This window comes from Paenibacillus polysaccharolyticus (assembly GCF_023714295.1).
Lineage (GTDB): Bacteria > Bacillota > Bacilli > Paenibacillales > Paenibacillaceae > Paenibacillus > Paenibacillus polysaccharolyticus_A.
On sequence record NZ_JAMAUN010000004.1, the window covers coordinates 1 to 115,343 of the forward strand.

Annotated in this window: 100 protein-coding genes and 1 tRNA gene (1 of these 101 running past the window's edge); 21 read left to right on the forward strand and 80 right to left on the reverse strand. The window is 45.1% G+C overall.

All coding sequences use genetic code 11. The features are described from left to right. From M3629_RS12655 to M3629_RS12700, 10 genes are all read right to left on the reverse strand, one after another. Positions 1-4,450 (reverse strand): OmpL47-type beta-barrel domain-containing protein (locus tag M3629_RS12655; protein ID WP_435368216.1); only part of this gene is annotated, 4,450 nt, incomplete at its 3' end. 24 nt (positions 4,451-4,474) lie between these two features. Beyond that, on the reverse strand, positions 4,475-5,305 hold the full coding sequence (locus M3629_RS12660) for an imm11 family protein (protein ID WP_251506644.1): 831 nt from the start codon (positions 5,303-5,305) through the stop codon (positions 4,475-4,477). A gap of 16 nt (positions 5,306-5,321) precedes the next feature. Next, positions 5,322-10,742 (reverse strand): S8 family serine peptidase, encoded by a 5,421-nt coding sequence (locus M3629_RS12665; RefSeq protein WP_251506680.1) that lies wholly within the window; start codon positions 10,740-10,742, stop codon positions 5,322-5,324. A gap of 179 nt (positions 10,743-10,921) precedes the next feature. After that, positions 10,922-12,232 (reverse strand): L-lactate MFS transporter, encoded by a 1,311-nt coding sequence (locus M3629_RS12670; RefSeq protein WP_435368217.1) that lies wholly within the window; start codon positions 12,230-12,232, stop codon positions 10,922-10,924. Positions 12,233-12,385: 153 nt separating this feature from the next. Further along, complete coding sequence (locus tag M3629_RS12675; RefSeq protein ID WP_251507428.1) at positions 12,386-13,297, reverse strand: LytR/AlgR family response regulator transcription factor; 912 nt, start codon at positions 13,295-13,297, stop codon at positions 12,386-12,388. Between the two features lie 58 nt (positions 13,298-13,355). Then, positions 13,356-15,008 carry a LytS/YhcK type 5TM receptor domain-containing protein gene (locus tag M3629_RS12680; protein WP_435368225.1) on the reverse strand — a complete coding sequence of 551 codons (1,653 nt, stop codon included), beginning with the start codon at positions 15,006-15,008 and terminating at the stop codon, positions 13,356-13,358. Positions 15,009-15,225: 217 nt separating this feature from the next. After that, positions 15,226-16,821, reverse strand: coding sequence for a sugar hydrolase (locus tag M3629_RS12685; RefSeq protein ID WP_251506684.1), 1,596 nt, complete (start codon positions 16,819-16,821; stop codon positions 15,226-15,228). Between the two features lie 15 nt (positions 16,822-16,836). Beyond that, on the reverse strand, positions 16,837-17,673 hold the full coding sequence (locus tag M3629_RS12690; RefSeq protein ID WP_251506689.1) for a carbohydrate ABC transporter permease: 837 nt from the start codon (positions 17,671-17,673) through the stop codon (positions 16,837-16,839). Continuing rightward, on the reverse strand, positions 17,670-18,548 hold the full coding sequence (locus tag M3629_RS12695; RefSeq protein ID WP_251506693.1) for a carbohydrate ABC transporter permease: 879 nt from the start codon (positions 18,546-18,548) through the stop codon (positions 17,670-17,672). Before M3629_RS12695 ends, M3629_RS12690 begins: the two co-directional genes overlap by 4 nt. 121 nt (positions 18,549-18,669) lie before the next feature. Then, the gene (locus tag M3629_RS12700; RefSeq protein WP_251506696.1) at positions 18,670-19,989 is read right to left on the reverse strand and encodes an ABC transporter substrate-binding protein; all 1,320 of its coding nucleotides are present in this window, start codon (positions 19,987-19,989) and stop codon (positions 18,670-18,672) included. A 129-nt stretch (positions 19,990-20,118) separates the two neighbouring features. On the opposite strand from M3629_RS12700, the gene M3629_RS12705 reads away from it, so the two are divergent. Together M3629_RS12705 and M3629_RS12710 are read left to right on the forward strand one after the other, a co-directional pair. After that, on the forward strand, positions 20,119-21,915 hold the full coding sequence (locus M3629_RS12705) for a sensor histidine kinase (protein WP_251506701.1): 1,797 nt from the start codon (positions 20,119-20,121) through the stop codon (positions 21,913-21,915). Between the two features lie 17 nt (positions 21,916-21,932). Next, positions 21,933-23,519, forward strand: a complete 1,587-nt coding sequence (locus tag M3629_RS12710; protein ID WP_251506705.1) for a response regulator transcription factor — start codon at positions 21,933-21,935, stop codon at positions 23,517-23,519. 421 nt (positions 23,520-23,940) lie between these two features. On the opposite strand, the gene M3629_RS12715 is transcribed toward M3629_RS12710, so the two are convergent. The 5 genes from M3629_RS12715 to M3629_RS12735 all read right to left on the reverse strand — a co-directional run bounded on the left by M3629_RS12715 (position 23,941) and on the right by M3629_RS12735 (position 29,340). Then, positions 23,941-24,228, reverse strand: coding sequence for a stage VI sporulation protein F (locus tag M3629_RS12715; protein ID WP_145331903.1), 288 nt, complete (start codon positions 24,226-24,228; stop codon positions 23,941-23,943). Positions 24,229-24,334: 106 nt separating this feature from the next. Continuing rightward, on the reverse strand, positions 24,335-26,380 hold the full coding sequence (gene recG, locus M3629_RS12720; protein ID WP_251506709.1) for an ATP-dependent DNA helicase RecG: 2,046 nt from the start codon (positions 26,378-26,380) through the stop codon (positions 24,335-24,337). A 10-nt stretch (positions 26,381-26,390) separates the two neighbouring features. Continuing rightward, positions 26,391-27,254: a DegV family protein gene (locus M3629_RS12725; protein ID WP_251506713.1), complete on the reverse strand. Its 864-nt coding sequence runs from the start codon at positions 27,252-27,254 to the stop codon at positions 26,391-26,393. A gap of 101 nt (positions 27,255-27,355) precedes the next feature. After that, a complete protein-coding gene (locus tag M3629_RS12730; RefSeq protein WP_251506717.1) occupies positions 27,356-29,161 on the reverse strand; it encodes a DAK2 domain-containing protein in 1,806 nt (601 codons plus the stop codon). Continuing rightward, complete coding sequence (locus tag M3629_RS12735; RefSeq protein WP_251506722.1) at positions 29,158-29,340, reverse strand: hypothetical protein; 183 nt, start codon at positions 29,338-29,340, stop codon at positions 29,158-29,160. Before M3629_RS12735 ends, M3629_RS12730 begins: the two co-directional genes overlap by 4 nt. A 457-nt stretch (positions 29,341-29,797) precedes the next feature. Between M3629_RS12735 and rpmB the strand changes: the two genes are divergently transcribed. Continuing rightward, positions 29,798-29,986, forward strand: a complete 189-nt coding sequence (gene rpmB / locus M3629_RS12740) for a 50S ribosomal protein L28 (protein ID WP_024631107.1) — start codon at positions 29,798-29,800, stop codon at positions 29,984-29,986. Positions 29,987-30,180: 194 nt separating this feature from the next. Here the strand turns inward: rpmB and spoVM are convergent, their stop codons facing one another. From spoVM to M3629_RS12835, 19 genes are all read right to left on the reverse strand, one after another. Further along, on the reverse strand, positions 30,181-30,261 hold the full coding sequence (gene spoVM, locus M3629_RS12745; RefSeq protein WP_019424875.1) for a stage V sporulation protein SpoVM: 81 nt from the start codon (positions 30,259-30,261) through the stop codon (positions 30,181-30,183). A gap of 165 nt (positions 30,262-30,426) precedes the next feature. Next, on the reverse strand, positions 30,427-30,678 hold the full coding sequence (locus tag M3629_RS12750) for a hypothetical protein (protein ID WP_090923633.1): 252 nt from the start codon (positions 30,676-30,678) through the stop codon (positions 30,427-30,429). A gap of 3 nt (positions 30,679-30,681) precedes the next feature. After that, on the reverse strand, positions 30,682-31,341 hold the full coding sequence (rpe, locus tag M3629_RS12755; protein ID WP_251506726.1) for a ribulose-phosphate 3-epimerase: 660 nt from the start codon (positions 31,339-31,341) through the stop codon (positions 30,682-30,684). Position 31,342: 1 nt separating this feature from the next. Further along, entirely contained in the window at positions 31,343-32,260 is a 918-nt protein-coding gene (gene rsgA, locus M3629_RS12760; RefSeq protein WP_251506732.1) for a ribosome small subunit-dependent GTPase A, read from the reverse strand. Between the two features lie 60 nt (positions 32,261-32,320). Further along, positions 32,321-34,531 carry a Stk1 family PASTA domain-containing Ser/Thr kinase gene (gene pknB / locus M3629_RS12765; RefSeq protein WP_251506736.1) on the reverse strand — a complete coding sequence of 737 codons (2,211 nt, stop codon included), beginning with the start codon at positions 34,529-34,531 and terminating at the stop codon, positions 32,321-32,323. Further along, positions 34,528-35,304, reverse strand: coding sequence for a Stp1/IreP family PP2C-type Ser/Thr phosphatase (locus tag M3629_RS12770; RefSeq protein ID WP_251506739.1), 777 nt, complete (start codon positions 35,302-35,304; stop codon positions 34,528-34,530). Before M3629_RS12770 ends, pknB begins: the two co-directional genes overlap by 4 nt. A 7-nt stretch (positions 35,305-35,311) precedes the next feature. Continuing rightward, complete coding sequence (gene rlmN, locus M3629_RS12775) at positions 35,312-36,352, reverse strand: 23S rRNA (adenine(2503)-C(2))-methyltransferase RlmN (protein WP_251506742.1); 1,041 nt, start codon at positions 36,350-36,352, stop codon at positions 35,312-35,314. Between the two features lie 270 nt (positions 36,353-36,622). Beyond that, positions 36,623-38,167 (reverse strand): 16S rRNA (cytosine(967)-C(5))-methyltransferase RsmB, encoded by a 1,545-nt coding sequence (rsmB, locus tag M3629_RS12780; RefSeq protein ID WP_251506743.1) that lies wholly within the window; start codon positions 38,165-38,167, stop codon positions 36,623-36,625. Beyond that, entirely contained in the window at positions 38,164-39,123 is a 960-nt protein-coding gene (fmt, locus tag M3629_RS12785) for a methionyl-tRNA formyltransferase (RefSeq protein ID WP_251506746.1), read from the reverse strand. The genes rsmB and fmt overlap by 4 nt, the downstream gene beginning before the upstream one ends. A 12-nt stretch (positions 39,124-39,135) precedes the next feature. Beyond that, entirely contained in the window at positions 39,136-39,624 is a 489-nt protein-coding gene (gene def, locus M3629_RS12790) for a peptide deformylase (protein ID WP_251506749.1), read from the reverse strand. Between the two features lie 128 nt (positions 39,625-39,752). Next, positions 39,753-42,302 carry a primosomal protein N' gene (gene priA / locus M3629_RS12795; protein ID WP_251506752.1) on the reverse strand — a complete coding sequence of 850 codons (2,550 nt, stop codon included), beginning with the start codon at positions 42,300-42,302 and terminating at the stop codon, positions 39,753-39,755. 3 nt (positions 42,303-42,305) lie between these two features. Further along, positions 42,306-43,619 carry a bifunctional phosphopantothenoylcysteine decarboxylase/phosphopantothenate--cysteine ligase CoaBC gene (gene coaBC, locus M3629_RS12800; RefSeq protein WP_251506755.1) on the reverse strand — a complete coding sequence of 438 codons (1,314 nt, stop codon included), beginning with the start codon at positions 43,617-43,619 and terminating at the stop codon, positions 42,306-42,308. Between the two features lie 228 nt (positions 43,620-43,847). Continuing rightward, a complete protein-coding gene (rpoZ, locus tag M3629_RS12805; RefSeq protein WP_145331918.1) occupies positions 43,848-44,060 on the reverse strand; it encodes a DNA-directed RNA polymerase subunit omega in 213 nt (70 codons plus the stop codon). Positions 44,061-44,223: 163 nt separating this feature from the next. Then, the gene (gene gmk / locus M3629_RS12810; protein ID WP_251506758.1) at positions 44,224-44,796 is read right to left on the reverse strand and encodes a guanylate kinase; all 573 of its coding nucleotides are present in this window, start codon (positions 44,794-44,796) and stop codon (positions 44,224-44,226) included. Positions 44,797-44,809: 13 nt separating this feature from the next. Beyond that, positions 44,810-45,070 (reverse strand): extracellular matrix/biofilm regulator RemA, encoded by a 261-nt coding sequence (remA, locus tag M3629_RS12815; protein ID WP_006209218.1) that lies wholly within the window; start codon positions 45,068-45,070, stop codon positions 44,810-44,812. Positions 45,071-45,121: 51 nt separating this feature from the next. Then, complete coding sequence (locus M3629_RS12820; protein ID WP_251506764.1) at positions 45,122-46,021, reverse strand: YicC/YloC family endoribonuclease; 900 nt, start codon at positions 46,019-46,021, stop codon at positions 45,122-45,124. Between the two features lie 19 nt (positions 46,022-46,040). Further along, positions 46,041-47,930, reverse strand: a complete 1,890-nt coding sequence (locus tag M3629_RS12825; protein WP_251506767.1) for a bifunctional homocysteine S-methyltransferase/methylenetetrahydrofolate reductase — start codon at positions 47,928-47,930, stop codon at positions 46,041-46,043. Between the two features lie 236 nt (positions 47,931-48,166). Beyond that, positions 48,167-49,000 (reverse strand): diaminopimelate epimerase, encoded by an 834-nt coding sequence (dapF, locus tag M3629_RS12830; protein WP_251506770.1) that lies wholly within the window; start codon positions 48,998-49,000, stop codon positions 48,167-48,169. A gap of 176 nt (positions 49,001-49,176) precedes the next feature. Further along, a complete protein-coding gene (locus tag M3629_RS12835; RefSeq protein ID WP_251506773.1) occupies positions 49,177-52,035 on the reverse strand; it encodes a calcium-translocating P-type ATPase, SERCA-type in 2,859 nt (952 codons plus the stop codon). Between the two features lie 354 nt (positions 52,036-52,389). On the opposite strand from M3629_RS12835, the gene M3629_RS12840 reads away from it, so the two are divergent. The 3 genes from M3629_RS12840 to M3629_RS28660 all read left to right on the forward strand — a co-directional run bounded on the left by M3629_RS12840 (position 52,390) and on the right by M3629_RS28660 (position 54,857). Further along, a complete protein-coding gene (locus M3629_RS12840) occupies positions 52,390-54,195 on the forward strand; it encodes an Rqc2 family fibronectin-binding protein (protein ID WP_251506776.1) in 1,806 nt (601 codons plus the stop codon). A 212-nt stretch (positions 54,196-54,407) separates the two neighbouring features. Then, entirely contained in the window at positions 54,408-54,590 is a 183-nt protein-coding gene (locus M3629_RS28655; RefSeq protein WP_353056745.1) for a hypothetical protein, read from the forward strand. Next, entirely contained in the window at positions 54,591-54,857 is a 267-nt protein-coding gene (locus M3629_RS28660) for a GNAT family N-acetyltransferase (RefSeq protein ID WP_353056746.1), read from the forward strand. Between the two features lie 16 nt (positions 54,858-54,873). Here M3629_RS28660 and M3629_RS12850 read toward each other — a convergent pair whose 3' ends face one another. From M3629_RS12850 to M3629_RS12885, 8 genes are all read right to left on the reverse strand, one after another. Beyond that, positions 54,874-55,737 (reverse strand): PHP domain-containing protein, encoded by an 864-nt coding sequence (locus M3629_RS12850; protein ID WP_251506779.1) that lies wholly within the window; start codon positions 55,735-55,737, stop codon positions 54,874-54,876. A 42-nt stretch (positions 55,738-55,779) separates the two neighbouring features. After that, positions 55,780-56,691 carry a selenium metabolism-associated LysR family transcriptional regulator gene (locus M3629_RS12855; protein ID WP_251506783.1) on the reverse strand — a complete coding sequence of 304 codons (912 nt, stop codon included), beginning with the start codon at positions 56,689-56,691 and terminating at the stop codon, positions 55,780-55,782. Positions 56,692-56,845: 154 nt separating this feature from the next. Beyond that, entirely contained in the window at positions 56,846-57,283 is a 438-nt protein-coding gene (locus tag M3629_RS12860; RefSeq protein WP_090923653.1) for a hypothetical protein, read from the reverse strand. A gap of 162 nt (positions 57,284-57,445) precedes the next feature. Next, positions 57,446-57,709 (reverse strand): YlbG family protein, encoded by a 264-nt coding sequence (locus M3629_RS12865; RefSeq protein ID WP_123062834.1) that lies wholly within the window; start codon positions 57,707-57,709, stop codon positions 57,446-57,448. Positions 57,710-57,801: 92 nt separating this feature from the next. Next, positions 57,802-58,239 (reverse strand): YlbF family regulator, encoded by a 438-nt coding sequence (locus tag M3629_RS12870; protein WP_251506786.1) that lies wholly within the window; start codon positions 58,237-58,239, stop codon positions 57,802-57,804. A gap of 96 nt (positions 58,240-58,335) precedes the next feature. Beyond that, positions 58,336-60,114, reverse strand: coding sequence for a hypothetical protein (locus tag M3629_RS12875; RefSeq protein WP_251506788.1), 1,779 nt, complete (start codon positions 60,112-60,114; stop codon positions 58,336-58,338). A gap of 28 nt (positions 60,115-60,142) precedes the next feature. Then, entirely contained in the window at positions 60,143-61,870 is a 1,728-nt protein-coding gene (locus M3629_RS12880) for a DNA repair helicase XPB (RefSeq protein ID WP_435368218.1), read from the reverse strand. Positions 61,871-62,017: 147 nt separating this feature from the next. Beyond that, positions 62,018-63,184 carry a M20 metallopeptidase family protein gene (locus M3629_RS12885; protein WP_251506790.1) on the reverse strand — a complete coding sequence of 389 codons (1,167 nt, stop codon included), beginning with the start codon at positions 63,182-63,184 and terminating at the stop codon, positions 62,018-62,020. A gap of 210 nt (positions 63,185-63,394) precedes the next feature. On the opposite strand from M3629_RS12885, the gene M3629_RS12890 reads away from it, so the two are divergent. Together M3629_RS12890 and ftsW are read left to right on the forward strand one after the other, a co-directional pair. Next, a complete protein-coding gene (locus tag M3629_RS12890; RefSeq protein ID WP_090923657.1) occupies positions 63,395-63,742 on the forward strand; it encodes a YugN family protein in 348 nt (115 codons plus the stop codon). 12 nt (positions 63,743-63,754) lie between these two features. Next, positions 63,755-65,035: a putative lipid II flippase FtsW gene (gene ftsW, locus M3629_RS12895; protein WP_251506792.1), complete on the forward strand. Its 1,281-nt coding sequence runs from the start codon at positions 63,755-63,757 to the stop codon at positions 65,033-65,035. Between the two features lie 121 nt (positions 65,036-65,156). Here ftsW and M3629_RS12900 read toward each other — a convergent pair whose 3' ends face one another. Then, positions 65,157-65,519, reverse strand: a complete 363-nt coding sequence (locus M3629_RS12900; RefSeq protein WP_090923659.1) for an Asp23/Gls24 family envelope stress response protein — start codon at positions 65,517-65,519, stop codon at positions 65,157-65,159. Positions 65,520-65,702: 183 nt separating this feature from the next. Between M3629_RS12900 and cax the strand changes: the two genes are divergently transcribed. Then, positions 65,703-66,773 carry a calcium/proton exchanger gene (gene cax / locus M3629_RS12905; RefSeq protein WP_090923660.1) on the forward strand — a complete coding sequence of 357 codons (1,071 nt, stop codon included), beginning with the start codon at positions 65,703-65,705 and terminating at the stop codon, positions 66,771-66,773. 177 nt (positions 66,774-66,950) lie between these two features. Here the strand turns inward: cax and M3629_RS12910 are convergent, their stop codons facing one another. From M3629_RS12910 to M3629_RS12930, 5 genes are all read right to left on the reverse strand, one after another. After that, positions 66,951-67,244 (reverse strand): YlaN family protein, encoded by a 294-nt coding sequence (locus tag M3629_RS12910; protein ID WP_111271074.1) that lies wholly within the window; start codon positions 67,242-67,244, stop codon positions 66,951-66,953. A 222-nt stretch (positions 67,245-67,466) separates the two neighbouring features. Next, on the reverse strand, positions 67,467-67,712 hold the full coding sequence (locus M3629_RS12915) for an HPr family phosphocarrier protein (protein WP_090923662.1): 246 nt from the start codon (positions 67,710-67,712) through the stop codon (positions 67,467-67,469). Positions 67,713-67,808: 96 nt separating this feature from the next. Further along, the gene (locus M3629_RS12920) at positions 67,809-68,924 is read right to left on the reverse strand and encodes an aminopeptidase (RefSeq protein WP_251506794.1); all 1,116 of its coding nucleotides are present in this window, start codon (positions 68,922-68,924) and stop codon (positions 67,809-67,811) included. A gap of 109 nt (positions 68,925-69,033) precedes the next feature. Next, a complete protein-coding gene (locus M3629_RS12925) occupies positions 69,034-69,891 on the reverse strand; it encodes a hypothetical protein (protein WP_251506797.1) in 858 nt (285 codons plus the stop codon). 161 nt (positions 69,892-70,052) lie between these two features. After that, positions 70,053-72,044: a sensor domain-containing diguanylate cyclase gene (locus M3629_RS12930; RefSeq protein WP_251506799.1), complete on the reverse strand. Its 1,992-nt coding sequence runs from the start codon at positions 72,042-72,044 to the stop codon at positions 70,053-70,055. Positions 72,045-72,507: 463 nt separating this feature from the next. Between M3629_RS12930 and rpsD the strand changes: the two genes are divergently transcribed. From rpsD to M3629_RS12945, 3 genes are all read left to right on the forward strand, one after another. Continuing rightward, positions 72,508-73,107: a 30S ribosomal protein S4 gene (rpsD, locus tag M3629_RS12935; protein ID WP_251506801.1), complete on the forward strand. Its 600-nt coding sequence runs from the start codon at positions 72,508-72,510 to the stop codon at positions 73,105-73,107. A 199-nt stretch (positions 73,108-73,306) separates the two neighbouring features. Continuing rightward, positions 73,307-75,412 carry a methyl-accepting chemotaxis protein gene (locus M3629_RS12940; RefSeq protein ID WP_251506803.1) on the forward strand — a complete coding sequence of 702 codons (2,106 nt, stop codon included), beginning with the start codon at positions 73,307-73,309 and terminating at the stop codon, positions 75,410-75,412. Between the two features lie 244 nt (positions 75,413-75,656). Then, positions 75,657-78,761, forward strand: a complete 3,105-nt coding sequence (locus M3629_RS12945) for a transglycosylase domain-containing protein (protein WP_251506805.1) — start codon at positions 75,657-75,659, stop codon at positions 78,759-78,761. A 140-nt stretch (positions 78,762-78,901) separates the two neighbouring features. Here the strand turns inward: M3629_RS12945 and acsA are convergent, their stop codons facing one another. After that, on the reverse strand, positions 78,902-80,626 hold the full coding sequence (gene acsA, locus M3629_RS12950) for an acetate--CoA ligase (protein ID WP_251506807.1): 1,725 nt from the start codon (positions 80,624-80,626) through the stop codon (positions 78,902-78,904). A 267-nt stretch (positions 80,627-80,893) separates the two neighbouring features. Between acsA and M3629_RS12955 the strand changes: the two genes are divergently transcribed. Continuing rightward, positions 80,894-81,526: a GNAT family N-acetyltransferase gene (locus M3629_RS12955; RefSeq protein WP_251506809.1), complete on the forward strand. Its 633-nt coding sequence runs from the start codon at positions 80,894-80,896 to the stop codon at positions 81,524-81,526. Between the two features lie 157 nt (positions 81,527-81,683). Here the strand turns inward: M3629_RS12955 and M3629_RS12960 are convergent, their stop codons facing one another. The 4 genes from M3629_RS12960 to M3629_RS12975 form a co-directional block, all read right to left on the reverse strand. Beyond that, complete coding sequence (locus M3629_RS12960) at positions 81,684-82,379, reverse strand: 5'-methylthioadenosine/adenosylhomocysteine nucleosidase (RefSeq protein WP_251506811.1); 696 nt, start codon at positions 82,377-82,379, stop codon at positions 81,684-81,686. Positions 82,380-82,535: 156 nt separating this feature from the next. Then, positions 82,536-83,543 carry a catabolite control protein A gene (ccpA, locus tag M3629_RS12965; RefSeq protein ID WP_090923671.1) on the reverse strand — a complete coding sequence of 336 codons (1,008 nt, stop codon included), beginning with the start codon at positions 83,541-83,543 and terminating at the stop codon, positions 82,536-82,538. 92 nt (positions 83,544-83,635) lie between these two features. Next, positions 83,636-83,983 carry a bacillithiol system redox-active protein YtxJ gene (gene ytxJ, locus M3629_RS12970; RefSeq protein ID WP_251506812.1) on the reverse strand — a complete coding sequence of 116 codons (348 nt, stop codon included), beginning with the start codon at positions 83,981-83,983 and terminating at the stop codon, positions 83,636-83,638. Positions 83,984-84,105: 122 nt separating this feature from the next. Then, on the reverse strand, positions 84,106-84,519 hold the full coding sequence (locus tag M3629_RS12975; RefSeq protein WP_154957727.1) for a hypothetical protein: 414 nt from the start codon (positions 84,517-84,519) through the stop codon (positions 84,106-84,108). A 293-nt stretch (positions 84,520-84,812) separates the two neighbouring features. Between M3629_RS12975 and M3629_RS12980 the strand changes: the two genes are divergently transcribed. Next, positions 84,813-85,346: a type 1 glutamine amidotransferase domain-containing protein gene (locus M3629_RS12980; RefSeq protein ID WP_251506814.1), complete on the forward strand. Its 534-nt coding sequence runs from the start codon at positions 84,813-84,815 to the stop codon at positions 85,344-85,346. 145 nt (positions 85,347-85,491) lie between these two features. On the opposite strand, the gene ptsP is transcribed toward M3629_RS12980, so the two are convergent. The 4 genes from ptsP to aroA form a co-directional block, all read right to left on the reverse strand. Beyond that, positions 85,492-87,252, reverse strand: coding sequence for a phosphoenolpyruvate--protein phosphotransferase (gene ptsP / locus M3629_RS12985; protein WP_090923675.1), 1,761 nt, complete (start codon positions 87,250-87,252; stop codon positions 85,492-85,494). Next, positions 87,249-89,129 (reverse strand): glucose PTS transporter subunit IIA, encoded by a 1,881-nt coding sequence (locus M3629_RS12990; protein ID WP_090923676.1) that lies wholly within the window; start codon positions 89,127-89,129, stop codon positions 87,249-87,251. Before M3629_RS12990 ends, ptsP begins: the two co-directional genes overlap by 4 nt. Before the next feature lie 174 nt (positions 89,130-89,303). Then, positions 89,304-89,738, reverse strand: a complete 435-nt coding sequence (locus M3629_RS12995) for a CoA-binding protein (RefSeq protein ID WP_090923677.1) — start codon at positions 89,736-89,738, stop codon at positions 89,304-89,306. 36 nt (positions 89,739-89,774) lie between these two features. Next, the gene (gene aroA, locus M3629_RS13000; RefSeq protein ID WP_251506816.1) at positions 89,775-91,070 is read right to left on the reverse strand and encodes a 3-phosphoshikimate 1-carboxyvinyltransferase; all 1,296 of its coding nucleotides are present in this window, start codon (positions 91,068-91,070) and stop codon (positions 89,775-89,777) included. A 143-nt stretch (positions 91,071-91,213) separates the two neighbouring features. On the opposite strand from aroA, the gene M3629_RS13005 reads away from it, so the two are divergent. After that, a complete protein-coding gene (locus tag M3629_RS13005) occupies positions 91,214-91,519 on the forward strand; it encodes a rhodanese-like domain-containing protein (protein ID WP_090923679.1) in 306 nt (101 codons plus the stop codon). 141 nt (positions 91,520-91,660) lie between these two features. On the opposite strand, the gene M3629_RS13010 is transcribed toward M3629_RS13005, so the two are convergent. Further along, on the reverse strand, positions 91,661-92,170 hold the full coding sequence (locus M3629_RS13010) for a shikimate kinase (RefSeq protein ID WP_251506818.1): 510 nt from the start codon (positions 92,168-92,170) through the stop codon (positions 91,661-91,663). Between the two features lie 282 nt (positions 92,171-92,452). Then, positions 92,453-93,862, reverse strand: coding sequence for an NADP-dependent phosphogluconate dehydrogenase (gene gndA / locus M3629_RS13015; protein ID WP_251506820.1), 1,410 nt, complete (start codon positions 93,860-93,862; stop codon positions 92,453-92,455). 211 nt (positions 93,863-94,073) lie between these two features. Here gndA and M3629_RS13020 point away from each other — a divergent pair, with 211 nt between their 5' ends. After that, positions 94,074-94,679, forward strand: a complete 606-nt coding sequence (locus M3629_RS13020) for a suppressor of fused domain protein (protein ID WP_251506824.1) — start codon at positions 94,074-94,076, stop codon at positions 94,677-94,679. A 140-nt stretch (positions 94,680-94,819) separates the two neighbouring features. Here M3629_RS13020 and M3629_RS13025 read toward each other — a convergent pair whose 3' ends face one another. Then, positions 94,820-95,419, reverse strand: a complete 600-nt coding sequence (locus tag M3629_RS13025) for a hypothetical protein (protein ID WP_154957732.1) — start codon at positions 95,417-95,419, stop codon at positions 94,820-94,822. 421 nt (positions 95,420-95,840) lie between these two features. After that, complete coding sequence (locus tag M3629_RS13030) at positions 95,841-97,142, reverse strand: MFS transporter (protein WP_251506827.1); 1,302 nt, start codon at positions 97,140-97,142, stop codon at positions 95,841-95,843. Between the two features lie 177 nt (positions 97,143-97,319). Between M3629_RS13030 and M3629_RS13035 the strand changes: the two genes are divergently transcribed. Further along, complete coding sequence (locus M3629_RS13035; protein WP_251507434.1) at positions 97,320-98,795, forward strand: aminotransferase class I/II-fold pyridoxal phosphate-dependent enzyme; 1,476 nt, start codon at positions 97,320-97,322, stop codon at positions 98,793-98,795. A 216-nt stretch (positions 98,796-99,011) separates the two neighbouring features. Here the strand turns inward: M3629_RS13035 and M3629_RS13040 are convergent, their stop codons facing one another. From M3629_RS13040 to M3629_RS13080, 8 genes are all read right to left on the reverse strand, one after another. Then, complete coding sequence (locus M3629_RS13040) at positions 99,012-99,329, reverse strand: DUF1292 domain-containing protein (protein ID WP_090923684.1); 318 nt, start codon at positions 99,327-99,329, stop codon at positions 99,012-99,014. Positions 99,330-99,427: 98 nt separating this feature from the next. Then, a complete protein-coding gene (locus tag M3629_RS13045) occupies positions 99,428-99,982 on the reverse strand; it encodes a copper amine oxidase N-terminal domain-containing protein (RefSeq protein ID WP_251506829.1) in 555 nt (184 codons plus the stop codon). A 477-nt stretch (positions 99,983-100,459) separates the two neighbouring features. Then, complete coding sequence (locus tag M3629_RS13055; RefSeq protein ID WP_251506833.1) at positions 100,460-100,648, reverse strand: hypothetical protein; 189 nt, start codon at positions 100,646-100,648, stop codon at positions 100,460-100,462. A 264-nt stretch (positions 100,649-100,912) separates the two neighbouring features. Further along, the gene (locus M3629_RS13060) at positions 100,913-101,332 is read right to left on the reverse strand and encodes an organic hydroperoxide resistance protein (RefSeq protein ID WP_090923686.1); all 420 of its coding nucleotides are present in this window, start codon (positions 101,330-101,332) and stop codon (positions 100,913-100,915) included. Positions 101,333-101,567: 235 nt separating this feature from the next. Further along, a complete protein-coding gene (locus tag M3629_RS13065; RefSeq protein ID WP_251506836.1) occupies positions 101,568-103,292 on the reverse strand; it encodes a CotH kinase family protein in 1,725 nt (574 codons plus the stop codon). A gap of 157 nt (positions 103,293-103,449) precedes the next feature. Next, positions 103,450-105,549 (reverse strand): M1 family metallopeptidase, encoded by a 2,100-nt coding sequence (locus M3629_RS13070; RefSeq protein ID WP_251506848.1) that lies wholly within the window; start codon positions 105,547-105,549, stop codon positions 103,450-103,452. A gap of 294 nt (positions 105,550-105,843) precedes the next feature. Next, positions 105,844-107,469, reverse strand: coding sequence for a recombinase family protein (locus M3629_RS13075; protein ID WP_251506862.1), 1,626 nt, complete (start codon positions 107,467-107,469; stop codon positions 105,844-105,846). Positions 107,470-107,722: 253 nt separating this feature from the next. Then, positions 107,723-107,794, reverse strand: a tRNA-Val gene (locus tag M3629_RS13080). A gap of 196 nt (positions 107,795-107,990) precedes the next feature. Here M3629_RS13080 and M3629_RS13085 point away from each other — a divergent pair. From M3629_RS13085 to M3629_RS13095, 3 genes are all read left to right on the forward strand, one after another. Further along, positions 107,991-108,272, forward strand: a complete 282-nt coding sequence (locus M3629_RS13085) for a hypothetical protein (protein ID WP_251506864.1) — start codon at positions 107,991-107,993, stop codon at positions 108,270-108,272. 271 nt (positions 108,273-108,543) lie between these two features. After that, positions 108,544-108,987, forward strand: a complete 444-nt coding sequence (locus M3629_RS13090) for a GNAT family N-acetyltransferase (protein WP_251506866.1) — start codon at positions 108,544-108,546, stop codon at positions 108,985-108,987. Positions 108,988-109,135: 148 nt separating this feature from the next. Next, positions 109,136-109,372: a DUF3892 domain-containing protein gene (locus M3629_RS13095; RefSeq protein ID WP_090923789.1), complete on the forward strand. Its 237-nt coding sequence runs from the start codon at positions 109,136-109,138 to the stop codon at positions 109,370-109,372. 104 nt (positions 109,373-109,476) lie between these two features. Here M3629_RS13095 and M3629_RS13100 read toward each other — a convergent pair whose 3' ends face one another. The 4 genes from M3629_RS13100 to M3629_RS13115 all read right to left on the reverse strand — a co-directional run bounded on the left by M3629_RS13100 (position 109,477) and on the right by M3629_RS13115 (position 110,881). Continuing rightward, entirely contained in the window at positions 109,477-109,758 is a 282-nt protein-coding gene (locus M3629_RS13100; RefSeq protein WP_251506867.1) for a hypothetical protein, read from the reverse strand. Further along, positions 109,742-109,969 (reverse strand): hypothetical protein, encoded by a 228-nt coding sequence (locus M3629_RS13105; RefSeq protein WP_090923691.1) that lies wholly within the window; start codon positions 109,967-109,969, stop codon positions 109,742-109,744. The genes M3629_RS13100 and M3629_RS13105 overlap by 17 nt, the downstream gene beginning before the upstream one ends. Positions 109,970-110,179: 210 nt before the next feature. Continuing rightward, a complete protein-coding gene (locus M3629_RS13110) occupies positions 110,180-110,509 on the reverse strand; it encodes a DUF3889 domain-containing protein (protein ID WP_251506870.1) in 330 nt (109 codons plus the stop codon). 57 nt (positions 110,510-110,566) lie between these two features. Further along, positions 110,567-110,881 (reverse strand): hypothetical protein, encoded by a 315-nt coding sequence (locus tag M3629_RS13115; RefSeq protein WP_251506873.1) that lies wholly within the window; start codon positions 110,879-110,881, stop codon positions 110,567-110,569. 288 nt (positions 110,882-111,169) lie between these two features. On the opposite strand from M3629_RS13115, the gene M3629_RS13120 reads away from it, so the two are divergent. Beyond that, positions 111,170-112,072, forward strand: a complete 903-nt coding sequence (locus M3629_RS13120) for a manganese catalase family protein (RefSeq protein WP_251506875.1) — start codon at positions 111,170-111,172, stop codon at positions 112,070-112,072. Positions 112,073-112,232: 160 nt separating this feature from the next. Here M3629_RS13120 and M3629_RS13125 read toward each other — a convergent pair whose 3' ends face one another. From M3629_RS13125 to M3629_RS13155, 7 genes are all read right to left on the reverse strand, one after another. Continuing rightward, positions 112,233-112,616 carry a DUF5071 domain-containing protein gene (locus M3629_RS13125; RefSeq protein ID WP_251506897.1) on the reverse strand — a complete coding sequence of 128 codons (384 nt, stop codon included), beginning with the start codon at positions 112,614-112,616 and terminating at the stop codon, positions 112,233-112,235. A gap of 3 nt (positions 112,617-112,619) precedes the next feature. Continuing rightward, entirely contained in the window at positions 112,620-112,739 is a 120-nt protein-coding gene (locus tag M3629_RS13130) for an Imm53 family immunity protein (RefSeq protein WP_251506941.1), read from the reverse strand. A 12-nt stretch (positions 112,740-112,751) separates the two neighbouring features. Further along, a complete protein-coding gene (locus tag M3629_RS13135) occupies positions 112,752-113,213 on the reverse strand; it encodes a hypothetical protein (protein ID WP_251506944.1) in 462 nt (153 codons plus the stop codon). 73 nt (positions 113,214-113,286) lie between these two features. Then, a complete protein-coding gene (locus M3629_RS13140) occupies positions 113,287-114,045 on the reverse strand; it encodes a barstar family protein (protein WP_251506948.1) in 759 nt (252 codons plus the stop codon). 119 nt (positions 114,046-114,164) lie between these two features. After that, complete coding sequence (locus M3629_RS13145) at positions 114,165-114,608, reverse strand: hypothetical protein (protein ID WP_251506952.1); 444 nt, start codon at positions 114,606-114,608, stop codon at positions 114,165-114,167. A gap of 32 nt (positions 114,609-114,640) precedes the next feature. Continuing rightward, positions 114,641-115,219 (reverse strand): hypothetical protein, encoded by a 579-nt coding sequence (locus tag M3629_RS13150; RefSeq protein WP_251506956.1) that lies wholly within the window; start codon positions 115,217-115,219, stop codon positions 114,641-114,643. Positions 115,220-115,252: 33 nt separating this feature from the next. After that, a protein-coding gene (locus M3629_RS13155) for a hypothetical protein (RefSeq protein ID WP_251506961.1) crosses the window boundary here: on the reverse strand, positions 115,253-115,343 show its 3' end. It continues 611 nt past the right edge of the window; only the last 91 of its 702 coding nucleotides appear in the window; its start codon lies off the right edge, out of view; the stop codon is at positions 115,253-115,255.

Below are 115,343 nucleotides of genomic sequence, written 5' to 3' on the forward strand. Positions count from 1 at the left end.
GTGTTTCAGGTTGGCCATTCGGGTCTACCTTTAGCCAGCCTGCTTTGGACCAGTCCGACCACAGCTGCTGATCCTTTACACGTACGCGAACTTGTACTTTTTGATTCACTGGTAACGCTTCGCTAGTGGTCCAGCTTCCGCTAGATAACGTGGTATTCTGCTCTATTTCTCCAGAGTCTAGGAGTACCGTTCCTTTCTCATCCAAAACTTGAATGTGGGAGGAAACAAATCTAGTATTACTACCTCCCTTTTGTTCCCACTTAATTAAAGGCTTTCGAGCTTGAATAAGCTCTATTTCATTATTTGATTCTGCAGGAAAAACAAGTTTTACGGTAGGCTTCATATCTTCTATTTCTATCCAATTACCCTCTGACCATTCACTCCACATGTATCCATTATGTTCTCTAACTTGTATCTTCCAACGACCATTCGGCAGAAACTCACTAAAAACAAGCTCACTCTTTTGGAGATTTTGGAACTTTTTAATCTCTCCAGAATCATAGTATATTTCTCCATTTTGATTAAGAATTTGGAGTTGCTGTTTTGAATCCTCACTATAAATCCAACTTTCATCAATCCACTGTATAAGCCAATTATAAGTCGACAATTTAGTAGGCTGATACTCATCTCCAGTAGGTTTGAGAATCTTAATATTGGGTTTCTCTACCATTTTAACTTTTACTGGAACATTACTCATTTCGAGAGTACCAATACCAAGTTGGCCTTTAGAATTATCACCCCAAGACCAAATACTACCATCCTCTGAAAGAGCAAGAGAATGTTTGTCTCCTCCACTAATATCAATAATGTTGGATAGTTGTTTAATCATTTGTGGCGTGCTGGTTTCTGCCCCAAATTTCCCATTCCCAAGTTGACCATTCATATTGAGTCCCCAGGTCCAGACATTCCCCGAATAATCAATAGCTAGAAAGTGATTAGCCCCACTTCCCACTTTTTTTATGTTATTTGCATTTGGAACTCTATAAAAGTTTCCTTGTGCGTTTCCAGCCCATACAGTACCGTTCTTATCAAGTGCAATAAATTTTTGCCCATAAGTAGAAATGTCTATTATATTTTCCAAGTTATATAATTTAGTTGGTTTATCTCCGTGCAACTGCCATACTTCTCCGTTAGACTTAAGTGCTAATGAACCTTCAATTAGCTTAGTCCCATAAAATCCTTTTATTTCTTGGGGAGTACTATAAGATTCAATTCCCCATCTCCATACCGTTCCATCTTCCTTTAAAGCATATTTATCCGAATAAATACTTATGTCGATTACATTAGCTAGTTTTATTTCACGTACAACCTTCTCCAGATTAGTCGGGTTTAACTCGACTACCGTTTTATCACCTCTAAGAGCTAATAGTGTATAACGGTTTCTTGCTAATTTAGTAATCGAAGGAAGCTTATCTAATAGCGAAGAAACATAACCTCTTTTACCATGAAGCGTATTCTCGCCCCACCCAGACATAATTCCATCTTCACTAATACTAAAACTTTGATCTTCTGAAGCTACTAAACGATGAACATTATGTTTGATTACTTCATTATTTGTTTTCACTACAACTACGCTGCTCATAGCAGATACGTTTCCACTTACATCAACTGCGCGAACAGTGAAAGAATATTCTACATCTGGTTCGAGACTATCTATAGTAATAAACGTATCTGATGTACTCTTGACAAAAATCCCATCTTGATATATTTCATAGTGATAGAGTTCCTTATCATCAGTTGACTCCGACCAACTTAACTCTACATCTGTGTTATTAGGAAAGCCCTTTAGATTTTGAGGCGTAGTTGGAGGTGTGGTGTCTGACTCATCACCAAACTTCACCTCTTTTGGAATTAATACTTTAGGGACATATCTATTCTTTCTTCCCCACATCCATAAAGAACCGTCTTGCTTTATAGCTGACATGAATGTTGGCGTAACCTGCACCACATCAGTATCATTCATATTTAATACTTTAAGCGGAGCATTAATTACCTTATCAGGTAATCCAACCCCTAATCCACCATCTCCTTCTGGATCATTATACCCCCACGCCCATAACTCTCTATCTCTGGTTAGTGCCATGAGTGGAGTATTTGTTCCTACTGTTTTATCTTCATTCAATACTAATCTTTTAATATTTTGAATGTTTATCCTTGTGGGAACATAGACATAGTCTTCCGTTGATCCAACTCCAGCTTCACCACTCCCGTTGCTTCCCCACGAGTATAGTGATCCATCCTCAGTAAGAACAAACGCTGCAAATCCAGCTGTTTCAATTTGTTTCACAGGGGAGCCGATAGGTATAAGTTCTGGAGCATATACTAATTGTTTCTTTGTTCTATTTTCTTTACCTAACCCTAACTGAGCTAACATATTGTTTCCCCAACCATATATAAGTCCATTGTCTTTAAGAACAAAATTTGAATTTGATGCTATGGCTATCTTTTTAACTTTACCAGCAGAAGAAACAACTTGAGGAGTATCTATTTTTTGTATTTTCCCAGTATAAGGGATTCCGAAAAGTTCTTCTCCACCATACCCCCAAGTCAACACACTCCCTTCTTTTGTCAAAGCAAGAGCATGCGTTGAACCAAACTCAATAGAAATAACATTTGACAATTCCTTGATAGCCTCAGGTTGAAAAATAGACGAATTTGTACCATTACCAAAAGGAATTTTGCTATTTCTCGAATCCTTTTCTATATCCCCCCATCCCCAAACAGTATCATCCTGTTTGAATGCATAAATCATTCTGTTGTGAATTTTGATATCCTTTGAATTAGCAAACCCAGTTATCTTTATTGGCTTTCTACTGTTTATGGGTTCTCCTCCCCAACCCCACACAGTTCCGTTTTTTTCAATAGCAATTACAAAATCCATTCCCTGATAAACAGATTTTATATTTTTCAAATTGCTTATCTGTATTGCTTTAGATTTACTTGTGTTAGTACCATCTCCCAGCTGACCTTTAGAGTTTTCTCCCCATGTCCATACAGAACTGTCACTTTTTAAATTGACATGAAAGGATGCATTACTGGAAAAGGAAGGTCGAATAGGCGTTGTAACTTTAATCAATTCACTAAAATTTGATGTGTTATCAGCGTGATCCCGAGCAATAATTTTAAAGTTGTACATAACATATGGATCTAAGTCCCTATAAATCCATGTTGTCTCTTTGGTTGTAAATAGTAATTCACCTTGATCATTATAGATATCGTAATTTGCTATTTCTATATTATCTTTTGCCCCCGACCAATTTAATTGTAATTCATCATGCTTTAGATTAGATATCTCAATTTTATCTGGTGGAGACGGGGGGGTCATATCATAACGTATAGTACGTTTAGACACCGTACTCAAATTTCCAGCTGAATCAATTGCACGAGCATATACCGTGGTTATTCCTTCATCAGGTACTACAAAAGGATCAATGTACTCTTCCCATTTACCACCTTCTCCCACCTTAACTTCTAACCGTGGGCTCTGTAAACCATAGTTACCTTTATCAATAGAGACAAGAACCTCCTCATTAGTCCATTCTTCAAATGCATTAAGCAGGGGAGTTGGAGGAGAGGTTCTATTGATTCGAACAATATCGTTATTTGTATCACTTATATTCCCTGCAAAATCAATTGACCGAGCATACACTGTTCTATTTTCAGATGAAACCTTAAAAGGAACGGTATAATCAATCCAATTCTCTGTTATTTCAGTACGGTACTGAGACTTACTCGTCCCACTTCCCACATCTTCTCCATCAACAATCGTTACCGTAACATCTCCATTTGTCCATCCTGATGGATTCATATTTATACTTGGGCTGTGCGGACTTGTAGTATCAATATTCAATTTTAGTTTTTTAATTTTTTCGAAATTACCGGCTCTGTCAATAGAGCGATAATAGATAAGAGGTTGAGATTCATCCACTTCCACTGGAACACTATATTTAATCCAATTTACTTGATCAAAACTGTACTCACTGTAGTCTACACCTGATTGGGTATCTTTGGAGCTTAATTCAAATCTAACAGCTGTTGTATAATATTCTTGTTCTCCTTTTGTACCTCGAATTATAGGAGTGGTAACAGGGGAATATGTATCTTTCTTTACACTGATTTTTTCTTCGAGCAATGGTTCCTTGTTCCCATTAACATCAACAGATCTATATTTTATAACGTAAACTCTATTCTCTGATAAAACAAAGGGACCATTATAGGTTACCCAACCTCTATCCTCATCTATGGTATATTCTGTTGTCTGTGTTCCACTTCCCGCCGTTAACATAACCTTTACCGGACCATAGTATACTCCATTCAATCCCTGGTTACCTGCAGTTTCAATTCGAGTAGTCGGGGGGCCGAAGCCCGCCGATACCTTTTGTAGATTATATGGAAACAAATTAAATATAAGACTAAACAAAACTAAAATATTTATAATTTTTCTTCTCAACTTCATTCTCCTCCAAAATAATATTTATTCATTTGACTTTTCCACTATGTGCCATTTTTTTTCTAATAATGTTGGCGGAATATAGGTTGGCTGGATCCAGAAATATTCACCATTTGGCTCCAACTGCCCCAAGATGAAGTTGCCTTTATCATTAATTTGAAGTTTCCATTTACCGTTCGCCACAGCTTCACCCGAATCAATTAACTTCACTGCTTCATCCCAGTTGAACCTTTTTCCAGGCAAAGAATCGACAAAATCAATTAATGCTCTATGCTTTTGTTCCAATTCATTCTGCATTTGCTCGCTAGACTCAGAGTCCCAAAGTTCAACAAACTCGAAACCCTTCAGTTTCGAAGACAGAATTAAATTACGGAACTCATCGGTAACTAATGAAAAAGAGCCAGGGTCTTGAGATATTTTAAATATAGGATGATTACTGTAATTAATGTCTGTTTTAAATGCATATTCATTAATATAAGTAAGTCTACCTTCAAACGTTGAATAGTCAGATTTTTCAAGATCAAGAGCATTAATTACATTAATCGTGTTGACAAGGCATAGCTCAGCATCATTGTTTTGAACAGGCAAAAATTCTACAAGCCCCCTCAATAAGGGCTCAACAATTTGTACAGTTTTTGATCCAAAACCAACAGTCAAACCATCAAAATGTGCTATATCTTTTGTTCTTCCTTTTTTTCTTGTTAATACTAGTCCAGATTCCCACCGATGCAACATAGGCATACCTTTAAAATCAGAATCTGAAGTCTTAAGAGTAGTTTTTTCTAATTCCGGATTTTTAGAACAAGTAGTAATACTCATCACGCTTCTATCAGTTGAAAGTCTCCAAATTTTCACAGCGAATACACCTCACCTAATTTATTTTCCCCAGAACAAGTTTCTCAGACATTAGGTCTTTACGCACTTCGTTTAATGCATGTAATATTTCACTTTCAGAATTTAAATTTTGTATTCTTGCCCATACATAATCAAAATACTGTGCACCATGCCTTCCTTTATGTGACGCCCAAGTAACATAAGTATCCTTATCTACCAGTATCTGAGCTGTTTTACTTCCATTAGGAATTTGACTTCCCGTAGGTAACCAAACTCCATTAGCAGCAGAATTTAAGTCTATTTTATACTTTTCCATTTTCTCTCGTAAATTCTTTGCGGATTGATAAGTTTCTGTAACAGGAACTAAGTGATGTGCTGCCCATCCTTTCGCCTCTGGCTTAGCGACTCCAGCAAGTTCCAACTGCTCTCCTAAAATTACACTATCTTGCTTGCTCTTAGTTTTTATATTTTTTACTTTAGAAGGCAAATTTTTATAATCGTCAATTGTCAAAGAACAAGTATGATTGTGCGTCCATATACCAAGCTCTGTGACATAAAATGTATGATACTCATCAACCGTAAAATTATATACCTTTTCCCTATTATTAGAGACTTCAATTGTTTTTATAGGTAGATAATTATTATCACTAGTTTCAAGTAAGTCACCAATAATCAGTTCATTGGTAAATTTCCATCCCTGATCTTTAACATAGAACGGATGATTCCCCGTGACTTTAATTTGCTGATCTTCAACGTACAAGGTATATATTTCTTCAATTTCTTTTTGAAACAATTGAGTTACAGGCTTGTAGTCGATACTTCCTGTTTCTTCATTTTTTGATAATACTAAATCTCCAACTTTAATATCCTCTATAGACTTAAAGCCTTCTTTAGTCTTAATAGGCGTACCAGATGCAAAACAAAAACATCCGCCTACAGTTCTTTTAAATTTAGCTAGTCCTGCTATTTGTTTCTTTCCTTTATTGAAGGTTCCCACTACTGGAATCATATTGGCTCCAGCTGTTAGAGCCTCTAGATAATTACCTTGCACCAAATATATTAAACCATTACCAAATTCAGATACAGAACTTAGAATCGGAATCATTGATGTTTTATCTAAAGAACGATGAATATAATCAAGAGGATCTTCATTGGGTTGCAACAACAAACTACTCTCAGCAAATTCCCAAAATCTTTCTAAACCATTAAGACCGTACATAGCCTTAGACCAGCTATCATAGCCAGTTAATGGATTTACATCATCACCAGTAAATATATATCTAACATAGTAGCTATAGCAGGCCTCACACTTATCCTTGTTTTTACTTGTGACTTCCACTCTCTGCCCCGATTTTCCATCGTAAAAATCTTCAGGAGGGGCAGGTAACCAGTTAACTTGATTTAATGGATTATTAGCAACTACAATCAAGAAAATCTGTGCCAAGTCTCTCCTGCCCTTAGGATAAATCATTGCCTGATAAAATCCATTTTTGGCCCAATAACTTACTGAGTAGCCCGTTGAGTGACTATTAGCATACAGTTGACGATTTTCTGTTACATCGCCTTCCCATCTAAAAGTTGTAGTGCTGCCTTTAGTTCTACTCCCTAAGCTTTTTTTGTATATTGTTGCGTAATTATTTACAGTAGGAAATATCTCCAATTGCAAATCAGAAGTATTTATTCTATTTTTGTATTTCATTTCGACATATTCTGTCTCGTAATCAAAGGGTGTAGGATCAAATGAAAAGCTAGTAGAACCCATACTAGCTGAAGCAGCAATACGTCCGAAATTCTCAGATTCTTTACCGTATTTTATTTCGTTTATCCATAGAGAGATTTGATAATCTCCTACATCAGCTGATGCATCAACTAAATTTCTACCTACTTTTAAATAATACTCACCCTGTTCCAAAAAACGAACTTTGTCACCATTTGCACTAAATAATCCGTAAAGATTCGATTTTGAATCTTCAATAGAACCTGAGCCCTTGAGTAAGTTTATGAAAATCTGTTCAGACTTCTCCAGCTTTATTCTAAAATAGTCAACATCATAGAGAGAATTCGTTCTAAGTACTGTGCCGCTAGGTTCAAACTCCTTTATTTCTCCCCACTCTAGTGGAATAGCAGTCTCCTTCGTACTGTGGAAAGCATCTTCTACCACTATTCTTGAACGTACTGCTAATGAATCATAGCCACTGAGGACAATATAATAGTTGACTCCAGCCTGAAGATTTATTTCAATCTTCGAAAAAGAACCACCATACGGTTTGGGACCCTTTACATCATCGTTAGATGCAACTAAATTTCTTCGAGATTCGTCACTGTATATTTGTAGTACCGTATCTTGATTCTCTCTTTTACCAAGATGTCCATAAGTAAAAAAACGATACCTCCCAGTTTGACTAGGCTTGAATTGGAAATAATCTGATTGATCCACATTTAAAGAAGAATCCAATGCTTTACGAAGTTCAAGAGTCTTATAGATAATCGGAGTTCTACTCACCAGCAAACGAGCATATATATCTGCTTCGCCTACTCCGTTGACACGAATGTAATAAGGTTTTCCTTTGTTAAGTTCCATTGATACAAGTGAAAACTCTGAATCACTTTTATCATCGTTATAACCTATTCTTTCAGAAAGTTCTGTGTCAGCAAATATCTCTATCTCTGTATCGTTTTTGTTAGCTTTGTAATTCCCGCCATAGTAATTTGTAGAAATATTATATATGCCGGTCTCTTTAGGAATAAACAAATAAATATTACTATCTTGTACTTTCTCATTTATATCTACAGGAATATCTTCTTGCAGGTAAGGAATATTAGATTTAACCACTTCTGCTGTCAATCTTGTATTTATATTATAATCCCCATAACCTTTAACCTTAACATAGTAACTACTTCCTCCTGTAAAACTGCGGCTAATTTCTGAAAAAGTAGTATCCTGATAATCATCATTTTCTGCTAGCAGATTCTTTAATTCCTTATCAGAATAAATTTCAAGAATGGTGTCTTCATCTTTTTCCAAAATACTAGTAAATATTTTATATACACCAGTAGTTGCAGGTTTAAATAAAAATAACCCTTGTTTTGATTTGAGCTCTGTGGGACTGAATAAAATTAATTCAATAATTTTAGTAGTAGAAGTAACCGTTGAAAAATCACTTTCAGATGAATCGTATACAGCAGAGACTCCTACAGAGTAAGTAGTCAGTGGTTCTAAATCTTCGAAAATGTAAGTAGTATCATTAACAATTTTGGTATTTTGTCCATTAATTTGAACCTTATAGCTTTGAGCCTGCTCCATCTCGTCCCAGGATAGTTTTATACTGTTTGAAGACGGGGTAGCTACTACTCCAGTGGGATTTAGATTAACTGGGTAGTCAATACCACCTAAAATAAGTGTGTAAGGCTCTCTGCCGTAGTCGTTATTCTGACCGGAAATTTTGAAGTAATATCTCTGTCCTTCTACGATGTTTAATTTAAATTGGGTTGTAACTCTATTAGAATTATAAATTATATCATCCATTTCATTATATACAGTGACGTTGTAGTTTTTACCATTAGGTACTATGAAGCTGATATCAACATTTCCCGTAATATCAGAGTCAAGTCTGTAGAAATCAACATCAGAAGTTGATGAAATATAAGAAACGTAGCTATTGCCCAAATTAATATTTTTTGACATTTCTTTGGAATCATTAATTTCATAAGTATCCAAAAGATCAGGTTCTGCTGTAACAGTTATGGTAAATTTATCGTCATAAATACCCGATGGACGTGCTGGATATTGATAATGAATAACATAATCTCCAGGTAAAGTTGCACTGGATGTTTGCCATGTAAATGCTATTTTTTGATGCAGCACTGGATTATTTACCGTATGTGTCGCTAAAATATCGGAAGGGTTTGACTTTCGATACACAATAATGTTAATTTTACTGTGATTGTTATTTCCATTCTGATCGCCTTCCAACTTTAAAGATACCGTCGCACTCTCCCCTGCAACAATACTCTGAATCTTCCCAACGTAATCATAAGATGCCTTAGATGTTCCCCCTTCTGTAACAGGGTCATATATAATATGATTATCATAGTCTGTTTTTTCAGTTAATGGAGAAATGCTACCTGAAACTATTCCCAAAGCCTTAGCAACATTAACAAGCCCGCTTCCATATTCATTTGATTTTCCTAATGGAGTAGCCGTATCTAACAAGTGATTTTTGACTTGGCTGGCATCCCATGTAGGATTCATAGACCATATTAAGGATGCTGCTCCTGTTACATAAGCGGCCGAAGAAGAAGTGCCAGAAAGAACGCCATACCCCCCATTTTTTCCAGTACTTAGAACATCTTCACCTGGTGCAACTATATCCAGTTCAAGACCAGTGCTAGAAAATGAAGTTTTTGAATGTGCAGAATTCACAGCACCTACAGCAATTACTTCAGGGTATTTAGCAGGATACATAATTGTATCTTCACCATAGCCTGCATTTCCGGCTGAACCAATAATTAGTATGTTTTTTTTGCTCGCAGTTTTGATTGCATCATGCAACATTTCACTATATTCTTCACTTACGAAACTCATATTAATTACATTAATATCATTCTCAATCGCCCATTCAATACCCTTGATCACATAACTTGTAAAACCTTTCCCCTCCTGATCTAGTACCCTCACAGAGTATATTTCAGAATTTGGATTAACGCCTTGTACTCCGAACGTATTATCCAACGCAGCTATAGTTCCTGCCATATGTGTTCCATGGCCATCGTCATCTATGTAACTATCTTTATTATCTAGGAAGGAAACTCCACCAGTTACGCTCAAATCAGGATGATTTGCTATTCCTGTATCAAATATAGCTACCTTAATCTTCTTTCTAATTTGGTTTGACTGTATGTCAACCAAATGTGAGCCTATAGAATAGTTCCCCCAAGGTATTGATTGTCTATCACTTGATACTGAAAAATTTCTTATAGAGTAATTACCAGCCGTTTCAATCTCCTTGTCGTATTCAATAGATTGAACATTATCTGTGTTAAGTAGCTGATTCACTTCCAAATCTGAAAGTTCCATTACACTTGTCTCTAGTGCGTTCATTTGTCTTTCAATTTCGTAGTTTCTCAGCGTGTCACTGAACACAAAACTCTTTTTTTCACTAGGCTTCTTTAACTTAACTATGTATCTCTTTTTTGGCATCATTGAACTTTCATAACTACGTACATCCTCTAATTTTTCACTTGGTTCCTCATTGGTTACATTTGAATTTAATCTCGATTCTTCAATTTGATCTTCAATCCCGTTTAAACCTTGCTGCTTATCACCGCTCCCTTCAATCATTGTCTCTTTTTCTACTTCTTGACTTTTTAAATCATCAGTTTGAGCCTGCACCGAGATCAAACTTAGATTCGAAACGAGTACTACCATAATTAATAAAACTATTAAAACTTTCTTCATATCTTTCCTCCTTGATTATTATAAACATTGTTCTCTAACTTACACTTTATCGGCTATGAGAGAATAATAATTTATACCCCTATAAAAAATTCTTAGAAAATTAATCTTATATTACAATCCAATATAAAAACGATCCCACGAAATAAAAAACGGGACCGTTTAATATACTTAATTTTATTTTAGCTTGCCCGCGATGACGGATTGAACTGCATCTGTTTATTATGGGAATCACGTGCCCGCAGGCTTGTACCTGGAGGTGTGATGATCAGTGCCATCAGCAGTGAACCCGCACAGAGTACCGCAATGACGATAAAGGTAAGATGGAAACCACCCAGTAGCGCACTGATAAATGATCCGGCCAAAGCACCAAATCCGAACCCTTGGTAGATCACGCCATAGTTTTTGCTTTGATTTTTCAACCCGAAGTAATCGGCCACAATGGCTGGGAACACGGTAATGTTACCACCAAAGCAGAAGGCAATCGCTGCCACGCAAGCGAAGAAGATTCCAAAGTTCAGCGGCACCAGACTCAGCGTCATGACAGCCACGGCTGTAACGAGCAACGCTCCGGCGATGACTTTCATCCGTCCTACTTTATCCGACAAGGCTCCCAGAATTATACGACCCGCTGTGTTAAAAATAGCGACCATGGCCACCGCATTTGCTGCCGTTGCCACGTTAAGACCTGCGAGCTGTACGCCAATATCTTTGACAATGCCGATCAGATACAGACCGCTCATACATGCTGTGAAGAAAATACCGAAAAGCATATACGCCTCTTTTGTACGAAGCATTTCTTTAACTGTATATTCATGATGGACTTCTGCAGGTTCACTGACCGCGCCCTCTTTGGCATTCACCGGAGACTGTTCACGAACCACCGCTTCACGGATCAGGAATGATCCGGCAACAACCAGTACAAGAACGATTATCCCCCAGTACATAAAGGCTTGCGCTGGGCCAACCGCACTAATCAGGGCAGAATTCACATATTTGAACAATAGACTACCGGTACCAAAAGCACCTACCGAAATACCCGAGATCAGACCTTTACGTTCAGGGAACCACTTGATCAGATTGGATAGAGAAGTGATATATGCTGTGCCGTCCGCAAAACCAACCACAAACCCAGCCAGCAGATACAGCAACGTTAACGAGCTCACCTGAGAACTTAGAATAAGTCCAAGCCCGAGTACCACCCCGGCTACACGGATCAAACGCCGAAGCCCCCAGCGCTCTTGCAATCGGCCCGCAAACAAGGTAGCAAATGCCAAAGCAAAACTCGTAATCGAAAAAGTTATCGCGACCGAGCTGACGTCCCATCCGAAACGATCAGACAGCGGTTGATTAAATAAACTCCAAGTGTAAATGGTGCCGAGTCCCATTTGTACAATAATTGTACCCAGTACAATAAGCCAGCGGTTCATGGATAAAGATGATGTCGTGGTTGAATTCAATGCTGATGAAGCGGATGAAATAGCTGCTTTCATCGTAATCTCCCCTTTGCCGATGTCTGTGACATGTTGAACATTCTTTGTACCATTCAAACATACTTGAATGCGTTCACAAGACCATCATACATGAAAGGGGATTCATAGAGCCGTTTGCAGCATGAGTTGCATCAAATACGGAATGAAATGCCGTTATATGCGCATGAGTTGCCTGAATTCTTTGACTTTGCCACGACTGACGGGCACTTCGGCTTCCAGATCGCGCAAACGAAGCAGATACGTATTGTTAAACCAAGGCACGATCTCACGAATTTGGACAAGATTCACGAGGTAGGAACGATGGCAACGGAAGAAGGCATCCTGCGGCAAGCGACTGTGAAAATCGGAAATGCTGACCGGCATCGTGAACTCTCCGTTTTTGGTATACACCTTAGTGACCTTCTCCTGAGCCTCTGCATAATAGATATCTGCCGAATCAGTGACAATGATATTGTCATTGCGCAGCAAATTGACCCGTGTTCCTGTCAAATGATCCGCCGCCTGTGATGGAGAATTAGAAGATATCGGTCGCTGCTCCAGTCCTTGATGTGCCTGCCGTACGCCAGAGCGAACCTGACCTTCTCTTGTGTCATGTCCTCGCTGAGCCCCATGATCATTTGTTGACGAATGTTCCTCTGCACGCCGATATGCCCGGTTCTCCCCCTGCATTAGGCTATCCAAGTTCTCCGTTTGCTCCTGATCGCGTTTGAAGGTCAGCTCCAGCTTGTGCAACATGGCTGCGATCCGCTTCTCGTCATAAGGCTTCAAAATATAATCAAAGGCTTCCAGTTCAAAAGCCTCAGCCGCATGCTCCTTATAGGCTGTCGTAAATACGATGTAAGGTTTACGTGCAAACTTGCCAATATGATGTGCCAGCATCATACCGTCCAGCGAAGGAATGTTAATATCGAGAAATAGTACATCCACTTCCTGCTCCTGCAAAAATTTAAGCACATCCAGGCCATCTTCCAGACAATCCACAACATCAATCTGGCTATGCTCGTGAATGAGATAACTCAATTCTTCGCTTGCCGGAATTTCATCCTCCACAACTAAGGCTCTCATCCTTCTTTTGTCTACCCCATTCAACATGCCTTCATCTAACGCTTTCATCGCTTCATCATCACCTTGATATGACATCTCCTTTGGGTACATCAAATAAAATCTCGGTCCCTTGCTCTAACCTTTTAATTATCAGGCCTTGTCCATAAATCAACTTCACACGCCGATGCACATTATATAGCCCGATCTGATTGCCCGGCATACGGTCATGATAGACCTTCTCAATAATATCTGCGCTGATACCTGATCCCGTATCACTCACGCTAATACGTACAAAATCAGAGTGATCCTGCACCTGAATCCGCACGGTTCCAGGGCCTTTAACCTTCAGAATCCCATGTATAATCGCGTTTTCTACGAGAGGCTGAATGACCAGGCTTGGAATATGCACTGCCACTTCATCAATCTCGTAGATAACCGTGAGTCTGCTGCCAAAGCGCGCTTTTTCAATCTCCACATAATTACGGACCTGCTCCAGCTCTTTATGGATATCAATTAACTCGTCTGACAGCTCCAAGTTGTAACGCATGTAACCCGAGAGGTTAACAATAAGTTCCCGCGCACGATCCGGCTTGGTGCGTATGGACGAAGCGATAGCGTTCAGCGCATTGAACAAAAAATGAGGATGAATCGTTGTCTGTAATGCGCGTAATTCCGCTTTGTTCGCCGCAGCCTTAATCTCCTCTACGCGAGACACCTCCATCTGTGTGGAGATAATCTGAGAAAGTCCCACAGCCATCGTTTGCAAAGGATACGTAATTTTGTAGGCTTTACGATAATAGATTTTAAGCGCGCCCGTCACATCGCCCCGTTCTTTCAGGGGAATGATCAGCAACGAGTGGATATCCGGGGTTTTCTCATCTGTTACATCGTTACTGATCGTAATTTCCCCGCTGGAGATCGTCTTCTTGGTCATTTCACTAATAATCTCATTGCCAATATGATACCGTTCCTCGCCAAAACCAACATAAGCCAAAACATTCCGTGTATCGGTGATCGCTACCGCGTCGGCCTGGATATCTTCCTGAATGATTTTACATATTTTGCGCAGGGAATCCTCATCAATGGAGCGGAAATAAGGCAGTGTTTTATTCGCAATCTCCAATGCCAGCTTGGCCTGACGGCCTGCAATTAACTCCTTTTCCCCCTCCACACTCTGCACCAGAAGTACGATCAGCCCAATGTTCACCTCACCCAAAATCATCGGCAGTGCAATCTTCGAAACGATATCTGCTCCAAGCGGGTCAGGATACGAGTATAGGAGAATCAGCAGCATCGTGAGCCCTTCAATGATCATGCCTGCCCCAATACCGATCATCCAGCGTTTGGATTTTGGGGTGTATTTGTGAATGTAACCCGACACCAACCCCGCAAGTATACTTGTGATCAGGCACGGAATCGCGGTTATGCCATCCATATCGATGAGGTAACGATGCACCCCGGACACGAGTCCCGTAATAATGCCCACCGGTGCCCCAAATAAAATTCCACCTGATAAAATCGCAATGATCCGCACATTAACAAGAGAGCCTTCAACGTTGATGCCTGTATATGTACCAAAGATGGCAAACGCACAAAATAACAAAGTTACCGCAGCATACTCCTGCCATCTTAACTTGCCCTTTTGCAAAATCTGCCTGAACCGCGGCACCCGCGACAGAAAAAACAAAAATATAATCAGCAGCGCCGCCCGCTCAAACAGCCCCAGCAGCATCGTAAACATTTCCAATCCATCTTCCTCCACATCTATCTGAAAAAAATAACAATAACAACGCCAGATCACCCTCATGCATCCCACACTGCGATATTGTATCCGCACTACTCGTATGCAACAGTTTACCCTCCCCTTTGGAGGAAAGCAAAGGATATCCTGTGAAAATCGTAAAAAGGCCAACCGAACATCCGGTTGACCTCGTTCCACTGCATTTGGATCAGCTAACAGTTGAAGCAAATATTCGTCTAATAAAATAACTTGGTGTACAGCTCCAGGCATGGCAATAACTATTGATCAGATTACTGCCATACGGAGAATATGTCTTGTCGTCGGGATTATATAGCTCCCAGAACGTATCTGCTCCATCCTTTACCATGCCGCCCCAGTATGCTCGAATCTGCGCCAAGGCCTCTTCCTTTTTTCCACATTGCAACAGCGACTCTACGTAATGATGCATCATGTAAGGCGTGTTCATTGGAATTGCTTCCTTATGATTCATCAACCGTTGCAACAATGACCATGCCGCATCCTTATCCACCACTTCAGCCAGAATCATCCAGACCTGCGATGCCCACGATACCTGACGTCCCTCACCACTAATGAAGAAACCTTGTTCCTCATCCCATAAATAATGAAGGGTAGCCCGTTCCGCCTGCTGAACCTGCATCTGAATCTGTTCCTCTTGCGCGGACAGCCCCAGTTCCCGGGCAATCCATTGCCCTCTTTTCATGCCATAGATCAATATCGCCTGTGCACCTGCCTGTTTATTCAACTGCTCATGCCAATCGAGGAAGCAATACCACGTGTCATCATCCTGCACAACACCACGTGCATCCAGCCGTTTCAAGGCAATGTCGATCTGCTCTCTGGCAACAGGCCACAACACCTCCAGTGTCTCTCGATCCTTCGTTGCCTCGTAATAGTCCCATAATGTAGTGATGAAAAATAGGGCATAGTCATACAAGTAGATGTCATCTACATAAGGCTCCGGTTTTTCGTACAGGCACGCACCTACTTGCCCACCTTCCAGCCTTGATCCGGCAAACAGGTATAAACAGCGCTTCACCAGATCATTACAGCCAAATGTCTCATAGTTGACCAAGGCTTGCAAACGCAGATCACCAATCCACAACCGACGATCCCGTTTCGGCCCATCCTCAAATACCGTTTGCATACAATCCCGAAGAGTACGAATTGATACCAGATCAAGCTGTGCGAGCTCTTCATCGATGTTTTCCGGCAATGGCGGTATAGCATCCATCGATGCGGAAGTCACCGCCCTACAATAAATATCCTTGATCTGGATATCATACCGAATCGATGTGTCCAGTACTTCAATCTTCAGATAACGAAAGGCATATCGACGGTTCAACGTAACTGTGCCAGGTAGCACATCCACATTAAGCACCTCATCCTGCAACCAGGAACGACTAAGCCACCCCTCATATGTGGAAAAGTCTTCAGCAACCTCACATGGCATCTCGCCAAATGTCAATTTTAATCTCAAAGGTGCATCTGCATTGCTTCGGACATTCAGCAGTGACAGGGTTACATAACCGACGAGATGCTGGCCAAAATCCAGTGTTATCTCGTCTCCCTTGCATAGTGTTTGCTTGGGCAAAACAGAAGCCGGGCCTATCGTCTCCATCCGCCATCCTTGAAATGCATGTGAATCTGACATGGAACGAACGATCTGCTCGGGATATACCGTTTGCTCGTGGAGCTTTGGAATCCATTGCTGCGACTGATCCATCCATGATTCGTTTATGATATGTTCACCCATCTTGGTTTCACTTATAATCTTTTCACTCATGTCAGGTTCCCCTCCTTAACCTTTAACTGCACCAACCGTCATACCACCAACAAAGTATTTTTGTAAAAATAAAAAGACCAGCAACAGCGGCAGTGCACACAGAAAGCAAGCTGCGAACAATACATTCCATTGGGTCGGATTTTGCTGATCCCCCAGAAATCCAAGCATCGCCAGAGGTAAAGGTGATTCTCCGGCTCCGGAAATAAAAATCATATTAAAAAAGTAATCGTTCCAGATCCATACCCCCTGCGTAATAATAACGGACACCGTCACTGGAAGGAGCAGCGGAAAAACAACTGTCCAGAAACGCTGGAATAATCCGGCACCATCAATATGTGCAGCCTCCTCCACCTCTTCAGGTACACCACTGCGAATAAATCCGGTATACAGGAAGGTGGAAAACGGCAAGCTGCAGGTTATAAACATAAAAATCGGAGTATACTGGTTCGTCGGAATATGCAGCGCATTAATCATCTGCACGATAGGGATCAGCACCATCTGAGCAGGCACCACGAGCCCGGACAGAAAAAATAAATACATAAACTTGCTGAGCTTTGTTTTCAGCCGGGCCATCGGATATGAGGCCATCGCTGCGAACAGGACCACAAAGATGACCGATACCCCAGTTAACACAACGCTGTTCCATAAAGCATCCAGAAAATGCATACGCTCGAAGGCAGCTTTGTAACTTGCCAGAGACATACCTTGAAACAGGACGAGCGGATTGGTGTTATCTTTCGGATCACGCAATGAAGTCGAAAAAGCAATGATCAATGGAATCAGATTCAACGCCATAATCAGAATGACAGCGAGCTGGGTAAACCCTTTTCCCATCCATTTACGAGAAGTCATGCCGACACCTCCCGCTTGTTCATTTTCAGTACAAATACCGCCGTAATAACGATAATTACAGCAAAAGATATGACACCAAGCGCTGAAGCCTTACCAAAGAGCTGCTCGGTAAATGCCATTTTATAGATTGAAAAGATTAACGTATTCGTCGCTGTACCTGGGCCGCCATTGGTCATAATAAACGGAAAGTCAAACGCTTTGAGCCCGTTGATCAAGCTAAGGGTTGCATTAATGGTGATAGCCGTTGCCAGAAGAGGTATCTTCACATGTCTCAACAACCGCCAAGGACCGCACCCGTCGATCCGACCCGCTTCTAACAGATCATTCGGGACTGTTTGCAGACCGGCCAGGAAAATAATCATCGTAGTCCCGATCGTTTTCCAGATTTCCACAAAAATGATGGAATACAAGGCTGTTGAATAATCACCGAGGAAATTCAGTTCACTCGCAATACCCAGTTTATTCAGAAAGGAAGAAATCAGCCCGTAATCCGGCATGTATACGTAACTCCAGAGAAATCCCACAACGATTGCGCTGAATAGCGTAGGAATATAGGCCAAAGAACGGTAGATTCCGGTTCCTCTTATTTTCATATTTAATAGCAAGGCCATCCCCAAACCGATTAGATTACCCACAATAACCGTAACAAACGTATAGATTAATGTGTTTTTCAAGGATACACCAAGCACATCACCGCGAAACAAATCTTTGTAATTGTCCAATCCGATATAGCTAAACGCCTGAGCATATCCGTTATAGTCCGTTATACTGTACTGGAATAACCGCAGAATCGGGAAAATCCAGAACGTCAGGTAAAAAAGTAATGCGGGCACAGCAAACCAGTACATGGACTTTTTCATGACAGTCGAGTTCATCTTGCTCCATCCTCTCCAAGAAGAATGCTGCCAGGGAAGTAGCTAAAATGCGCTTCCCCATGGCAACAGACAATATCATCTAATTCCTTGATCAAGTATTTTTAGTCACACTCTAGTTTTTTCACAGCTCTCTAAATTTGCTTTCCATCGCAGCTGCGACATCTTCAGGTGTTGTCTTTTGTCCAGCGATAATCTCTGCGAATTTGGCTTGCATGACATCCGACACTCCCGCAGGCCACATCTGATTGCTAAAATATACCGAGTTGCCTGTTTGTTGATAGTTGTCATTCACTTCCTTGAACAATTCCTTCTCCAATGTCACGCCTTTGTACACACTGATTGAACTGTTGGAAGCCACAAAAGCTTTGAACAACTCTGAATGTCCGTCAAACAGATAATTCAGCACTTGCTTCGCTGCATCCAGATTGGCTGATTTTGCATTGAGTGCATAACCGGCCGATGTTGCACCAGATACATATACCGGTTTGCCAGAATCATTGCCTGGAAGAGAAGAGAATCCGCGAGTGAAGTCGGCTGCACCTTTGGATGTCATGGAAGCGTAATCCCATGTACCGGTCAATGTCATCGCTGCTTTGCCATCAATGAACAGCTGTGCTGATTGTGCACTGCCGATACCCAGTGAGTTCTTCACCACGTAACCTTTGTCGTACAGATCTTTATACCTTGAGATTGTTTCAATCCACTTTGGATCGGTCAGTGATTTCTCACCTTTTTGCAGCTTTACATCAAAATCCTTATCATCCGGGTATACCATGTTGGCCGCAATCTGGTACATTCCAAATTGGATCACCCACGGATCTTTATCTCCCATAGCAATCGGTGTGATTCCCGCATCCTTCAACTTTTGGCATAATTCCAGAAACGAAGGCCAATCTTTCGGAAAATCGGAGTAACCGACCTGTTGTAACAGTTCCTTATTGTAATAAGCCCCCAGAAATGCAATACCACCCGATACGCCGTATGGCTTGCCGTCCACAGACATATCATCCTTTGCACCTTGACTGATATTATTCCAGAACTTCAGGTCAGACAGGTCAGCGGCAAATCCGGCTTTGGCAAAATCAACGACTCCACCTGCTGAATTTTTGGGGAAAATCCAGAACATATCCGGCCCCTGTCCAGCTGCCAGTTTCGTTCGTACCGAGGTGTTGTACTGATCATCAGGAAGCTTCTGCACTTCCAGCGTGATATTCGGAAACTTTTCCTTGACTAGACGAGGCAACGTTTCGAGTTCGAAGTCCTCCCCTTCCGACGCCTTGTTTCCTGAGAGCATCATCGTCAACGTGATCGGTTTGGCAGAGTCACCGGCTCCCCCATTATTGTCGGAACTTCCCTGTTCCTGACTGGCAGAACTACATGCGCTAAGGAACGTCATTAGCAACACTAAAGTCAAAGGCCACAGTTGTTTTCTATTTTTCATCTTGTCATTCCCCCGATTCATGTTTATTCTTGCTTTGTGCACATTTTCATCATACGGCGTTCATTAGTACATTTACTTTAGCTTGTGTGGTGCACTATTTTTAGAATTGACATTCGCAGGGGAGCACGTATGATTCTGTTCAATATCAAAACCAAACTGTTTCTGATCCTCGTTCTTGTGTCGATCATACCCATTATCGTTGTATCCCTGAGTTCCTACCGAAGTTATACGAAGCTGGTGAATGAGCAGACTTCTCTGATAACATCCACAACCATCGGCAATTCGGTCAAAAGTATGGAAGAGATTTTGCAGAACATTGACCGGATTTCGGTCACTCTTCTTCAGCAGTCTTCCAATGCAACCGCTTACAGCACAGTTAGTGATGAACTAACGAAGCTGAACAATACGAATGATCAGTACGACATTTTTATGATACGTAGCAAGCTCAAGCTGATCTTTGAAAATATTTTGCTCGGATACAATTACATTAATGGTCTCTACCTCTTCACACCGGACGGAAAATGGATCAGTTATGGAAGCAGTGGCACGGATCTGCGTTTAGACTACGTTGCTCTTCAAGATCAATGGTATCTCGACACCATTCAGCGTAAAGGCGATTTATATGTTGGTGAGGTGGGCGTTAAACCTTATATTATCAATGCCAAACCGTCGATCGGTTTCTCCAGAGCCCTTTACGATCCGAACAATCATGAGTTTCTCGGCGTATTCATGCTGGATTGCGGGATGAACATTTTTGACGGACTGAAACGGAATCCTGCGCCGAGTCTCTCCAACCTGTATTTGGCTGACGATCAGGGGAAAATACTATACTCCACGGAAAGCGACCAGATCGGACATCCTCTTCCTGCCAGCTTTAATCCGGCAATGGAGCAAGTGAACAGTAGTTCACAGTATAAAACCATTCAGGATAAAATGATGACCGTTATGCAAAAGGTGCCTGGACATAACTGGAATGTGATTGCCAACATCTCTCTGGAACGCTTATACGAGCAGTACAACATCTCTCAAAAGCTATTTTTGTATGTTGCTGTAAGCTGTGCTGTAATCTTTCTACTCTTATCCTTTTTCTTGTCCAACCTGATTACCAAACCGATCATTGAATTAACCAAAATGATGCGTAAGACCAAATCACATCAGTTCGTGAAAATCAGACCGCAAAAAAGCAAACATGTGGATGAAATCGGAATCCTCTATCATGAATTCGATAAAATGATGAAGGATATTGATACCCATATTCGGGAGAGCTATCAAAATAAAATCCTGACACTCGATTCACAGATGAAAGCACTCGAAGCACAGATCAATTCTCATTTCTTATACAATACACTGGAGTCAATCAACAGTATTGCAGAGATTGAAGAGGTCGAAAGCATTGTCGTTATGACCAAGTCACTCGGCGATATGTTCCGTTACAGCATCAAAACAGATAGCGAACGCGTGACCGTCAGCGAAGAGCTACAGCATGTTGAAAATTATATGGCCATTCAACAGATCAGGTACGGAGATAAAATCAACTTTGAGCTTCAAGTGGAACCTGAGATACAGAATCGTCACATGCTAAAACTTCTGTTGCAACCGCTCGTGGAAAATGCAATTTACCATGGTCTGGAGAACAAACGTGGCAAGGGTACGATTATGATTACCGGCAAGGTTCAAGATGAACAGATCATCTTTGAAGTATGCGATGACGGCGTAGGCATTGCGCCTGAACAGGCAGATGAGCTGAGACAACTACTATTACAGCCGCCAGAATTCGTTTCTGTCGGTCAAAGGCTCAAGCAGAGCATTGGCATTAAAAACGTACATTCACGAATTGTTCTGTATTATGGTGACGGATACGGGTTGACCTTCCATAGTGAGGTTCATCGAGGAACCCGAATTACCGTAAAGATTCCAAGTCTTTGAGAGTAGAGGTGACGGCTATGTATACGTTTATCGTTGTGGATGACGAACATTTGATTCGTAAAGGTCTGTTAAAAAAACTGGAGGCATCGGAGCATAAGATGACGCTGGTTGGTGAAGCAGACAATGGAGCCGAAGCATTGGAATTGATTGAATCCTTGAGCCCCGATATTGTCTTCACAGATATGCGCATGCCCGAGATGGACGGGCAATGGTTAATTCGAACGGTGAGCCAGCGTTTTCCTCATATCAAACTCATCGTGATCAGTGGCCATACTGATTTTGATTATATGCAGGAGGCCATCTCGGCCAAGGTAGTCAATTACCTGCTTAAACCGTTTAGCCGGGACGAAGTTCAACGTGCCTTGCAACAAGCCATACGAACGATTGAACAGGAGCGCGCGCTGAAACAAGAGGTTGTTCAGCTGACTGTGGAGACAGAACAAATGAAAATCGATGCTGACCATCAGGCTTTTCTTCATGTTGTGCTGAGTCCACATCTGCCCGCGAAGCGCCCTATATTCCGTTCCCGCGAATTCGCTGTCCTTCTGGAAGCCAAACTTCTGATTTTTATGATGATCTATAGTCCTAAACCCTTCATCGTGGACCATCTTCCATCTTTTCCGCACAGTCTCTATATCCCGCATCCTCAATCAGAACAACTTGTTTTTCTCATGATGTGTGATCCAGGCGACACAGTTGCCGAACTGCAAAAACGTGCCGTTCTATACGCGGAGCGTATCCTTGCAGAAACAACAACAGCGGAATGTTGTATCGGAATCAGTCTTCCCTTATCCGATGTAAGTCGTATTCGTGATGCTCATCATCAGACTATTTTAGCTCTCGACCAACGCTCCATTACCGATTTCGGTAAATGTTATACCTATGCAGAGGAGAACAACACCTTGTCTTCCTTGCGCTGGAGCAGGTCGCATGAATTACTGTTTTCCATCGAAAGCGGCAGCGTATCCAAAGTGCAAGAGTTAATCGCTGATTTCTTTGCTTTCTTTCTCCAGCAACCTGATGCTTTACTAGCACACCTGAAAGAGCAGTGCCGGGACATTGTGGCCGAAACGAAACGCTTGCTGCAACATTATTTGCAAAGCAGTAGCAGTAGCAACGGAAATGCTTCCTCCAGTCTCGAAGCCGTGCTTGACATTTCATTCGATATGGAATCCATTCGTCAGTATATGGACAAGGTGTTGACAGGGACAGCATTACTGCTTCAAGAATATAATCCTTATCGATCCGATCAAGTTATCGACAACGTCAGGAAATATATCGATGTTCATTATGCCAAAAATTTAACGCTGGAATGGGTCTCCTCCCTTTTTTACCTGAACCCAAGTTATCTCAGCTATCTGTTTAAAGAAAAACACGGCGAGAACTTCACAGATTACGTTAACCGCCTGCGTATCGAGCAAGCCAAACGCGCCTTAACCTTAACCTTAACCGAGGACAAAGTCTATCGCATTGCCAAGCAGCTTGGTTACGATAATCCAAAATACTTCTTCCGCGTATTTAAAAAAGTAACCGGACTGACACCCGAGGAATTCCGGAAACAGTACAAAGTTACGTGCAGCACCAAAGAACCAGGTCACGAGTGATGACTTGGTTCTTTGAGGTTTGCCGGTTCGTGCAAGGGTCTTGCATCTCGTACTGTGAGATTATGTCTACACTACTCGTATGCCGCAGTCTTCCCTTCCAAGTGGAGGAAACCAGAAATTATCCTCTCTAAAAATCCAAAAAGGCATTTCATCAAGTCATATATGACTGATGAAACACCCTTCTTTACATTACCATACTCTTTTGAATGTAATGTGCCTTTCAAAAAATTCGTATGCACATTAACGGAGAGAGCAGAACCAATCTGAAGAAGCGAAGCGGGCGCCTTTATTACCGGATTTTACCCTTATAAACGGTAATTCCAAAAAATCCGGGGATAACAGCGCTCGGAAGATGGTACTGCACTCGGAGTGTCCCGTGCAAACCCCTATATGTTTTGAAGTAACACCATCACATTCAACTTTACCTGAACATACCCCACAACTTGATCAAATGAAACGTATTGTTTGGATCAATCTTCTGCGCGATGACAAAAGTGACAAATTGCTCTTCCTGTGCAGGCGAGAAGTTCTCATTCATAATGACTGCCGACGATTTAATGAGCCTGCGCACCTTCGCTTTATCCTGCAGGTCGGCCTTCGTTACGCCATCGATCAGCTTTTTAATCCGCTCTTTAACCGCAGGATTTTTCATCTTAAGTTTGATCCGCTCCACCAGCTGCGGACTAATTCCATATTGTTGGTAACCCAAAACGTACAGCACCTCCCAAAAAATGAACTCACTTCTTATTCATATGTCGGGAGGGCTTGTTCACTTGTCACTTTTTACAAAACATGCCTTAAAACACATCCAGCACTTAATCGATCAGATCACCCTTGAACACCTGCTGTTGCTGAAGAAAATCACGGAGGGGTGTATAGTCAACAGACGTCCAGAACGTAGCATCCGCAATCAGATCAGATACATCATCCCGAGCCTGCTCCAGTATAGCGAAATCCGCCACCATATCGGCCAGACGGAATTCAGGCAGCCCACTCTGTTTGGTGCCAAAGAAATCACCCGGCCCCCGGAGATCCAAATCACGCCGTGACACCTCGAATCCATCCTCGGTTTCGGTCATGACCTTCATGCGTTCCTGCCCGACCTCTGTCTTCGGATCAGCAATAAGCACACAATAGGATGCATGGGCACCACGTCCAACACGCCCCCGCAGCTGATGCAGCTGGGACAAACCAAAACGGTCTGCGTCCATAATGACCATCAGTGTGGCATTGGGTACATCGACTCCGACTTCTACCACCGTGGTAGATACCAGAAGCTGAATGTCATTGCTGTAAAATTCACGCATCATTTCTTCTTTTTCCGCAGCTGTCATGCGTCCGTGGAGAAGTCCCACTTTGTATTTGGGGAAGTTCTGCTGCATCTGCACATGCAGATCAATCGCATTCTGCACATCCAGCTTTTCCGATTCCTCGATCAGTGGGCAAATCAGATACGCCTGACGTCCCTGATCTACCTCTCTCGAAATAAAACCGAGCACTCGCTCCATCATGTCGTGCTTCACCCAGTACGTGGAGATCGGAATTCGCCCCTTCGGCCGCTCCGATATCGTCGACACCTCAATATCGCCAAATGCCGTAATCGCAAGCGTCCGCGGAATGGGTGTTGCGGTCATCGTTAATACATCCGGATTATACCCTTTACGTCTCAAAACGCTGCGCTGATTCACCCCGAAGCGATGCTGCTCGTCCGTCACCACAAGGCCCAGCTCCCGGAAAAAGACATCTTCCTGAATCAGGGCGTGTGTGCCCACCACAATATCCAGCATTCCCATCTGCAAGGAGGCGATCAGATCTTTCCGTTTGCGTCCGTTTACACTGCCCGTTAACAGACCCACCGTTACGCCAAAAGGCTCAAACAGCTTCTGCAAGGATCGCATATGCTGCTCTGCCAGAATTTCAGTCGGCACCATAAGCGCTCCCTGAAAACCAGAGCGCACCGTCGTATAAAGTGCAATGGCGGCAATGACCGTTTTGCCGGAACCTACATCGCCTTGAAGCAACCGATTCATCGCATAGGGTGAACGCATATCATGCAATATTTCAAGCTCTACCTTCTTCTGTGCATCGGTTAACTCAAACGGCAAACTGCGCACAAACTCTCGAATCGTCGTATTGTCCGTCGTGTGCACCATACCATCCATCCGATTCCGATTCAGCGCCCGAAATGCCTGCATTTTGAGCTGGAACAAAAATAACTCCTCATACACCATCCGCTGTCTGGCCCGCTGACCTTCCTGATTGTCCTGCGGACGATGAATACCGGCTATTGCCTGCTTCCGTGGCATCAGATTATATTTTTTAATCAATGCCTGTGGCAAAATCTCCGGAATCATCTCACCGTACTGAGTCAGTCCCTGGTTAATCGTCTTGCGCATCCACTGCTGCGTGACCTTGCCCGTGACGGAATATACCGGTTGCAGTGTGCCTGAACGTCCATCGCCTTTATCCGGGAATTCCGAATCAGATACGGTAAGCTGCATACGCTTTTGTTCCCATTTCCCTGTAAGTACAATTTCCCGGTTGGGCGTAAGCTGGTCCTTGAGAAAATGGCGGTTAAACCACGTTGCCGTAATCATCCACTCTTCCGTCATAATCTTGCAAGTCAGACGGGACTTTTTACCGTAACGTTGCAACACTGGAACACCCATAACCTGACCTTGTACCGTAATTTTGTCTCCGTCTTTTACCTCACTAAGCGAACGCAGACGATAATCTTCATAACGAAACGGATAATACTCCAGCAAGTCTTTCACACTAGAGATGCCAAAGGCGTGAAGCTCTCCCTCTTTGAGAGCACTCACGCCGTTAATTTGCTTGACTGATATTTCTTCTAAATTCATATCTAATCCCTCATTCCGGAACAGGCCACATAAAGATAGCAGTAACACCGGGTCCGACATGACTACCGATAACGGCACCGATATTCGTATAAATCACTTCATTCAGTGTAAAATGACCTCGCAACTGTTCCGCACAAGCCACTGCTGACGCGGGATCGGCCGTGTGACCTACAGCCAGGTTGACTCGCTTCCCAGCCAGATCCTTCTGGAACAGTTCAATAATACGTGCCATAGCCTTTTTATGACCTCTGACTTTCTCTACGGCGTAGATGACGCCTTCTTCATCGATAGACAGGATCGGTTTGATGTTTAGCAACGTTCCCAAGATCGCCGAGGCCCTGCCAATCCGTCCGCCTTTCTGCAGATACTCCAGCGTATCCACCAGAAAAAACAGCTTACGGGATTGCTGCATTGTCTCCACAACAGCTGCAATCTCAGCAACAGACTTGCCTTGTTCAGCAAGCTCGGCAGCATGTACAACCATTAGACCATACCCGTAGGAAGCCGATTTTGAATCAATGACCGTAAGATCCGCTTCCCGTTCCAGTAGAGACTTGCCGAGCATCGCCGATTGATACGTACCACTCATGCCCGAAGACAAGTGTATGGATACGATAGGTCTGTCCGGGTTTTCGTCCAGCAAACGCTGGTACACGTCCATAAAATCGGTAGGAGAAGGCTGAGAAGTGGTAGGCAGGACTGCGCTCTGCCTTAACTTGTCGTAAAACTGCTCCGACGTCAGATCCACTCCATCCCCATAGTTTTCTTCTCCAAACAACACACGCAAGGGAACCACATGTATACCGTATTTACGAACCAGTTCCTCAGGAATATCCGCCGTACTGTCCGTTACAATCGCAACCTTGTGGCTCACTGGCTCTCCTCCTCTTCACATCAAGTGCTATCATGCATGTTTAACAAGTCATTCGTTCAGCGTCTAAAATCGATAGTGATTGGCTTGTGAAACAATCGCAATTAGGACTCTACAGAGAACAGATAATAGTAAACCGGCTGTCCTCCCTGATGTACCTCGACTTCCGCGTCAGGATACTGCTCTTCCAGCCATGCTACAAGAGAAGAAGTAATCTCAGCGTCAGCCTCTTCCCCCTCAAGAACCGTAACCACTTCATCTCCGCTCTCCATCATCTGTCCAAGCAGACCCTCACAGGCATGAAGCATGCTCTCATCTGTCGCGACAATTTTGGAGTTATAGATCCCGATATAATTTCCGGCTTTGATATCCAGCTCATCATATTGTGTATCCCGAACGGCATGTGTCACTTGTCCGGACTGCACGCGGCTAATGGCCTCCAGCATCTGTTCACGGTTCGTTTCCGCAGACTCATCCTCTTGGAAAGCAAATGCCGCTGCCATCCCTTGTGGAATGGTCTTGCTTGGAATAACCGTAATCCGGCGCTCATCCTCCAGCAATTCACGAGCCTGCTCAGCAGCAAGCACGATGTTGGAGTTATTCGGCAAAATAAAAACTTGATCCGCCGCAATCGAACGAACGGCTTTTACAAAGTCCTCCGTGCTTGGGTTCATCGTCTGTCCACCAGACATCACCACATCTACACCCAGACTTTTAAATATTTCCGCAATGCCGTCACCGGAAGAAACCGCAATAAAGCCATAAGGTGCCATTTCATCAGCCGGAAGGACCGCTTCTTCCAATGTGCTTGTCTTCTCTTGCGGGATTTCAGCAAAGAGATCAGGTGAAGCTGCAATATCCATGCCCGCGCTCAGCAGGTCCCGGTGCTGTTCACGCATATTGAGAATATGAATCTGCGTAATCTCTCCATATTTCAAAGCCAGATTCAATACATCACCAGGTGTCTTCGAATGCACATGAACCTTGATCACTTCATCATCTGCAATGATAATGATCGAATCTCCATTTATTGACAACGCTTTCCGGAACAACTCTTCATCAAATGCCGCTCCTGCATTCTCGCCAAGCTCACGATTGATGAAAAACTCCATGTCGTACAGGAATTCAATATCTTCTGTTTCCAATCTTGCCTGAGCTGACAGAGGCATCTCAGGCGTAATTACCTGTGCTGACCTCGTTACAACCGGTTCGATTGCGGTTGCAGGCGTTTTCACCGGTGTCGCTACTGAAGAAGCAGATTCCTTTTGTATTGAGACACGTGAATTACCATCCGTTTTCAATAGCACTTCCATAAATCCTTCGTAAATATATACAAGACCCTGACCACCCGAATCCACCACACCAACCTGCTTTAAAACAGGCAGCATCTCTGGAGTCATCGCCAGTGCTTCTTTGGCTTTTAATAGAACTTCGTTCATTAATTCAGTGATATCATTCGTCCGTCTTGCATAGTAGCTGGCATGTTTAGCCGCTTCTTTGGCTACGGTAAGAATAGTTCCCTCCACAGGTTTAACTACAGCTTTGTACGCTGCGTCAACCCCATTTTGCAGGGCGGCTGCGAATTGTATCGTATTCAATTCTTCATAAGGAGCTGCTGAACGGCTGAATCCACGGAACAACTGGGATAAAATAACCCCTGAATTTCCGCGCGCGCCCATAAGCAAGCCCTTCGATAGTATTGCGGCAGCTTCTCCGATGGAAGCAGAGCTCTTTCTTTTGATCTCTGCAACACCAGCAGTCATCGTCAAATTCATATTTGTTCCCGTGTCACCATCTGGCACAGGGAAAACATTCAGGGAATTGACATGTTCTGCGTGCTGCCCTAGTTGTTCCGCTCCGGCGAGAACCATTGCGGTGAAATCTGTTCCATTTAAAGAACGTATACTCAAGTGAGAATTCCCCTTCCTAGCTTGATACACGAACAACTTGCACCAAGAATCAATTTGGTCTGTTCATGCGCTAACGCGGCTGCGTTATTCTTCGTCCATACCTTGTCCGGCACAGGCATACAATACAACATGTCAGCCGGATAGACGGTCTGGGCGGCCGGACTACCAATATCCTGCATTCTCTGCAACCCGTTATGCGGGCATAGGGATATGCACCGGTATCAGAAGCCGACATGAATGCCGCATGGAGACTGGTGCCAATGATGGAATGCCGCATCTCACAGCGTTGCCAAAAAAGCAAACCTCCAACCTCTACGTACGGTTTTTTCTCCGGCATCCCGCGGCAACAGCCTATTCATGGCTGTACTATGGACTATTCAACATTGTACTATATTAGACAAAAGAAATAAATAAAGTTTTTGGATCAGTTGACGAAGCTTTTTTGATTATGATATTATATTTAAGTATTGTTTTATGCAGGTTAAGTAATGGAAATGATCCGGCCAAGCCGGCTTGAACAACCCATTAGCTACTGAAGCCTGGTCTTTAGGATCAGGAAAGAACAATTAAGTCCTTATGGAATGACGTTTGTCTCTCCCGAAGGCACTGGTTATTTTAGGATAGGAGGTGTAATCTATGTCTCGCAAATGTTATGTGACAGGTAAGAAACCGGGCACCGGTAACCACGTATCCCACGCTAACAACCGTAACCGTCGTTCTTGGGGCGTAAACGTTCAGAAGGTTCGTATTCTCGTGAACGGCAAACCAAAACGTGTATACGTAAGCACCCGTGCACTGAAAGCCGGTAAAGTGACTCGCGTATAATCACGCAAAGCTACTATAAATCGGGTAAGCAAAAAGCACCTTGTTCCTTGCAGGTGCTTTTTTGGTGCTCCAAAAAGCACATGTCCAACACACAGGAATGGCCGCCGCATGGCACATCTCATACCGATCTGGTTCTCCAGATGAGCGCCCTGAGCCAAAACGGCGGTATTCGACTAACTGTGCTGTTAATCAGATCAGTTCTTTTGAAACGTATTCAGGATCGCCTTTACAAACCCTCCCAAAAACTTCGGCAGTTTGAATGTGTAAAATTTCATACTTCACCCTCCCCATCTCGCTCATGCATCCGCCGTATCCTATGCTTCAGGCCTTTTTCACCCAAACACGACAAAAAAGGCTACATGAGAAACCTGCTCATGTAACCATATTTATGCGGAACCTGCTGTCCCTATTCCACAATGACAAGCCTGAGATCAGCCCATTTACGTTTGAGTAGGGATGTACTGATAAACGGCGATCATAAAAACACTCATGAGATAATACAGTATGCTGAAAATGACAAAAGTAATCCGATGTCCCTTCCGGTCAAACTTTCGGAAATACATGATAACCACAGCGACCCCAATTAACGACGTAAGCGCATTGAATGGAGCCTGGAGAACTGAAAACAGTGCAAGTACCAGGCCCGTAATCATGCTTCCCGCCATTGTGAGCAGCGTCTCTTTGAAAGTCATAATTTATCCCTCGTAGCTGCTACGAATCTCGGCAATGGCAGCGGCTCGGTCTTCCCGTCCGAATACGGCACTGCCAGCGACCAGAACGTCGGCGCCAGCTTCCACAACGAGTGGAGCTGTGTCTGCAGCAATACCGCCGTCTACCTCGATATGTACGTCATGACGTCCTCTCTCGTTCAGCCATGTGCGAATTTGCTTGATTTTGTTCATCGTACCGGAAATAAACGCTTGTCCCCCAAAACCTGGATTCACCGTCATGACAAGAACCATGTCTATATCATCTAATACTTCTTGAATGGCACTTGCTGGAGTACCAGGATTAAGAGCAACCCCTGCCATTATTCCCTGCTCTTTAATCAGATGAATGACACGGTGCAGATGCACGCATGCCTCAGCATGAACTGTAATCACCGCTGCGCCGGCTTTAGCGAACTCTTCCACGTACCGTTCCGGATTCTCAATCATTAGATGAACGTCAAGCGGCAATGTTGTATGAGGGGCAATGGCCTTAACAATAGCAGGACCGAGTGTAATATTAGGAACGAAGTGCCCGTCCATAACGTCAACATGAATCCAATCTCCGCCTGCTGCTTGTGCTTCGGCAACCTCTGCACCTAATTTGGCGAAGTCAGCCGATAATATTGATGGGGCAATTTTAATCATATTAATACCTCCGCTTCTTATCTTTCATTTCTGTCAGGAACTGAACATAATGCTGGTATCGAATTTCAGAGACCAGACCTTCCTCCTTGGCTGCCAGCACTTTACAGCCTGGTTCATGCGTATGTGTACAACCACGGAACTTGCACTGATCAGCGAACTGGGCAAACTCGCGGAAACAAGTGGATAATTCCTCCACACCAATCTCCAGAAAGTCCAGCTGACTGAATCCCGGTGTATCCGCAACAAATCCGCCATTATCGAGTGGAATGAGTTCCACATGTCTGGTCGTATGTTTACCGCGCCCAAGACGCATGCTGATTGCACTCGTTTCCAAGGTAAGACCTGGCATCAATGCGTTCAGCATCGATGATTTGCCAACACCAGACTGACCGGAAAACACGCTGATCTTGCCCGCAAGGCGTTCTCTAAGCAGCTCACTGCCTTCTCCAGTCCGTGAACTGGTCGAGATAACCTCATACCCTATCTGCTCGTACATCGTCTTCACTTCAGCCACGATATTCCGATCCTCAGCTTCTGGATCAATCAAATCCTGTTTCGTCAGTACGATTAGGGCATCAAGTCCGGCTTGTTCAATATGCACGAGGAACTTATCCAGGAGATTCAGGTTCATATCGGGCTCTTTGACCGAAAATAGCAAAACAGCCAAGCTGACGTTTGCTACCGGCGGACGAATTAACTCGGTCTCTCGCTTGTGGATCTCATCAACGGTTCCTTCCCCATTCTCTGTGAGCATGTAGCTTACACGGTCACCAACAAGCGGAGAAGTGCCTCTTTTGCGAAAAATCCCCCTGGCTCTGCATTGAACGGCGGAACCTTCAACCGAAGGAACCCCGTTGTCTTCTACTGGCATGACATAGTAGTAACCACTTAATGCTTTAACGATGATACCTTCTGGCACAGCTCCGTCGCCCTCCTTCAGATGAGTAATATTCTTTCCTTACGTCAGCATAAGCCGTCCTTATGGACGGCCTGATGCGTTGATAACTCCTTTTTTCTTATCCTCTTTATGCTTGCCTGGACCTTTATCCGTCTTCATTGCTGAAGTGTCGCCTTCCTGATTATCCCCTTCTCCATCAGCCGGGGTGGAGTCAGGTTCCTTTTCTTGACCATTGTCCCCGCTACCCTCATTGTCGCCATTCCCTGGATCAGGGGTATTGGCTGGCGGTGCTTGCGTGTTCTGTTCAGGGTCGATGGAAGGTACATTCACTGTACCGTTCTTCGCTTCACTGTAAGACACAACATACGTATCCAGGAATTTACCGTCACGATAAACGGACACAGCCCCATTTTCATTCGGTGCGAGCACAAGCGGTATGGTCAGGACTTGAGCGGAATTGATCGTGCGTGTGCCCCACTCCTGATTTTTGCCGCGTGCATCTTCATAGGTGATGCGAATTTTACTATTTTTCCCCACTTCTTTTGGCGATACGTTGATATTAAAAGGATACTGCAGTGCCTCAGGAGGATACCCTGTGCTTATAAAGATGGTAATCTTGTCACCAGGGCTTACATCTGTTCCCGCTTCTACTGGCCATTGTTGGGTTACTTTACCCTGTTCTACCGTATAACTGGACTCTTCCTGTACCTGTCCGAGCACTAGTCCCTTTTCTTTCAACATTTGTTCCGCTTCACTGCGCGTATGATTTTTCAGATCAGGCATTTTGACCGTTTCAGTTCCCTTGCTTACGGTTAACTCAATCTCAACAGCTTCAGGATCAAATTCTTCATTTACACCAGGCGTCTGGGCAATGACGGAACCTGAAGGCACTTCATTGGAGAAATCGTCCTTACGCTTGATTTGGTCTTCCTTAAGACCAAGCGCAGTCAACTTTTTGACCGCTTCAGCATAAGGCTCAAGCTTAACGTCAATCATTTTCACCAATTCTTTTTCCGCGCCAACACTTAGCTGAACCTCAGTACCTTTTTTGACCACATCGCCTTCATTCCTGCTCTGGTCAAAGACAATGCCAGGGTCTACATTTTCTTTGTACTGTCGAATGACTTCATTGCTCACTACCAAACCCTGTTCCTCCAGCAGTTGGCGGGCTTTTTCTTCTGTCTGATTGACTACGTTAGGCACCGTTACCTCAGGTACGACAAGCATACCTTTGACATACCATACCACCCCAACCATGGCAATCAAAATAAGAACCGTCATGGATATGATGAGCGTTGGTTTTTTCCAGTTTTTCTGCTTCGGTTTACCCGCGTTCTGTTCCTGATCAGTTTCCATCACAGGCACCGCTCCGGTAGACTTCATTCCGCGAGGTTCCGGTTTGATGGCTGGCATTACGCGCGTCTGATCAATGTCATCCTCATCCGGAAAATCAACCTTGGACTCATTGCGGCGCTCCGGCATAAGACATGTTTCTAGATCATGCTGCATTTCTTTGGCTGATTGATATCGCTCCTGCGGATTTTTACGCATGGATTTCAAGATGACATTTTCCACACTTTGCGGAATGAGCGGATTGAATTTGCGCGGTTCATCAAATTCTTCCTGTAAATGTTTCAAGGCTACACTGATTGGACTTTCCCCGAGAAAAGGAAGCTGTCCTGTTAGCATCTGATAGAGTACAATTCCAAGAGAATATAAGTCCGACTTCTCTCCAGTCACAATACCCTTGGCATGCTCTGGGGAGAAATAGTGCACTGAGCCCACGACAGAACCAGTCTGCGTGATCGTTGTAGAGGTAACCGCACGAGCGATCCCAAAATCTGTTACTTTCACACGGCCATTTCGGCCTATTAATATGTTATGCGGTTTAATGTCCCGGTGAATAATCTGATTATGATGTGCGTGATCCAGTGCATCCGCGATCTGGGAAGCAATGTGTACCGCTTCGTCGACCTGCAACGGCGCACGTTCCTTAATAATTTCATTTAGGTTTTTGCCCTCAACGTACTCCATAACAATATAATGGACGTCATCTTCCTGACCTACATCATAGATGCTGACTACGTTCGGATGTGAAAGCGATGCCGCTGATTGTGCCTCTCTCCGAAAACGGCGAATAAACTCTTCATCGTGCACAAACTGTTGTCTCAGCACTTTAATTGCCACATTTCGGTTCAAAAGCAAATCTTGAGCTTTGTAAACCAGAGCCATGCCGCCACCACCGACACGCTCAATGACTTCATAGCGTCCGCCTAACTGGTGCCCAATCATGACTCACACCCCGTTTCCGTTTGTAGGGCGTCTTGCTGCTGAGGTTCAAATAAAGCGAGAGTGATATTATCGTCTCCTCCAGCAAGCAATGCCAGCTGTAGCAGTCGATCTGCACGATCTTCCAGTGGAAGTTCAAGATTACCTGCAACCTGAATAATCTGCTCATTGCTGACCAGGTTACTGAGTCCGTCACTACAGAGAAGCAGTACTTCTCCTTCGTCCAATCGTACAGCGTCCATATCCACCTTCACTTCCGCATCCGTGCCAAGTGCACGGGTAAGCACATTGCGACGTGGATGATGAGACACGTCCTCCTTGCTAATCTGACCATTTTTGTACAATTCATTCACCAATGTGTGATCTTCGGTCAGCTGGAGTACTTCCTTACCTGCAATTTTGTATGCACGGCTGTCCCCGATATGTCCAATCACACCTTCGGCATCATTTAACAGAGCGGCGACAACCGTCGTCCCCATATTATGATATTTATCGTCTGTGGATGCGGTGCTGAAAATGACTTCATTCGCATGAAGAATCGCGTCGCTAAGCGCAGCTGATAGGGATGCATGGGACAAACCTGGCTCAAGTGTTGCCAGATCCTGTACCAACGTTTCCACTGCAAGGCGGCTTGCCGTATCTCCAGCAAGATGTCCCCCCATGCCGTCCGCAACGATCCCCAGAATATATCCTGTATCCAGATTCCGAATCCAAGCTGAATCTTCATTCACCGAACGTACTCGTCCGATATGGCTCACATGAACTGTTTTGATCAAAACGCTCTCACCTCAACTCCATATGCTTTGCACGAAGCTGGCCGCAAGCGGCAGCAATATCATGTCCCTGTTCACGGCGAATCGTTACATTAACTCCCTGTTCCGAGAGAATTTTCTGGAAGTTAAAAATATCACTTCTAGATGTTCTAACGTATTTGCGCTCAGGCACATGGTTAACCGGGATCAGGTTGACATGGCATAACATGTTTTTGAGCACACTCGCCAGTTCTGCCGCATGCTCTGGCTGGTCATTAACACCGCCGATCAATGCGTACTCAAACGTGATTCTCCGGCCTGTCTTAGCCAGATAATAGCGGAGAGACTCCATCACATCATCAAATGGGAAACGACGGTTTACGGGCATCAGTTTGGAACGCAAGGCATCATTCGGTGCGTGAATCGAAATAGCAAGATTGATTTGCGTGTCTTCATCTGCAAACTTATAGATGTTCGGCACGATTCCACTTGTAGACACAGTAATATGGCGCTGACCGATGTTCAGACCTTTTTCGTGAATCATAATCCGCAAGAACGTCATCGTCGCTTCGTAGTTTTCAAATGGTTCACCCGAACCCATGATCACGATGCTGCTGACACGTTCACCTCGCTCATCCAGAATTTTCTGAGCCTGTACGACCTGAGCAACGATCTCTCCGGCTGTCAGGTTGCGTTTCAGCCCCCCGAGCGTGGACGCACAGAACGTACAACCAATCCGGCAACCAACCTGCGTTGTTACACAGATGCTGTTTCCGTAGTTATGTTTCATAATAACCGTTTCAATCGCATGATCATCATGCAGACCAAAAAGGAATTTCACCGTGCCATCCTTGGACTCAAACTTCGTAATTTCCTTAAGGGTTACGAATTCAAACTGCTCTGCAAGCTTCTCGCGTAGCGTCTTGGAGAGATTGGTCATTTCACTAAAATCATTGACACGTTTCACATAAATCCAGTCAAAGATCTGACCGCCGCGAAACGCTGGTTCCCCGTTCTCCACAGCCCATTGCTGCAGTTGCTCTAGGGAAAAATCGTATATAAAAGGTTTCATTTTGTTTTCAACACCTATTCCTTTTTTCTTTTCATTTGCATTTCTTTTGCTTTCCATCGTTTTACTGCATTCGTCCTATTCTATCATAAACGGCACTTTACATCCATGTATACCCTGGAGACCCGTTCTTCATGCATTATAACATCTCGCTATTGCCATCGCATCCTGACATCGTTTTATAAACGAGTTAGTAATCACCAAGTCGCCTCTCACAAAGAAATCCGCCGAGGGTTTTCCTCGGCGGCCTTCCTTTAGTGCTCTATTAAACGTTTAATTGGCCGTTCTTGTCAACCTTGCGATGTAGAAACCGTCACTGTGAGCGTGTTGAGGCAAAATCTGAACACCGCCATTCACGGCCTTCAAGCCCCTGCTTCCTGGCTGTGACCATGCGGATGTTTCGATAGCCTTATACTCTGGATGACGATCCAAAAAGTCCGCCACCATATCCTCGTTCTCTGCCGATTCGATGGTACAAGTGCTGTACACCAAAATGCCCCCCGGTTTGAGCAGTGGCGCAACGCAATCCAGAAGTTCTCGCTGCAAACTGGAGATGTCTTCAATGTCGGCTGAGGATTTAGTCCACTTCACATCCGGCTTGCGACGAATGACCCCTAGACCTGAGCAAGGTGCATCCAGCAAAATCCGGTCAAATGAAGACTCGGCATAGCGCTTGTTTAAATCAAGTGCATCACCAGTTACCGCATCAATGCAACTTAATCCAAGACGTTCAGCCTGATCCAAAATAAGCTCGCGTTTATGGGCATGAACATCGTTAGCCACGATGCGTCCCCGGTCCTGCATTTTCTCTGCTATATGAGCGGTCTTACCACCAGGAGCTGCACAGCAGTCCAACACAAGTTGTCCCTCTTCCGGTGCTACGGCTTCAGCAACCAGCATAGAACTTTCGTCCTGAATGGAGAAAAGCCCATCCCGATACCATGACGTAAGAGCCATATTGCCTCCGCTGCGAACCAGAATACCGTCAGGGCTAAGATGCGAAGCTTCAACCACTGCCCCTGTGCTCGCCATCTCCTCCATCATCTTGTCTCGTGTTGTCATCGTCGTGTTCACACGCACACTCACTGCTGGAGGTTCATTATTCGCACGGCAGATGGCTTCTGTTGTCTCTTCCCCATATTGAGCAATCCACCGCTCCACCATCCACAGCGGGTGAGAATGCTCTAGTGAGATCCGTTCAGCAACTGGCAGATGGGAAGGAACGTGCAACTGCTCCTTGTTTCGAATCATATTCCGCAGCACACCGTTAACCATACCCGAGATTCCCTGATGACCAAGCTTCTTGGCCAGGTTCACTGCTTCGCTGACGACGGCATGTTCCGGAATTCGATCCAGGTAGATCAATTGATACGCACTGATCCGAAGTAAACTACGCACCCAAGGCTGTAATTTTGCTATCCCCTTGGCAACAAAACGCTCCAGATAGTGATCCAGCGTGTTTCGTCTTGCAATCGTTCCATATACCAGTTCCGTAGCGAGTCCTGCATCTGCAGAACTAAGTTCTGCCTCCTTAAGGCGGCGGTTCAGTTCCAGATTGCTATATGCTCCGTCTTGCTCTACTGCACTCAGTACCTTGACAGCAAGAGCACGAGCAGATGTCTTCGGTTTCTGCACACGTTCCTGAGTCCGGCTCCCCTTAGCAGAAGAAGCCGGAACAGTATTTTGTCCTGCACGCCGACCTTGGCTACCAGAAGAGCCCTTGCTAGTCTGACGATGAGTAACGTGGCCGCCTGCATTTCCGTTGCCTGCTGCCTTACGTTCTTTTCCTGAAGAATGTCCTGATCTTGAAGTACTCATCGCAGCACCATTCCAGGTTTCAATGTTCCACCGCGTGCAAAGTCAGCAGCTTGCATGACTTTTTTGCCAGCAGGCTGAACTTCTGTCAGCCACAAAGAACCATTGCCTGTCTTGATTTCTATGCCTGATTTGTTCCATTGCAACACGGTTCCCGGCTCGGCTTGTCCAGCACTGGAAACAGATGAAGCTTCATTCTTCACCTGATCTGGATTGCACGCTGCCCAAACTTTAAATACCTGTTCATCCCACATCGTGAATGCACCTGAAAAAGGAACAAGACCCCGAATCTGATTGAACAATTCACGGGATGTACGGCTCCAGTCCATCTTCTCGTCTTCACGAGTCAGATTACGAGCATAGGAAGCTTCCTCTTCATTCTGAGGAACAGCTGTCGTTTCGCCTGCGATGAGGCGTGGCATCTCCGCCTGAAGCAGCTTGGAACCGGCCTCACTCAATTTGGTGAACATCGTGCCGGATGTATCTTCATCCGTTATCGGAACTTCCACCCGGGAGATCATATCGCCTGTATCCAGACCTTCTGCCATGTACATCAACGTGACTCCTGTGACAGATTCTCCGTTAATTATAGAACGTTGTATTGGAGCTCCTCCGCGATATTTAGGCAGAAGAGATCCGTGCACGTTCACACAGCCGCGAACCGGCATATCCAACACCGCTTTGGGAAGAATCTGTCCGAATGCGGCTGTCACAATCAGATCTGGTTTCCATTCCGCAAGGCGGGCTACCGCTTCCGGATCACGAAGTTTGACAGGCTGAAACACCGGCAGACCGTGGCGTTCAGCTGCGGCCTTGACCGGTGTAGGGGTAAGTACTTTTTTTCGTCCCTGCGGTTTATCCGGCTGTGTTACTACGCCAACCACATGATAGCCTTCCGCCATCAACATATCGAGAGAAGGAACGGCGAATTCAGGTGTTCCCATAAAGACAATATTCAAATCGATCACTCCTTAATTACGACGCGGTCCAGTTTGCTCTGGGGCAATTTCATATACTTTTTCAGCAATATCTGTGAAGAGCACACCATTCAAATGGTCAATTTCGTGCTGGAACGCACGGGATAACAGACCGCTACCTGTAATAATTAATTCTTTGCCTTCCCGATCCAGACCTTTGACGGTAACCGTCTCAAAACGACGAACATCGCCGTTAATTCCTGGAATACTCAGGCAACCTTCGGGTCCAAACTGTTCTCCTTCACTAGCAATGATCTCCGGGTTAATCATCTTGATCAGCCCTTGCTCATCTCCTGCATCAATCACAATCAAACGTTTCAGAATGCCGACTTGCGGAGCAGCAAGACCTACTCCTTCTGCGTCGTACATCGTGTCTGCCATATCATCAAGCAACTTTTGCACATTCGGTGTAACTTTGGTTACTTCCTTAGCTCTTTTGTGAAGCACCTCATCTGGTTCTTTAACGATAATACGAATCGACATGTTGTAAGCACCTTCCTAATTCTCATCTTAGTTTCTAGGCAATAATCTCTATTTCGTTGTTCATATCAATCTATGTTTATACCGCTTGTTCACATCCACATTTTTCGCATCAAAATGCGGTAAAATGTCTACATTAACATCTGCGGATCTACATCAAGGCTAATAAGTAGCTTCTGGGCCTGAACATCATCGTCCATGCGACGGGCCGTTGCCAGAGCCAGACCGATGGCATCCACATCCCCACGCCATTTTATCATACATTGGAATCGGTATCTATTCTTGATCCTTGGAATTGGGGAAGCTACAGGGCCAAGCACATCAAAGGCTTCGTTACTGAAACGGCCAAGACTGCCCAGCCATCCGGCAGCATTCGCCTTCTCTTTCAGCAGACGCGTATAGTTTTCAGCCAATCGAATCAGTACAGGAAGCTGTTCGTGCGAGAAGGTCACCAGGATGAGACGACAGTATGGTGGATACTGTAAATTTCTCCGATGCAGCAACTCCTCCTTCACGAAGGATACATAGTCATGCTGGCTTGCATGTCCAATGGAGTAGTGTTCTGGCGTGTAAGACTGTACAAATACTTCACCCGGTAATTGATGACGGCCCGCCCGCCCTGCCACTTGTGTCAACAGTTGGAAGGTTTTCTCGGCAGCACGGAAATCAGGCAAGTTAAGAGCTGAATCCGCGGTGATAACTCCAACGAGTGTCACATCAGGAAAATCGAGCCCCTTAGCAACCATCTGGGTTCCAAGCAACACATCGGCTTTTTTCTCCCGAAACTGTTTTAACAGCTTTTCATGCGCACCTTTCTCCGTCGTAGTATCCACATCCATACGGATCACCCGAATCCCTGGAAATAGCTTAGCCAATTCCTCTTCAACCCGTTGCGTCCCTGTACCAAAATAGCGAATATGCTCACTTCCACAATCCGGGCACGTTTCAGGCGCTGCTTCTGCATACCCGCAATAGTGACAGCGTAAATTGTTGGAACGCTGATGATATGTCAAAGAGATGTCACATTCAGGGCAACCTGCAACGTATCCGCAGCTACGGCACATCACAAAAGTTGAATATCCACGCCGATTCAGCAGCAGCACCGTCTGTTCTCCGCGCTCTAAACGCTCTTCCAACCCTTTGTGAAGCGCTCTGCTGAACATGGAACGATTGCCATCCTTCAGTTCTTCACGCATATCGATGATCCGTACATCGGGCAGATTGTTGCCAAGTGCTCTTGTAGGCATCTCTAACAAAAGAGGTGCAAAATCATCGTTACTTTGTGAACGCGCAGCATAATAACTTTCCAGGGAGGGCGTAGCCGAACCGAGAACCACTACAGCCTGGTGCTGCTGTGCTCTTTTGACAGCCACATCACGCGCATGGTATTTCGGCGTTTCTTCCTGTTTATAGGAAGTCTCATGTTCTTCATCCATAATAATGAGTCCCAGACGGCTGAATGGAGCGAAAACCGCAGAGCGGGCACCAATCGCAACTTTCACCTGACCTTCCCTGATTTTACGCCATTCATCATAACGTTCACCACCGGAAAGACGACTGTGCATGACCGCAACCTGATCACCGAAACGTCCTTTGAAGCGCTCCACCATCTGTGGAGTAAGAGCAATCTCGGGCACCAACACGATAGCCTGCCTGTCCTGATTAATACACTGCTGAATGGTCTGCAGATAAACTTCGGTTTTACCGCTTCCGGTAACGCCATGCAGAAGAAACACTCCATGACGATGTTCCTGCAACCGACTATTGATACTGCTATATACGCCTTGTTGCTCGTCTGTCAACTTCAGCGGCTCTGTCGGTTTAAAACGTCTACCCTGATATGGATCACGAAACACTTCCACGTCCTCTGTCACAACCAAACCTTTTTCCTCAAGCCCCTTAATCGTTGCCGCCGAAACTTGCAGCGTAGACAACACTTCCTTCAAGGGCATGGGTAACAAATCTTTCATCTCCAGCAAAAAAGAAAGAATCTCCTTCTGCCGTTGAGCTTTTGATGGGAACGAAAACAACGCTTCTTCCGCGACGGCGATATCCACAGCCAGATTCACGGACTTCATCGTTTTTTTATTCAGCTTATCCTTAATCGCCTGACTTTCCAAAAGTACACCGCCAAGCAACAGCTTTTTGATCAAGGCTGCATGGTTGGGGTATTTTCGGCTTAATTGTTGCAGCGGAACCTGCCCCCGGCTTTTGACAAAACGGATAATATCCTGCTGTACTTTCTCGGTTGTCGATTCCTCTCCCCACACAAACAGAACGTCCTCGTTAGAAGATTCACCTCCAACCTGTCCATCCAGTGCATCCCCTAGTGAAATGTAGCGCTCCGCTTTTCCTTTCAGCGCTGTTGGCACCATCACTTGCAAGGACAAAATCCGATTGCTCGCATATCGCTCGCTCATCCATTCTGCCAGCTCCACCAGATCCTTCGATAGGGGCGGCACAATATCCAGTAGCTCCTGAATAGGCTTGAGTCTGAACGATTCCTCCCCCGTACGGGGAACCAGATCCACAACGAACCCTTGCACGGTACGATGTCCAAAAGGTACACCTACCCTGCTTCCCACCTCAATCCATTCCTTCATGGAGTCGGGAATCAGATAATCAAAAGGCCGGTCGGTCTGCTTCACAGGCACATCGACAATGACCTTGGCAATCTCCATCTTTTAATTCCTCCCGGCAATGCGCTCCGCCGCAATTCGGAGCAAACGATGCGCCACATCTTCCTTGGACATCAGCTCAAGCTCCTCAACCAACCCATCACGGTCATAAATAAGCACCGCGTTGGTGTCTGTTCCAAATCCTGCTCCCGAACGGGTGACATCATTGGCTACGATCAGATCACAATTTTTCCGTTCCAGTTTCTCACGTGCATACATCTCGATCGACTGGGTCTCGGCAGCAAAACCAATCAAATACTGATGGGTTTTCCGTTTGCCCAGCGTCTCCAAAATATCTATATTTTTCACAAGTTCGAGCGACAACGTGTCGCCTTTTTTCTTGATTTTTTCCATGTAAACTTCTTTCGGGCGATAATCCGCGACAGCGGCTGCCTTAATGACGATATCTGCACCATCCCACTCACGGGATACTGCCTCATACATGTCCTGGGCAGACTGTACGGGTATGATCTCTATATTTCCTGGCGGCTGTGCCTGTGTATTACCCATCACAAGCTTCACTTCAGCCCCAAGATCACGCGCAGCAGCGGCGATGGCAAATCCCATTTTCCCAGACGAATCATTCGTAATATAACGAACTGGATCAATGCGCTCGATCGTACCACCAGCGGTAACCACGACCTTTTTACCATTTAAGAGCGAATCGTGTCCTGAATACAGACCTTGTAACGACTGCTGAATATCATCCTGCTCATCCCCTTGTGCAACCGATTCAACACGGGCTTGTTCTGAACGACTCAACGATACCGCATCACGCTGCGCAAAAAAACGCTCCACCACATCCACGATAGTCTCCGGTTCCTCCAGACGCCCTTTGCCTACATATCCGCAGGCCAGAAGTCCTTCACCCGGTTCAATCATTAATGTGCCCCGTTCAGCCAGCAGATTCATGTTGTGCTGCACCGCCGGATGATCATACATGTGTACATTCATAGCAGGAGCAATCATCACGGGTGCAGTAGTAGCAAGTAGAGTCGTTGTGAGCATATCGTCAGCCATCCCGTGTGCCATCTTGGCAATGACATTCGCGGTTGCCGGAGCGACCAGTACCAAATCAGCCATGTCTGCGAGATTGATATGCGAAACAACCGCTGGCTCACGTTCATCAAATGTATCTGTATATACTGCGTTTCGGGTCAACGTTTGCAGCGTTAATTCGGTAATAAACTGTGTCGCCGAAGCGGTCATAATGACATGAACATCCGCTCCCTTTTGCACCAGTTTGCTGCATAATGTTGCTGCTTTGTAAGCTGCTATGCCTCCTGTTACGCCAAGCACGATTTTTTTACCGTTCAACATGTTCAATATCCCCCGATAATGTTAAGACATCAATACAAGTATAAATACTAGGGCGTGTCTGAAAACGCTGAAGGGGGCGAAAAGACGGTAAAAGATGCACTTCAGTAGGTTTCAAGACACGTCCTGGTTCATCGATCTGATCAGGCTTATTCGTAAAAAAATAACAACCTTTCGGTTGTCAAAATAATTCGGCGCTCGCCGTATGCAGTTGAAGAGCAGCCCGGAGGCTTACTCTTCTTCTTCGTCCTGCCCTTTGATCACAACAAGATGATCACCATAAATCTCTTCCAAAGCAACGCCAACCTGTTTATGGGACTTTGCGTTTCTAAGATCGGATTTCTCACCTTCGCGAAGCTGTCTCGCACGGCGGGAAGCAGCAACAACCAGGGAATACTTGCTGTCGACTTTGTTCATCATTTCATCAATTGAAGGATACAGCATATTAACAAAACACCTCTTTGCTTTAGTATAATCACAAGTCGCCGCCGGACAGAACCTTATGTTGCGTGTCCTCATGTACAGGAGGCAGTCCGGAAAGAACCTTAACCTTAACATGATATGACAACTGCCCCATGAATATCGCTGTACGCGGCGGCAAAAGGGATTATTTATTGATCTTACAATGTTCGGCGATAATGATGCTTTCTATTCGTTTGCAAGCCGAATCAATCTCATCATTAACCACGGCATAGTCATAATGCTCAAGCAGATTGATCTCATCGACTGCTACAGACATCCGGTGATCAATCGTTGCTTGGCTTTCCGTGCCACGTCCTTGAATACGATCCTTCAACTCATCCAAAGAAGGAGGAAGCAGGAAGACAAAAATCCCCTCAGGGAATTTCTCCTTCACTTTAAGTGCACCCTGAACCTCAATCTCCAGAATAATATCTCGGCCTTCATTGATCGTTCTCTCCACAAAATCACGCGGAGTGCCGTAATAATTACCGACATACTCTGCATGTTCCAGCAGTTGATCCTCGGCTATCATTCTCAGAAACTCATCATGAGAGTGAAAAAAATAGTTCACTCCATGTTCTTCGCCCATACGTGGCTGACGAGTGGTTGCTGAAACCGAATAAGTTAAATTCGGCACTCGTTGGCGCAACGCGCTGCATACTGTACCCTTCCCGACCCCGGATGGGCCGGACAACACTATCAGTAATCCCTTAGACATATTACACTCCATTTTATTCGTCGTTATCATCATCTTTCGAAGAAAGACGATGGGCGACCGTTTCAGGCTGAACTGCAGACAGAATAACATGATCACTATCCGTAATAATTACGGCACGTGTACGTCTTCCATACGTTGCATCAATCAGCATGTGACGATCTCTAGCCTCTTGTATAATTCTCTTGATCGGCGCCGATTCCGGACTCACGATGGATATAATCCGGTTCGCCGATACGATGTTACCGAATCCAATGTTAATGAGTTTGATTGCCATAATCAGGTTCTTCCCCCTATACATGCGACTCTTTTGCCGAAATTTAGCCGTTCATTCGATATTCGCCGCTTGCTCACGAATCTTCTCCAGCTCCGCTTTCATCTCGACAACACGGTTCACCAGAGCCAAGTGGTTGGCTTTTGATCCAATCGTATTAACCTCACGATTCATCTCCTGAATCAGGAAGTCCAACTTGCGGCCTACCGCTTCCTCGCTCTTTAACAATTCTCTGCATTGTCCAAAGTGGCTAAGTAAACGCGTAAGCTCCTCTTCAATGTTGGAACGATCAGCAAAGACTGCGATTTCCATACCCAATTTATGCTCATCAAAAGGGAAAGAGCCGTCCTCCTGCAACTCCGTAAGACGCTGTCTTAACTTGTTGCGGTAATCGTTCACCACAGTGGGTGCAAGTGTAAGCATCTCCGTATGCAGTGACTCCAGACGGGTGATCCGCCGCTCCAGATCATTGGCCAGATGAAGACCTTCACGAGCGCGCATCTGCTCCAAACTGGACAGAGCTTCGTTCAATCCGGTCTGCAGAACCTGCTCCCACTCGTCTTTTTGTTCCTCCTGTACGGAGCTTGTCCCATCCGGTTGAACCATAACATCCGGCAGACCCAGCATATCCACAATACTCGGCTTGCCCTGCAATCCAAATTGAGACTCAAGCCGCTCTGCAGCCTGCAGATAGGCCCTGACCGCCTGCTCATTCAGAACAGCGGGGAGAGCCTGGTCTTCCTCTTTTTCTTTCATTACATAAACATCAATCCGCCCACGTTTCAAGCGGCTCTGTACGATCTTTCTCAAACCATCTTCATAATACGTCCACTCTCTCGGAAGACGCATCATCACTTCGCAATAACGATGATTGACTGATTTGATTTCCAATTGTACCTTGTAGCCGCCAAAATGAAAGGCGGATTGACCGTATCCGGTCATACTGAATGACATCGGCATCACATCCGTTTTACTATTGTAATTGATTATTAGGGTTGAAACAAGTAGGACATTGATGCTTCGACTTCTCCCAGACGTATTGAGTAAGCTCCGCCGTCATGCCATAGAACATAAACGGAGTCATCAGATAGATACCCTTGAAGTGCTCTGTAGCTACATCCAGCAGCTCTTTAGCAATCGTTACGCCCATGGCACGCCCCTCTTCACCTTCCAGTCCCGCCATCCGTGAACGCACTTCATCGGAAAGCTGGATACCTGGAACCTCATTGTGAAGGTACTCTGCGTTTCGGCCGCTTGCGAGTGGCATAACACCGACAAAAATGGGAATATCCAGATGTTTGGTTGCCTCACGCATCGCAACAATCAATTTTGGATCATACACCGGCTGAGTCATAATATAGTCTGCCCCAGAAGCAATTTTCTTCTCAAGCCTTTGTACCGCTTTGTCCAGATGCTTTACATTCGGGTTAAAGGCTGCTCCAATAACAAAACCGGCTTTTTGTTTTAAGGGTTTACCCGAAAAGGCTACACCATCATTCAGCTGTTTAATCATTCGTATGATTTCAAACGATGTCAGATCGTACACGGAGCTTGAACCAGGCAAGTCACCAAACCTTGCAGGGTCGCCAGTAACGGCAAGCACATGGTTAATGCCGAGTGCGTCAAACCCCATCATGTGGGACTGAGTTCCGATCAAGTTACGGTCACGACAGGCGATATGCACAAGTGCACGAAGTCCTGTACGATCCTGCACCAGATGTCCAAGTGCCATATTACTCATACGTGTTACGGCAAGGGAGTTGTCAGCAAGCGTCAGAGCATCCGCTCCAGCGGCTTTCAATGTTTCGGCACCCTTCATAAATTTGGCAACGTCCAGATCACGCGGGGGATCGAGTTCTACAATGACCGTGTGGCGTTGTTTGACCAGATCAACGATGGTTGGCTGGCCCCCTCGTCCTGCGCGCTCATCCACATTCTCATGAAGTACAACGCGTGACGTAATCTCGGCAGGATCAGGTTCAGCAATCGGCTGAGGTACGTAATCCGCAAGCGCTTCTTTAATCGCAGTGATGTGATCCGGCGTTGTACCGCAACAACCGCCGATGATGCGCGCACCAAGATCCGCGAACTGAACTGCCGTTTGCCCAAAGTACTCTGGAGTTGCTCCATATCGGAATTGACCATCCACATAGTCCGCCGCACCCGCATTCGGATATACGGACATCGGAACACCAACGCGTCCAGAAACGGTTTCCATCGCGCGCATGATTCCGTTCGGGCCGGAGCGGCAATTGAAACCGATAACGTCAGCACCCTGCTCGCGCATGATACGAAATGCTTCAGGCATCGTGTAACCGTCCAGCGTATGGCCTACATCCTCTACCGCGAATTGCCCAATCACAGGCAGGTCGCTTAGCTTGCGTGCCTGCAAAAGAGCGATATCCATCTCTTCGATATCATAGAACGTTTCAAGCAGGATCCCGTCCACACCTGCGTCTAGTAACGCAAAAATCTGCTGTTGATAGAAGCGTTTCAATTCACTAGTAGACACGTTTGTCCGTTTGCCGCCGCGAATCGAACCTACTGCACCAAGAACGTAGCCCTCTGCCCCTGCGACTTCTTTCGCAATGCGTACGCCCGCACGGTTCACGTCCTCCACCTTGGACTCTAGCCCAAATTTAGACAACTTGTCAAAGTTAGCCGAGTACGTATTGGTCTCGAATATATCCGCGCCCGCATCACGATAACGGCGGTGCACATCAGCCACAACTTCAGGTGAAATCAAGTTCAACTCTTCGTAAGATATCCCTACCGGAAATCCCATTTGATATAGAAATGTCCCCATCGCCCCATCACCAACAAGAACACGTTGCTTCATCACTGTACGTAAATCTGCCTTCATCCCGTTTCCCCCCGCCTGACTGTGATCGTTTTCATACTAATGTAACACAAAAAATGCTTAAAAACGAAGAAAAACACAGGTATTTACTGTATGTCCCGCTCCAGTGGACATTCCTGCAAAATATGTACTGAATGCGTCCTTTATGACCGGACATCTTGTAAAAGCTTATGCACTTTGGAGGATAAAAAAAGAGGCCTCGCAGGCCTCTTTCGTGTAATCTTTACATTTTCAGTAAATTATGAAGTAAATCCTTTGAAAACAACTTCGGCTGGTCCCGTCATATAAACGTGGTTATCCGATTCATTCCACTCAATGTTCAGATCTCCGCCTTTAAGGCTGATTACAGCAGTACGATCTGTATGACCATTTAGCACAGAGGAAACCAGTGTTGCACAAGCACCTGTTCCGCAGGCCAATGTCGGACCTGCACCGCGCTCCCATACACGCATGTCTACATATCCCCGATCACGTACCGTCGCAAATTCAACATTGATTTTTTTCGGGAACATCGGATGAACCTCAAGCAATGGCCCCCATGTTGTCAAATCAAAGTTCACCGCATCTTCAACGTAGATGACCGCATGAGGATTACCCATAGACACCGCTGTGAATTTGAATGCATGTCCATTCGCTTCAATGTTGTGATTGACCACCGGATTCGCATCTACTGTTGTAGGCACTTGAAGACCATTCAGAATCGGCTCGCCCATGTCCACTCGAACGGTCTCTACCTTGCCATCCCGGATATTAAGAGTTACAGGTTGAACGCCTGCACCAATCGTTTCAATCGTAATCTGTTCGCGGTCAACATGCCCATGATCATACACATACTTCGATACACAACGGATCGCGTTGCCACACTGCTCTGCTTCCGAACCATCCGAGTTCATGATACGCATCTGAAAATCCGCCTTCTCCGAAGGCAGTATATAAACCAGACCGTCTGCTCCGATACCGAAGAATCGATTGCACCATTTTACCGCGAGTTCAGCAGCATCTGCCGGAAGTTCCTTTTCACCAAATACAACGATAAAGTCGTTGCCTAGTCCGTGCATTTTCGTAAATTCCATATCTTGCCCACTCCTTTTGGCCGTCTGCCGCCAAAGCTTTATAGTTTATTTATAGCTAATCTTCATATCATGCGCACTAAGCATACAAAAAAAGCTATCCTGCAAAATATCAAAGCCTTCGCTTTGAATCATTTTGAGGATAGCATATCGAAACGGGTTATTAAAAGGTATTGATTTTATGCTGAAAACTTTGTACTTTTCGGTACGAAGCGTCCCGGACCGCCCATGCGGCGACGATTCCGGCGACCACCCCAGACACTGCCAGCACCCATAAGGAATGTTGGAATGCCTGCGGCGACGATACAAATGGCCCATTCGCGTAGACCGAGAGGTACCGTTTTGAAGATGGGTTGCAGCGGCTCTACATACATCACCACCAGCATCAGCACAACCGATGAGATAACAGCCAGAACGAGATATTTGTTCTGCAACGGATTGCGGTGAAAGATCGAACGTGAACTTCGGCAGTCAAACACATGAATCAACTGGGCAAGCACCAATGTAGCAAAAGCGACGGACTGAGCTTTAAGAAGCTGACCAGGATGATCCGGTGCGGCCTGAAGTGTCAACCAGAAGGCACCGAGCGTACATAGTCCAATTAATACACCACGGCTAATGATTTTCCAGCCCAGCCTGCGGGCAAAAATATTTTCCTTTGCGCCGCGAGGTTTGTGCTCCATCAAATCTTTTTCCGCCTGATCCACCCCGAGCGCCATCGCTGGCAAACCATCGGTCACCAGGTTTACCCATAGAATCTGGATTGGCACGAGTGGCAACGGCAAGCCCATCATCATAGCAAAGAACATCGTTAAAATCTCGCCGACATTCGAAGCCAGCAAATAACGGATGAACTTGCGAATGTTCTCATAGATGTTACGCCCTTCTTCAATAGCCGCCACAATGGTGGAGAAATTATCATCACTCAAAATGAGAGATGAAGCTTCCTTCGTCACATCCGTTCCCGTGATGCCCATGGCAATCCCGATATCCGCGGCCTTGATCGCAGGTGCATCGTTGACGCCGTCCCCAGTCATCGCAACAACGTGTCCTTTGCGCTGCAACGATTTGACGATACGCAATTTGTGCTCAGGCGAGACTCTGGAGAACACATAAATATCATTGACCGTTTTATCCAATTGTTCATCCGTCATGCCTGCCAGTTGCTGCCCGCTTAACGATGCTCCGCCGCGCGGGAGAATACCTAGCTGATGAGCGATCGCTTCCGCTGTTGTTCCATGATCTCCCGTAATCATGACTGTCCGGATACCCGCTTTGCGGCATGTCGCAATCGCATCACGAACTTCACGGCGAGGTGGATCGATCATGCCGGCAAGCCCAACAAATACAAGCTGGCTCTCAGCTGCATGCTCGTCAGCCACATGTTCCTTCGGCTTGACTTCACGATAGGCCATACCAAGGACTCGCAGAGCGTTACCAGCCATACTTTCGTTGGCAGCCATCACTTTCTGGCGCAGCGTGCCGGTGAACGGAACCACCTTGCCTTCCCACAAAATGTAACTGCAATGCTCAATCAGTACGTCAGGCGCCCCTTTGGTATACACCATACGCCCACCTTGATGTTTGATCATAACAGACATCCGTTTTCGCTCGGAGTCGAACGGGAATTCCTGCTCTCGATCGTATAATTCCTTGAGTCCTGCAGAAGTAAGACCCATTTTAGAAGCCATGGCTACCAGCGCACCCTCTGTCGGGTCACCTTTTAACTCCCAGAGCACTTGGTTAGCGCTAACTTGCTCCTCCTCATGCTGACCCTTCTTCTGGCCTTTCTTGCTCTCTTTTTTGGTCTCCTTGCTCTTTTTCTTGCTGGCTGGATCGTTTACAATCGTCTCGACAATACTGGCATTGTTACAAAGTGCACTGATCTGTAGCATTCTTCGTAAGGACTGGTCATTTTTCAGCTCGATTATTCGATCATTTTCCAACATGTGACCTTCCGGTGCATAGCCATCTCCTGTGACCTTAATACTGCGCCCTTCAAGCCACACGTTCGTTACCGTCATTTTGTTCTGTGTCAGTGTACCTGTCTTATCTGAGCAGATCACCGACGCACAGCCTAATGTTTCTACCGATGGCAGTTTGCGAACGATAGCCTTGCGTTTGATCATGCGCTGTACACCTAGCGCCAGCGCAATCGTAACGATAGCCGGCAATCCTTCCGGTATGGCTGCCACGGCGAGGCTGACACCTGCCAGGAACATGCCTACTGCGGGTTGTCCATGCAGGATACCTGCGACCACGACCATCACCGTTAACCCCAGTGCAACAAAGATCAGAATTTTGCCTAACTGTTCCAGTCTGTGCTGTAGTGGGGTCTCCTGTTCCTCCGTATTTTGGATCAGATCAGCGATTTTGCCCATCTCGGTGTCCATACCCGTCCGAATGACGACTCCTTTGGCTGTACCGCGTGTGACCATGGTGCCCATAAAACCGATGTTTTTCTGATCCCCTAAAGGAACATCTTCACTGGCTATAGGTCTGCAATGTTTGCTGACAGGCACGGATTCTCCAGTGAGTGCCGACTCCTCTACATCGAGACTATTGGTTTCCAGCCAGCGCACATCCGCAGGAATGCGGTCACCACTTTCAACCATGATGATATCTCCCGGTACCAATTGCTTGGCCGCAAGGTGTACCTCCTGTCCCGACCTGAGTACTTTGGCGGCAGGAGCCGACAACTGCTTCAGTGCCCGAAGAGAACGTTCCGCACGGAACTCCTGTACAAATCCTAAAATAGCATTCAGAACAATAATTGCCACAATCGTTACCGCATCCAGATACTCTCCAAGCAAACCGGATACCAGCGTCGCTCCCATAAGAACTAACACCATGAAGTCCTTAAACTGATTCAGCAACAGGGTGATCGGGGATATTCGCTGTCCTTCGCTCAGTTCATTTGAACCAGCAATTTTCCGCTTCTCTGCTGCCGCTTCGTCCGTCAACCCTTCCTGCGGGCTCACGCCGAGAGTTTCACGAAGCTCTTCGTCGTTTAATTGATGCCACTTGGTATGTTCCATGCTCCAAAATTCCCTCCCAGTCCTATTTCATCTGCAATGCAAGCTCACATGTTTCACCGGCATGCTGCAAGGGCAGGATGTACACTGTGCCGGACAAACTACCTGCTCTATATGTATTCGGACAGGTCCGTGAATAGCACCCGGAAGCTGAATCCTTTCCCTCATGGGCAGAATAAGCTAAAATAAAGGTCTGCGAAGATTACTGCGCAACTACGTATTTGGAAAAACGCAACCAGTCATCGTTATAACCAATGTTATTACATATGCTGCGGTTGCCTGTGAACCGTTATAGATGGAGCATTGAGCATGAATTGAAGTCATTGCAGATGCTCGTATAGAGAGGAAGTGGACAATATGGCACTAGACGGTATCGTAACCCGAGCCATCGTACATGAGTTGCAAGGTTGTATCGGAGGACGTATCAGCAAAATTCATCAGCCTAATGGCCATGATGTGGTGCTCACCCTGCGCGCTCAGCGCGGCAACAGCAAGCTGCTTGTCTCGGCAAGTCCGACGTACCCGCGTGTACATTTTACGGAGAAAACATTTTTGAATCCCACAGAAGCTCCAATGTTCTGTATGCTCATGCGCAAACACTGCGAAGGGGCTATCATTGAAAATATCCGTCAGATCGGGATGGAGCGGATCATTCATATCGATGTGCGTCAGCGGGACGAGCTTGGAGATGTTTCGGTCAAACGAATCATTATCGAACTGATGGGACGTCACAGTAATATCATTTTACTTGACCCTGCGACAGATACTATTTTGGACGGTATCCACCATGTTACGCCATCCATCAGCAGTTACCGTGTGATCATGCCTGGTTTTTCCTACACTGCACCGCCAGAGCAACATAAAATCAACCCGCTAGAGGTATCCAAAAGCGAGTTCGAGCAGATGCTTGCTACTGCAGCAAGCGAAGATGCAAACGAAAATGAAGCGGGAGCACAAACAGAACCAACAAAAACGGCTATAGAAGTAAAAGCAGACGCTTCACGCTGGCTAGTCAATGCTTTTAGTGGAATGAGTCCGCTGATTGCAAGTGAGATTGCAACTCGAACCGTTTCCGATTCAGATCGTATTGAGGCAGAAACACTTTGGACTGCTTTTGAGTCAGTCATGGAATCTGTCAAAGAACATCAGTACACCCCTGTAACGGGACTGAATGCCAAAGGCAAAATGATTTTTTCTGCCATTCGACTGCAGAGTATTCAGGATCAAGAAAAAACATACGATACGATGAGCAAATGTATGGAGGATTACTACGGGGACAAGGCCGAGCGGGATACCGTTAAACAAAGAGTAAGCGATCTGCTCCGGTTCCTGCAGAACGAGCGTAGTAAAAACATTAAAAAGCTCGATAATCTTAACAAAGACTTGCTTGAAGCCGACGATGCGGACAAGTACAGATTATGGGGCGAGTTGTTATTCGCATCCCTGCACTTGGTCAACAAGGGTGATAAGCGTGTAGAGCTGGTTAACTTCTACGATGAAGATCAGGCCAACATTACGATTCAGCTTGACCCACTGCTCACACCATCGGATAATGCACAGCGTTACTTCAAACGTTATAACAAATACAAAAACAGTTTGGCTGTCATTCACGAGCAACTTGGGAAAACGAAGGATGAAATCGCCTATCTGGATAATCTGCTTCAGCAGCTGTCCATCGCCTCGATGAACGATATCGAAGAAATTCGAGACGAACTTGTACAGCAAGGTTATCTGCGTGATCGGAACAAAAAAGGCAAGAAAAAGAAAAAAAATGATCGTCCAACTGTACATCAGTTCACTTCATCAGAAGGAATTGATATTTTGGTTGGTAAAAACAATCTACAGAACGAGTATGTGACCAATCGTCTGGCATCCGCGAATGATACTTGGCTACATACCAAGGACATTCCGGGTTCCCATGTCGTCATTCGCAGCACTGATTTTGGTGAAGCTACACTGGAGGAAGCAGCTCAACTCGCCGCTTATTTCAGCCAAGCGAAGGAATCAAGCAGCGTGCCTGTGGATTACACGTATATTCGTCATGTACGCAAACCAAGTGGTGCGAAGCCTGGCTTTGTCATATACGACCATCAGAAAACTCTGTTCGTAACACCAAACGACGAATTAATTAAAAGCTTACCCTCTACGATAAAAAATGGATAAGCCGCCACTCTTCTCAACAGATAAAGCGTAACGATAACCTGAAAAAGTCCCCTGCCAGCAAAGGCTAAGGGGACTTTTTCAGGTTATTTTATATGTTTAGAAAAGTACTATATGTCACTCTATTTATTAACTCTTAATTGTATATTTATTCAATTTAACGTATAATAACACCTTGTTAATTAAATGAATACATATAATGAAGGATGTGTGCTATGCCTATTCATATTAGAGAAACCCGCTCGGATGATCTAAAACCATTGACAGCATTGATGCATGACTACGTCGTAGGTTTCTACAATAATCCGTGGCCCGGTGACCAAGCAATCGAACTTTTGATTAACAATCTGCTGAAGAAGCAGATCGGCGCTCAATTTGTAGCAGAAACAGACGGATAGTTGATTGGATTCGCTACGTTGTTCTTCACGTACAGTACGATGAAAGCGGAACGTGTAACGATTATGAATGACCTTTTTGTCACGGAAGCATTCAGAGAAGGAAAAACCGAATCCAATTTATTCGCACGCTGTCAGAAATATACGCATGAACATGGATGTGCTCATATGTCTTGGATCACAGCAGTGACCAATGAGCGTGCACAGCAATTGTTCGAACGGCTTGGAGCCAAACGTGGCGATTGGGTAAACTATTCAATTCAAGGATAAACACATCCTAATGATGTTACCTCTTACTATGTGCAGCCGCCTGCAGTCTTTCGAGCACATCAAAAGGTACCGTCTTGCTACCCAGATCTCCATGAAAAACAACGCCTTGTCGTTCGCCATGGTAATCTGAGCCACCTGTTACAATAAGATCATATTCCCTAGCCATTTCAGCATATCTACGTTCCTCTCCCGGGCCATGGTCAGAGTGAAATACCTCCATGCCATCCGGAAGGGATTCTGTGATAATTCGGCGTACTAATTCATCATCGCTGTAGAGACCAGGATGCGCTATTACCGCAGCCCCTCCCGCTGCTCTAATCCAGTCACAGGCATCCTTAGGGGTAACTCGGGGTACTGACACGAAACCAGGCTTGCCTTCAGCAAGATATCGATCAAATGCACCCCGTATGTCGGTAGCATATCCCTTTTTCACCAACACATCAGCCATGTGAGGTCTCCCGATACTCTCATCTGGCGCTAACGGTCGTCCAAGTCCATCCAGTACTTCCTGCCAGCTTATATCCAATCCTAGTTGCTGGAGCTTGCCAATAATCAGATGATTCCGTTCCTCTCTCGCTTCTCTTAATCCACGCAACCGTTGCAGAAATAACTCGTCCTCCGTGTTCACGTAATAACCGAGCACATGAATATCTTTACCACCAGCCCGCGTGCTGATTTCTACTCCAGCTATAACATCAATACCGTACTCTTTTCCCGCTCGCTTGGCTTCCGCTACACCAGCTACCGTATCATGATCCGTTAAGGCTACCGCAGCTAGTCCTCTCTGTTTTGCAAGCTTCACGTTATTAGCCGGCGGTTGCATACCATCCGAAGCCTGACTATGCGTATGAAGATCACAGCGTCCTTGATGCTGATTCATTGGTTACCCTTCCTCTCGTTTTAAATTACAGCCGATGCACTCCTAAACCCGCTCTCCCTGCTCGTGCTCCTGTTGACGCAAATACCCCAAAAAGGCAACAGCCGACAAGGGTAATAAAGACGACTTTAGGTGAATGGCATAAAACTGGCGTTTGAATTCAAGCCCGCGAATATCCACGATATGTACAAGCCCCAGTGCCAGTTCATGTTGCACGGACGAAGGAGACAACATCGTAATGCCTACGCCAGCCTCCACAGCCGATTTGACCGCACCTGTACTCCCAAGCTCCATGACCACATTCATGTCACTCGGGTCTATTTTTTTCTTTTGCAGTTGACCTTCCATCACCTGACGAGTGCCTGAACCTTCCTCACGCAGCACAAAGGCGTAGTTCATCACCTCTTCCAAGTTGACTTTTCCACGTCCTGCCAGATCATGACCTGCTGGTACAATGAGTTTCAGTTCGTCCTGCATCACAGGTTCGACGATCATATCCGGGTGATTTACCGGTGCTTCAATTAATCCAAAATTCAACTGATGCTTCAAAATCTCATCCATAATCTGGGTCGTGTTCATCACTTTCATTACAATGGAAATATCGGGATACTGCTTTGCAAAAGGTCCAAGCATACGTGGTAACACATATTCACCAATGGTCAGGCTTGCTCCAAGTTGTAATCTTCCCTGCAATTTCTGCGTAAAAGCAGACATGGCTTCATCGGTCTGACGAACCAGTTCTACACTTCGCTTGGCGTGAGGCAGTAACGTCCTCCCTGCCTCGGACAATTCTATTTTTTTGGTGGAACGATGCAGCAGTTTAGTCCCAAAATAGTCCTCGAGCGATTGGATCTGCATCGTCACGGCCGGTTGTGTCATATGTAATGCCTGCGCTGCTGCGGAAAAACTCCCCTTCTCCGCTACCGTATAAAAAATGTGCAACTGATGAAAATTCATATCTTCGCCCCTCTTCTATTACACTTACTATATTGTATCCGATTTCCAGTCTGGCAACAAAAAAAAGCATGCAGCTTGTCTGCATGCGTTAGTACAAATCATTCTTCACATCTAATACATAAATTTTTATGATTGCAATCTCAAATCTGTTTCATCATCTATGCTTCCGGCTATTTTTGACCAGCGTCATTCTTCTGGAATGCCTCAGCCAAGAATAATATGACTTCAGATCTCTCAGTTCAATCGTCTCCGACATACGTCCCAAAAACGTCACTACAATCATTTTGTGCAGCGGATTGCCTGTAATGTCATATTCTCCTTCAAGCTCTGAAAACTCAGCAACCACCACTAGATCATCGTCAATCAGGTATACATCCTGCTCATTGCGGTAATATGGTGTCACCCTGTCCTGCTTCAGACACTCCCATAACCAAGCCGCAATATGGTCATCATCACTACGCGCAGGCTCAATACGGTCTGCATACCGCATCTTTGCATGATGGGTAATGACGATGTCAGCCACTTTCTTGTCTCCGAGAGCCACAAAAAACGGCTCGTAGGTGCTCCAACGTTGCATCACCTTATCACGCATGGGAATCACTCTCCACCAGATAGGACTTTCTATCTATTTATTACCCAATATATTACAACATTAGTCCCGTAACAACAAGGCGTAAGTTTAACTTTTTTCGCAAAAGTTCATTTATGTTTATTTTAGAAAAGAGCGACCCAGGGGTCCCTCCTATGTTCCCTGCTATATTCCGTAAAAACTTGTTTTGTCCGCTGTTTTGCTAGCATACTCGGTTTTAATTTCGTTTCGATAGGAGCGCTCGATTTTGCGCACATAGGAAAGCCGCTTTACGTTTTTCATCGTATCGTCAGCCCGTTCTGCATTAACATACATAACAACATAATGCATACGGCGGGAGATATAATGCACGGTACCGTATTTTTCGAGATTGCGGGCCGCTTTCAAATCACTAACCCAAATAATAAAACCTGTTCTTTCCGCAAACACCATCGTTCCCCGCCCTTCTATAAATGGAGACCGGCCCTCGAAAGGCCCGGTCTGTTCAAAGTCTAAAAACTATAATGGTACTATCTTCAAGTTTAACTGCACCCACATTTGCCGCCGCTGCCACAGCCGCCTTTAGGATTGGGATCGTTACTCGGCACCTTGATGGTAGTTGATACAGCAAAAGCAATGGTTTCGGACATTTGGAACAAAATCTCATCCAATGCTTGCTCAGCCTGCTTGAAACGAATTACAGCTTCGAAGGATTCCAGTTCTTTCTCTAGCGCTTTCACCTGATCTTTCGCTGCGTGATAGTCGGGATGAAAGTGACCAAAGCGCTGTGTTTCTTCAAAAAGCTCTTTTTTGGCATTCAGTCTCCGGATACCCTCTTGAATCTCAGAACTTGTTTCGACTTGCTGCTTCCAATATAAATAATCCGATACTTCGGCAGATTGGTTAATCATGTCGCCCAGTTCATATGCGCCCGTTAACACTTGGGCCATATCGACCGTGTTTATTTCCGCTACGCTCATGAATTATTCATCCTATCTATATATAAAGTTCTACTTAACGTAGACTACTTCATCATAGCATATCCACGAAAGGTTAAGAAGAGTTTTTCCTCGATACTAGACATCATCCGGTAGAATAAGACGCATTGTCTCCCAGCTTTCCGGGGAAAATGTTCGCCATTCCGTGTGTGATGTAGTTTCGCTCGTATCCAGAATACACCATCCTTCCAGCATCCACCGTTCATGTCCTTCCACCTGATGTGGAATCAGAACAAACGTTTCCTCACCTTTTTGAATGCCTAATTTCACCTGCCAGTCAATCGCTTGGATTGCAATTTGACGTGCTGTCGACAGGTGATACTTCCTCCATTCTCTGTGCCATTTCTCAGGTACGTTAGCCTTCCTGTCGTTCCATGCCAGTTTTTCATTCACTTCATGGCTCAAGTCAGTCTCTGCGTCTTCGTGGTTCGCTGTTATACCAGACCTAAACGGTAATTGCAGTAAACCTTGAGTCCCGCCGTTGTAAAAGAGGGGGAAATTATGCGTCAATCCGCTGTTCCTCTCACTTTTCCGCTGTTCAGGGTGTTCAGGATTCGTAGCAAACACCAGAATATCTTGCTTATCTTGAACCATCCCGCCGACTGTTGCCCAGTCCTTTAACGTAGCAAACAGATGGTCGGGAAGTTCCCCGTGTCCATGGCTATGTAAAAAATCAGCGATGTTTCCCCACTTCACTCCACTCTCGGCAGCGATTTCCATTCGTTCTTTGGTTAACCGATAGATTGTCATCTGGTCGCGCGTGATCCGTTCACAGTATTGCTCAAGTCTCCAGCAGACTTCAGCTGGCACATCGGGCGGCACCATAACTTCAAAATCGGGCTGCACATAAAATTTGCCGGATTGTACCTCTTCCTGCTTGTGTAGCCAGTCTAAATGATGAACACCACAATCCGTTCGCGTATTCAAGAACTCAACGGGACGGATCAACCAGCGAAATGCCACCTCACCATCCTCATCCTCACCGATCTCGCCGAACCCCCAGCCAGCTAAAGCATGCAACCAGCCTATAGACCTAGAATTACCTCCTACGTGTAGTACACGGCACCATTGATTCACTCCAGGCGCAAGTACCGCCAGCTGATAGCGAAAATGCTGCATTTCTGATCCAGACGCGCCATATCGCTCCATGCATAATCTAAACACTTCACCGTGCATCTCGAACCAGGACAGCTTGATCCACTGCTGCAACTTATCTTGCCTAATTTCAAAACCACGCTCTGTTTGTTTTACCAAGTTTAAGCAAAGTAGCATATCCAGCAGAATGACCACATGCACTGGATATAATTCCTCATGATCATAAGTAATCCCTAACGGTTCAAAATCCTCTTGAGCCACGATCGTTAACATACTTAACTTTTGTATCGTTCTCTTATGTATTGTACCTTTTCCAGTGACAGGCAGACCTTCTCGATCCATCCAAGCAAGGAGATGAAGTAATTCCCCTACGATATGCGGTTTCCCTTCCTTTATGACACGCCGAACAGAACCGACCATCGGTTCAACAGTGCAGTCAACACGAGCTGTACACGTTAATGTCAACTGTGCCAGATGACATTCAGGGATATGAAAAGAACATTCTCCCCAGCTCTTATATACGGATATAATCCATTGTTTACGGCGCAGCATGGCAAAAGCAAGCTTCGCCTCTGCTCCACTTAATCCCTCCTTAGCCCATGCCTCCGAAGGCAGAAGAGAAGAGAATGTTTGACCTGCATATTCGTGAAAAAGAGCTCCAAGCACCCGTTGCTCCGCTGACGTAAGTGCAGACCACAGTGCCGGATCAGCCAACCTTCTCGATTGCATCGATTTCTCCACTTCAAATTCGAGATCAGACATCTGCAATCCCTTCCCCTTCTTCAACATATTAGTGAATCGGTTCCTGCTCATGCACAATGGCATATTCATAACCCTGCTCTACCAAAAACATCTGGCGATTTAAAGCAAAGTCCTGTTCCTTGCTATTTTCGGAAACCAGTGCATAGAAATAAGCTTTGTTCTCACCTGCTTTGGGGCGTAAAATCCTTCCAAGCCGCTGGGCTTCTTCTTGCCTTGAACCAAAACTGCCAGAGATTTCAAGGGCTACCGCAGCATCCGGCAAGTCAACCGCAAAATTGGCGACCTTGGACACAACAATCGTGCGAATTTCGCCTTTTCTAAAAGCAGAAAACCAGTGGATACGTTCCTGTTGTGACATGGACCCAGAGATTAGAGGTGCACCAATTTCCCGGGCAATCATCTCGAGCTGGTCAAGATATTGTCCAATGACAAGTGTGGGTAGATTTTGATGTCGTTCCAGTAAACGCTTCACAACCTTTAATTTCGCCGGATTTTCAGCTGCCAGCCGAAATTGATGTTTACCCTCTGCCTGCACATAAGTCGATCTTAACTCAGGCGATAAGGGCACCCTCACTTCCTGACACTTCACTTCTGCAATCCAGCCTTGATGCTCCAGCTCTTTCCATGGCATATCATATAATTTGGGTCCAATCAGCGAGAACACATCCTGTTCGCATCCATCTTCACGAATAAGCGTGGCAGTCAAACCCAGACGACGAGTAGCCTGAATGTCCGCTGTAGCCCGAAAAACCGGAGCTGGCAACAAATGCACTTCATCATAGATGATCAGTCCCCACTTTCTCTCTTGTAATAGATGAATGTGAGTGAAGTCCGCATCTTTCGATTTTCGATGAGTCAAAATTTGATACGTGGCCACCGTCACCGGTTTCACCTGTTTTTTCTGGCCCGAATACTCTCCAATCTGCTCATCGGTAATCGTTGTTCTATCCTGAATCTCCTGTATCCACTGCCGGACAGACGTTGTATTGGACGTTAAGATAAGACATTCGCATTGCAAACGTTCCAATACAGCCATGCCAATAACCGTTTTTCCCGCTCCGCAGGGAAGTACCAGAAGTCCGCTACCGCCGACGCCTTCACCATCTTGAAAAGCAGCCACTGCCTTCTGCTGATAAGGACGCAGTGTAAATATCGTTTGTTCTTTCTCTCCGCATCCGCTAGACACACTAATCGTTGAATCATTAGTATTAGACCGCCAGCCAAATGAAAGCTCGCTCCCCTTCCGATAACCGGCATAATCCAATACAGGATAACCAAGACGTGTCAGTTCCCTCTTCAATAAACCACGCTTTTCTCCTGACAACACAAGCTCATGCACGCTCGTTCGTTCCATACGGAAAGCAGATATCGATTTGATGCCGCTCAAATCATCCAGCAATTGCTCGTCTTCACTAGTTAGGCGCATTTGGGCATGGTCTGGCTCGGCATGTAACTTTAATTTCCCGTATTGCTCCATTATTCTACACACATCCTGAGTGAGAGCCGCAGGCACATTCCAGCGTGACACTTTCTCAAGACTCTTGATCACCCCTTCTGAATTCCAGCCTAGTGCCGCAGCATTCCACAGCGATAACGGCGTGATCCGATAGGTATGAAACGTTGCTGGTGTCTTTACAAGTTCGGCGTACATACCGAGCTCCGCTCTGGCTGTTTCAAACTCAGGATGCCCCACTTCGAGCAATACCGTAAAATCACGCTGTACTATACAGGCTCCCTGCGGATTGAACATCTCCATCTTTCCCACTTCCATTCCTAATCTGTATCATTCGAACAAAGTTCTGATCCGTACAATCCGGCCGCAACCTGTATTTCATTCACAACAAAAAAAGCATCCTGTCCACACCTAGGTATGTTCAGGATGCCCAACTATAGTTTTCAGCATTCAGCTTGCGTAACCCTTCGCCATGGCCACAAACAGTTTCACGCCCATCTGCATGGCGTCCTCGTCAAAATCAAACATCGGATGATGATGCGGATACACCGCATTTTTCTCTGGGTTACCTGCACCGACAAACATGAAGCACCCCGGCACCTTTTGCAAATAATACGCAAAGTCCTCTGCAGGCATCAGCATCGGAGAGTTCTGCACCCGATCCGGACCAAATATTGCCGTTGCTTCACTGAAGAAACGTTCAGTCTCCCGCGCATCATTAATCACCGGCGGATATCCCATGATGTATTTCACCTGTGTTTCCGCACCATAAGCGGCCCCTGTTTGCGCCACCATGGAGAGCACACGTTCTTTCATATTCGTTCGCGTCTCTTCGTCAAACGTTCGGACCGTGCCGCTGAGCTTGCACTGCTCTGCAATCACATTTTGCGCAGAACCCGCCTGCATCGTGCCAATCGTGAGTACTGCAGGACGTAGCGGATCAACGGATCGGCTAACGATAGTCTGAAGCTGCATCACAAGCGCGGAGCCCGCAACAACACTATCAACAGTAGCCTGTGGCATGCCGCCGTGACCACCTTTTCCCTTGATATCAATGTAAAAGTCATCTGCCGCAGCCATCATCGGCCCTGCTGTGCTTGCAACGACGCCAGCAGGAAGCGGCGTCCACAGATGAATGCCGTAGATCACGTCTACACCTTCCAGCGCTCCGTCTGCAATGACCTGAACAGCGCCACCTGGCAGCAACTCTTCCGCAGGCTGGAACAGAAAACGAATCTCACCCTCCACTTCCTGCTTATGACGGCTAAAATAAAGCGCGGTTCCCAGTAACATCGCAATATGGCCATCGTGACCGCAAGCATGCATCGCCCCGGGTTGCTGTGAGGCATATTCCACATCTTTCTCGTCCTGAATCGGCAACGCATCCATGTCAGCCCGAAGCATGACTACTGGCCCGGGCCGTTCCCCGCGAAGTGTTCCAATCACCCCATGGCCGCCTATATGACGTTTTACCTCAATACCAAAGCTCTCCAGCATGTCTGCCACAAAAGAGGATGTCTTCTCCTCATGAAAGGAAACTTCAGGATTTCGATGAAGGTGACGCCGCCATTCCACCATGTGGATCTGCAGATCTTCCCACCATATATTCGTTGTCATGTAATCCCATCCTTTCGATCATCAGCAGGGCTTGTACATAGCCCCAAACCTTCCTCTACAAACCTATTGCTGTATATTGTAACAGAATTACATGAAAACCGATACGAAAGGGCTTTAGAAAGCTTGCACGGCGAGGGGAAACATACTATCATAAACTAGAGAAACATACGAGAATTATACTCGGAAGCTTATGAGGAGGATCAAACGCTTATGATTTTTGAGAACACAGGCTTGGATGGCTTGAAAAGCGACTTGGCATACCTGGATGAGAGCGCCGAGAAAGTCGGATTCGTCCGGTGGCAATGGGAATATTACCGTGCTACATATGACTACAAAATCGAAGATGAACAAACCAACTCAGAATACTTTGTACGCATTAATACGCGCGCGGTAGAAGGCAAACTGGAGAAACCCGACACGGTTCTGGCCGTTGAAGCCGTTTATCTGGGCAAAGCTACTTTTCCGCATGGACTTGATTACGACTCTTCCGTTCCGCAGCCAGTCGTGAAGCTGGCCACCCAAAAATTGCAGCAGCTCAAAGAACTGCTCGAAGCTTAGGCGGGCCAGATCATGAAACAACAAACGGCCCAGACGAGAACGAAGAGAGGCACGCCGGATTTTCAACTGCTAATCCTCACTTTATTGTTGGTGGGCTTTGGACTGGTGATGGTGTTCAGTTCCAGTTCCAGCATCGCAATTGCAAGCGAAAGTTTTAACAACGATGCCCTTTACTTCACGAAAAAACAACTTATATGGGCGATTATCGGTCTATTTGGCATGTTTTTTGCCATGAATATCCGCTTTAACAAGTACAAGAAACTCTATGCACCGTTTTTCCTGTTCACCACCGCACTACTCTTACTTGTGTTGGTATCCGGTGCCGTGTTAAATGGCGCAAGAAGCTGGATTCGGGTGTTTGGATTCAGTTTGCAGCCTGCAGAGTTCGCCAAAATCGCAATTATTTTATATTTGTCCGCACTTATCACCAAAAAGGGCGAACGTTTCCGTGATTTCAAGACTGGATATTTCCCTGTCCTGTTCATCGTCGGATTTATTGCAGGATTGATCATGCTTCAACCAGACTTTGGTACCTGTTTCATCCTGGTATCTACCTGCGGTCTTGTCATCTATGCTGGCGGAGCTAACATGAAGCATATTATGGGTTCTATTCTTCTGGTTGCACTTGGTGGTGCACTTGCTTTTGGAGCGAGTGCCCTATTTTCCTCCATGTCTCCGGATAATCCTTCGGTGGACAGCACAGCGACAGCGAAGCAGAACTACAAAATCGGACGAATTCAAGCTTTCTTGGATCCTTTATCAGATCCCACGGACGGAAGTCTCAACCTTTACCGGTCTCTGGTTGCCATCGGGGACGGCGGTATTACAGGTTCGGGCATTGGACAAGGCACCATGAAGCTGCATTATTTGCCCAATGCCTATAATGACTTTATTTTTTCCGTTATTGGAGAAGAGCTAGGTTTCATTGGAAGTGCACTGTTCCTGCTCGTTTATCTGTACTTTATCTGGCGAGGCATTATCGTCTCGTTACGCTGCCCTGATCCTTTCGGAACGCTGGTGGGTATAGGTATCATGGGACTTATTGCGATCCAGGCCTTTATCAACATTGGTGGAGTCACTCAAACGATTCCCGTAACGGGAGTAACACTTCCGTTTATTAGTTACGGTGGGACCTCGCTCTTTGTCATGATGGTAGCGATGGGTATTGTGTTAAGTATTTCACGGACCAATAACCTTGAAGCCATCAAGGAAGAAAAAACAAAATCGGTAACGGTGCAGACACGCACCTCCCCTGCACTTCGTTCACGGGATGCGATTCGCCGAGTTCGTTAATGAACCAATGAACGAAAAAAGACTGTGCATCTAAGCAGATGCACAGTCTTTTTTGGAGTTTCTTTGTATAAAGATAAGGAACAAAAAGAGATTTGTTCATTCCATCGTGGAGTCTAAAGATTTACAGATCGTCGCCTTTGAAAGAGACACCTTCTACCTTCACATTCACTTCGACTACACGTAATCCGGTCATCGTTTCTACCGCTTCTCGTACATTCTGCTGAAGCATACGGGAAACTTCATGAATCGGAGTTTCGTACAGGACGATGATACGCAGATCAATGGCTGCTTCCAGCTGACCGACTTCCACGCCTACGCCTTTCTGTACGTTTTTACCACTGAGACGCTTCGCCCAGCCCTCTGACAAACCTCCAGACATTGCAGCGATTCCTGGCGTTTCCATTGCAGCCATTCCAGCAATTTTCGCAACCACGTCATCGGCAATCCGGATGTTTCCGCTCTCCATTTGAAGTTGTTCTGCCATGCCACATCCTCCTTCACTTCGTTACTCGTATTTTAAATCCTTTCCACCCTAAAAAGCAAATTTAACTGTAAAAGATGCGTTTACAATGTGCCTCCCTTTGGTTATATTGAAATATGAAATTAATCGCATAGGTACATAACGTGAATTTCAAAACAAAATATGTAAATAACCGAGGTGTTTTTTGTGAGAAACCGGATTTCATCTTTTTTGCTGATTGCATTTTTTGCTCTCAGCGCCATCGCCCACTTTTTGAAATGGGATTCGATCCTGCAGTTCGTCATATCTGCCATTTCGGTTATTTTTGTGGCCGGTTTTTTAGGTAAAGCCACCGAAAGTGTAGCGCACTATGCCGGTCAACGACTAGGAGGATTCCTAAATGCCACCTTTGGCAATGCAGCCGAACTAATTATTGCCATTTTTCTCGTTAAAGAGGGCTTGTTCGACATGGTCAAGGCCAGTCTGACCGGTTCCATTATCGGCAACCTGTTACTCGTGCTAGGACTTAGCATTTTTGCCGGCGGACTAAAATATAAAACGCAAAATTACAACGTTTCGCTTGCGGGACTGAATGGCTCTCTGATGATCGTTGCGATTATTGCCTTATTCGTCCCTGCTGTATTCCTGAACACCCACTCCATCACACAGCGGGATACGAATACACTTAGTCTCATTGTGGCCGGATTGCTTATTCTAGCTTATATAGCGTGGCTCATCTTCTCGATGGTCACACATAAAAGCTATCTTGCCGATGTAACGGATGACCAGGATGAGGAGTTACCCCATGAGCATGCTCCTGCATGGTCGAAGAAAAAGTCGATTCTCTATCTCGTGATTGCTACCGTTATGGTCGCATTTGTTAGTGAATGGCTGGTCGGCACACTAGAAGTATTCACTTCAGAGTTTGGACTAAGTGAGCTGTTCGTTGGTGCATTCCTTGTGGCCATTATCGGTAATGCAGCCGAACACAGTGCAGCCATCATGCTTGCGATGAAAAATAAAATCGGTGCCGCTGTTGAAATAGCCGTCGGCAGCAGTTTGCAGATCGCACTATTCGTAGCTCCAGTATTGATCTTTGTAAGTTATTTCACAGGTCGAACGATGGATATCGTGTTTACCACGATTGAACTAGTCGCCATCGGGGTGTCCGTTTTTATCGCCAAATCGATCACGCAGGATGGTTCCACCAACTGGTATGAAGGCCTGCTGCTGCTTGTTGTTTATGTGATTCTAGGCGTTTCATTCTTCTTGGTATAACAGAAATGTTGATTGACCGTCATACCACTCCTGCATACATCAAGAGACAGTCGAGGAATTGATTTCCGCGGCTGTCTTTTTCACTTCTGCTACATCATCAGACAATACGCCTTTAAATACAAAAAAAGCATGCAACGGAATGTGCATGCCTTCTATTCTGACCCGCGCGATAGCAGGCTATTGCTCATTCTTTTTGTTCAAAGCTTCATATAAAATCGCCAAGTTCCGCTCAAGCGCGCTAACCATCTGCTTACCTGTACCTTCTGGAAGGAGTCCTGCACGAACGGCAAAATCAACTTCCTTGGAGAACCCATACATCTGTGTATCCAATACTTCCTCATAGAGAGGGCAGTAGCGGGTAGCCAGATTCTCCATCTGTACTTCAATAAGCTTCTGTATTTTATCTGCATCTTCTTGAAGAAGACTGATTGCTTTCAGGTTCAGCTGGTCCTGCAGATCAGATGAAGTCATGCATCATTTCCCCCCTATGTCCCAAAAATCGCGTAAAGACGTTCTACCTCTAATATTAGACGAAATGAAGAGCTAATACAAGAACCTGACCAAAATAACCGCACGAGTTGTGAGCTCTGTTACAGCCTTTTCTACCTTTCTCTAATTCACTCTAGGGGACATTGTGTTCTACTATGATTAAAAACACCCCTGCCCGAAGGCAGAGGTGTTTCTCAAATGATGTTATTCAGATGCGATGTTTACATTCAGGCCATGCTTTGCAAATACTTCAGACATTGCTGCCTTCGCTTCATCTGCATCCGGGCCATGAACATGCAGTTCATAACTGTGCGTGCTAATCAGCGTTGTAAACAACCCAAGAATACTTTTTACGTCAATATACTTGTTTTCCGAATGAAGCACGATTGAAGAAGTAAACTTGCCTGCTGTTTGAGCAATTTCCACTACAGCCGCGTTATTACTCGACATAGGAATCCCTCCGTCTTTTCACTATTGGTATCATCTATTAATTACCACTACATGATACCGTGAATCCGCTTTCCTAGCAACTGCAAAATACAGTTCCTATTTCAACTGGTCCGGATTCAGGCACTCCAGCTCAGGAATGACAAAGATGCCATCTTTACGGATCAGCACATCATCGAAATAGATTTCGCCGCCGCCGTAGTCTGGACGCTGAATCAATACGAGATCCCAGTGAATGGATGAGCGGTTTCCGTTATCTGTTTCTTCATATGCCTGGCCTGGCGTAAAGTGCAGGCTACCTGCAATTTTTTCATCAAACAAAATATCTTTCATCGGGTGCAAAATGTACGGATTGAAACCAATCGCGAATTCACCGATATGACGCGCCCCTTCGTCTGAGTCCAGAATTTCATTCAGACGTGTCGTATCGTTGCTGGATGCTTCTACAATCTTACCGTCTTTGAATGTGAATTTGATATTCTCAAACGTAATTCCGTTATACAGCGTCGGTGTGTTATAACTTATCGTTCCGTTAACGGAGTTGCGTACAGGTGCGCTGTAAACTTCGCCATCCGGAATATTTTTTTGCCCGGAGCACTTCTCTGCACCGATACCTTTGATGGAGAAGCTCAGATCCGTACCTGGTCCCGTAATCCGTACTTTGTCTGTACGTTTCATGAGACTCGCGAGTGAGTCTTGCGCTTTGTCCATTTTGGCATAATCCAGGTTACATACGTCAAAATAGAAGTCTTCAAATGCTTCGGTGCTCGTGTTCGCCAGTTGTGCCATGCTTGCGTTAGGGTAACGAAGCACCACCCATTTCGTATGTTTGACACGCTGTTCGCTATGTACCGGATGGGAGTATAGGGAGTTGTACAGTTTCATTTTTTCCTTCGGTACATCGGACAGATCATTCACGTTCTCTCCCGCACGAATGCCGATATAACAATCCATTTGTTTCATACGGTTCAGATCAATCTCTGCCCACGTTTTCATCATCTCTTCCGTAGCATTTCGGAACATTGCACGCTGAACGGTTCGATCCGTCAACTGTACAAAAACGTTACCGCCTTTTTTGCCCACTTCTTCAATAATGGCATTGATCAAATCACGCTCTGATCCAATCATCTCAACCAATACATTTTCGCCGGGCTGCACATCAACAGAATAACCTACCAGGTTCGCTGCAAGCTTCTGAATTCTTGGGTCCTTCATTCGATAAATCCTCCTGTCATCTGCCATTCAATGAATTGAACAACGGTAAATTACGTTACTATTGTAGCACGCACCAGACATCCCGTCAGCAAGCAGTCACAGGTTTTATTTATTGATATGATTTAAAGTTCACATCGGTTACCAGTGCTTCTACATTACTTCGGCTACTGTTATCGCTATATTTCACCTGACTTTCAGAGGAAAGTCGCATCGGTAAGCTGGTTTTGCGATCGACCGTCAGATGATAGACGGTATGCACCTCAGCCTTTTGAATTAACTTCTGCATCGTATCCTCGCCCTGTTGCCATACCTTCTGCAATTCCTGCTCAAGTTTCTGCTTATTCGCACCCTTCACTTGCCCTGCTTTGTGCATGTACTCTGCCCGAATGGAATCCATCTCATCTGTCAGTTGGTCTACAGCCCAAGCTTTGGCATCCGCTGGCTTAAGCTCTATCCGCAATATGCGTGTTTGACGGCCTGAGCCATATTCGGATTGAATCGTTTTATTCATTCGATCAATCTTCTCTAATTGCGCAATGGGGTTATAACGGGATAAAGATCCACGTAATGGTTCATGCTGCGCTGTTAAAGCATTCCATTTTCCTTTTTCACGCTGAAAAGAGGCGCTGAATCCGCTCGGTTGGCCATTATTTTTCACCGCGTTTAAACTTATTCCTGAGTCCGCTGCAGTCACGGCACCTGGTAATCGGGTCTGCAACGTCAGCCGGTCATGGTCTTCCAGCTTACCTTCAAATTTGAATTGATTTTCAAACATTCCACTGTTTTCCCGTCTTAATCCAGCCTGTCCCTCAAACGTCAACGTCTCTTTCCCGGCTATGCCGGATAAAGCCAGAGAAAATATTTCTTCCGGCGTCCGATCATGCTGGAGCATCCCGCACCCCGAAACAAAAGCCAGTACAAGGCAAAGGATTAGCGATAAAGTAAACGTAGGCTGGCGGTTCAACATGTCTATTCCACCTTTCAGTCATTTTCTCCATAGATTGCCCTCACAATATGTGCTTATACTTCCTTCTTTGCAGTGAGCTGAACCACATGGAGTTTCATACACATACCGTTCCAAAAAAACAAAAAAAAGAGAAACGACTCCGTGACCGGAATGTTTCTCTGTTATCGTGCACCTTCCTGTTCCTCTATGACAATTCGATTGCGGCCCCCGTTCTTTGCACAGTACAGCGCCATATCTGCTCGGTAAAAAAGGGACTCTACACTTACCTTCTCATCCATCCAGTTCCATTCAGCAATGCCACTTGACACCGTGACAGACGGCCTCGTCTCGGCTTCAACTCGGGTACGGATCAGTTCCGCATAAACAAGCGCTTGCTGAATTCCGATCTGAGGCATGTAGATAGCCAGTTCTTCACCGCCCCACCTTGCGCAAATGTCCTCAGCTCGAACCGAACTTGTAACAATGTCACTGACTTGTTTTAATACTTGATCCCCGGTTTGATGACCGAAGGTATCATTCACCTGTTTAAACTGATCGATATCGACGACAACCAACGAACCGCAGTAATCATTGGCCTGGCGTTCGTGAATAATGTTATCCAAGTAATGTCTCACGTACAGACCAGTCAACATGTCCAGATTAGCCATACGGCGTACCTCGGCGTGCAAGGTAGCATTAGTTAGGGCAAGACCAAGATGAATCGATAACATTTGTAGCAGCCTGTAGTTCTCATAGGAGAAAAAATGCTCCCGCACATGGGCAAGCAAAATAGCACTCTTTACATGTCCATCCACTCGAATTGGTGCTGCTATCAGAGACATCGCGCCTGTCAGTTCCATAAAACTGGAAGTTACTTTATCAAACTGCGTATAGTCAGATATAATCAACGGTTCTTCTGTCTGATACATGTAACCCGCAATCCCAGAATCCATAGGATACGTTTTGTGACGAATCTCTTTTACATTGGTGGACATCACCTCAAACCTGTTTGTACTGTCATTCAATTGCAAAATGCAGCAAAAGTCGGCTTGGAATATATTCTTAAACTCTTGTTCGGAAAACTGATAGATTTCCATCAATTGCAAGCTTTTATTAAGGCGTTGTGTCAGATCGTTGATTATACGAAGTTCCTGAATTAACATATGGGATTGTTCATGAAGTTTTGCATTTTCAAAGGCCGTCCCTGCTGTATCGGTCATCATTGCAATCAATTGCAAATCCGACTCTTCTATCAATTCATCGTTCATTTCGATATGAAACACACCGTATATCCCCTGCTTGCCTTTAAGTGGCAACCCCACCTCAATGATTCGTCTATCGAACTCCTCAGACCGAGAGACAATCAATCTGCCCTCCATAAATGAACGAACACAGATATCTTCTCCACGTTCCTGAATAAAGAGGGGTTTAATCCGAGGATTAAAGCTTCTCTGGTCCTGAGACATATAGAGCACAATGTGTGTAGAAGGATAGAGGTAGTCCATACTGACGAAGACTTCGTCCAATATTGCCCCGACATCCATTTTGTCATGCATTCGCTGTACGATCTGAAAAAGAATCGATCTTCGGTGTTCCTCCCGAGCTGTTTGTTCATGTGCGTGTAACAAGTCCGTCATAAATATGTATTCAAATCTTCGGTAAAAGCAGGTGCGATAATGCATTGCCTCAGATCGAACCACAGCTTCTGACGTTTCGGATCGGTGGGATTCAAAGACCAGAGCAACAAACACAGCAAACATAACTTGGTTAATTCTTGAAAACAGAGGCTCAGCAATCAGCAGATACTCCCCATGCTTAGTTATTCCGCGTCTCGATAAGGTCTGTTCCTTTTCAGTACACTCCAAAACCATCGAACGTACATTGATATCTGAATCGGCAATCTGGCCGGAGTCCTCTCCTATGCACTCTCCTTCCGTACTCCAAACACTGTATACAGCAGATGGCCCACCTGGCACAGAATCTTTTTGGCTTGTCCAATCCGTGAAGGCTTGCCCTAACAAACTGCTTAAATATGAGAAGTCAAAAGGTGTGATATCCATTTTCTGCATCCACAACGCATGGTCTTCATGAGATGGAAGCACAGTAAACGATGTGGAATCGCCCGCACTTCGCGAATTCAGACTAGCAGGTAAACTTCTTAGATGTTCCAACATGTCAGGCGCTCCTTTGCACCGTTTTTGCATCCCCAAGGATGCATTAATCTGCATCAATTATCGCAAATCTGCAAAATATTAGCGAAACCTTGATACATAAGATTGTTTAAAGTTAAGATACCATCTATTTTACTCTGTTTGAAGCTTTTTTGCACTCATATTTCAGAAAATTGTCCCATTATTTTAGGCCTAATGACCTATCGACAAATTTAGACGTTTTTCTGGCTTTATGTATTGCTTGACTTTACTCCTTTCAGAATGTAGAATAAATTGTTGATGAAGACTACTAAAACGGTCTTTAAATTTGGGCATTACCGGTTGTGTCACCCTCATTCTTTTTGTTGCTTTCAGGACAGCGGCTGAACTTTCCTGATCGTTCTATGCGAGGCCAAGCCCGCATCAACAAATTGGAGCGCAAACAGAGCCCTATATGAACTTTAACTAAAAAGGAGCTACTTTAAACATGGCACGTTACACTGGTCCTAAATTTAAATTGAGCCGTCGCCTCGGCATTTCCCTGAGCGGAACAGGCAAAGAATTGAAACGTCCTTTCCCTCCAGGTCAGCACGGAGCTAACCAACGCAGAAAAATGAGCAACTACGGTATGCAGTTGCAAGAAAAACAAAAATTGCGCCACATGTACGGTTTGGGTGAAAAACAATTCCGCACATTGTTCTCCAAAGCGCAAAAAATGCAAGGTATTGCCGGTGAGAACTTCATGTTCTTGCTTGAGTGCCGCCTTGACAACCTCGTTTACCGTCTTGGCTTTGCTAACTCCCGCGCTGGAGCGCGTCAATTGGTAGCACACGGTCACGTAACAGTAAACGGTAAAAAAGTCGATATCGCTTCTTACCAAGTAAGCACTGGCGATGTAATCGGCTTGCGTGAAAGAAGTCGCGGTCTGACTTCCGTTAAGGAAGCTTTGGAAAACCGCAATCATCTTCCAGCATACGTTGAGTACAACGAAGCAGCTGTAGAAGGTAAATTCATCCGCTTGCCTGAGCGTGCTGAATTGTCCCAAGACATCGATGAAAAACAAATCGTCGAGTTCTACAACCGTTAATCGTTGGATCACAACAAAAAAACAACTGTTCGAGATTTTCTCGACAGTTGTTTTTTTGTTGTTTTTTCATCCCTTCCCCCAGTCCCTCTTCATTCCCCACCTCTACATAACGATAATATAGTTATCTTCTTTTTTTGGTGAGGAACCACCAGCATAAAGAAACACGCACAAGTAGAAAGACAACTTAAGGGGGCTTCACATGTCATTTTTTCGGAATACCACGCTTGCCGTCAAGCTAGGATTACTGCTCGGATTAGTGCTCCTCTGCTCGATCGGCGCATTAATTGCCTTTAACACCAAAGCCATATATGACAAAAGCCTACAATATGGTGAAGCCGTAGCGGAACACTCAGCAAGTGCAGCTACAAGCGAATTCATGACCGACATCAACCAGGTAAAAAATACGCTCGACAGTTTGAGTACCACCCTCCTGGACGCTTCAAAAAATGGGACGCTAAGCCGTCAAGATATCGTAAGGCTTTTGGAAGAATACTTGAAAAAGGACGAAAAAGTGTTTGGGTTTTATACCGGATGGGAGCCCAATGCCTTTGACGGCAAGGATGCTGAACACGTGAATAAGGATAAGTATGATGATGAAACCGGCCGGTTTATCCCTTACGTTATCCAAGATGGAAGCTCATTGCATTTTGAACCGCTCACTACTTATGAGGGAAACAGTGAAACCAGTAAATATTATCAACAGCCGAAGGCGACCAAAACCATATATTGGTCTGAACCCACTACGTACAAGGTTGCCGGTAAAGAGACCTTGCTCGTATCCATAGTTCTGCCTTTGCTTGACGAAAATAATACCTTTCTTGGCATCGTTGGGGCCGATTTTACGATTGAGGGTTTCCAGCAAAATATTGCATCTCTGAATCCAGACCAAGGCTATGCCATGCTGATTACAAGTGAAGGGCACATTGCTGCGCACGGCTCAAGACCGGAACTGACCAAAGAGAATGCCGAGCTCTCTTCCAGTACCCAAGCACTTATTCAGCGGATCCAGTCGAATGATACAGGGTTCTACACTACGGTTGACAATGGCAAACCAGAATTATTTATTGCGGAACCTGCCAAGCTTCAAGGCTCCGATTCTAGCTGGCATCTATTATCTGCATTACCCAAAAGCGTGATACTCCAGCCTTTTTACGATAGCTTAAAATGGTCTGTACTTATTGCTGTATTAGCGGTACTGCTGCTCGCAGGAGTAGTCACATTCACGATCATTTCCATTGTAAAACAGTTGAACAGAGTAAATGTAGTAGCCGGCCAGCTTGCCGAAGGCGATCTAACTCAGACATTACCTGTAAAATCGAAGGATGAGTTCGGAGTCATGGCCACTCACATGAATGACATGATGAATACATTGCGCCATACGATTTCTGTTATATCTGAACACGCCTTATCAGTAGGTTCAACTTCGCAGCAATTAACCGCCGGGGCAGAGGATACGAGCAAAGCCGCCGAACAGATGGCTCTTACCGGAATGGAAGTGGCAAACAAGGCGGAGAAGCAAGTTCAGGAGTTACTACATTCCTCCCGTTCGATGAACGAAATATCCACGGGCATCGGAAGAATAGCGGAGGCTGCTGCCGAAGTAAGTAGTACATCCAAATCAGTGACGGAACGAACTTCATACGGAACAGACAAGATGCAGGCAGCTATCCATATGGTGGAGAGCGCAAACACATCTGTTCAATCCTCCATGACTGCATTGGAGCAATTTAAACAACGCTCGGAAGAGATTGGCCATATAACGGGTATGATCACCGAAGTGAGCCGTCAAACGAATCTGCTTGCCCTCAATGCTTCTATTGAAGCTTCACGAGCGGGGGAACACGGACGCGGCTTTGGTGTTGTAGCTACCGAGATTCGCAATTTGGCTGAGCAATCCAGACAATCGGCTGCGGACATTGCCACGTTGATCCAATCGGTTCAACAAGAGGTTCATGCTATCGTTGAAAATATGGAAAAAGGAAGCGCTGAGGTTACTCACATTGCCGATGTAATGAACGAGAGTGGTGAGCTATTTTTATCCATCTCTTCACAGATCACCAATGTGAATGAACAAATTGCACAAGTCTCCACTATTGCCAAACAGATGTCAGACGAGTCGCAACAGGTCGATTCATCACTGGAGCAGCTTAAGACGATTGGTCTGGAAACAGCAGCACACGCCAGTGAGGTTGCCTCAGCTTCTGAGAAGCAACTTGCATCCATGGAGGAAATCACTGCTGCATCCGCTTCTTTGGCACATCTCACACAAGAACTGTTAGAACTCATCCAGCGTTTCAAAACCTAACGATTATAAGGATATATTTTTAAATTTCACTCTTTTCGATATAGACCTTGAGGCTGGCCTGCTTAGATGCAGTTCCAGCCTTTTTCCTTACTTTTGCAACTCATGAAATGTCGTCGGATATCACATGCTATATATCATAATCCATTCCAGATTGGCAAATTTCGACCATTACTTGTATTTCTCAGGCATGCAAACGGGTCTTTTTATGCTATAATTAGTGCTGTTAAAAGGAGGAAGACACTGAATGGTTGATGTTACTAAGAAAAAGCCTGAAGATCCACCTGTACGCAAGCGTAGCTTTGCACGCAGACTAGGTAGCTTCGTTATGTGGATGGTTGTCCTTGGATTCATGGGCATACTTTTCGTCGGCGGTGCTTTAATGGGTTACGTCAGTTCGATCGTCAAGGACGAACCTGTCCGGTCAAGGGCACTGATTGAACAAAAAGTCGGCGAAAACTCCATCACAGGCTTTGCTTACTTTTCTGACGGTAGCCCAATTGGTCAACTTCGTACGGAAGAAGACAGGCGTCCGGTCACCTTTGACCAGATCCCCAAAAAGGTTATTGATGCCGTGATTTCGATTGAAGACAATCATTTTTACGAACATAAAGGTGTAGACATGAGCGGAACACTGCGTGCCGTGAAACAAAAAGTGCTGAAAGAATCAGTACAAACGGGTGGCAGTACGCTTACACAGCAATTAGCTAGACGTGTATTTTTGAATTTAGACCGTACGGAGGATCGTAAAGTAAAGGAAATTTTGCTTTCCCTTCGACTGGAACGTTTTCTGACCAAAGACGAGATTATGACTGCCTACCTAAACAAGGTGCCTTTCGGTAATGGTTCGAGCGGTTACAACGTTTATGGCATCAAAGCAGCGGCTAAGGGATTGTTTAATATCAATGATCTCGAAAAAATAAACACAGCTCAGGCTGCTTATCTGGTTGGATTACCCCAGTCGCCCTCTTCCTACTCCGCCTTTAACGGTAAAGGCGATTTTGTAGAGGATAAATTTGATCGCGCCATCAATCGTCAAAAACTGGTCCTGCGTCGTATGCTTGAACTTGGCAAAATCACGCAATCCGAATACAACAATGCACTTGCCTTTGATATCAAAAGCTCGCTTGCTCCGAAAACCGTTAAAGCCTATAACACTTATCCATACCTTATGATGGAAACGGAACGTCAAGCAGCACAGATTATCATGCAGCAGCTGAATGCCGACAAAACTAAGACAACAGGCAAAAGTACAGACGCTGAAGCATCACAAAAGGAAAGCGGTGCCCTGTTGGAAGAGGCTCAGTCACAGCTTCGCACAGGCGGATATCGCATCTATACAACAATTAACAAGAACATTTACAAAACGATGCGTACGATTGCCGAAGATAACAGCAACTTCTCAGCAGATGACCCTGTTAAGGGGAAAGAGCAGACTGCAGCGATGCTGATCAATCATAAAACAGGAGCAATCCTCGGTATGATTGAAGGCCGAAGCTTCCAGGACGAACAGATGAACTATGCAACTCAAATGGTGCGTCAGCCAGGTTCCACGATGAAACCTATCGCAGCTTATCTACCAGCGCTGGAGGAAGGTCTTATTCAACCGGCCTCCATCATTGACGATGCGCCAATTATCCTGAAAGACGGCCCTAGCGGATACCATATCGCGAAAAATGCGAACAACCGCTATCAAGGTTTGGTAACCGCTCGTAGAGCATTGAATTATTCATTGAACATACCTGCCCTGAAGCTTTTTAATGAGGAAGTCGGCATCGATAAAGCTTGGACTTTTGCGAAAAAGCTTGGCATTACAACCATCCAGAAGCAGGATTATCAGGCCCAAACCGGTGTACTCGGCGGACTTCAATACGGTGTAACTGTAGAGGAACTGACAAGCGCCTACGGTGCAATTGCGAACAAAGGAGTCTACAACGATTCCTACATGATCAGCAAAATTGTGGATTCCAAAGGAAATATTGTATACAAACACGACAGCGAGCCCGTACAGGCATTCTCTGAGCAGACCGCCTATCTTATGACGGATATGTTGCGTACCGTTATCACAGAGGGGACAGCCGATAAAGTACGAGAAAACTACAAGTACAGATCTAGTGTACCTATTGTTGGCAAAACAGGCTCAACCCAAAACTATGCAGATGTCTGGTTCGAAGGATACACACCGGATGTTACGCTCGGTGTGTGGGTTGGTTATAAACAACCGATCAATACACTGGAAAACAAATCACAACGCAAACGCGCTCAGCAGCTTTGGGCCAAAATAATGAATGAAGTGGTCCAAACGCAGAAGGATCTGTTTGTCACCAACTCATTCAAAAAACCTTCCGGTATCGAAACTAGGACGGTCTCAGCATACAGTGGCAAGCTTCCAACGTCCCTAACCGATAAATTTGTTACTGACATTTTCAACAGCAAATTTATTCCGAAGGACCGTGACGATGCTGTCGCTAAAGCGAAGTATATTACCTACAACGGTGTAAACTACATTCCGCGTGATGAAACACCTGCGGATATGTTGAAGGAAAAAACGGTTGTGAAGCGTAAGAAACCGATCTCCGATCTCATCAAAGAATTGCAAAATGCATTTAAACGGATGAGTCGTCATGAGTCGCTTGCATACTATCTGCCTGAGGATGCCGGTGCTGATCTGCCGACTGAGGTTGATCCACGCACGGATAACGGCAAAGCTCCGGATGCACCTGGCAATGTTCGCATCTCCGTCTCGGGAGAACGGGCATCCATCACATTCAATGCTACACCTGAAAGTGATGTTGTTGGGTATCGTCTCTATCGTTCAGTCGGTGGAGCAGGATTCCAGAATCAAGGCCAGGTTGTACTAACAGGTGAGTCCAGATCGTTCTCAGCTTACGCAACAGCTAGTGGCAACTTCGCATTCTATGTCACCGCGGTAGACGTTGCTGGCAAGGAATCTGCGCCAAGTGCAATTGTGAGCAGTGCAGGCGCTGGTGCACCTGATACAGAAGTCAAAGAGCCTATTGAGGTACCTGGTACGGTGGTAACCCCTGGAGAAACAGTCAATAACAACAATGCACCCACGACGGCTCCAAACACACCAGGCCAAGTGAGCGTGACAGCACTCTCCCAAGGGCTTCGTATTCAGTGGGCATCGAACTCAGAAGCGGATGGCGTGCAGAGCTACGCTGTTTTCTATAGCGAGACAGGTTCGGAACCCTTCACCAAGATTGGTACCACTTCAGGTACCAGTATGGTGTATGGTGTACCGTCATCCACAGGTGGCTGGTTCAAAGTATCTGCCAGCAACAGTGTCGGTGAGTCCGCATCCTCGGAAGCGATACACTATCAGCCTTAATCGGCTGACAAACAGTTGTTATAAAACGAATGAAGAAGCCGCATGTTCAGTGTGAATACACTGACATGCGGCTTTATTTATGGTTCTCATCTGGTTGCCAAAACAAATACGACCTTTTTCCCAGAAACTCTACCTAATACTCAGTCCTCAATCGTGGATAAGTCACCTGTTGGCAAATCGAGTTCCCATGCCTTCAATACACGGCGCATAATCTTACCTGAACGAGTCTTCGGCAATTTTTCTTTAAATTCGATCTCACGCGGTGCTGCATGAGCGGACAGCCCCTCTTTTACAAAACGATAGATCTCTTCCTTCAGCTCCGGCGTCGCCTCATACCCCTCACGAAGCGCGACAAACGCTTTAATGATCTCTCCCCGTGTCACATCCGGTTTACCGATCACGCCAGCCTCAGCAACCGCTGGGTGCTCTACCAGTTTACTTTCCACTTCAAACGGTCCAATGCGCTCGCCAGAAGAGTTGATGACATCGTCGATGCGTCCCTGGAACCAGAAGTATCCGTCTTCGTCCATGTACGCTGAATCCCCGGATACATACCAGCCTGTCAGTCTGAAATACTCCTCATACTTCGCTGGATTATTCCAGATTTTTTCCATCATCGACGGCCAAGGTGTGCGTATCGCCAGATTCCCCATACTGTATGGTGGTAGCTCTTGTCCACGATCATCGATAATGGCTGCTTCAATACCCGGTAACGGACGTCCCATGGAACCTGGTTTAATCGGCATACCCGGGTAGTTACAGATTAACTGTGCTCCCGTCTCGGTCATCCACCACGTATCATGAATTCGTTGACCGTACGCTTTCCAGCCCCAACGTACGACCTCCGGATTCAGCGGTTCCCCTACCGACATGACATGACGCAAGCTACTCAAATCATGTTGGGCAATCGTCTCGTCCCCTGCGCCCATGAGCATACGGAATGCCGTAGGAGCACTGTACCATACACTTACCTTGTTTTTTTCAATTGTGCTGTACCAATCCTGCGGACTAAAACGACCGCCACGAATCACATTCGTTACCCCGTTAAGCCAAGGGGCGAAAATGCCATACGACGTGCCTGTTACCCAACCTGGATCGGCAGTGCACCAATATATGTCGTCTTCTCGCAGGTCAAGTACAACTTTACCTGTATAATAATGCTGAATCATCGCATTCTGAACGTGGTACACACCCTTCGGTTTCCCTGTTGAACCCGAAGTGTAATGAATCAACAGTCCATCCTCACGCGTCAGCCATTCTACTTCCATATCATCCGAAGCCGCAGACATCTCGGCATCAAAATCAATCAATCCCTCCTCAGACTGTGAACCACCGCCGACAACAAAAATATGTTTCAGCTCTGGCAATTCGGAACGTTTGATCCGTCCCAGAAGCTCGGGCGTGGTCACAAGCGCGACAGCACCACTGTCCTCCAGTCGATCCTTCACCGCCGTTTCCATAAAAGCCTCAAATAAAGGACCCGCTATAGCGCCCACTTTCAAAATTCCGAGCAGACTGAAATACAGTTCAGGACTTCGTGGCATAAAGATAAACACACGATCTCCTTTAGCTACACCATATTTACGCAGCACATTACCAAAACGACTCGACTGCTCGCTCAGATCTGCGAAGGTATAAGCTTCCTCACGAGAAGCATCGCTGTAGAGCAGAGCTGTCCTCCCGCCTCTGCCCTCAAGGACATGGCGATCAATCGCCTCATGTGCCATGTTCACTTTTCCGCTGGCGTGCCACGTAAAGTGCCTTTCTACCGTTTCCCAATCGAACCGGCTTCTTGCTTCCGTATAATCGCCCAGATTCGATTCAGACACCACCGTTTGCAGCATCTCATTATGTGCTTGACTCATGCTTGCCAGCCTCCTTCAACTCGACATTTCGATTCCCTTCAGGGTTCATTCGTATTGCCTCTGTGTTGACTGAACTTCCAGTTAGCGCTTACATTAGTAGAGAGAACTTCTCATCATGTGCTTGCCTGACCCAACCGATGCACTCAAACGGTGTTGAAATGTGAACATTTTTTGTCAACGCAATTATAGCAAATTCGATCAAACATCGTCTACGGCTTTTCATTTTTTTGGTTTTTTGCTATAAGTAGGGGGAGAGGAGTATGAACCATGGAGCATATCAAGAAGCATCATATACGTTCCATTCTCAAGTCCGGCCACCGAATTACGGTTGAGGGCCCCGTGCCCGCAGAACAGATTATGGAATTGAAGTTTCACTCCGATCTGGATGCCTTTCGGCGCCCAAAAGAGCAACAAGAAGCCATTGCTGAGATTGCTGCCTTACCCGAAGGGCGAATTATAATTGCCCATGAAAATGATACCATCATCGGGTATGTTACTTTTCACTACGCAGATGAGTGTGAACGCTGGTCCGAGGGCAACATGACAGACCTGATCGAACTTGGAGCCATCGAAGTCGCAGACGAGTATCGCTCTCTGGGAGTTGGCCGTGAAATGCTCCTTACTGCGATGCAAGATACGTTTATGGAGAACTATATCATTTTCACAACAGAGTACTACTGGCACTGGGACTTGAAAGGCAGCGGACTATCGGTATGGGATTATCGCAAAATGATGGAGCGGCTGATGCAGAACATTGATATGACCTGGTACGCGACAGATGATCCTGAAATCTGCTCCCATCCTGCGAATTGCCTTATGGTTCGAATCGGCAGTCAAGTACCCATGACCTCGGAGGAACAGTTTGATCGTGTCCGCTTCCGTCATCGGTTTATGTATTAAAGGAAAAGGTAAAAGGTGCGAATCACAAAGACTACATAAAAGAACCGCCTCGCAGAGCATTCTCCGTCGTAAACGGAAAATGCATCTGTGAGACGGCTTATTGGTGTCTCATTTCGGATTATTCATGTCATATTGCGGGTTAGTTGCATGGTGCGAATCACATATGTTCCAGCATGTGCTCAACAATACGGTGAGACCTCTGGGAAGACTGCACCGTAAACTCGGCAAAATTCACATGTGCGGAACCGTCTGCCTTGTCAGACATGCTGCGTAGCACAACGAAGGGTACACGGTTCATGTGACACACTTGAGCCACCGCCGCCCCTTCCATCTCTGCACAAGCACCGTCCATCTCTGTGTAGAGCATGTTTCCGGTCTCTTTGCTGGCAATAAACTGATCACCTGATAACACCTTACCAATCCGGTAATGAGCGCCCTGCGCCTTGCACGCTTCTTCAGCGAGCGAAATTAAAGCAGACTCCGCTGGGAATGCCGATGTCTCCTGATACGGGATCACTCCGCGTTCGAATCCTAACGGCGTGACGTCCATGTCGTGCTGTACACATACCGAAGAGATAACCATGTCGCCAATGTTCAATTCGGGATGAATCGCTCCTGCAACACCTGTAAAAATGATCCGATTCACCTGAAAGCGATCGATCAGAATCTGCGTAGTTACCGCCGCATTTACTTTCCCTACGCCTGACTTGCATACCACAATCTGTTTGCCAAGCCACTCACCAGCAACATATGTAATGCCTGTCTGCTTCACTGTCTCATGCTGTTTCATGCCCTTGAGCAGAAGCTCTACTTCCTCATCCATAGCACCCATAATGCCTATCATTTCACGCATTGTTATATCCTCCCAGTTTCCGGTTCTCGATGTGAGATCAAATCATTACCCAAGCCCGTATTTAAGCACAAAAGCTCCGTTTCCGGAGCTCCTGTACAATCAAAATCTATGTAGAGAGAATCTTAATCTCCCTTTCGCTTACTTAATCATAATCAATTAACCCGCGTGACTTACAGACAGACGAAGAATGGTCTCATGCGGCAAAATCACTCTCGGATTCTCCACATTTTCTTTCTTCATCAGTTTGGTGAGCAATCGCATCGCTACCGCACCCAGATCATACATTGGCTGAGCAACAGTTGTTAACTGCGGACGCACCATGGAAGCCATACGAATGTTATCCACACTAATGATGGAGAAGTCATCCGGTACTTTCAGGCCATCGTCCTGAATGCTGTGAATTGCGCCAATAGCCATTTCATCGGTTGCAGCAAAGATCGCAGTCGGTTTTTTCTTGAGTCCAAGAAAATATTTCATTGCTTCCACACCGGATTCATAACGATAGTTACCGATGCGTACCAGATCCTCTTGATATTCAATACCTGCGGCTTCCAGTGCTTTCTTATACCCTTGGAAACGTGCAAAACCGTTAGCCGGATCCTGCAACGTTCCACTGATCATCGCGATCTCTTTGTGACCGTGGCGAATCAGTGTGTTGACCGCATCAAACGCCGCTGCTTCATGATCAATATCAACAGAAGGGAATGTGCCCTTCTCATCACTAGTTGCACACAATACGATTGGAACTGCTGCAGATTGGAACGCTTGAATGTGTTCATCGGTTACCGTACCGCCCATGAAGAGCAGTCCGTCCACTTGTTTCTCCAGCAGGGTGTTGATAACACGAATTTCTTTTTCTTTCTTTTTGTCCGCGTTACACAAAATGATATTGTAATGGTACATATTCGCAATATCTTCGATTCCGCGGGCAATCTCCGCAAAGGTGGAGTTCGAAATGTCCGGAATAACGACTCCAACTGTCGTTGTCTTTTTGCTCGCCAGACCACGGGCTACCGCATTCGGACGATATCCGAGTCGTTCAATTGCTTCATATACTTTTTTCCGCGTTTGCGGTTTGACATTAGGGTTATTGTTGACTACCCGTGATACCGTTGCCATAGACACTCCAGCTTCACGTGCCACATCATAAATGGTTACCGTCACAGTACTTCGCTCCATTACCAGTAAATTTTCATTCCATTTTCATTAAGATTTATATTACGACAAATTATTGCAATAATCAATTAAAATAGGCTCTAGGACTCACTTAAAGTGTTTGCAAGCATCTTACTAGTAATCTCTGAATGGGAAGTATGCCATACCGGATTTCCCTTTTTAACCAGGATAACTTGGGGAGATTCGTGCTTAACACCTAGCCTCTCGGCTGCTTCGTTAGATACCGGGCGGTCTTCCACCACGTAGATGATGCCATATTTCACGCTTTCATTCGGAGAGTTTTGCAAATAATCATTCATCTCCTGATAAGCATGTGCGCTGATCGGACAGCGAGTACTATGCTTGAACAGAAGCAAGGGTTGATCCTCCGTCGCCTGCACTGCGGAGTTTAGCTGTTCAATACTTGTCATTTTAGTCATGTCAGCCATTCGTTATACATCCCCCTTAATCAGCAATAACGCCATGTGTAGCGTTTTCACTCTTCGATATCTTAACAAAAAGTGAGCAAAAAATCCAATTTTCATGAAAACAAACATTTTACACGTCAAAACTAGACGGCATTTGAGAAATGCGCCTGCCATACAAAACCCGACAACTGTGCCAGTCTGCGCTCCGTATCCTCAATCCATGCCTTGTCTTCCGCTTTGTGTGCGTAGCTCATAATATCGAGCAATAGATTGATTCGTGCCTCTACCGCCTCTTTCATTCGGTATTCCATCTCTTGATCCGTTGCCTCCGGCCAGGCCAGAAGCTGTTCGTGAAGCAGGTCAGCCAGTTCATTCTGTTCCCCAAAAGAGACATCCTGCTTCACGGGCTGTTCACCCAGTTTACTAATACATTCTGTCAAATCCGGTTTCACCGGCTGTAACACCTCGTATGATACACAGTCTGCACACGCAAAAACAGGTACATTACGAATTTCTACCTTCTTGGCGTATACGACCGTTCTTAATTCCAATTCCATTACATGTCCACATCTGCACGACTTGCGCACAACCATCACCTCATTCGTTCTTTACTCTCTATGTATGTACCATTCGACCTATTTCCGCCTAAATCCTGCTGTAAACTAAAGGTTGCACAAATTACCACTGTCACCAGATGAAGGTTGTCGAATGAAGGCCCGGGTTGGTTTGAAATCGTTCTATCTAGATGAGAACTTGCACTTAAACATACTTAAATTAGGAAGCCAATTAGCAAATCTGGTACAATATAAGACGCGATCTGCCAAATTCATTATCGAAGGAGAGTTCATATATGAGATTATCAGGTCAAAAAGTCATCGCACTGGTTGATGAAGAATTTGAAGATCTGGAGCTGTGGTACCCGGTATACCGCGTCCGTGAAGAAGGTGCCGAAGTGCATCTGGCTGGCGAGCAAAAAGGAAAAACATACGTCGGCAAATATGGTGTTCCTGCTACCGCTGAATACAGTTTCGATGAGCTCAGCAGTTCCGATTATGATGGAATACTGGTGCCGGGAGGATGGGCTCCAGATAAACTACGGCGCTACCCCAAAGTGCTGGAGCTTGTAAAAGAGATGCATGCAGACCACAAGCCGATCGGGCAAATCTGCCATGCAGGCTGGGTACTCATCTCTGCCAAAATTTTGAACGGAGTCACCGTAACCTCAACGCCAGGCATTCGGAACGACATGGAGAATGCAGGTGCGATATGGAAAGATGAAGCCGTTGTCGTGGATGGGCATATCATCTCCGCTCGTCGTCCACCGGATCTCCCTCCTTATGGAAAAGCTTTCTGTGATGCACTCGCTGCAAAAATAGCCAAATAACAGCAAGGTAAAACGAAAATAAAGAAAAAACCGCTATGCAATCCTATGCATGGCGGTTTTTATATCTTTTGGAAAAAGTGGTACAAAAGTGAATATATTAATTTAAAGGTATTGCTCGTCTGCTAATGCGTGCAGTCAGTTTACTTTAAGATGCGTTTGATCCGCTCTGATCGTCAGGACTGCCGCTCGCATCATTAAATATCTGCAAACGCTGTTCAATTTCACTGCTCGTTCTGAGGGTAAAACACTTGCGTGCCTCCTCCTTCGCATCAGCAGCCGTAGTATTCAAAACTCTATGCTTCACGCGCAGCAAGGATTGCGGAGACATGCTGAGATGACGAATCCCGAGTTCCAGCCATAGCGGAATGGAGCGCTCGTCCCCTGCCATCTCACCACACACACTAACGTCAATCCCAGCCGTATGTGCTGCGTCTACGGTCGCTCGTAGCATACGCAGCACAGCCGGATGATACGGATGATACATATGAGCAATCTGTTCATTCATTCGGTCTACTGCTAGCACATACTGTACCAGATCATTCGTTCCGATACTGAAGAAATCTGCTTCTTCCGCAAGAAGATCTGCAATCATCACGGCAGCAGGGACCTCAATCATGATGCCTACCTGAATATTTGCATCGTAGGCCAAGCCCCGTTCATCCAGATCAGCCATCGCTTCCCGAAGGATTTCGTTGGCTTGTTGCAACTCCTCAACCGATGAGATCATGGGATACATAATTTTCACATTGCCCGCTGCGCTTGCGCGTAGAATGGCCGTCAGCTGCGTTTTGAACAGATCTTTACGATCCAAACTGATTCGAATGGCTCGATAGCCCAGAAACGGATTATCTTCTTCCGGTAATTCAAAATAATCGAGCTCTTTGTCGCCCCCAATGTCGAGTGTGCGAATTACAACCGCCTGTCCAGCTGTTTTCTCGGCAACAAGCCGGTACACCTCATACTGTTCCTGCTCTCCAGGGAAGGTCGAACGATCCATATACAGGAATTCAGTTCGGAACAAGCCTACACCTTTGGCTCCGTGTTTCAAAGCCAGATCAAGCTCCTTCACGGAGCTGATGTTGGAAGCAAGCTTCAGCACAGATCCATCCTTGGTCACCGCATCTACGGTGGCAAGCACCTGCAACTGTTCTTTTTTCTGCATCTCCTTGTTGCGAAGCATCGTGTAACGTTCAATGGTTTTGCGATCCGGGTCTGTGAATACCAACCCATTATCACCGTCAACGACAAGCATGTCCCCTGTTTCGACCGGCATGCCAAGACTCGCTTCCAATCCGGAAACGAGAGGGATCCCGAGTGCACGTGCCATAATGGCCGAGTGAGACGTTTTACCTCCAATAAGCGTAACGATACCCAAAACATAGCTTGGATTTAAATGCGCCAATTGAGACGGTGACAGCTCTTTAGCAACGAGAATGTAAGGTTGTGTATCTGAAGGTAACGTAATCTCAGGTGCACCCAGCAGATGTTTAAGCAGGCGGTTACCGACATCCTTGATATCGATCGCCCGCTCCTTCATATATTCATCTTCCAGAAGGTCAAACATGGTGACAAAGTGGTCTATCGCCTCTTTTACCGCCACCTCTGCCGCCTTATACTGACGCTCAATAATGCCACGTATTTCATTCATGAAAACCGGATCTTCCAGAATCGCCAGATGCGCATCAAAGATGCTGGATTCCTCAGGTCCTACAACTTCTTTAAATTCATTTTTGATATATTCGATCTCATCCTTCGATGTCCGTATCCCCTCGTACAGCCGTTCGAATTCCTGGGCAAGATCCACCGAATCCATCTTCTGGTCGGGTAGATCCCATTCCCAGCTGGGCAGGACAAATGCTTTGCCGATGGCGATGCCTGCAGCTCCATTGATGCCTTGTATCTTCATTCTACCCCTCCAACGTTCCTGTCATAGAGCACCACGGACATGACGGATGCCTGACCTTTCTTCACTTGCTTGAATGGAGCAAAACTCCATGATTTTACACGATCCGGATTCGTAATGACCATCGGAGTCGTGAGTGACGCCGCTTGTTCACGTAATACGGCTAGATCAAACTTGATCAGCAGTTGTCCAGGCTCAACGGTATCCCCTTCTTGTACAAACGCTTCAAAATGCCCTTTCAGCTGTGAGGTATCGATCCCGATATGAAGCAGAACCTCCAGTCCCTCTCGTGTAGAAATACCTAGGGCATGCATCGTCGGATACAAATGCATGATCGTCCCAAAGACAGGCGACACCAGTTCTCCTCGCTCCGGTACAAAAGCAACACCGTCTCCAACGAGCTTGGCTGCAAAAATCTGATCTGGCACTTCCTCAATCGGGAGCATTTTCCCCTGCACAGGTGCTGCGAACAGTACCTGTTGCAAATCCCGTTCCAGCAACTTCGCAATCTCTTCCCGAATCAGTTCGGAATATGTGCCGAATACAACCTGCACGTTACCGCCGCCGAGCTTGATCAGTCCAGCAGAACCCAGATTCTTCATTGCACCCGTATCGATCAACCGATCATCGTGAACCGTCAGACGCAGGCGTGTAATACATGCCTCCACCTGCACGATGTTGCTTTTCCCGCCCAATGCTTCGAGAATCAACGGAGCTTGATAAGGGATATTTCCAACCCAATCTTCCAGCATAGACCCTTCTTCTCGCCCTGGTGTCGGAATTTTGAACGTACGAATCGCCCAGCGGAACAGAAAATAATAGACCAGCCCATATAGTATGCCAATCGGAATGAGCTTCCAAGCATTCTCAGACAGATGGAAATTGAGTATGTAATCAATAACGCCAGCCGAGTATGAGAAACCATGCCTTATATCTAGCCAATAACTTAGCCACATGGCCACCCCGGACATGACTGCATGTACGATAAACAGATACGGCGCCGCGAAAAGAAAAGCAAACTCGATCTGCTCGGACACCCCTGTTAAAAAACAAACCAATGCAGAAGTCAGAAACGTTTTTCTGATTTTTGGTTTTAAATCTTCCCTGGCCTCTTGAATAATAGCAAATGCAATCGCAGGGATAGCAAACATCATAATCGGGAAAAGTCCAGCCATGAAAAATCCAGCTGACGGATCACCAGCAAAGAAACGTGGTAAATCCCCTTGCACAATATTTCCACTCGGCGTTTCATAGGTTCCTAGCTGGAACCAGAATACGTTATTCAGCAGATGATGAAGCCCAAAAGCAACCAGCACCCTGTATAACACACCATAGATGAACAATCCGAAACCGCCAAGACTGTATTCCCATGTTGCAATGGAATTCAGGCCATGTTGCAGAACCGGAGCAAGCCATAACATAAAGCAGGAAAAAAGAGCCGAACAGAGTCCGACGATAAGCAAAACAAACCTTGATCCGCCGAAAAATTGCAAGATTTCGGGCAGTTTGATACTTTTGAACCGATTATGCATTCCACCGGCTAACGCACCGAGTATAATTCCAATTAATGATGCAGGTTGCACCGTGCCATCCCCGAAATTTCGGGTAACCTGATCATAGATAACGATACCAGCCAGCGCTGCAAGTCCAGCTTGACCGGCCTGGTTGGAGAGCCCCAGCGCCACACCGACAGCGAACAAATACGGCAAAAAATAAAAAATACCGTGTCCGGCCACGGTAGACACTTCACCAACAACTTTCATTCCCCAGGCGTCCCAGGGCAGACTGCCCACACTGAGCAAAATGGCAGCAGCGGGCAGGACCATTGTAGGCAGCATAACCGCTCTTCCGAGCTGCTGCAAGGATCCGAGCCAATTCATGGCGACCTCTCCTTTCTATCCTAGATGGTAAGCTTTACACAGCATTTTGTCAAAGCAAAAGCATCATGTTTAACAGGAAAAATCCCGTGTCTTAGAAAAGACGCGGGATGTTCATTACAATCCTGAATTGGATATGCGATGCCAAGAACGAATTCATGACGACAGCATGGCCTCTTAGCCGCGGCCAGCGCCGCGCAGAACGATGGAATCTTCTACCTTGATACAACGATTGGTGACTGCAGTCATGCCGTTCTCTGCCGCAATCTGGACAGCCTCATCGTTATGAATGCCGAGTTGAAGCCATAATACATTGGCCTTGATCGCAGCAGCTTCACGAGCGACTTCCGCGCAGAACTCCTCACGCCGAAAAACATTAACAATATCTACAGGCTCGGGGATATCTGCGAGTGTGGCATACACCTTCTCGCCAAGAATCTCTCCCTGTGCTTGCGGATTAACAGGGATAATGCGGTATCCTCTGCTCTGCATCGCTTCCGCGACCATATACGAGGTACGATCTGATTTGTCCGATAAGCCGACAACAGCGATGTTGCCTGCATTGCGCAAAATGTGTCCAATTTCTTCTCGAGTAGGGTTGTTAAATTCCATGTTCAAGCACCATCCTTTTCTGCTTAACGTGTTAATTTACTCTTTTACCCACTGAACCGAGGCGCCAAGCGCCTGCAAATGATCAAAATATTGCGGATATGACTTGGCTACATGGTGTGCATCTCGAATACGGATAGGCTGCTTGGCTCGCAGACCCACGACAGTAAGCGCCATAATGACACGGTGGTCATAGTGAGCATTAATCTCTACGCCGCCCTCGACACCTTCCGGACGCCCGTGTACGATAATCTCAGCCTGACGCTCCTCAACGTCCGCTCCAGCCTTGCGCAGTTCATTTAAGTAATCCGTAATTCGGTCACATTCCTTGTAACGCAGGTTCTCTACATTATAAAACCGTGACGTACCTTCCGCAAATACTGCTGCCGCTACCATAGCCAATACGGCATCCGTAGCCGCATCTCCGTCGAATTCAACCGCCTTCAATCGGCCATTTCCTTGAACATGAACCACATCATTCTCATGAGTGAGCGGCACTTCCATCATACGCAACACATCGACGATGGCACGTTCCCCTTGCTTGCTCTGCTCCATCAGCCTGAGAATTTTCACATCAGACTGTGTAACTGCTGCGGCAGCAAGTACGGCAGCCGAGCCAGGGTAATCCCCTTGCACAGTATACGTTGTTGGCTTGTATGCCTGTCCGCCAGGTACACGGAAGGACATGTAATCATCGCTTGCGTGGATGATGATCCCTGCTTGTGCAAGAACCTCCAGCGTCTGACCGATGACCACTTTGGATTTCAAATCATTCAGAACCTCAATTGTGCTGTCTTCAGCAAGCAACGGAGTAACAAACAGCAAGGCGCTCAAATACTGAGAGCTTACAGAACCAGACACGCGAATATGTCCGCCTTTGGCCTGACCGCCTTTAATTGTAATCGGCAGTCGTCCTTGCTGATGCTCTACCTGTACCCCCATTTGACCAAGTGCATCAATCAAATCATCATGCGGCCGTTTACCCAATGAATCCGGGTATGTATTCACAAAAGTTACCTCAGGGCATAGTGCGGTAACCCCCATCAGGAAACGAAGTACTGCCCCGGCATTGCCTACGTTTAATTCACGTACATCACGGGGGTGGCTTCCGAAACCTTGAATGACGATTTTGCTGTCGTCTTCTTCCAGCACAGCGCCCAGATCGCGAATACATCTGCGCATCGCATCGCTGTCCTCACTATGTGCCGGAAAATGAATCGTGCTTGTTCCTTCCGCCAGCGCAGCGGCCAGCAGGTAACGGGTGGTGTAGTTTTTGGAGGACAAAGCTCCGATTTCCCCGTTCAAATTAGGGGTAGGGTTAACAATAACGTCCATGGATGATATTCTCCTTTTATTGATTGTAGTGGTGAAGCTGCATAAATGGTTTTAGTGAGTCTCTGTAAGGCCAAATTGACATCCCCTGGTTCCCTTGGGTATCATTATAGGCGTTAAGTCCATATAGAAAAGAGGACCTGAATATGACACAAATCGCAGAAATTCAACCATCCGAGCTACGTCGCCGTTTACAAGCGGGGGAGAAGCTACAGATGATAGACGTCCGCGAGGACGAAGAGGTCGCGCAAGGCATGATTGCCGGTGCCAAACATATTCCACTGGGACAGATTCCAGATCGCTTGTCGGAGATTGATAAGTCCGGTGAGATCGTGATCATCTGCCGTAGCGGCTATCGCAGTGAACGAGCTTGTGAATATCTGCAACAGCTTGGATACGACGGCTGTACCAATATGGTCGGCGGTATGCTGGAGTGGCAACAGGAAGATTAAAAAGTTAGGGCCACTGTTATCGCTGGCGAACCTTTCAATGTATTAACCTCCAATGGAGCACACACTCTGCTTTTCCCAAAACGGGCCCACATGGCCCGTTTTTCAATCTTCCTCTCTCGTTCAACTTCGATGATAACAAGCTTAGACGCGGTAATGCGCTAAAATTAAATGAGTCACTTCGGCCGCAGACAACGCAGTAGTATCTACCGTGTAATCCGCAAAACGATATGCATCTTTGCGTTCTTCCATTATCGTGCGAATGCGTTCCTCGGCATTACCTGCAAGTAGTGGACGGTTATCACACCCGCTCACACGTTCCACAATGACCTCAGGGTCTGCGGTTAGGGCAACAACCCAGCCATTCGCTGACATCGATTCACAGTTATCCGGACGAAGTACGACCCCGCCTCCAGTTGCAATGACCTGTCCTTCGTTTTTAAGGACCGTGCACAACACCCGGTTCTCTACGTCACGAAAGTACGCTTCTCCCTTGCCCGAAAACAATTCCGGAATGGTACAGCCTACCTCCTGTTCAATCGCGGCATCCACATCGATTAACCGGTATCCCAGCTCATGAGAAAGCATATCAGCAACAGTTGATTTGCCCGTTCCCATCATGCCAATGAGAATAATATTTTTAGACTTGCTCAAGGTGTACACTCCTTTAATTCAAGCATTTCGTGAGCACTTTTGTCCTATCATAACACAGCCCTGCGAACGGGGGAAGGCCATGCCTGTACCAAGCTTCCTTTCGAGCCACGACCGTATATACTGTCCCTCCTCTCCCAATGATCTTCATTCATTCATTCATTCATTCATTAATGTTACTCAACAGACTTTTAGTTTCTCTTATCGTATGAAAAAAGAGGAACCTGGTGGTTGTCGGTTTAAACCGATCCTCCAAGTCCCTCTTTACATGCTATGATTCGAATACTACTCCATCCAGTTGTGATGGAAGCTTCCTTCTTTGTCGACACGTTTGAATGTGTGTGCGCCGAAGTAGTCACGTTGTGCTTGCAGCAAGTTTGCCGGCAAACGTTCTGTACGGTAGCTGTCGTAGTAAGACAACGCGCTGGAGAAGCCTGGTACCGGAATACCTTGTTTTACCGCAACGGCTACCACTTCACGCCATGCATCCTGGTAGGATTCCACGATGTTTTGGAAGTATGGATCAAGGAGCAGGTTTTTCAGGGCTGCATCTTTGTCGTATGCTTCCTTGATGTTTTGCAGGAACTGTGAACGGATGATGCAACCCCCACGGAAGATCATCGCGATGTTGCCGTATTTCAGATCCCAGCCATATTCGTCAGATGCGGCACGCATCTGTGCGAAGCCTTGGGCGTAGGATACAATTTTACTGGCGAACAGCGCTTTGCGCACGCTCTCGATGAATGCTTTTTTGTCACCGGAGAACGCTTCGGCCTTAGGTCCGCTCAGGATTTTGCTTGCAGCGATACGCTCGTCTTTCATCGCCGACAAGAAACGGGAGAATACGGATTCCGTAATCATGGACAATGGTACGCCGAGATCCAGCGCGCTTTGGCTTGTCCATTTACCTGTTCCCTTTTGTCCAGCGGCATCCAAAATGACATCTACCATCGGTTTGCCCGTTTCCGGATCGTATTTGGAGAAGATGTCCGCAGTGATCTCAATCAGGTAGCTGTCGAGTTCGCCTTGGTTCCACTCTGTGAAAATTTCGTGCAGTTCTTCTACGGAAACGTTAAGTACGGATTTCAGCAAGTGGTATGCTTCACCAATCAACTGCATGTCACCGTATTCGATACCGTTATGCACCATTTTAACGTAGTGTCCCGCACCGTCAGGTCCGATATATGTACAACATGGGTCGTCACCGACTTTGGCCGAGATCGCCGTCAGGATCGGTTCCACCAGTTTATAAGCACTTTCTTGTCCGCCCGGCATAATGGAAGGTCCTTTCAGTGCACCCTCTTCACCGCCGGATACGCCTGTACCGATAAAGCGAATGCCTTTGTCTTCCAGTTCTTTGCTGCGGCGAACCGTGTCAGGGAAATAGGCATTTCCGCCGTCGATGATGATATCTCCTTGATCCAAATGAGGAAGCAATTGCTCGATAGTAGCATCTGTAGCTTTACCTGCTTGTACCATGATCAGAATTTTGCGCGGGGATTCCAGGGAGGCTACGAATTCTTCAATGGAGAATGTACCTGTCAGGTTTCTGCCTTCGGCTTCTTTCAGCAGGTCATGTGTCTTCTCTGGGGAACGGTTAAATACCGATACTGAAAATCCTCTGCTTTCAATATTAAAGGCCAAATTTTTACCCATGACTGCCAGGCCGATTACGCCGATTTGTTGTTTTGTCATCTGGTCCTCCATCCTTTACTCCAATTAATTTTATTGAAAAAAAATCTCAACAATACACCCATTTTAACGGTTTTATGTATGAAAGTGAACCCTCCACCCGAGCCGGATAGCGGGAAATCGCTGTAATCAGCAAAGGTGTTCATCGTATTTTCATAAAATACGTTATTATAGTAAGAGTAATGAATCACCATCAGAGTGGAGGAACTTGTGAATGAGCTATGAGCAGCTTTCAAACGAAGAACGGTTTTCACTGGATATCCGTAGAACTTTTCTTTTGGGAACGTATATGAATGAATGGGGTATGCCTAAGAGCAGAATCGTACTTTCTAAAACAGAGCGAAACATTCATGTGGAAATCTATTATTTCCCTGCAACGTCGCAATCAGAGATCTCCCGGTTTGTTACTGTAGGTTTATCTCAAGCTGCCCGACCCTTAGGGGAACAAGTCGCTGCAGAGTGGATGCTTGCGCTACCTTCCGATTTAGGCGGTGTAGGTGTAGAACGTGTCAACATCTACTTGGCAGATATCATTACGCATCATATCGAAAATGCTCCAGATTCGGATATCCCGCGTGTGATGAAATCAAGTACGCTAGCGCCCACAGAATGGAATGCGACTGCCTTACTAATCGACGAATTGCGGGGAGAAAAGGAAACTCTCGAACTTATTCATATTGATCAGGAGACAGTCCCTCTGTTGTGGGTCATTCCGATCACCCCAGATGAAGCAGATCTAATCCTGGAACAAGGGATTGAGGAATTTGATACTCATGTAGAGAGTTCGGACTATTCCATTATTGATCCTCAGCGTCCGTAGACGAGCGGAAAAGTACAAGTCCAGAGATTCAGAATCCAAAACTAACATTCCCTCTACATATCAAGGGGCCGCCCCTAGTCCGTTAATGACCTTTGGGAACAGCCCCTTTCAACAAAAACGATGCTCAAACACGCTTTGTCTCATCCTTCCAGCATCAGCAGATGCCCGGACAATCGCTGCAGTGCTTCACGGCATGCATTGGCCTTCTCTGTATTATCGATCTGTACAGCATCATACAGGCGCTCCAGTTCATCATCGATCTCCATACGCAGTAGCATCAGCCGTTCTTCGCCTTCGCGCGAGAGGAACATTTCTTCCATCTCTTCCGCCGTAGGCGCAGGTTCTTTTTGAAAAATAACCCGTTGCTTGAATCCCGACACTTCCACCAGACGAATAACTTCACCAAACAGAATATTCTCCACCGTCATCTGCTGATCCTTGAAGCGTTTCACCACAGCATGCCCGCGTGTATCGCCAATCAATTTCTCCAACCACTCTGCGAGCTTGGCATCCTTGATCAGATAATCTCCTGTCATTTTATAATTCCCACTGCGTGTTTGTTGAAAACGGAGCTTTACCAGCTTACGTCCGGTGCGGACTGACAGGATAAAGAAGGATTCGTCCTCGCTCCAATATAGTGAATACCCCTCACGAATTAGGTCTTTGATTAGATTTTGGATATGCCGACGGTTGAACCGCAGCTCCAGATTGCAATATTCAACTTCATAACTCTTGTTCACGGCACTCCCTCCATCTGTACCGGATTGGCTCCGGCCTCATGTTTCAAGCGCTTGTGTTACATCGGCTTACCCTATTTTATACTTCATTTTATGTAAGGGTACTTGGTTATTTGACTATTTTTCACGGAATACGAATCCGAATTGAAGCTTTCCGCAGGTGCACAGGGGCAAGCCCCCGGTAATTCATTGTATTACGGACGTAAAAGGGCAGAAAATACAGCTGACTTTCTGGGGGCACAGAAGAAATTCGAATCTCTTCTGCTCCAATTTGTACAAGTGACAAAATCATGATCATTGTGTTGTACAGCCGGATGCCTCACTTCATTTGCACTAATTGACGACTCCCAGGCATCACATCACAACAAAAAAGAAGATCCTCAACCCTGATCAGGTTATGGATCTCCTTATTTCTATCCTTCATCTATCCAGCAGGTGCAGTACGATAAGGCTTGCGTGCCAACACAAAGTGAACGACGAAAAGTCCTGCCATTACAAGAGCGCTAGCGATAAACGGAGCCGGATGACTGATGTGGTCCCACAACAACCCCGACACAATCGGACCAAAAACCATACCCGAACCTTGCAAAGTAAGGAAAAATCCCCAAATTGCCCCCCGTTCCCCTTCCGGAATCAGTGTGGCAACAAATGCATTCCAAGCCGGAAGAATCATCGCATAACTTACGCCGACAAGCATGACAATGCCGAAAACAACAGGAATGGCTGTCACGATCGAGAAAACAAACAAACTGGCTGCCGCCATCAAAAACCCGATATTCAGGAACGGCTTCGTGCCGAACTTGTCCACCATTTTCCCAACAGGAAGCAGTGCGATGACGGTAATCCCTCCTCCTGCAATGAGCAGTAGGCTGTACAGATTGGGCGAGATATTCAGATCTGTTCGTGTATATAGGGTAATGACAGGGCTAAGCAGACCAATCACAAATGACTGCATAAACAGCGCAGGATAGACCAGCGGATTGACATTAAGCGTGCTGCGCACCCGATGTAGCGTACGCTTTACGCTCTGTTGCAACCGAATAAACGGGGTAAGAAGATTCGGCTTGGCCGGATATTTCTGATTTGTGGGCATTCGGTGTTCTCCAGCATCTCCTGCTTGCCCACCTTGTGCCACAACGCGGCCCGGAAGAATTATAGCAACCAGGATGACCAGAATTGCACATCCCATGAGAACGAGGAAGATTGTACGGTAATCATGATCGGTCCGCTCCAGCAGCCAGTTCATACCAACAGGACCGAGCCCCGTGCCCCCCAAAGCCGCCATTTCCAGCGCACCCATCGCTGTTCCATTTTTGTTCTGCGGGCCTGACATCGCAGTTACTCCCGTCATTGCACAAGGCCACAAAGGCGACGTACCGATTCCGAGGATGAGACAAGCCATCGACAGCCCGACGGCACTTTTGAGAAAAAGAATCATGATTACGGCAATTAACGTACAGATCAGAGCCGTTACCATCGTGACGCGAAAGCCGATGCGCTCTGCCGCCCAGCCTGAAGGGGCTCTGAACAGATTATCCCCCAGATATTGAAGAGCAAATGCTACGCCGATAACGCCAGCAGACAACCCCAGAATATTGTCCATATATACGGGGAGAACGGCGACCAGCAGTGCCCCCTTGATGATCTCTACTAGAAAAAGTGTCAGCCACATCGCGATAAAAAAAGGCGATCTCAGAATCTTGGCTGGTTTGATGTCGGTTTGCATTCTTTTTCCCCTTTCAAGGTTCATTTACCGGTCCTCTACACATAGTGTAACCGGGCACATGACAAGCAAATCTCACCAATTCAAAAATTTGTCGTTCATACCGCTTGCATTCAGTGCTTATTTTGCTATACTCATCTTTGTTTACCATTTTACTTAGGAAGGGTTGTGACAGCACTGATGAATCACCACCGTACGCCGCTGTTTACCGCTTTGAAAGATCACGCGGCACTCAATCCCGTACAGTTTCATATTCCGGGACATAAAAAAGGATTGGGAGCGGATACCGAATTCCGTGAATTTATAGGCGATAACGCCTTCTCCATAGATTTAATCAACATCGCACCACTCGATGACCTGCATCAACCCACAGCTGTCATTCGCGAGGCACAGATGCTGGCCGCGGATGCCTTTGGAGCCGATTATACCTATTTTAGTGTACAGGGTACAAGCAGTGCGATTATGACGATGATTCTATCGGTATGCGGACCTGGGGACAAAATTATCGTGCCCCGCAACGTACACAAATCTGTCCTGTCTGCCATTATTTTCTCAGGAGCCAAACCTGTATTTGTGTCTCCTGCACAGGATGTTAACCTTGGCATCGATCACGGTGTAACCATTCAATCGATCCGTCGTGCGCTTGAGCGTCACCCGGATGCCAAAGCTCTATTGGTCATTAATCCAACCTATTACGGTGTATGTACGGACCTGAAGTCTATCGTAGAGCTGGCTCACAGCTATCAAGTGCCAGTTCTGGTGGACGAAGCACACGGGGTACTTATTCATTTCCATGAGGATCTACCGCTGTCGGCTATGGCCGCTGGAGCCGATATGGCTGCCACAAGTGTGCACAAGCTTGGGGGGTCGATGACACAGAGCTCTGTGCTGAATCTGAACACCAAGAACGGATTCGTCAATCCACAACGTGTACAGACCATTTTGAGCCTGCTGACATCCACATCCACGTCATATATATTGCTTGCATCGCTGGACACCTCCAGACGTAATCTGGCGCTCCACGGCCATGAAATTGCGCAAAAGGCCATTGACCTTGCAGAGTTTGCACGACGTACGATTAATGACATTGATGGCTTGTACTGTTTCGGAAAAGAACTGTTAGGCACCGAAGCTACTTTCAATTATGACCCAACCAAAGTCACAATTCATGTGCGCCATCTCGGCATTACAGGCTACGAAACCGAGAACTGGCTACGTGAGCATTATAATATCGAAGTAGAGCTTAGCGACATGTACAATATTCTGTGCCTTATCACGCCAGGTGATACAGATGACAGCGTGAATATCTTGCTTAATGCGCTTCAGGATCTGTCCCGTACTTATTATCAGGTCAATCCTGCGCATGAACTGGTTGTCAAAGTTCCAGACATCCCGCAGCTGATGCTGACACCCCGCGATGCTTTTTACGGAGATACCGAGGTTATTCCTTTCAAGGAGTCTGCTGGACGCATTATCTCGGAGTTCATCTATGTGTACCCGCCAGGTATTCCAATCCTACTTCCAGGCGAGGTTATTACGCAAGAAAACATCGATTATATCATTGATCATGTCGAGGTCGGATTGCCGGTTAAAGGACCCGAAGACCGTAGCGTAACTAATGTCAAAGTTATCGTAGAAGCTGACGCTATTTTCTAAAATGGCATTCAGGTCTGAGATGAGAGCGTGAAAGACACGCAAAACTAAAGAATTTGAACATAAAGCTTGAAAAGTGAAGGATCAGGTCTAACACCTGGTCCTTTTTAATTTCATTTTTGGTGAATCTCTGTCTCCGCACCAGCCTGACAATCCAAGCCAACAACAAAAGACCCCCTGAAATTCAAGGAGCCTTCATGTTATATTCCAAAATATTGACTATTCTTGGGAAGCAACCAGTTCGTTGTATGCCGCTTCAACACGGTTCCACTCTGCTTCGTCTTCAATATTGTAGAGCACCATTTCCTCGTCTTCTTCTTCCATACGCAGGATGATGCCGTCAGCTTCAGGATTGTTGCGTTCCAGCAGAAGTGCATAAACGTGATCTTGCACGTCAAACGTTTCTACCAAAACCATCTCCACGTCTTGACCGTTCTCATCAGTCAATGTGAGAAGGATCTCTTCGTGTTCATGATCGTGATCATGGTCGTGACCGCAACCGCAGTTATCTCCATGCTCGTGTTTGTGATCGCTCATTGTAATACCTCGCTTCATCAATAGAAAATGTGTAACCTTGCATATCGTAACATGTTCACAGAGCCAGGTCAATTTACAAGGACAGCGTTTATTGGCCTTTAATCATTTAAGGCTGTAATGATTTTTTCGGCGACCAGAACATAATTGCTGTTTGCATTTTCTTTAATATGAAAACCGACCTGATATTTGCCAGCACGACTAAAATCATAAGTGAAATCATACGTACGGAACCAGAAGTTGTCCTTCTGCGTAGCCAGATCCTGTGCCTGAATATCCTTTACCTGACCGCTCGGATCCGTTATGGTGACTTTTACGGCAGCCACATCGGCTGTGAGACTATCGACCTGTGAGAACACGTTAAATTTCAATTTGCCCACGTTAACGTTCCCAAAAACAGTGTCTCCCTTGAAGAGAAAAATATGTACGTTCGGCTTAATCACCGTTACTCGCTTGTTAGTATTGTCCCACCGAGTAATGCCTCCAGCCTCTCTAACAGGTACATAAGTCGTTCCATCAATCAAATAACCACCGTCAGACGCTTCCTTGCCGTTGATGAGCACACGAATCTTCTCGTTCACAGAGTCCGCAAATAATAAAGACCCGCCCAGCAAGGAGAATACCATGACACATAGCAGCACTCTTTTCCATTTCATCCCGTCAATATACCCTCCCTTGCTGTTAGCTTGTATGTAGATTTATACTGCGAACGGCTCCACAAAGTTGCGCTGTTTTTCATCATTTTTCATTTTTTATCCAAAATATTTACCACGCTCTGGTAAACACAAAAAAAAGGCTATCCTCTTTTCAGGATAACCTATTGTCTCGCTTATTATATATGCGTCATTAGACGAAGTGTCATGAAGATACGTGGCGAGTGAGAATACAGGGAACCCCTATGCCGACTGTCCCGCCTTCTCTCATTCGTGCAGCATATTCCGTCCCTCGTGAGCAAGGTGTCTTGCAGCGTTCACATACATCGGATGTGACCAGCTTCATGGATACACGCATCTTGTCACTTTTTAACGCGGGAGCTTTTTTTCCTTTTGCCTTTGCCATCACGGATTCCCCATTTCCCATAATGCTGACTGAATAGTGCATCATATGGGGAAACGCCCAATTGTGTGAATACCTTAGAAAACGTATTTAAATACTAAAAAGATAACGAATAGAATCCCCCCTAGAATCAGCCAATTGCTGATCTCCCACCAAATACTTCTTCCTCCACCGGAGATGAGTTGCTGTGATTTCTCTTCATGACGCTGCAGGTGTGTGTATGATTCCGATCCATCCGGCGGCTTGTTAAAATCTTTAAAATCCATATCATGCACCTCTTTTTCGGTGATCTCAATTCATTTTGTAATTTGATTTAGTTGGATAAGTTTGCACTTTTATGAATAGTTACGGCGATATCCACCCAAAGTTTCAACATACATTTATTGAGTTATAGATTGTATCTTAACTCCATCTCACCGAAGCCAAAGTTTAATCCTAAGCGAGTATAAGCAAAAAACCTCCAATTCCTCGGAGGTCTTTCTCTGTGGCATTTATTTCATTCTATGAGGAACGTTACGTAACCTGTCTGCTTACGCCTGCTCCACTTTAACGTTAACATTACCTTTGATCGCTTTGGAATAAGGGCAATATTCATGAGCAAGTTTCACAAATTTTTGAGCCGTTTCTTCATCCAGACCGAGAATTTTTACTTCAAGCTCCACATCCAGCTTTACACCACCATCTGCCGGGTCCGCTACCAAGGCAACAGTTGCAGATACTGTGCTGCGTTCAATCGTTACATTGTGCTTTTTCAATTGAAATTCCAACGCAGAGTTAAAACATGCACTGTATCCTGCTGCGAACAATTGCTCCGGGTTAGTCGCTGTTGTGACTTGACCTCCAAGTTCAGGGGGTGTAGCTACATCCATCATAAATACGTTATCCGGGGATTGTACGATCCCTTGGCGTCCACCTGTATTAATAACTGTCGTTTCATATAGAGTTTTCATATTAAAATTCTCCTCTTCCGATTTAAGTTTTTGTTATATGTTTTGAACATGTTTTCTTTTAACTTGTCTACAAATTGATTGTATACAATTTAATTTGGTTTGTAAATAGTTTTTTAAAATAAAAAAAGAGCGACCTTGTAAGGTAGCTCTCTATATTGTTTTAAGGCAAAACCAAAGCACAAACATTCGTGTAATCTCAAATACCTAGCAATGGAAAACGGAATGACATCTGAGTTTATTGGGATGTATCCGATTTTGATGTTTCAGATTGCTCCGTTTTTTCACTCTGTTGATTTTGATTTCCGGAATTACGATTGAACCCTGGGCCTCCAAATCCACCCCTCATGCCGTTTCCTTTGAGACCATCTCCCAATTTGTTTAGGTCAACGGAAGATGCATCGATCAGCTTATCCGCACTCGCTTTTTGCCCTTCTGTAGTGGAAGGGATCGTTCCATCAAGCTGTCCTTGAATGCTCTCGGCACGCAATGTTCCTAATTTGGTCAATTCAGCAACAGCTTCTTTATACTTGTCATATGTCACGAACGCAGTCGCATCATTTTTTACGTAATCCGTAATCAGATTGTTTAACGTCTCTACCGTTTGCTCAAATTTTCCGTTGGCAAAATAACCGTCCACGATCTCCTGCAAGTATTCATGGTACTTCGCTTTGTACTCAGGAACCTCCAGCAACTTGCTTAGAATCGGCCGTTCTTCCATCGTTACGCCCGATAACGGAGTATCAATGGCAAGATTGACCACATCGGATGCGGAACCTGCCTGGAATCCACCAAAAGCCATATTGTAGTCCCAAGGCAACATACTGATCTTGCCGTTATTCTCGTATAAATAATAGTTATGCCCCATATTGGATGTGTAACTATCCATGTTCACAACCACATTATGAGCTGCAAAATATTTGAGCACAGCATCCACATCCACATACTTCTCAAGATCGGTGCCCGAATTCAAGTTTTTGAGTGCCTCAACCACACGTTTTTCATCTTCTTCCGTCGTTTTGGTCCTTGCATTATCAAAAATGCCAGAATAACTGGACACTTTATCATCCGTATACACTAAGGATACGCCGTTCGTGCCGCCATTCATTCCACCGCCTCTGCCGAACCCCCGACCACCCTCTCCGCGAGTGTTGGCAGTCTGAGATTTGGCATCGCCTGTTCCTTCACCTTGATCGCTTGGTGGCTCCATGCCTTCAGGAGGCTGACGGTCTCCCATCCCTCCAGCATCCCCTTCTGTTGGCGGGTTCCCCATTCTCATTGGGTTTCCCATTCCGCCCGCTCCCATATTGCCATCGTTATTGGGTTTGTAGATCTCTCCTTCACCATTCTTCGCACGTGCCAGATATCCGCTGTCTATGTCTTCAACAGCCAAATATAACCCCCACGCCTTTCCGTTTACGTTAATGTTGGCAAAAGAAAACAGCGGTGCATCAACTCCGATATAACTCATGATGTCATAGCTGAGATACTCTTTCATATAACTGGCGTCGGAAATCATATTATTCACGACCATTTTATCAAGACCATTCCAGGTCTGACCTTTGACGTATTTGTCAAACTTGATTTTGAAACTATACCGATCGGTTGAATCGTCCTGTGCCACTTGCCTCAAACTGGAGTTTCCTTTGGCTCGTATACCTACATTTTCTATTGTTGTTCCATTGATCGTTACATTGGCCTTGATATAGTTTTCCTCTGTTGCCGTATCCAGCATCTCCTGCCAGGCATCCTCATCTACATCAATGGAGAAAGACATCACTTCTGTTTTATTGAAGTTTTGTGTGTAATCCAGCGTTTTCGCCTGATCCTCTGTGGATTGGTTCTCTGTAGTTGTAGTCGTTGTTGTTGATTGCAGAGCTCCACTCTCATTGCTACAAGCCGCTAATAACATCGAAGCAATCACTGTAGTTGTCATAACATTTCGCCATTTGTTGTTTATCATGCCATTTCCCACCTTTTGTTCTCTTTTATATTCCTGCTACAGAGAAGTTTAAAAGAGAAACCTTAAATGGAACTGAACAAGCAAAAAGAGCCGCCTTCTAGTGCGACTCCTCATAAACATTTCTTTTTTCACTTCTACTTTATGGTGGCTAAATGCATCATTCGACTTTTTTGCTATCTTTCAATTTACCGTTGCCATCCAGCTCATAGGATTGGTAAATGTCATTAGAGAGCGTTAGAGATTCCAGAATCTTCTCCATAAAGGATGCTGATGCCTTGGTACTGAGATGGTCGCCGTTCCAATAGTAATGAATCAAGAGACGATTCTGATTATACGGATGTTTAATGGCATACGCTCCGGAATGTCCTGCTGTTTTCATGGCATCTTTCCAGTCCATACCGATGTTACCTGCCCGGTCGTTCATGCTTTGTTTCAGAGCCTGCACAATACCATTTGACTTCGCATTACCAACAAGAATGAGGTTACTGCTGCCAATCTCACGTTTCAGCTTCTGCTTCAACTGTTTTCGATCCCGAACTACATCGTACTTCATGCCAAATACATCAAAAATCTGAGTTAACTTGCTGGTCGCTTGTTCCTGTTGTTTTGCTGCTTCTTTGCTCACCTGATCTCCAAGTACAATGGTTAATGGCTCCCCTCGAAAGGACTTTTCCATTAAACGAATCATCACTTCGTAAGGCAGATTTGGAATGTTATTCAACACTGCTTCATACTGCGGCTGATAGGCATCATGCATATATGCTGCAAGTTCCTTCTCCGACATTTGATATTCCTGCTTAAGCTCGAATCCTGGCTTCCTTAGAGCGTTTTCCATGTCTTGGCGCTGTTCTTTGCCAAGCACATCCTCAATAGTACCAAGTAATCCATCGATTGTAGCGTTTTGATAGACAAAGCGATTAAAATACTCCTTCATGAACGCATCAAATTTTTGTTCACCAACAGAGCGATATAATTGATAAATGGCCTGACGTCCCTTTTGGTAAAATACATAATTAGCCATGTCTCCTACTTGTTCATTCGTAGAAGCAATGGGTAGATCAATAGGTGACGGATCGAGCTGAATCGATCTGAACCCTCCCAGCTTATTGCCCTGCTTTTCTAAAAAATACACCGTGGAGAACTCGGCAAAACCTTCATCCAAAAAGGATTCCGTTTCTGAATTGTTCCCGATTAAAGCATGGAACCACTGATGTGCAATCTCATGTATAAACGTGGTATCCTCTTCAGGCGATAACCCCGCAGGACGCTGCGGCATCTGTATTAATCTTGAATACTCCACGCCAAAGCCATCCACATAAGTCTCGATGACACGAAATTCGGGATATGGATATTTACCATATTTCTCACTGTAGAACGCTATGACTTTAAATGCATAATCAATGTATTTGTCCACCGCAGCTTTTTTGGCAGGATCATCACCCGAATAAAAATATTCCACGGTTAGACCATTACGCGTCTCACGTTCTACCTTTAAGTTGGCGCCAGCAAAAAAAGCAAATTCTCTGGTGTTCGCTGCGTGCGCTGTAACCACTTTCCGTCCTTGTTCAGTACTGTTTTTGGAAGTGATATCTCCCGGCATGACCATCTGATATGACTCAGGCACATTGAACTCAACATCGAAATCGGATGAGGTATAGTAATCACTCTCGAATGAAGTGCTGTACGGTGTCTTATTCCATTGATGTGTAGTCTCGTCATACACAGACATCACAGGAAACCAATGTGCTCCGTTGACCTGATCCTTGTAATACGATATTCGTTGCATGCCATAAGGAATGTCGATCCGATAATCCACTTGGAAAGTAATTGACTGACCCGGTTGTAGAGGTGCCTTCAATTGTACATGTAATGCCTGATCTTTCTTATCAAAAAGAAGCTTCTCTCCTTGCTGCGTCACTTCCACAATATCCATCCCGCCCAAAAAATCTGACGCTTTCTTCTCCGGGTGTTCTTTGGCTATTTGCTCATTCTGGTCTGTATACATAATTGTTTGTGTTGCTTTGGATCGATTCGCATCTGCATAGGTATGCATGACCAACTCTTGAAGGGTATCTTTGCTCGTATTCGGGTAGGTCACCGTCTGGCTACCCTGTATTGTCATATCTTTTTCGTCCAGACGTGCTTTGATCTGGTACTGAATCGGGGATTGTTCTTGAGACATGGCTTGTTGTGAGCGCATGCGAAAAGCTTGTTGCATCTGGAACGCTTTCTGCGTTGTCTCAGAACTCGCAGCCAAGCTCTCCCCCTTCGAAGAGGTGGCATACGTAGTGTGGATAAATGAGGATGTTGTGAGCGCCAGTACCATTGTGCTTAATATGGCCTTTTTAATCACGTTTTTGTTAGTAGAATGGTTTTTTGAAGCGTGCATTTTCTCTCTCCTCTGTTGTATGTTGTTTGCTTACTACAACAATAAGAGATCAATCTTACGTTGAATTTAGGTTTGGTTTAAATTTTGTTTAAAAATAAAAAAAGAAGTCCTGCTATGCAAGACTTCTCACTATAATCAGTAGTGCACTCCCCCTCACCTGTGTCAACTCCCTGAATATTTACTTTCACTCGATAAATGTCCCAAAAACTCTTTAAGTCTAACCTTGATCTCTACTGAAATTTTCTCTTTGCTGACGTAAACAACATCAATCATCGTACTTAACATCATTTTCTTCTTTTCCGTTGACGCTTCATCAAAAACATCTTGCCAAACCGGAATATACTCCATTAATGTTTCCAGTTCAGACAATTCAATCTTTTTAGAGGATAGTATTTTTTCAGTTTCATTCATCTCTTTGGTAGTTTGAGTAATCTCCAATTCCTTCTTCTCGATAAGATCATTAAGCATCTTTGGTTTGAAGGCGCTTTTGCCCATAATTGATTTTGGGACTTCGGCGTTAAGAACGGATAGCTCATTATAATGTTCTTCAAGTATAGACTGCAGCTTTTTAATTTTTTTCTCTTCCTCATTTGATATTTTGTTTTTGATTAAATCCATTTCCGAACTAAAATCTATTGTTTCGAGTTGATTTAAGTGACTATTTACTTGCTTCATTACTTGTCTCTCAACCATCTTAGAAGAGAAAGTAGCTTGACCACTACAATCGGTTTTCCCTTGTAATTTTCCGGTGCACCGATAACTTTTATTTTGATTGTATCTAAATATTTCTCCATTAGCAGCCTTATATTTATTCACAAATGTTGTTGAAGTTAGCCTTGAGTTACAACACCCGCATCTCGCTATTCCAGTTAGAAGTAAACTTCCTTTTGTGCTCATCGGCACAGAACTATCATTGTTTTGCTTACTTTTGGGATTCTTTTTTTCTCTAATATCTTGAGCTGAATTCCACTCTTCTTCGGATATTATCATTAATTCAGGAATAGGTTCAGAGAATACGGCGTCTCCCGATCCTTTCCTATATCTCATTATTCCTTTATAGATAGGGTTTTTAAGTATGACATTCACAGTAGCCGCCCCCCAATGTTTAGCCTTTCTTGTGGGAATATTCTCTTCGTTCAACAATTTAGCTATCCTTAGTTGTCCGTATCCTTCGTCTAGAACCAGTCGGAACATCCTTTGCACAACCAAAGACTCTTCTTCGTGTATTACTAATTTAAGCAACACCTTGCCCTTTTTATTAAATTTGCCGGAATCAACACTTCTATACCCATATGGTATACCGCCACCTCTAAATATGCCATCTTCCACCATTTGCATATGCTTTTCGTTCACGCGATTAGAAGTTCTTCTACTTTCTCCGCTCGACTGCCAGAATCTAAGATAGTTAATCACCCTATCTGCATTTACTTCAATTTTTTGTTGCCCTTCTATTACAGACCACATTTCAATTCCTCTGTTTACAAACCACTCAAGTACAAATGGTGTCTCATCATCTTTTCTACCTAATCTATCAAACATGAATACTAGCAGTACATCGAATAATCCATTTTCAGCGTCATCTTTAGCCTGTTTAATTACATCTCGGTTGGAAGCAGATACTTTGAAACCTGAGACTCCTCTTTCAGAATATTCTTTTACTAACTTCCACCCCTCCTGCTTTTCAATCATTCTTCTACAAGCTCGCTGCTGCATTGGTATATCATTTCCATCCAACTGTCCTTTTGTAGATACGCGATATAGGGTTGCAACCCGTTTAATTTGCTTCAATTAATTCACCACCATATCTTTTTTCTGTTATATATTCAAAACTCTCTATAACTGCTTTTACAATTAACTAGTACTTCGATTATAGCATTAAATCAATAAAATATATTAAAGACCACCCCATATTTTTGTAGGTAGTCTTCTGGTTCGTACCATATTCAGTTATCTTTCTAGATAGTAGTTTTTCATTTGAATTAAGATAAAGCAAAAAACAGCCGTGTATGGGCTGTCTCGGCTGTAAATATTGTTTTATGTATAGGACGAGTGGGGATCGAACCCACGACCCTTACCCTGTCAAGATAATGCTCTCCCGCTGAGCTATCGCCCTTCATTAATTAGATTATATACAGTTACAATTTTTGATTCAATTGGACGCCTCATATATAAATCAAAATCCAATGAAGTAACAGTATCATACCAAGTAAACGTGTTCATTGTCAATCACTAAATTGGTTTTAAATCATCCATATTGGAGCACAATAATGGAAAGCTTACAATATTCTGCAATAGGAGAATGTATAGTGATGATGAATAAAAATACTGACCAATCGCTTAATCCACACCATAACAATAAACACCATAATAAATACTGGAAGCTAACTGCTACTCATGTTGCTGTTTTGCTCATTCTCACCTGTACCTTGACTGGTTGCAGGCTGGAACGGGACGAGCATACGGTACAATTTCAGCAATTGCACCAACCGAATGAACAAAATGAATCGCTGCCTGTCTGGATGGACGTCTACTCCAAATCCGTAAATCAAGAGGTATACTCCCCTCAGGGAAACAGTGAGTTATTGCCTTGAATGGCAGAGTCAGATCTAGAGCCTTTATCAGAAGTACATACTCACTCTTCTTCATCCCATTTGTGTGAGTATGCCTTCTTGGTCACATAGTATAACAAAGCGATCATGCCCGCCGACATAAGCAATGTAATGGTCATAATAGCCGCCATTCCCATGACTCTCCCCTCCTCCAAAGCCCCAATATGTACCAAACTTAACTATACAGGAAAAGTATTTTTTTGTATAATGCAGTCTGAACTTGTGCGCATGGAGCAGAAAGAAGGAATCGAATTTGGCAGCAGAGATTAGTTATGTCACAACAGAAGAAGAATTAAAGCAAGCTCTTGGTATTCGCCGTCAGGTTTTTGTTGTTGAGCAACAAGTGCCTGAAGAACTTGAAATAGATCAATACGATGTTATCAGTCCTGACGTGCATCATGTATTGCTTCATACCGATGGGCAGGCTGTCGCCACAGGTCGTCTGATCTATTACAGCAAAGATACGGCCAAAATGCAGCGAATTGCTGTACTGGAATCCTACCGTTCTTTCGGGTATGGACGTGTGCTCCTGTTAGCGATGGAGGAGCTTGCTCGCGAGCTTGGATTAACCTACTCGCTGCTGGATGCCCAGTGTCAGGCGCAGAAGTTTTACGATAAACTCGGTTACGAAGTGATTTCGGAAGAACCTTTTTACGATGCCGATATCCTACATGTCCGTATGAGAAAAAGCTTATAAGCCAGTAGCACAACTCCGTATCACAGGCACTACCTCCATTACAGAGCTAATCTCGGAATGTTGCAAAGAATGCATACTTCTCCCGAATTCGGACAGGCTAACAGGGTAAACCTATTCCCATTTGGTCATAGAAGGAGAGTGTGACATGATGGATCAGACAACACGCGAAACGTTCACAGCAGTACAAAAGAATGGTGACGGTGACTTGACCGCCTTCCAGACATCGACAGGCCGTATTTTGGATTATCAGCAAGCTCTGAACGAAGTGAAGGCTGGAACAATCGCTGGTGTGAATGTATTCAAAGGCAAGGATGGAGAAATGTATATTCGCGGCGATGCCGACGGCGACCCGACCAACAACCTTGACCAGCTTCCGAATTTCTGATAAATGTATTCACGATACAGCGCCAATCCTTATGGATTGGCGTTTTTGCTGTAACTTCTGCAGAAGTCTGCTACACCTAGGCGTACTACTCGCCCCTCAACGAATCAGTAATCCGTAAAATATTTTACTGCATTGCCAGCAGGTTGAGCTTTCCGCATGGGCTTGGGTTCCTGTTCCCAGGCCTGCAAAATCTGTATATTTTCCAGCGTAGATCGTTGAGGCCAAGAGATATATCCGTTCTGTTCAAGCGCCTGTAGTGACTCCCGTATGTGCGCCGGCTTGCGCCCTGTCTTGGTTTCCAGTTCATCCATACGTGGAATTCGACGTTGCTGACCTGCATAGTTGACAATAATACGCAATATTTTACGTTCAAAGTCGTTCAGCATACTTCAGTTCTCCCTTCCGATTCCGATCCGTTACAGGGCGCCATGCCAGAATATTTTGCTCCAGAAAAGTCCGGGGTACCCCTTCCATCCCATCAGATGCCCGAATTACTCCGCCTCGCATGCTGTTAATTCGAATCTGCCGTTGCGTAATCTGTCCCGCACGATCCATGTACACAAGCTCCACCATCTGGCCAACATACTTTCCTAGCATGGTCATCCCTCCAATAAGAACGTTTGTTTTTATTAACCATTATATGCGAACATAAGTTCTTTATTCAATAACAAAAAAAGGAATTTAAGAAAATAAAGAAACCAGACATGCTCCGCGTAAAACGGAAGTCTGGTTATTCAGGTGAAGATGGGAAGGTAACTCGTAACTCATATTATGCTCATTGAGAATAAGAACTCATTTCCCAACGTGCTAGTGACGATCTGATTCAGAAAATTGCACTGTTTTTAACTGTTGCGTATTCGGATTAAAATCCACATTAACATAAACAGCAAATTGCTTGCCGTCTTTGGCACGAACCCACAGCTTGAACTGTTCTCTGGACTGATTCGCGCTAAGCGACGAACGGCCGATATGTTTGTAATCCAGAATGTCGACATTGTACTTCGTTTGGGTTTCCTTCACGGCGATGATGCCCCATTTCGCATATTCCGGAATGTTGCTGCTTGCTGCAGAAATGGTCGTTGAGATGCCTGCGAAACCTAGAACAAGCGTTAATATCGTTATAAAAAGCACTCTCATGCATTTCACTCCTTGGGAGAATGTGTTTTCTGATATCGTGCCCGTTCGGATTACATTTTACACCCAGATTCGCAAAATCCAGACCACTGGCAACAGCCAAAATGGAATAACCGGCATCAGTTTAACCAATGGATCTACCTCGGAAGTATTACTGAAGCTCATCCCCCAATCCCCGGAAAGAAAATCCTGCTCTGCCTGGGACTCTTCTGTAGGCTCTAAACCATACTTCTCCATAAGTATTTGCCTTGTCTGTTCATCCACCTTAACATCATCCCCCACACCGCTTGCTACGACATGTGCACCGTTTATGTACGTTAACATCATGATTAAACTCATCATTAAACATACGATATGTATCCATCTAAATCTCATATGTATTCCTTCCTTTCTTCTTCGAATCCATGACCAAAGATCAGCGCAACACATAGAACAACTTGTCTGATTGTACATAATAATTATGAAAATGGAAATACCAAACGGTGAACCATTCAACATGTTACTCAAGCAGGTGTAGCAAATAGTACATGCCCCTTTAGACCCATTTCATAGTTTATCTGTTTAAAAAATCCATATTTCGTGTAATGGGCTTTGACTGACCAAGCTAAATCCAACGTCCGCCCGAGTCCATTTTCACCCCATATTCGAGGAGGTTATATCTGCATGTTCAAACGTCTGGATGAAATTTTGATTGAAATTCCCAACGTCGAAAAGCCTGATCCCAATGCAGCAGCAGCTATACAGGAATTACTTGGTGGTAAATTTGGAGAAATGTCCACACTGAACAACTACCTCTACCAATCCTTTAATTTTCGCTCCAAAGAAAAACTGAAGCCTTTCTATGACCTTGTCATGAGTATTACGGCCGAAGAATTAGGACACGTTGAGCTGGTATCCCATGGAATTAACCATTGTCTCCGAGGATCAACCGAATATAAAGAACCTGATCAGACGCCGCTAGGTTCCGTTAAGGATGCAAGGCTGTCATATCATTTTCTGGCAGGTGCACAAGGCGCGATGCCTTTTGATTCGATGGGCAATCCGTGGACAGGTGCCAATGTCTTCAACAGTGGCAATCTGGTAGAGGATTTGCTACATAATTTCTTCCTCGAATGTGGGGCCCGTACGCACAAGATGAAAGTATACGAAATGACCGATCATCCCGCAGCTCGCGAAGTTGTCGGTTTCCTGCTCGTGCGTGGAGGTGTGCACGTGGTGGCATATGCCAAAGCGATTGAAATCGCGACAGGTGTCAATGTAACCAAACTGATCCCAATCCCTTCTCTGGATAACAAAGCCTTCAACGAGGCTCGTAAATACGAAGAAAAAGGCGTACACACCAAGCTGTACACCTATAGTGATAAAGACTTCAATGCCATCGACCAGATCTGGAAAGGCACACATCCCGAAGATGGACAACCTCTGGAGGTCATTCAGGGCATTCCTCAAGGCTTCCCAATCCCCGGCGCTCCGGCGGTGGAGGAAGAATTCGCACCGGGCATCTCACAAGAGGACTTCAAGGAGATTGCACGTCGCCTGAAAATGGCGGGGAATATTGCTGATTAAGAAACAGGTTGTAGTTGGCCTATATGAAAGAAAGCCCTCAAACTCTACTGTTTGAATGCAGTAAAGGTCTGAGGGCCTTTAGAATTAAATAAATAAATTGAATATATGTAGTTACTCCTTAACAAATTGCAATTTTCGGACAAACGTACCGATTTCACGACTATAACTGGTTCAGCATAGGTACGATGACTTCGTCCAGTTCCTCAAGTATCTCGCTATCCGTGGGACATTTTATGATTCTTTCTAAATCAGGTTTTAACATACGCAGACATTCTAAAGGTAATCGAGAGATTAGCCCAGTCAGCATAAAATACTCCCAAGTACAGTCTCTTGTTTGAAATACATATTGAATATGAGGAATCAATTCGTCTCCGAATCTTAACAGCAAATCCTCCACGGGCTTCGAAATCGGCCAATTCCCATCCTGCAACCACTCCATAAGTTCGGGTAAAATATCTCTCAGTTCATCGTTACTCCGTTTGGCAAGTTTCTCTACGGATTCGACATCAAATTTATCTTCAGGTAACATCGTTCTGATATTCATTCGTTATTCCTCCTCATACCAGCCCGGATTATCGATCGTTTGAATTTTCACACCATACACATGCTCCCATTCTCCATCACAGTTCTGATCATACCTGTGTTGAATCCACGTTAAAGTCTCCATAACTAACCTCTCCTAATATTCGTGCAGTTGTTCCACTCCGTGAATTCGATTCAATTCCGTTGCCAGTTCTTGAAACTCCGCTTCTTCCAATCCAGCAATAGATAATTCGTAGTATTCCACATTCTCAAATATCCGGAATCCATATTTTATTGCCCGCTCTCCATCTAGGAGAGGATCGAACACAATAACGTTAACAGCACAACCTTCATGTTGAACAAAAAATTCAATCTCATGGACATTTTGAATGATGAAACAATCTACTTGTCCCGTCCGTGTTGTAAGTTCTTTGAAAGGCAACATTCTTGTCTGAAGCACAGTGTCATACTTCCGGCCTAACTTCTGTGTAATTTCATACGAGTCCTGGTATATAACAATTCCGATTGGGAATGGATGCGAATAAAATGCACGGATAATCTCAATCGCTTTTTGAGCCCGGCTTTTATCTATGGGGAATGAGAAATAGTAATTATTCATGAACAACCTCTCTATTTATGTACTATTTATATACTATCTATTATTGATCAGATTACCCATGATTCTTATAAGATCAACTATAAACTAACGTTACATTTCCATCCGCTAGCACTTCTTTTAACTGTTGAAAATAACCCTCTTTTAAATACCATTCATGATCTACATTTTGAAGAATAATTACGAATGGTGCTTTGGCTCCAAATCCACCACAAAAGCAGTCGGACAAACTATCCAAGTTAAATCCATAGTATCCTCCTGGACCGTTAATAGCCTCACCTAAGGCACAATAAAAAGAAGAGGAGTCCTCAATGTTAGTCGCATCCATGTGATATATGCCATTCTGCCGCTCCTGAGAATGAAGCTGGGTTCCTCGATATAATCGGGCAACTTCCAACCATCCGATTCGTTGTTCTAGAGATAGGCCTACCCATTCGTTCGTATTAGCTAGAGGTTTTCTTCGCATATTCCAAATGAGTAGACTCTCTTCTGTTGCCACTTGGGACAAATCCCCAACCAGTTCAAACTGTGTTAAAACTTCATTAAATTCTGTAAATCGATTATATGAAAGAGGTTCTCTAAGTACAAAATAATATGATCCTATTGAATTCTCTTCGTGATCAAGAATAGTAATCTCTATATTGTTAATACTAATTTGTTTCTCCTTACAGTAAGCTACCAACTCATCATTATATTGAAAATGCACTAGCGTTACTTTATGAAAGTCCTCATCACCGACGGTTTCGGTAAAGTTTCCAGTCAACCTAACCAAATCCAAGGATTTTCCAATGGTCAAACTACTCTCTTCATCAACTAAAGAATACCGATTGATCATCTAGTTTATAACTCCTTATCATTTTGTGACTTGCCTTAATTCGTAACTGTCTCTAAAATACGAAGTGTTTTAAACGATGATGGATCATTGGCTTTGGAAGCATAAATTACCGGGCTCTCTTATTGACTTAACTCAAAAATTTCTGCCGAGTCTGCATCAATACACTGTTGCAATAACTTCACTAATTGCTCCCGATCTAAATTCTGAAAAGCTTCGGAAGTAAATGTTGCTAAAATATAATCGAAAACGACTTCCTTACTTCTTGAGATGTACACATCATAATCAAAAGCGGCGACTGTAAAGTTCTCAGGTAATGCATATATTTCGAGAGATTCAATGTCTTCACTATTCTCAAAAGATTTTAAAAGCTTCTTTTCCATCCGAGCTAAAGTTTTAATTTTCTTGCCGGAAAATAAATCTCCAGAAATTCCAATATAATTGGGCTCAAGGTTAAGACTGTTGATTATTTGTTTCGACAAATGATAAAAAGCTTGCCATTGTGACATATCATCTGATTCTATTTTTCCATACAAGACTATTGAAGTCGTTAATCTTGAATCCATATGTTGCCTCCACATTGGAACTTTAGAATACATTATAAATATTCCTTCCAAACATTAAATAAATCAATCAATTGTCTTTCATCACCTCTTTTTCTTACATATGCCAGAGAGGTGTTATAAACAATTGCAATTGCATTCATTTCTACTTTCCCAAACCCTTTTATAACTGGGCGGTTCACATATACATAATTTTTAGGTGTATGAACAACTCCCCAGTCAAGGCTAGAAAATAAATTTGTGAAAACTGTACCAAAGTATATGCCTATATCAATAATAATTGAACTAGTTTCTTCATTAAACTTTTCAGAATTTTTAAGTACCTCATCTCTTAACCATTCAGGCGTCATACTAATTTCTTCTTCCAACTCTACTGCCGTCTTTGGAACCATCGTAATTCGAGGAATAAACCATTTCCACAAAATCCCCAAAGATTTTTCTGATAAATCCAAGTCATTTGGAGATGCACCTGTCATCTCGTGATAAAAAGCTCTCAGTACTTCTATTCTTTTTGGAATCTCAGAAGTAAACCAGCCAAGATAAGTCCTAGCTTCTAATTTTGTCATAATCTCAAAGGGTACAATTTCAAAAGGAGCTATCATTTTATCATACATAAAATCAACTCATTTCAGCCAAGTAATCATCCTTTAACCTGCTACTACATATGCAATATCTTCGAAATATCTCTTTAGTGACAGCGTTTTTTCTTTAATGACTATATTAACTAATGTATGAGGC

Excerpts from the sequence above, each read along its gene's own strand:
- M3629_RS12940 (WP_251506803.1), top strand. The coding sequence starts at position 73,307 with ATGTCATTTTTTCGGAATACCACGCTTGCCGTCAAGCTAGGATTACTG.
- M3629_RS13125 (WP_251506897.1), bottom strand. The coding sequence starts at position 112,616 with ATGAATATCAGAACGATGTTACCTGAAGATAAATTTGATGTCGAATCC.
- M3629_RS13040 (WP_090923684.1), bottom strand. The coding sequence starts at position 99,329 with ATGAGCGATCACAAACACGAGCATGGAGATAACTGCGGTTGCGGTCAC.
- ftsW (WP_251506792.1), top strand. The coding sequence starts at position 63,755 with ATGAAACAACAAACGGCCCAGACGAGAACGAAGAGAGGCACGCCGGAT.
- def (WP_251506749.1), bottom strand. The coding sequence starts at position 39,624 with ATGTCGATTCGTATTATCGTTAAAGAACCAGATGAGGTGCTTCACAAA.
- M3629_RS12920 (WP_251506794.1), bottom strand. The coding sequence starts at position 68,924 with ATGAAGGACCCAAGAATTCAGAAGCTTGCAGCGAACCTGGTAGGTTAT.
- M3629_RS13135 (WP_251506944.1), bottom strand. The coding sequence starts at position 113,213 with ATGAATAATTACTATTTCTCATTCCCCATAGATAAAAGCCGGGCTCAA.
- M3629_RS13115 (WP_251506873.1), bottom strand. The coding sequence starts at position 110,881 with ATGAGATTTAGATGGATACATATCGTATGTTTAATGATGAGTTTAATC.
- M3629_RS13150 (WP_251506956.1), bottom strand. The coding sequence starts at position 115,219 with ATGTATGATAAAATGATAGCTCCTTTTGAAATTGTACCCTTTGAGATT.
- M3629_RS13110 (WP_251506870.1), bottom strand. The coding sequence starts at position 110,509 with ATGAGAGTGCTTTTTATAACGATATTAACGCTTGTTCTAGGTTTCGCA.
- M3629_RS12960 (WP_251506811.1), bottom strand. The coding sequence starts at position 82,379 with ATGCGTGAAATGATAGGCATTATGGGTGCTATGGATGAGGAAGTAGAG.
- remA (WP_006209218.1), bottom strand. The coding sequence starts at position 45,070 with ATGGCAATCAAACTCATTAACATTGGATTCGGTAACATCGTATCGGCG.
- M3629_RS13140 (WP_251506948.1), bottom strand. The coding sequence starts at position 114,045 with ATGATCAATCGGTATTCTTTAGTTGATGAAGAGAGTAGTTTGACCATT.
- M3629_RS12980 (WP_251506814.1), top strand. The coding sequence starts at position 84,813 with ATGAGATTATCAGGTCAAAAAGTCATCGCACTGGTTGATGAAGAATTT.
- M3629_RS13020 (WP_251506824.1), top strand. The coding sequence starts at position 94,074 with ATGAGCTATGAGCAGCTTTCAAACGAAGAACGGTTTTCACTGGATATC.
- M3629_RS13085 (WP_251506864.1), top strand. The coding sequence starts at position 107,991 with ATGATGAATAAAAATACTGACCAATCGCTTAATCCACACCATAACAAT.
- M3629_RS13030 (WP_251506827.1), bottom strand. The coding sequence starts at position 97,142 with ATGCAAACCGACATCAAACCAGCCAAGATTCTGAGATCGCCTTTTTTT.
- M3629_RS12890 (WP_090923657.1), top strand. The coding sequence starts at position 63,395 with ATGATTTTTGAGAACACAGGCTTGGATGGCTTGAAAAGCGACTTGGCA.
- pknB (WP_251506736.1), bottom strand. The coding sequence starts at position 34,531 with ATGATTGGGCACCAGTTAGGCGGACGCTATGAAGTCATTGAGCGTGTC.
- M3629_RS12975 (WP_154957727.1), bottom strand. The coding sequence starts at position 84,519 with ATGGAATTGGAATTAAGAACGGTCGTATACGCCAAGAAGGTAGAAATT.
- M3629_RS12930 (WP_251506799.1), bottom strand. The coding sequence starts at position 72,044 with ATGTTGGAACATCTAAGAAGTTTACCTGCTAGTCTGAATTCGCGAAGT.
- M3629_RS13055 (WP_251506833.1), bottom strand. The coding sequence starts at position 100,648 with ATGGATTTTAAAGATTTTAACAAGCCGCCGGATGGATCGGAATCATAC.
- M3629_RS12925 (WP_251506797.1), bottom strand. The coding sequence starts at position 69,891 with ATGTTGAACCGCCAGCCTACGTTTACTTTATCGCTAATCCTTTGCCTT.
- M3629_RS28655 (WP_353056745.1), top strand. The coding sequence starts at position 54,408 with ATGCCTATTCATATTAGAGAAACCCGCTCGGATGATCTAAAACCATTG.
- M3629_RS12915 (WP_090923662.1), bottom strand. The coding sequence starts at position 67,712 with ATGTCGAGTAATAACGCGGCTGTAGTGGAAATTGCTCAAACAGCAGGC.
- M3629_RS12705 (WP_251506701.1), top strand. The coding sequence starts at position 20,119 with ATGATTCTGTTCAATATCAAAACCAAACTGTTTCTGATCCTCGTTCTT.
- M3629_RS12670 (WP_435368217.1), bottom strand. The coding sequence starts at position 12,232 with ATGAAAGCAGCTATTTCATCCGCTTCATCAGCATTGAATTCAACCACG.
- M3629_RS12675 (WP_251507428.1), bottom strand. The coding sequence starts at position 13,297 with ATGAGAGCCTTAGTTGTGGAGGATGAAATTCCGGCAAGCGAAGAATTG.
- gndA (WP_251506820.1), bottom strand. The coding sequence starts at position 93,862 with ATGACAAAACAACAAATCGGCGTAATCGGCCTGGCAGTCATGGGTAAA.
- M3629_RS12680 (WP_435368225.1), bottom strand. The coding sequence starts at position 15,008 with ATGCTGCTGGGGCTGTTTGAGCGGGCGGCGCTGCTGATTATATTTTTG.
- M3629_RS12835 (WP_251506773.1), bottom strand. The coding sequence starts at position 52,035 with ATGGAACATACCAAGTGGCATCAATTAAACGACGAAGAGCTTCGTGAA.
- coaBC (WP_251506755.1), bottom strand. The coding sequence starts at position 43,619 with ATGTTGAACGGTAAAAAAATCGTGCTTGGCGTAACAGGAGGCATAGCA.
- M3629_RS12870 (WP_251506786.1), bottom strand. The coding sequence starts at position 58,239 with ATGAGCGTAGCGGAAATAAACACGGTCGATATGGCCCAAGTGTTAACG.
- M3629_RS13100 (WP_251506867.1), bottom strand. The coding sequence starts at position 109,758 with ATGCTGAACGACTTTGAACGTAAAATATTGCGTATTATTGTCAACTAT.
- M3629_RS13045 (WP_251506829.1), bottom strand. The coding sequence starts at position 99,982 with ATGAAATGGAAAAGAGTGCTGCTATGTGTCATGGTATTCTCCTTGCTG.
- gmk (WP_251506758.1), bottom strand. The coding sequence starts at position 44,796 with ATGTCTAAGGGATTACTGATAGTGTTGTCCGGCCCATCCGGGGTCGGG.
- M3629_RS12885 (WP_251506790.1), bottom strand. The coding sequence starts at position 63,184 with ATGACAACGAATATATGGTGGGAAGATCTGCAGATCCACATGGTGGAA.
- M3629_RS12990 (WP_090923676.1), bottom strand. The coding sequence starts at position 89,129 with ATGAATTGGCTCGGATCCTTGCAGCAGCTCGGAAGAGCGGTTATGCTG.
- M3629_RS12820 (WP_251506764.1), bottom strand. The coding sequence starts at position 46,021 with ATGTCATTCAGTATGACCGGATACGGTCAATCCGCCTTTCATTTTGGC.
- M3629_RS13120 (WP_251506875.1), top strand. The coding sequence starts at position 111,170 with ATGTTCAAACGTCTGGATGAAATTTTGATTGAAATTCCCAACGTCGAA.
- M3629_RS12665 (WP_251506680.1), bottom strand. The coding sequence starts at position 10,742 with ATGAAGAAAGTTTTAATAGTTTTATTAATTATGGTAGTACTCGTTTCG.
- M3629_RS12955 (WP_251506809.1), top strand. The coding sequence starts at position 80,894 with ATGGAGCATATCAAGAAGCATCATATACGTTCCATTCTCAAGTCCGGC.
- ptsP (WP_090923675.1), bottom strand. The coding sequence starts at position 87,252 with ATGAAGATACAAGGCATCAATGGAGCTGCAGGCATCGCCATCGGCAAA.
- priA (WP_251506752.1), bottom strand. The coding sequence starts at position 42,302 with ATGGAGATTGCCAAGGTCATTGTCGATGTGCCTGTGAAGCAGACCGAC.
- M3629_RS12910 (WP_111271074.1), bottom strand. The coding sequence starts at position 67,244 with ATGACTTCATCTGATCTGCAGGACCAGCTGAACCTGAAAGCAATCAGT.
- M3629_RS12900 (WP_090923659.1), bottom strand. The coding sequence starts at position 65,519 with ATGGCAGAACAACTTCAAATGGAGAGCGGAAACATCCGGATTGCCGAT.
- M3629_RS12735 (WP_251506722.1), bottom strand. The coding sequence starts at position 29,340 with ATGCAGGATATTGGTAGTCCGGCCGCCCAGACCGTCTATCCGGCTGAC.
- M3629_RS12710 (WP_251506705.1), top strand. The coding sequence starts at position 21,933 with ATGTATACGTTTATCGTTGTGGATGACGAACATTTGATTCGTAAAGGT.
- M3629_RS12685 (WP_251506684.1), bottom strand. The coding sequence starts at position 16,821 with ATGAGTGAAAAGATTATAAGTGAAACCAAGATGGGTGAACATATCATA.
- M3629_RS13065 (WP_251506836.1), bottom strand. The coding sequence starts at position 103,292 with ATGATAAACAACAAATGGCGAAATGTTATGACAACTACAGTGATTGCT.
- dapF (WP_251506770.1), bottom strand. The coding sequence starts at position 49,000 with ATGGAATTTACGAAAATGCACGGACTAGGCAACGACTTTATCGTTGTA.
- acsA (WP_251506807.1), bottom strand. The coding sequence starts at position 80,626 with ATGAGTCAAGCACATAATGAGATGCTGCAAACGGTGGTGTCTGAATCG.
- M3629_RS12825 (WP_251506767.1), bottom strand. The coding sequence starts at position 47,930 with ATGAAGGCAGATTTACGTACAGTGATGAAGCAACGTGTTCTTGTTGGT.
- M3629_RS13035 (WP_251507434.1), top strand. The coding sequence starts at position 97,320 with ATGAATCACCACCGTACGCCGCTGTTTACCGCTTTGAAAGATCACGCG.
- aroA (WP_251506816.1), bottom strand. The coding sequence starts at position 91,070 with ATGGACGTTATTGTTAACCCTACCCCTAATTTGAACGGGGAAATCGGA.
- M3629_RS12995 (WP_090923677.1), bottom strand. The coding sequence starts at position 89,738 with ATGGAATTTAACAACCCTACTCGAGAAGAAATTGGACACATTTTGCGC.
- M3629_RS12700 (WP_251506696.1), bottom strand. The coding sequence starts at position 19,989 with ATGAAAAATAGAAAACAACTGTGGCCTTTGACTTTAGTGTTGCTAATG.
- M3629_RS12875 (WP_251506788.1), bottom strand. The coding sequence starts at position 60,114 with ATGTCTGATCTCGAATTTGAAGTGGAGAAATCGATGCAATCGAGAAGG.
- rlmN (WP_251506742.1), bottom strand. The coding sequence starts at position 36,352 with ATGAAACCTTTTATATACGATTTTTCCCTAGAGCAACTGCAGCAATGG.
- M3629_RS13105 (WP_090923691.1), bottom strand. The coding sequence starts at position 109,969 with ATGCTAGGAAAGTATGTTGGCCAGATGGTGGAGCTTGTGTACATGGAT.
- M3629_RS12945 (WP_251506805.1), top strand. The coding sequence starts at position 75,657 with ATGGTTGATGTTACTAAGAAAAAGCCTGAAGATCCACCTGTACGCAAG.
- rsmB (WP_251506743.1), bottom strand. The coding sequence starts at position 38,167 with ATGAGTACTTCAAGATCAGGACATTCTTCAGGAAAAGAACGTAAGGCA.
- M3629_RS12690 (WP_251506689.1), bottom strand. The coding sequence starts at position 17,673 with ATGACTTCTCGTAAATGGATGGGAAAAGGGTTTACCCAGCTCGCTGTC.
- recG (WP_251506709.1), bottom strand. The coding sequence starts at position 26,380 with ATGAATTTAGAAGAAATATCAGTCAAGCAAATTAACGGCGTGAGTGCT.
- rpmB (WP_024631107.1), top strand. The coding sequence starts at position 29,798 with ATGTCTCGCAAATGTTATGTGACAGGTAAGAAACCGGGCACCGGTAAC.
- M3629_RS12855 (WP_251506783.1), bottom strand. The coding sequence starts at position 56,691 with ATGAATTTTCATCAGTTGCACATTTTTTATACGGTAGCGGAGAAGGGG.
- M3629_RS12750 (WP_090923633.1), bottom strand. The coding sequence starts at position 30,678 with ATGACTTTCAAAGAGACGCTGCTCACAATGGCGGGAAGCATGATTACG.
- spoVM (WP_019424875.1), bottom strand. The coding sequence starts at position 30,261 with ATGAAATTTTACACATTCAAACTGCCGAAGTTTTTGGGAGGGTTTGTA.
- M3629_RS13005 (WP_090923679.1), top strand. The coding sequence starts at position 91,214 with ATGACACAAATCGCAGAAATTCAACCATCCGAGCTACGTCGCCGTTTA.
- M3629_RS13060 (WP_090923686.1), bottom strand. The coding sequence starts at position 101,332 with ATGAAAACTCTATATGAAACGACAGTTATTAATACAGGTGGACGCCAA.
- rpoZ (WP_145331918.1), bottom strand. The coding sequence starts at position 44,060 with ATGCTGTATCCTTCAATTGATGAAATGATGAACAAAGTCGACAGCAAG.
- rpe (WP_251506726.1), bottom strand. The coding sequence starts at position 31,341 with ATGATTAAAATTGCCCCATCAATATTATCGGCTGACTTCGCCAAATTA.
- M3629_RS12850 (WP_251506779.1), bottom strand. The coding sequence starts at position 55,737 with ATGAATCAGCATCAAGGACGCTGTGATCTTCATACGCATAGTCAGGCT.
- M3629_RS12695 (WP_251506693.1), bottom strand. The coding sequence starts at position 18,548 with ATGAACTCGACTGTCATGAAAAAGTCCATGTACTGGTTTGCTGTGCCC.
- rpsD (WP_251506801.1), top strand. The coding sequence starts at position 72,508 with ATGGCACGTTACACTGGTCCTAAATTTAAATTGAGCCGTCGCCTCGGC.
- M3629_RS12840 (WP_251506776.1), top strand. The coding sequence starts at position 52,390 with ATGGCACTAGACGGTATCGTAACCCGAGCCATCGTACATGAGTTGCAA.
- M3629_RS12880 (WP_435368218.1), bottom strand. The coding sequence starts at position 61,870 with ATGGAGATGTTCAATCCGCAGGGAGCCTGTATAGTACAGCGTGATTTT.
- M3629_RS13095 (WP_090923789.1), top strand. The coding sequence starts at position 109,136 with ATGGATCAGACAACACGCGAAACGTTCACAGCAGTACAAAAGAATGGT.
- M3629_RS13145 (WP_251506952.1), bottom strand. The coding sequence starts at position 114,608 with ATGGATTCAAGATTAACGACTTCAATAGTCTTGTATGGAAAAATAGAA.
- M3629_RS13130 (WP_251506941.1), bottom strand. The coding sequence starts at position 112,739 with ATGGAGACTTTAACGTGGATTCAACACAGGTATGATCAGAACTGTGAT.
- M3629_RS12860 (WP_090923653.1), bottom strand. The coding sequence starts at position 57,283 with ATGCGTGATAAGGTGATGCAACGTTGGAGCACCTACGAGCCGTTTTTT.
- ytxJ (WP_251506812.1), bottom strand. The coding sequence starts at position 83,983 with ATGGCTGACATGACTAAAATGACAAGTATTGAACAGCTAAACTCCGCA.